The sequence below is a fragment of the Bradyrhizobium sp. Ses1 genome, from assembly GCF_059512365.1.
Window position 1 is genome coordinate 1 of sequence record NZ_JCAMOQ010000017.1, and the last position, 111738, is coordinate 111738.

At 61.8% G+C, this 111738-nt stretch carries 109 protein-coding genes, 1 tRNA gene, 2 pseudogenes and 1 riboswitch; of the genes and pseudogenes, 41 read left to right on the plus strand and 71 right to left on the minus strand.

Annotated elements, in window-relative coordinates; genetic code table 11:
• Positions 1–511: 511 nt before the first annotated feature.
• Positions 512–1255 carry a reverse transcriptase domain-containing protein gene (locus AC5ZG5_RS20285; protein WP_456643827.1) on the minus strand — a complete coding sequence of 248 codons (744 nt, stop codon included), beginning with the start codon at positions 1253–1255 and terminating at the stop codon, positions 512–514.
• Between the two features lie 507 nt (positions 1256–1762).
• Here AC5ZG5_RS20285 and AC5ZG5_RS20290 point away from each other — a divergent pair.
• Positions 1763–1927 carry a hypothetical protein gene (locus tag AC5ZG5_RS20290; protein WP_456643826.1) on the plus strand — a complete coding sequence of 55 codons (165 nt, stop codon included), beginning with the start codon at positions 1763–1765 and terminating at the stop codon, positions 1925–1927.
• Between the two features lie 135 nt (positions 1928–2062).
• Here AC5ZG5_RS20290 and AC5ZG5_RS20295 read toward each other — a convergent pair.
• Together AC5ZG5_RS20295 and AC5ZG5_RS20300 are read right to left on the minus strand one after the other, a co-directional pair.
• Positions 2063–2137 (minus strand) — tRNA-Glu (locus AC5ZG5_RS20295).
• A 53-nt stretch (positions 2138–2190) separates the two neighbouring features.
• On the minus strand, positions 2191–2526 hold the full coding sequence (locus tag AC5ZG5_RS20300) for a hypothetical protein (RefSeq protein WP_456643825.1): 336 nt from the start codon (positions 2524–2526) through the stop codon (positions 2191–2193).
• Positions 2527–2643: 117 nt separating this feature from the next.
• Here AC5ZG5_RS20300 and AC5ZG5_RS20305 point away from each other — a divergent pair, with 117 nt between their 5' ends.
• Entirely contained in the window at positions 2644–3648 is a 1005-nt protein-coding gene (locus tag AC5ZG5_RS20305) for an RluA family pseudouridine synthase (RefSeq protein WP_456643824.1), read from the plus strand.
• A gap of 192 nt (positions 3649–3840) precedes the next feature.
• On the plus strand, positions 3841–4737 hold the full coding sequence (gene rpoH / locus AC5ZG5_RS20310) for an RNA polymerase sigma factor RpoH (protein ID WP_028161616.1): 897 nt from the start codon (positions 3841–3843) through the stop codon (positions 4735–4737).
• Positions 4738–4793: 56 nt separating this feature from the next.
• Here the strand turns inward: rpoH and AC5ZG5_RS20315 are convergent, their stop codons facing one another.
• From AC5ZG5_RS20315 to AC5ZG5_RS20325, 3 genes and pseudogenes are all read right to left on the minus strand, one after another.
• Positions 4794–5417, minus strand: a complete 624-nt coding sequence (locus AC5ZG5_RS20315; protein WP_456643823.1) for a peptidoglycan recognition protein family protein — start codon at positions 5415–5417, stop codon at positions 4794–4796.
• A gap of 23 nt (positions 5418–5440) precedes the next feature.
• Positions 5441–6658: pseudogene (locus AC5ZG5_RS20320) on the minus strand (GGDEF domain-containing protein).
• 621 nt (positions 6659–7279) lie between these two features.
• Positions 7280–7669: a response regulator gene (locus tag AC5ZG5_RS20325; protein WP_456643822.1), complete on the minus strand. Its 390-nt coding sequence runs from the start codon at positions 7667–7669 to the stop codon at positions 7280–7282.
• Positions 7670–7789: 120 nt separating this feature from the next.
• On the opposite strand from AC5ZG5_RS20325, the gene AC5ZG5_RS20330 reads away from it, so the two are divergent.
• Entirely contained in the window at positions 7790–8644 is an 855-nt protein-coding gene (locus AC5ZG5_RS20330) for an SDR family NAD(P)-dependent oxidoreductase (RefSeq protein ID WP_456643821.1), read from the plus strand.
• 214 nt (positions 8645–8858) lie between these two features.
• On the opposite strand, the gene AC5ZG5_RS20335 is transcribed toward AC5ZG5_RS20330, so the two are convergent.
• From AC5ZG5_RS20335 to AC5ZG5_RS20350, 4 genes are all read right to left on the minus strand, one after another.
• Positions 8859–9365: a YkgB family protein gene (locus AC5ZG5_RS20335; protein ID WP_456643820.1), complete on the minus strand. Its 507-nt coding sequence runs from the start codon at positions 9363–9365 to the stop codon at positions 8859–8861.
• A gap of 192 nt (positions 9366–9557) precedes the next feature.
• Positions 9558–10532, minus strand: coding sequence for a zinc-binding alcohol dehydrogenase family protein (locus tag AC5ZG5_RS20340; protein WP_456643819.1), 975 nt, complete (start codon positions 10530–10532; stop codon positions 9558–9560).
• Positions 10533–10576: 44 nt separating this feature from the next.
• The gene (locus AC5ZG5_RS20345) at positions 10577–11431 is read right to left on the minus strand and encodes an alpha/beta fold hydrolase (protein ID WP_456643818.1); all 855 of its coding nucleotides are present in this window, start codon (positions 11429–11431) and stop codon (positions 10577–10579) included.
• Between the two features lie 121 nt (positions 11432–11552).
• Complete coding sequence (locus tag AC5ZG5_RS20350; RefSeq protein ID WP_456643817.1) at positions 11553–12557, minus strand: alpha/beta fold hydrolase; 1005 nt, start codon at positions 12555–12557, stop codon at positions 11553–11555.
• A 427-nt stretch (positions 12558–12984) separates the two neighbouring features.
• Here AC5ZG5_RS20350 and AC5ZG5_RS20355 point away from each other — a divergent pair, with 427 nt between their 5' ends.
• Together AC5ZG5_RS20355 and AC5ZG5_RS20360 are read left to right on the plus strand one after the other, a co-directional pair.
• Positions 12985–13542 (plus strand): sigma factor-like helix-turn-helix DNA-binding protein, encoded by a 558-nt coding sequence (locus AC5ZG5_RS20355; protein WP_456643816.1) that lies wholly within the window; start codon positions 12985–12987, stop codon positions 13540–13542.
• 92 nt (positions 13543–13634) lie between these two features.
• Positions 13635–14294 carry a CGNR zinc finger domain-containing protein gene (locus tag AC5ZG5_RS20360; RefSeq protein WP_456643815.1) on the plus strand — a complete coding sequence of 220 codons (660 nt, stop codon included), beginning with the start codon at positions 13635–13637 and terminating at the stop codon, positions 14292–14294.
• 65 nt (positions 14295–14359) lie between these two features.
• Here the strand turns inward: AC5ZG5_RS20360 and AC5ZG5_RS20365 are convergent, their stop codons facing one another.
• Both AC5ZG5_RS20365 and AC5ZG5_RS20370 read right to left on the minus strand, forming a co-directional pair.
• Positions 14360–15250 (minus strand): cyclase family protein, encoded by an 891-nt coding sequence (locus AC5ZG5_RS20365; protein ID WP_051396421.1) that lies wholly within the window; start codon positions 15248–15250, stop codon positions 14360–14362.
• Positions 15251–15282: 32 nt separating this feature from the next.
• On the minus strand, positions 15283–15897 hold the full coding sequence (locus tag AC5ZG5_RS20370) for an SRPBCC family protein (RefSeq protein WP_456643814.1): 615 nt from the start codon (positions 15895–15897) through the stop codon (positions 15283–15285).
• Between the two features lie 318 nt (positions 15898–16215).
• Here AC5ZG5_RS20370 and AC5ZG5_RS20375 point away from each other — a divergent pair, with 318 nt between their 5' ends.
• The 6 genes from AC5ZG5_RS20375 to AC5ZG5_RS20400 are packed head-to-tail and all read left to right on the plus strand — an operon-like array spanning position 16216 to position 22244.
• Positions 16216–17520, plus strand: a complete 1305-nt coding sequence (locus AC5ZG5_RS20375; protein WP_035688745.1) for an MFS transporter — start codon at positions 16216–16218, stop codon at positions 17518–17520.
• 44 nt (positions 17521–17564) lie between these two features.
• Positions 17565–18314 (plus strand): maleate cis-trans isomerase family protein, encoded by a 750-nt coding sequence (locus tag AC5ZG5_RS20380; RefSeq protein ID WP_456643813.1) that lies wholly within the window; start codon positions 17565–17567, stop codon positions 18312–18314.
• A 57-nt stretch (positions 18315–18371) separates the two neighbouring features.
• Entirely contained in the window at positions 18372–19166 is a 795-nt protein-coding gene (locus AC5ZG5_RS20385; protein WP_456643812.1) for a GntR family transcriptional regulator, read from the plus strand.
• Positions 19163–19936 (plus strand): aspartate/glutamate racemase family protein, encoded by a 774-nt coding sequence (locus AC5ZG5_RS20390; protein WP_456643811.1) that lies wholly within the window; start codon positions 19163–19165, stop codon positions 19934–19936. Before AC5ZG5_RS20385 ends, AC5ZG5_RS20390 begins: the two co-directional genes overlap by 4 nt.
• Positions 19936–21345, plus strand: coding sequence for a dihydropyrimidinase (gene hydA / locus AC5ZG5_RS20395; protein ID WP_456643810.1), 1410 nt, complete (start codon positions 19936–19938; stop codon positions 21343–21345). The genes AC5ZG5_RS20390 and hydA overlap by 1 nt, the downstream gene beginning before the upstream one ends.
• A 14-nt stretch (positions 21346–21359) precedes the next feature.
• Positions 21360–22244: an alpha/beta fold hydrolase gene (locus AC5ZG5_RS20400; RefSeq protein ID WP_456643809.1), complete on the plus strand. Its 885-nt coding sequence runs from the start codon at positions 21360–21362 to the stop codon at positions 22242–22244.
• Between the two features lie 83 nt (positions 22245–22327).
• On the opposite strand, the gene AC5ZG5_RS20405 is transcribed toward AC5ZG5_RS20400, so the two are convergent.
• Both AC5ZG5_RS20405 and AC5ZG5_RS20410 read right to left on the minus strand, forming a co-directional pair.
• A complete protein-coding gene (locus tag AC5ZG5_RS20405) occupies positions 22328–24277 on the minus strand; it encodes a PAS domain-containing sensor histidine kinase (RefSeq protein ID WP_456643808.1) in 1950 nt (649 codons plus the stop codon).
• Between the two features lie 445 nt (positions 24278–24722).
• Positions 24723–25037 (minus strand): annotated as a pseudogene (locus AC5ZG5_RS20410) (transposase); the annotation flags it as partial.
• A gap of 102 nt (positions 25038–25139) precedes the next feature.
• Between AC5ZG5_RS20410 and plsY the strand changes: the two are divergent.
• Complete coding sequence (gene plsY, locus AC5ZG5_RS20415; RefSeq protein ID WP_456643807.1) at positions 25140–25826, plus strand: glycerol-3-phosphate 1-O-acyltransferase PlsY; 687 nt, start codon at positions 25140–25142, stop codon at positions 25824–25826.
• 178 nt (positions 25827–26004) lie between these two features.
• On the opposite strand, the gene AC5ZG5_RS20420 is transcribed toward plsY, so the two are convergent.
• Positions 26005–26352 carry a winged helix-turn-helix transcriptional regulator gene (locus AC5ZG5_RS20420; RefSeq protein WP_456643806.1) on the minus strand — a complete coding sequence of 116 codons (348 nt, stop codon included), beginning with the start codon at positions 26350–26352 and terminating at the stop codon, positions 26005–26007.
• 104 nt (positions 26353–26456) lie between these two features.
• Here AC5ZG5_RS20420 and AC5ZG5_RS20425 point away from each other — a divergent pair, with 104 nt between their 5' ends.
• Positions 26457–27452, plus strand: a complete 996-nt coding sequence (locus tag AC5ZG5_RS20425; RefSeq protein ID WP_456643805.1) for a zinc-binding dehydrogenase — start codon at positions 26457–26459, stop codon at positions 27450–27452.
• Positions 27453–27717: 265 nt separating this feature from the next.
• On the opposite strand, the gene AC5ZG5_RS20430 is transcribed toward AC5ZG5_RS20425, so the two are convergent.
• Entirely contained in the window at positions 27718–28122 is a 405-nt protein-coding gene (locus AC5ZG5_RS20430) for a hypothetical protein (RefSeq protein ID WP_456643804.1), read from the minus strand.
• Here AC5ZG5_RS20430 and AC5ZG5_RS20435 point away from each other — a divergent pair.
• The 7 genes from AC5ZG5_RS20435 to AC5ZG5_RS20465 all read left to right on the plus strand — a co-directional run bounded on the left by AC5ZG5_RS20435 (position 28106) and on the right by AC5ZG5_RS20465 (position 36464).
• A complete protein-coding gene (locus AC5ZG5_RS20435; protein ID WP_456643803.1) occupies positions 28106–28489 on the plus strand; it encodes a helix-turn-helix domain-containing protein in 384 nt (127 codons plus the stop codon). The two genes, AC5ZG5_RS20430 and AC5ZG5_RS20435, sit on opposite strands and share 17 nt — an antisense overlap.
• Before the next feature lie 476 nt (positions 28490–28965).
• Positions 28966–30618 (plus strand): alpha-keto acid decarboxylase family protein, encoded by a 1653-nt coding sequence (locus AC5ZG5_RS20440; protein ID WP_456643802.1) that lies wholly within the window; start codon positions 28966–28968, stop codon positions 30616–30618.
• Between the two features lie 326 nt (positions 30619–30944).
• Positions 30945–31304: a hypothetical protein gene (locus AC5ZG5_RS20445; protein WP_028161597.1), complete on the plus strand. Its 360-nt coding sequence runs from the start codon at positions 30945–30947 to the stop codon at positions 31302–31304.
• A 216-nt stretch (positions 31305–31520) separates the two neighbouring features.
• Positions 31521–33581: a DUF1217 domain-containing protein gene (locus AC5ZG5_RS20450; protein WP_456643801.1), complete on the plus strand. Its 2061-nt coding sequence runs from the start codon at positions 31521–31523 to the stop codon at positions 33579–33581.
• 180 nt (positions 33582–33761) lie between these two features.
• A complete protein-coding gene (locus AC5ZG5_RS20455) occupies positions 33762–34655 on the plus strand; it encodes a hypothetical protein (RefSeq protein ID WP_130223125.1) in 894 nt (297 codons plus the stop codon).
• Positions 34656–35405: 750 nt separating this feature from the next.
• On the plus strand, positions 35406–35606 hold the full coding sequence (locus tag AC5ZG5_RS20460) for a hypothetical protein (protein WP_456643800.1): 201 nt from the start codon (positions 35406–35408) through the stop codon (positions 35604–35606).
• 144 nt (positions 35607–35750) lie between these two features.
• Complete coding sequence (locus tag AC5ZG5_RS20465) at positions 35751–36464, plus strand: response regulator transcription factor (protein WP_028161594.1); 714 nt, start codon at positions 35751–35753, stop codon at positions 36462–36464.
• Here the strand turns inward: AC5ZG5_RS20465 and AC5ZG5_RS20470 are convergent.
• From AC5ZG5_RS20470 to motA, 36 genes are all read right to left on the minus strand, one after another.
• Positions 36430–36888, minus strand: a complete 459-nt coding sequence (locus AC5ZG5_RS20470; RefSeq protein WP_456643799.1) for a hypothetical protein — start codon at positions 36886–36888, stop codon at positions 36430–36432. The genes AC5ZG5_RS20465 and AC5ZG5_RS20470 overlap by 35 nt on opposite strands.
• Complete coding sequence (locus AC5ZG5_RS20475) at positions 36879–37376, minus strand: hypothetical protein (protein WP_456643798.1); 498 nt, start codon at positions 37374–37376, stop codon at positions 36879–36881. Before AC5ZG5_RS20475 ends, AC5ZG5_RS20470 begins: the two co-directional genes overlap by 10 nt.
• Positions 37377–37399: 23 nt before the next feature.
• Complete coding sequence (locus tag AC5ZG5_RS20480; protein WP_456643797.1) at positions 37400–37882, minus strand: rod-binding protein; 483 nt, start codon at positions 37880–37882, stop codon at positions 37400–37402.
• A 140-nt stretch (positions 37883–38022) separates the two neighbouring features.
• Complete coding sequence (locus tag AC5ZG5_RS20485) at positions 38023–38445, minus strand: hypothetical protein (RefSeq protein ID WP_130223132.1); 423 nt, start codon at positions 38443–38445, stop codon at positions 38023–38025.
• Between the two features lie 7 nt (positions 38446–38452).
• Positions 38453–39202: a flagellar biosynthesis protein FliR gene (gene fliR / locus AC5ZG5_RS20490; RefSeq protein ID WP_130223134.1), complete on the minus strand. Its 750-nt coding sequence runs from the start codon at positions 39200–39202 to the stop codon at positions 38453–38455.
• Positions 39199–41286 (minus strand): flagellar biosynthesis protein FlhA, encoded by a 2088-nt coding sequence (flhA, locus tag AC5ZG5_RS20495; RefSeq protein ID WP_456643796.1) that lies wholly within the window; start codon positions 41284–41286, stop codon positions 39199–39201. Before flhA ends, fliR begins: the two co-directional genes overlap by 4 nt.
• A 78-nt stretch (positions 41287–41364) precedes the next feature.
• Complete coding sequence (gene fliQ / locus AC5ZG5_RS20500; protein ID WP_028161589.1) at positions 41365–41631, minus strand: flagellar biosynthesis protein FliQ; 267 nt, start codon at positions 41629–41631, stop codon at positions 41365–41367.
• Positions 41632–41634: 3 nt separating this feature from the next.
• The gene (gene flgD, locus AC5ZG5_RS20505; RefSeq protein WP_028161588.1) at positions 41635–42045 is read right to left on the minus strand and encodes a flagellar hook assembly protein FlgD; all 411 of its coding nucleotides are present in this window, start codon (positions 42043–42045) and stop codon (positions 41635–41637) included.
• A gap of 17 nt (positions 42046–42062) precedes the next feature.
• Positions 42063–42473 (minus strand): flagellar biosynthesis repressor FlbT, encoded by a 411-nt coding sequence (gene flbT, locus AC5ZG5_RS20510; protein ID WP_165435052.1) that lies wholly within the window; start codon positions 42471–42473, stop codon positions 42063–42065.
• An 8-nt stretch (positions 42474–42481) separates the two neighbouring features.
• On the minus strand, positions 42482–42829 hold the full coding sequence (flaF, locus tag AC5ZG5_RS20515) for a flagellar biosynthesis regulator FlaF (RefSeq protein WP_130223140.1): 348 nt from the start codon (positions 42827–42829) through the stop codon (positions 42482–42484).
• Between the two features lie 38 nt (positions 42830–42867).
• A complete protein-coding gene (locus AC5ZG5_RS20520; protein WP_456643795.1) occupies positions 42868–43911 on the minus strand; it encodes a flagellar hook-associated family protein in 1044 nt (347 codons plus the stop codon).
• 4 nt (positions 43912–43915) lie between these two features.
• A complete protein-coding gene (flgK, locus tag AC5ZG5_RS20525; protein ID WP_456643794.1) occupies positions 43916–45388 on the minus strand; it encodes a flagellar hook-associated protein FlgK in 1473 nt (490 codons plus the stop codon).
• A 34-nt stretch (positions 45389–45422) separates the two neighbouring features.
• On the minus strand, positions 45423–46661 hold the full coding sequence (locus tag AC5ZG5_RS20530) for a flagellar hook protein FlgE (protein WP_456643793.1): 1239 nt from the start codon (positions 46659–46661) through the stop codon (positions 45423–45425).
• A gap of 78 nt (positions 46662–46739) precedes the next feature.
• Complete coding sequence (locus tag AC5ZG5_RS20535) at positions 46740–47309, minus strand: transglycosylase SLT domain-containing protein (protein WP_496165462.1); 570 nt, start codon at positions 47307–47309, stop codon at positions 46740–46742.
• A complete protein-coding gene (gene fliK / locus AC5ZG5_RS20540; protein ID WP_456643792.1) occupies positions 47263–48489 on the minus strand; it encodes a flagellar hook-length control protein FliK in 1227 nt (408 codons plus the stop codon). Before fliK ends, AC5ZG5_RS20535 begins: the two co-directional genes overlap by 47 nt.
• Positions 48486–49673: a chemotaxis protein gene (locus tag AC5ZG5_RS20545; protein WP_456643791.1), complete on the minus strand. Its 1188-nt coding sequence runs from the start codon at positions 49671–49673 to the stop codon at positions 48486–48488. The genes fliK and AC5ZG5_RS20545 overlap by 4 nt, the downstream gene beginning before the upstream one ends.
• Positions 49670–51037: a MotB family protein gene (locus AC5ZG5_RS20550; RefSeq protein WP_456643790.1), complete on the minus strand. Its 1368-nt coding sequence runs from the start codon at positions 51035–51037 to the stop codon at positions 49670–49672. The genes AC5ZG5_RS20545 and AC5ZG5_RS20550 overlap by 4 nt, the downstream gene beginning before the upstream one ends.
• Position 51038: 1 nt before the next feature.
• The gene (locus tag AC5ZG5_RS20555; RefSeq protein ID WP_456643789.1) at positions 51039–51683 is read right to left on the minus strand and encodes a FliH/SctL family protein; all 645 of its coding nucleotides are present in this window, start codon (positions 51681–51683) and stop codon (positions 51039–51041) included.
• Positions 51680–53305 (minus strand): flagellar basal-body MS-ring/collar protein FliF, encoded by a 1626-nt coding sequence (gene fliF, locus AC5ZG5_RS20560; protein ID WP_456643788.1) that lies wholly within the window; start codon positions 53303–53305, stop codon positions 51680–51682. Before fliF ends, AC5ZG5_RS20555 begins: the two co-directional genes overlap by 4 nt.
• A gap of 129 nt (positions 53306–53434) precedes the next feature.
• Positions 53435–54685 carry a flagellin N-terminal helical domain-containing protein gene (locus AC5ZG5_RS20565; protein ID WP_028161576.1) on the minus strand — a complete coding sequence of 417 codons (1251 nt, stop codon included), beginning with the start codon at positions 54683–54685 and terminating at the stop codon, positions 53435–53437.
• Between the two features lie 422 nt (positions 54686–55107).
• Positions 55108–55842, minus strand: coding sequence for a flagellar type III secretion system pore protein FliP (gene fliP, locus AC5ZG5_RS20570; RefSeq protein WP_028161575.1), 735 nt, complete (start codon positions 55840–55842; stop codon positions 55108–55110).
• Positions 55839–56294 carry a flagellar basal body-associated FliL family protein gene (locus AC5ZG5_RS20575; RefSeq protein WP_456643787.1) on the minus strand — a complete coding sequence of 152 codons (456 nt, stop codon included), beginning with the start codon at positions 56292–56294 and terminating at the stop codon, positions 55839–55841. Before AC5ZG5_RS20575 ends, fliP begins: the two co-directional genes overlap by 4 nt.
• 50 nt (positions 56295–56344) lie before the next feature.
• Positions 56345–57046 (minus strand): flagellar basal body L-ring protein FlgH, encoded by a 702-nt coding sequence (flgH, locus tag AC5ZG5_RS20580; protein WP_028161573.1) that lies wholly within the window; start codon positions 57044–57046, stop codon positions 56345–56347.
• Positions 57043–57732, minus strand: coding sequence for a MotE family protein (locus AC5ZG5_RS20585; protein ID WP_456643786.1), 690 nt, complete (start codon positions 57730–57732; stop codon positions 57043–57045). Before AC5ZG5_RS20585 ends, flgH begins: the two co-directional genes overlap by 4 nt.
• A 60-nt stretch (positions 57733–57792) precedes the next feature.
• Positions 57793–58896, minus strand: coding sequence for a flagellar basal body P-ring protein FlgI (gene flgI / locus AC5ZG5_RS20590; RefSeq protein ID WP_456643785.1), 1104 nt, complete (start codon positions 58894–58896; stop codon positions 57793–57795).
• Positions 58893–59372 carry a flagellar basal body P-ring formation chaperone FlgA gene (gene flgA, locus AC5ZG5_RS20595; RefSeq protein ID WP_456643784.1) on the minus strand — a complete coding sequence of 160 codons (480 nt, stop codon included), beginning with the start codon at positions 59370–59372 and terminating at the stop codon, positions 58893–58895. The genes flgI and flgA overlap by 4 nt, the downstream gene beginning before the upstream one ends.
• 21 nt (positions 59373–59393) lie before the next feature.
• Positions 59394–60182: a flagellar basal-body rod protein FlgG gene (gene flgG, locus AC5ZG5_RS20600; RefSeq protein WP_208825120.1), complete on the minus strand. Its 789-nt coding sequence runs from the start codon at positions 60180–60182 to the stop codon at positions 59394–59396.
• A 9-nt stretch (positions 60183–60191) separates the two neighbouring features.
• Complete coding sequence (gene fliE, locus AC5ZG5_RS20605; RefSeq protein WP_208825479.1) at positions 60192–60509, minus strand: flagellar hook-basal body complex protein FliE; 318 nt, start codon at positions 60507–60509, stop codon at positions 60192–60194.
• 6 nt (positions 60510–60515) lie between these two features.
• Positions 60516–60935, minus strand: a complete 420-nt coding sequence (gene flgC / locus AC5ZG5_RS20610; protein ID WP_028161567.1) for a flagellar basal body rod protein FlgC — start codon at positions 60933–60935, stop codon at positions 60516–60518.
• Between the two features lie 11 nt (positions 60936–60946).
• Positions 60947–61324, minus strand: coding sequence for a flagellar basal body rod protein FlgB (gene flgB, locus AC5ZG5_RS20615; protein ID WP_130223165.1), 378 nt, complete (start codon positions 61322–61324; stop codon positions 60947–60949).
• Positions 61325–61417: 93 nt separating this feature from the next.
• Positions 61418–62494 (minus strand): flagellar biosynthesis protein FlhB, encoded by a 1077-nt coding sequence (gene flhB, locus AC5ZG5_RS20620; RefSeq protein ID WP_028161565.1) that lies wholly within the window; start codon positions 62492–62494, stop codon positions 61418–61420.
• 12 nt (positions 62495–62506) lie between these two features.
• On the minus strand, positions 62507–63541 hold the full coding sequence (locus AC5ZG5_RS20625) for a flagellar motor switch protein FliG (RefSeq protein ID WP_028161564.1): 1035 nt from the start codon (positions 63539–63541) through the stop codon (positions 62507–62509).
• Between the two features lie 13 nt (positions 63542–63554).
• Positions 63555–63953: a flagellar motor switch protein FliN gene (fliN, locus tag AC5ZG5_RS20630; RefSeq protein WP_130223171.1), complete on the minus strand. Its 399-nt coding sequence runs from the start codon at positions 63951–63953 to the stop codon at positions 63555–63557.
• A gap of 51 nt (positions 63954–64004) precedes the next feature.
• Positions 64005–64286: a hypothetical protein gene (locus tag AC5ZG5_RS20635; protein ID WP_130223173.1), complete on the minus strand. Its 282-nt coding sequence runs from the start codon at positions 64284–64286 to the stop codon at positions 64005–64007.
• Entirely contained in the window at positions 64267–65124 is an 858-nt protein-coding gene (locus AC5ZG5_RS20640) for a FliM/FliN family flagellar motor switch protein (protein WP_245287158.1), read from the minus strand. The genes AC5ZG5_RS20635 and AC5ZG5_RS20640 overlap by 20 nt, the downstream gene beginning before the upstream one ends.
• A 77-nt stretch (positions 65125–65201) precedes the next feature.
• Positions 65202–66107 (minus strand): flagellar motor stator protein MotA, encoded by a 906-nt coding sequence (motA, locus tag AC5ZG5_RS20645; RefSeq protein WP_456643783.1) that lies wholly within the window; start codon positions 66105–66107, stop codon positions 65202–65204.
• A 250-nt stretch (positions 66108–66357) separates the two neighbouring features.
• Between motA and flgF the strand changes: the two genes are divergently transcribed.
• Together flgF and fliI are read left to right on the plus strand one after the other, a co-directional pair.
• Positions 66358–67089 (plus strand): flagellar basal-body rod protein FlgF, encoded by a 732-nt coding sequence (gene flgF / locus AC5ZG5_RS20650; RefSeq protein WP_456643782.1) that lies wholly within the window; start codon positions 66358–66360, stop codon positions 67087–67089.
• 30 nt (positions 67090–67119) lie between these two features.
• A complete protein-coding gene (fliI, locus tag AC5ZG5_RS20655) occupies positions 67120–68451 on the plus strand; it encodes a flagellar protein export ATPase FliI (RefSeq protein WP_028161559.1) in 1332 nt (443 codons plus the stop codon).
• A 74-nt stretch (positions 68452–68525) separates the two neighbouring features.
• Here fliI and AC5ZG5_RS20660 read toward each other — a convergent pair whose 3' ends face one another.
• The 8 genes from AC5ZG5_RS20660 to AC5ZG5_RS20695 form a co-directional block, all read right to left on the minus strand.
• A complete protein-coding gene (locus tag AC5ZG5_RS20660; RefSeq protein ID WP_456643781.1) occupies positions 68526–69332 on the minus strand; it encodes an NAD-dependent protein deacetylase in 807 nt (268 codons plus the stop codon).
• A gap of 869 nt (positions 69333–70201) precedes the next feature.
• Positions 70202–70819 (minus strand): dihydroxyacetone kinase subunit L, encoded by a 618-nt coding sequence (locus AC5ZG5_RS20665; protein ID WP_456643780.1) that lies wholly within the window; start codon positions 70817–70819, stop codon positions 70202–70204.
• A complete protein-coding gene (locus AC5ZG5_RS20670; protein WP_456643779.1) occupies positions 70819–71817 on the minus strand; it encodes a dihydroxyacetone kinase subunit DhaK in 999 nt (332 codons plus the stop codon). The genes AC5ZG5_RS20665 and AC5ZG5_RS20670 overlap by 1 nt, the downstream gene beginning before the upstream one ends.
• Before the next feature lie 26 nt (positions 71818–71843).
• The gene (locus tag AC5ZG5_RS20675) at positions 71844–72893 is read right to left on the minus strand and encodes an ABC transporter ATP-binding protein (protein ID WP_456643778.1); all 1050 of its coding nucleotides are present in this window, start codon (positions 72891–72893) and stop codon (positions 71844–71846) included.
• A 35-nt stretch (positions 72894–72928) separates the two neighbouring features.
• Complete coding sequence (locus AC5ZG5_RS20680; protein WP_207230935.1) at positions 72929–73768, minus strand: carbohydrate ABC transporter permease; 840 nt, start codon at positions 73766–73768, stop codon at positions 72929–72931.
• Positions 73758–74717 (minus strand): carbohydrate ABC transporter permease, encoded by a 960-nt coding sequence (locus tag AC5ZG5_RS20685; RefSeq protein WP_080663507.1) that lies wholly within the window; start codon positions 74715–74717, stop codon positions 73758–73760. The genes AC5ZG5_RS20680 and AC5ZG5_RS20685 overlap by 11 nt, the downstream gene beginning before the upstream one ends.
• The gene (locus AC5ZG5_RS20690) at positions 74717–76117 is read right to left on the minus strand and encodes an ABC transporter substrate-binding protein (RefSeq protein WP_456643777.1); all 1401 of its coding nucleotides are present in this window, start codon (positions 76115–76117) and stop codon (positions 74717–74719) included. The genes AC5ZG5_RS20685 and AC5ZG5_RS20690 overlap by 1 nt, the downstream gene beginning before the upstream one ends.
• A gap of 55 nt (positions 76118–76172) precedes the next feature.
• Positions 76173–77072, minus strand: a complete 900-nt coding sequence (locus AC5ZG5_RS20695; protein WP_028161552.1) for a dihydrodipicolinate synthase family protein — start codon at positions 77070–77072, stop codon at positions 76173–76175.
• Between the two features lie 228 nt (positions 77073–77300).
• Here AC5ZG5_RS20695 and AC5ZG5_RS20700 point away from each other — a divergent pair, with 228 nt between their 5' ends.
• Positions 77301–78107 carry an IclR family transcriptional regulator gene (locus tag AC5ZG5_RS20700; RefSeq protein WP_456643776.1) on the plus strand — a complete coding sequence of 269 codons (807 nt, stop codon included), beginning with the start codon at positions 77301–77303 and terminating at the stop codon, positions 78105–78107.
• Between the two features lie 68 nt (positions 78108–78175).
• Here AC5ZG5_RS20700 and AC5ZG5_RS20705 read toward each other — a convergent pair whose 3' ends face one another.
• From AC5ZG5_RS20705 to AC5ZG5_RS20720, 4 genes are all read right to left on the minus strand, one after another.
• Complete coding sequence (locus AC5ZG5_RS20705) at positions 78176–79192, minus strand: hypothetical protein (protein WP_456643775.1); 1017 nt, start codon at positions 79190–79192, stop codon at positions 78176–78178.
• Positions 79193–79301: 109 nt separating this feature from the next.
• Positions 79302–80309, minus strand: a complete 1008-nt coding sequence (locus AC5ZG5_RS20710; protein ID WP_456643774.1) for a substrate-binding domain-containing protein — start codon at positions 80307–80309, stop codon at positions 79302–79304.
• A gap of 23 nt (positions 80310–80332) precedes the next feature.
• On the minus strand, positions 80333–81322 hold the full coding sequence (locus AC5ZG5_RS20715) for an ABC transporter permease (protein WP_130223198.1): 990 nt from the start codon (positions 81320–81322) through the stop codon (positions 80333–80335).
• Positions 81319–82833, minus strand: coding sequence for a sugar ABC transporter ATP-binding protein (locus tag AC5ZG5_RS20720; RefSeq protein ID WP_456643773.1), 1515 nt, complete (start codon positions 82831–82833; stop codon positions 81319–81321). Before AC5ZG5_RS20720 ends, AC5ZG5_RS20715 begins: the two co-directional genes overlap by 4 nt.
• Positions 82834–83000: 167 nt before the next feature.
• Here AC5ZG5_RS20720 and AC5ZG5_RS20725 point away from each other — a divergent pair, with 167 nt between their 5' ends.
• The gene (locus AC5ZG5_RS20725) at positions 83001–83891 is read left to right on the plus strand and encodes a CoA transferase subunit A (RefSeq protein ID WP_456643772.1); all 891 of its coding nucleotides are present in this window, start codon (positions 83001–83003) and stop codon (positions 83889–83891) included.
• Positions 83892–83894: 3 nt separating this feature from the next.
• Positions 83895–84707: a CoA-transferase subunit beta gene (locus tag AC5ZG5_RS20730; RefSeq protein ID WP_456643771.1), complete on the plus strand. Its 813-nt coding sequence runs from the start codon at positions 83895–83897 to the stop codon at positions 84705–84707.
• Positions 84708–84779: 72 nt separating this feature from the next.
• Here the strand turns inward: AC5ZG5_RS20730 and AC5ZG5_RS20735 are convergent, their stop codons facing one another.
• On the minus strand, positions 84780–85922 hold the full coding sequence (locus tag AC5ZG5_RS20735) for a CaiB/BaiF CoA transferase family protein (RefSeq protein ID WP_456643770.1): 1143 nt from the start codon (positions 85920–85922) through the stop codon (positions 84780–84782).
• Positions 85923–85941: 19 nt separating this feature from the next.
• The gene (locus tag AC5ZG5_RS20740; protein ID WP_456643769.1) at positions 85942–86997 is read right to left on the minus strand and encodes a LacI family DNA-binding transcriptional regulator; all 1056 of its coding nucleotides are present in this window, start codon (positions 86995–86997) and stop codon (positions 85942–85944) included.
• Positions 86998–87203: 206 nt separating this feature from the next.
• Here AC5ZG5_RS20740 and AC5ZG5_RS20745 point away from each other — a divergent pair, with 206 nt between their 5' ends.
• Genes AC5ZG5_RS20745 through AC5ZG5_RS20760 form a run of 4 tightly spaced genes read left to right on the plus strand, consistent with a single transcriptional unit; the run spans position 87204 to position 90473 of the window.
• Positions 87204–87980, plus strand: a complete 777-nt coding sequence (locus AC5ZG5_RS20745; RefSeq protein ID WP_456643768.1) for an ATP-binding cassette domain-containing protein — start codon at positions 87204–87206, stop codon at positions 87978–87980.
• 25 nt (positions 87981–88005) lie between these two features.
• Positions 88006–88938, plus strand: coding sequence for a CoA transferase subunit A (locus AC5ZG5_RS20750; protein WP_456643767.1), 933 nt, complete (start codon positions 88006–88008; stop codon positions 88936–88938).
• Complete coding sequence (locus AC5ZG5_RS20755; protein ID WP_130223212.1) at positions 88931–89704, plus strand: CoA-transferase subunit beta; 774 nt, start codon at positions 88931–88933, stop codon at positions 89702–89704. Before AC5ZG5_RS20750 ends, AC5ZG5_RS20755 begins: the two co-directional genes overlap by 8 nt.
• Before the next feature lie 22 nt (positions 89705–89726).
• Positions 89727–90473 carry a hypothetical protein gene (locus tag AC5ZG5_RS20760; RefSeq protein WP_456643766.1) on the plus strand — a complete coding sequence of 249 codons (747 nt, stop codon included), beginning with the start codon at positions 89727–89729 and terminating at the stop codon, positions 90471–90473.
• A 31-nt stretch (positions 90474–90504) separates the two neighbouring features.
• Here AC5ZG5_RS20760 and AC5ZG5_RS20765 read toward each other — a convergent pair whose 3' ends face one another.
• On the minus strand, positions 90505–92187 hold the full coding sequence (locus AC5ZG5_RS20765; protein WP_456643765.1) for a thiamine pyrophosphate-binding protein: 1683 nt from the start codon (positions 92185–92187) through the stop codon (positions 90505–90507).
• 186 nt (positions 92188–92373) lie between these two features.
• On the opposite strand from AC5ZG5_RS20765, the gene AC5ZG5_RS20770 reads away from it, so the two are divergent.
• The 6 genes from AC5ZG5_RS20770 to AC5ZG5_RS20795 all read left to right on the plus strand — a co-directional run bounded on the left by AC5ZG5_RS20770 (position 92374) and on the right by AC5ZG5_RS20795 (position 99045).
• Positions 92374–93852: a xylulokinase gene (locus tag AC5ZG5_RS20770; RefSeq protein WP_456643764.1), complete on the plus strand. Its 1479-nt coding sequence runs from the start codon at positions 92374–92376 to the stop codon at positions 93850–93852.
• Position 93853: 1 nt separating this feature from the next.
• On the plus strand, positions 93854–95047 hold the full coding sequence (locus tag AC5ZG5_RS20775) for a CaiB/BaiF CoA transferase family protein (RefSeq protein WP_456643763.1): 1194 nt from the start codon (positions 93854–93856) through the stop codon (positions 95045–95047).
• A gap of 243 nt (positions 95048–95290) precedes the next feature.
• Positions 95291–96259: a sugar ABC transporter substrate-binding protein gene (locus tag AC5ZG5_RS20780; RefSeq protein ID WP_456643762.1), complete on the plus strand. Its 969-nt coding sequence runs from the start codon at positions 95291–95293 to the stop codon at positions 96257–96259.
• 52 nt (positions 96260–96311) lie between these two features.
• A complete protein-coding gene (locus AC5ZG5_RS20785) occupies positions 96312–97325 on the plus strand; it encodes an ABC transporter permease (protein ID WP_496165463.1) in 1014 nt (337 codons plus the stop codon).
• Positions 97322–98230, plus strand: coding sequence for a CoA transferase subunit A (locus AC5ZG5_RS20790; RefSeq protein WP_456643761.1), 909 nt, complete (start codon positions 97322–97324; stop codon positions 98228–98230). Before AC5ZG5_RS20785 ends, AC5ZG5_RS20790 begins: the two co-directional genes overlap by 4 nt.
• Positions 98227–99045 carry a hypothetical protein gene (locus AC5ZG5_RS20795; protein WP_456643760.1) on the plus strand — a complete coding sequence of 273 codons (819 nt, stop codon included), beginning with the start codon at positions 98227–98229 and terminating at the stop codon, positions 99043–99045. Before AC5ZG5_RS20790 ends, AC5ZG5_RS20795 begins: the two co-directional genes overlap by 4 nt.
• Before the next feature lie 174 nt (positions 99046–99219).
• Here AC5ZG5_RS20795 and AC5ZG5_RS20800 read toward each other — a convergent pair whose 3' ends face one another.
• From AC5ZG5_RS20800 to AC5ZG5_RS20810, 3 genes are read right to left on the minus strand one after another with little or no spacing between them, the layout of a single operon-like run.
• A complete protein-coding gene (locus AC5ZG5_RS20800; RefSeq protein ID WP_456643759.1) occupies positions 99220–100770 on the minus strand; it encodes an AMP-binding protein in 1551 nt (516 codons plus the stop codon).
• Between the two features lie 32 nt (positions 100771–100802).
• A complete protein-coding gene (locus tag AC5ZG5_RS20805; protein WP_456643758.1) occupies positions 100803–102119 on the minus strand; it encodes a thiolase family protein in 1317 nt (438 codons plus the stop codon).
• A 4-nt stretch (positions 102120–102123) separates the two neighbouring features.
• Positions 102124–103290, minus strand: a complete 1167-nt coding sequence (locus tag AC5ZG5_RS20810; RefSeq protein ID WP_456643757.1) for an ABC transporter substrate-binding protein — start codon at positions 103288–103290, stop codon at positions 102124–102126.
• A gap of 286 nt (positions 103291–103576) precedes the next feature.
• Here AC5ZG5_RS20810 and AC5ZG5_RS20815 point away from each other — a divergent pair, with 286 nt between their 5' ends.
• The 4 genes from AC5ZG5_RS20815 (at position 103577) to AC5ZG5_RS20830 (ending at position 108867) form a co-directional block, all read left to right on the plus strand.
• Positions 103577–104119 (plus strand): MarR family transcriptional regulator, encoded by a 543-nt coding sequence (locus AC5ZG5_RS20815; protein WP_456643756.1) that lies wholly within the window; start codon positions 103577–103579, stop codon positions 104117–104119.
• A gap of 91 nt (positions 104120–104210) precedes the next feature.
• Positions 104211–104410, plus strand: a riboswitch (cobalamin riboswitch).
• A 250-nt stretch (positions 104411–104660) separates the two neighbouring features.
• Positions 104661–106811, plus strand: coding sequence for a TonB-dependent receptor (locus AC5ZG5_RS20820; protein ID WP_456643755.1), 2151 nt, complete (start codon positions 104661–104663; stop codon positions 106809–106811).
• Positions 106812–106813: 2 nt separating this feature from the next.
• Complete coding sequence (locus AC5ZG5_RS20825) at positions 106814–108262, plus strand: PepSY domain-containing protein (protein ID WP_456643754.1); 1449 nt, start codon at positions 106814–106816, stop codon at positions 108260–108262.
• A gap of 134 nt (positions 108263–108396) precedes the next feature.
• Positions 108397–108867, plus strand: a complete 471-nt coding sequence (locus tag AC5ZG5_RS20830; protein WP_130223240.1) for a MarR family winged helix-turn-helix transcriptional regulator — start codon at positions 108397–108399, stop codon at positions 108865–108867.
• Positions 108868–108984: 117 nt separating this feature from the next.
• Here AC5ZG5_RS20830 and AC5ZG5_RS20835 read toward each other — a convergent pair whose 3' ends face one another.
• Positions 108985–110589 (minus strand): porin, encoded by a 1605-nt coding sequence (locus tag AC5ZG5_RS20835; protein ID WP_130223242.1) that lies wholly within the window; start codon positions 110587–110589, stop codon positions 108985–108987.
• A 607-nt stretch (positions 110590–111196) separates the two neighbouring features.
• On the opposite strand from AC5ZG5_RS20835, the gene AC5ZG5_RS20840 reads away from it, so the two are divergent.
• Complete coding sequence (locus tag AC5ZG5_RS20840; RefSeq protein ID WP_165435048.1) at positions 111197–111343, plus strand: hypothetical protein; 147 nt, start codon at positions 111197–111199, stop codon at positions 111341–111343.
• The last annotated feature ends 395 nt before the right edge of the window (positions 111344–111738 follow it).

The window sequence follows — 111738 nt, forward strand, 5'->3', positions numbered from 1 at the left end:
CCCAAGGCTTCCTCCTAAAAGAAAGCCTTGAATCACGTTCCGTCTGATTTGAGAATCCCAAGAGTCCACACAGCCTAAAGCATCCTCATCTTTTCCCGTGCATATTGCGCGACGCTGAGTCGGCGGACGTCAACCGGAAAGAACCTTCTGCCTACATCTTGCGGCAACTGGAACGGACGTTATGTTGTGCACCGACACCGAGATAGCCGAAGCGTGTAGGGGACACCGGGTGGCTATTTAAACTCCCAAAAATCCCCGCCACTGCTGGCTCAACGCGCGATGTCGGCTAAGTTAGGACCCCGCGCAAGAGAAGGAGGACACCATGACGGTGTTACTCACTCTCGAAGCCAGCCAATCGAGTGGGAAGACCTTTCGTCTTGGTATTGGATGCAACTTGCATCTGGCCTCAATGATCGCTCTGCTCTCGCGGTTGTTCTGATCGATGGAAGGAGCCCTCTCGGAAACGATGGGGCTCCATCGTCGGCGCGTTCCGCCGCCGGCGGATTTGGATTCAACTAGGCCCGACCAATCGGTTGTTCCGCTGCACCCGAGCACAATATGCGATGAATGAGGCTTCCGGGTCGGGACCGCGGGCCTCATCCACGAACTTTTGCATCCGCTCATCGGTGACGCTGGTTTGCCCGTGGGTCAGGTGGCAATTGAACGCGATAATTGCTTCCGCTGGCTCGATCAGCTTCGTCGGATTTGCAGCCAGATTTGCTTGGGTGCAGGCTTCGAGAATACCGTGATAGGTGATGCGCAACTCATGCTCGTCCGGCGCGGAGCCGATCAGGTCGTCAAAGTAAACCGAGACCATGACACCCCGGTCCATCGCCTCCTCGATCGACGAGGCAATTGCCGACCGCCACAGCGCCAGACTAGCTAGGAGCGGCGACTGCTTGAACCCGATCGGCAGAACGTATTTCGGCCCGCCCTCGTACGGATTGCGTACGGTCGACCACGCCGCATATTCGCGCGCCGAGTGAAAACCCAATTGACGCAGCATGTGCGCCACCCTGTTTCGAGAGATCGAATAGAAGAAGTTCTTGAGGTCGACGCGGAAGAAATATCGATTTGTCCGATGCTCGTGGAGCGCCGCCACATGTCCGCCGCTGCGGTAGTGGAAGAAATAGTACGGCAGCTCGATTTCGGCGGCAAATTTGAGGAGTGTATCCGCCCGTCGATCGCATTCCGCGTTCGGGACGAAGATGTATTTACCGCGAGACGTATAGCGTTCTTTGAAGTTTTCGAGCATCGCAGTTGGCGACCTTATCCAGGATCTCAAGCACAGCCTTGGCCAACCGTAGAACGGCAGTCAAGACCTGCAAGGTCACCTGAATAAGGCGCGCCCGACGTGCGAATTTCTTCGTCATCGAACAACTCCGTATTCCGCCCGTCGACTACCCGCGATGCCAGTTTTGGAATCGCCAACCGAGAGAGACCCATTGCGTAACAATAGATACCCCTAAGGCGTGCAGGTAACGTTACGTAACGTTTCGAAACGTGCAGCCACGCGAAGCAGGTCATCGCCAACGTGCGTGTTGATAGGATCGTAGGTGGCCAGGTCGTTCGCAAGGGGGGTGCATCGTATAATCCACAGTAGCGGCATAAATGCCACCATTCCCCAAGCCCCGGCCGCGACTTGACTGTATCGCGCGTTGCGAACATCGCAACGGATGTTGCGATCTTGCCCGCAGACGCAACGGGACGGTGCCGCCACTCTCTCCATGGCCGAATGGTTCGGCTGAAGGAGATCACTGCAATGAGCCTAGTCCATCTCGAATTCGAAGCGTCCAAAGTCCTCACCGCGCTGGAGGACATGAGGAGCGCCAGGACAGCAACAGTTCTCGCTGCCGCCCGCGCGCTCGCTGATGCGCTGGCAGATGCTGCCGAGACGGGCGACAGCGCTGCTGAGATCGCGACGTGAACAACTCTCGTTAACAAGCGCCCGGCCGATCACCGGGCGTTTTTCATGCGTGACGATGACGCGTGAAATTCGCGAGTGTTTATTCGACGGATATTTGACGATTTGGGGCGAGCGTCAGTAAGACATTGAAATCGCTGGCGCTCCCTAGGGGAATCGAACCCCTGTTTCAGCCTTGAGAGGGCCGCGTCCTAACCGCTAGACGAAGGGAGCGTTGCGGTCTCAGGCAATAGCCTCGAAAACCGAAAACTGCAAGCGAGCTTGGCTCAGGGTTCGCTGACGAAGCGCAGTTTTCCTGCGGGTTTCAGCGTTTTTGCGTCGAAGGTGCGGATTTCGGTCGCTCCGCCTATATCGAGGGTCACCACCAGGCGGTCGCCGGCGATGCCGGTGGAGACGATGCGGGCGCCCTTCGGCAGCGCCGCCGTGATGTCGCTCGTGGCGGCAGGGCTTCCCTCCCCGCGGTAAAAGCGATACCCGACGGCGATGAGGACCACGGCCACTGCCAGCGCCGAGGTCAGGCCCGCGATCAGCATCATCCGCCGCACCCGCGCGATCAGGGCGGCCTGCTCTTGGGTCGGTTCAGGGATCGTTGCGTCGGTCATGGGCGGCTCTTTAAACATGATCTGCGGAAGTGGAAACCGGTTTTGCCGAAGAAAGTAAGCGTGAACGAAGAAGAACAGGGCGCCCCATGCCCTGACGTCCCCTCTGGCGGCCAACGGTTGGCGGTCGTCGTTCAGGGCGATGAGGGCTCGCCCCGGCTCGACCGTGTCCTCGCCGCGCGCCTGCCGGAATTGTCGCGGTCGCGGCTGAAGGCGCTGATCCTCGCCGGTTCCGTCACGGTGAAGGACGCGCCCGTCCGCGATCCTGCTTTTCACGTCGCCGCAGGCGATACGGTTATAGTCGAGGTTCCGGAGGCGGTGCCGCCGGAGCCGAAGGGCGAGGATATCGCGCTCGACATCATCTATGAGGACGACGACCTGATCGTCATCGACAAGCCGGCCGGCCTTGTGGTGCATCCCGCCGCCGGTCATGAGAGCGGCACGCTGGTCAATGCCCTGATCGCCCATTGCGGCGCCAGCCTTTCCGGCATCGGCGGCGTGCGGCGTCCGGGGATCGTCCACCGGCTGGACAAGGATACCACCGGCCTCATGGTGGTCGCCAAGAACGACCAGGCCCACCAGTCGCTGACCGCGCAATTTGCCGACCATGGCCGCACCGGGGAGATGGAGCGCGGCTATATGGCCTTCATCTGGGGTGTGCCGAACCGCCAGCGCGGCACCATCGACGCGCCGATCGACCGTCATCCGCACGCGCGCGAGAAGATGGCGGTGCGCGAAAGCGGTCGCGAGGCGATCACCCATTGGGAGCTGCAGGAGGCGTTTCAGGGCCGGGACGGGAAGCCGGTCGCCTCCCTGCTGGCCTGCCGGCTCGAGACCGGACGGACCCATCAGATCCGGGTGCACCTCGCCCATATCGGCCATCCTCTGCTGGGCGATTCGGTCTACGGCCCGCATTTCAAGACCAAGGCCAGCCAACTGGGGCCCGAGGCGCAGGCAGCGCTGGCCGCCCTCGGCCGCCAAGCGCTCCACGCGTACCTCCTTACCATCGAGCATCCCAGGACCGGGGAAATTTTGCATTGGGAGGCGCCTCTGCCGGAGGATTTGCTTCTCCTGAAAGGCAGCCTTGGAGGTGGCGCTATGACGCACCCCTTGAAAAAGCATTGATATGACAACAGGTTATACCAGCCACACGGGGACGTGACGTCAGCAATCCTTCCCTATCAGGGGCCATTGGGTGTATTGTTGCACCTGCGTTGAATATCCAACGCGGAACATCGCAAGCCGGTCGGCTTTAACACAGCGGCCGCCTGCCGGGCCCGCCGCTATCGGGGGCCTGAACCACTGGAGGGCGCAAGTATGGCCCGTACAGCTACCTTGCCGGTTCTCAATGGAGAATCCGGTCTTTCCAGATACCTCGCCGAGATCCGTCGGTTCCCGATGCTGGAGCCGCAGGAGGAATATATGCTCGCCAAACGTTGGCGCGAGCACGACGATCGCGACGCGGCACATAAACTCGTCACCAGCCACCTCAGGCTCGTGGCCAAGATCGCCATGGGCTATCGCGGCTACGGCTTGCCGATATCCGAAGTCGTATCGGAAGGCAATGTCGGCCTGATGCAGGCGGTGAAGCGGTTCGAGCCCGAGAAGGGCTTCCGTCTCGCCACCTACGCCATGTGGTGGATCAAGGCGTCGATTCAAGAGTACATCCTGCGTTCATGGTCGCTCGTGAAAATGGGCACGACCGCGAACCAGAAGAAGCTGTTCTTCAACCTGCGCAAGGCGAAGAGCAAGATCTCCGCACTGGACGAGGGTGACCTCCACCCCGACCAGGTGAAGCTGATTGCGAGCCGCCTCGGCGTGACGGATCAGGACGTGATCGACATGAACCGCCGTCTCGGCGGGGACGCGTCGCTCAACGCGCCGATCCGCGACGACGGCGAAGCAGGCGAATGGCAGGACTGGCTGGTCGACACCGCGCCGAACGCGGAAGCCCTGATGGCGGAGAGCGAAGAGTTCGATCATCGCCGCCAGGCTTTGACCGGCGCCATCAGCGTGCTCAACCCGCGCGAACGCCGCATCTTCGAGGCGCGGCGCCTCGCGGACGAGCCGATGACGCTGGAAGACCTCGCCGCCGAATTCGGCGTCTCGCGCGAACGCGTGCGGCAGATCGAGGTCCGCGCTTTCGAGAAGGTGCAATCGGCCGTCAAGGGCACGATCGCCAAGCAGGAAGCGGCGCTCGAAGCCGCGCACTGACAGCACGACCAGAACAAATCACTCGGTCAAAGCCGGCGGCAACGCCGGCTCTTTTTTTACTCGCCCCACTCCTGCGCCATCTTCGCCAGGGCGCAGCCCTCGCAATAGCGGGCGTCCTTGAAGTCGATCCAGTTGTGGGCGTAGACGCGCTCGAGCGGGATGTTGTAGCGGCTGCGCAGCACCTTCACCAGGATCCGCCACGCCGCGACTTGCGCCTCGGTAGGCGGACGCGTCACGTCGGGATAGTTGCCGGCGAATTCGACGCCGATCGAATTGCCGGCGACGACCTGGCGATAGGTCGGGCCGTTGTCGATATATTTGTTGTCGTTGCGGTTGGCGCCGTCGCCATGGGTCGTCACCAGCTTCTCGTCGACCGCCCAATAGACCGTGCCGTCGGTCTCGACCCACACCATCACGCCGCGCCGGCTCGGCTTCTTCGACTGCGCCTGTGCGCCGCCGCGGGCCGAGCCTGCCGGGCCCTCGGTCTGGTGCACGATGATGTTGCGCCAGCGATGGGATCTTGCGACGTCGCCCCAGGGCGCCAGCCACACCATCTTCAGACCGGGGATTTCGGGTGTGCCCGAGGATCGCGCGATCGCCGCAAGGTCAGGCGTCTGCGCGACGGCCGGCGTGACGAGCGCGGCGATGCAGAGCGCCGCCGCAAGCAGGCGAGGGTTCATGCATCGGCCCCCGTGAGGCGGCTTCACGCCGTTTTGCGCGGCACGATGTCAGGCATGTCGGCGATGTCAGGCACTATCGGCGGAGCCGGCTCGGAAATCGCGTAGCCGTCGCGGCCACGCTTCTTGGCTTCATAGAGTGCCCGGTCGGCGGCGGCGATCAGCCGGTCCGGATAGGCGCCGATCTCCCTGGTCCATTGCGCAACCCCGATCGACACCGCGATCGGGATCTCCTGGCCCGAGCATTCGGCCGCATCAGCCCGGCACACCTCAAGCACGCGGCGGGCGATCATCGCCCCCTCGGCCAGCGTGGAGGACGGCAGCACGATGCAGAACTCGTCGCCGCCGCTGCGCGCCAGCATGTCGCCCGGGCGCAACCGGGTCTGCGCCATCAGCGCGAAATGCTGCAGGCAGGCGTCGCCGGCGGCATGGCCATGGGTATCGTTGATACGCTTGAAGCCGTCGAGGTCGATCACGAGCAGCGCGAACGGCTCGCCGCTGCGCACCGAGCGGGCGCATTCCTCGGTCAGCCGCTGCACGAAATGCCTGCGATTGCCGACCCCGGTGAGGTCATCGAGCAGCGCGAGATCGGCGACCTCGTTGCGCAGCCGGTCGATCGCCATCAACAGGAGGCCGAAGTTCCAGGCCATCGACAGGAATATCACGATCAGGATCAGCGCAGCCTGAATCCCGTTGAAATCGACGATCGAGAGATCGCCGCCGACCCGCATCAGCGCCAGGACCGAGCGAACGCCATAGGCGATAATGAGAAGAGCGCAGCAGATGGCGGCAAGGCGGGCGCCGGGATTCTGGTCGTCGCGCCGCATGATCAGCAAATGCAACGTCACCGCCGCCGGGATGATCTGTCCGAGGGAATAGATCGCGATCCGCATCGGCATGTCGTCCTACACGAACTGGAAATAGGCGAGGCCGATGCAGGTCAGGCCGACACCGAGCACAGGCATGCGCCAGGAGATCGGCAGGTTGTAGAACCGCTGGACGCCCATGACCACGAACCAGCAGGCGAAGGTCAGAAGCGCATTGCAGCCGATCAGCAGCAGGCTGAAGTCGACCACGCCGCGCAGCATCGAAGCTGCGGCACCCGCGATTGCCGTAAACGCAGCCGCCGTCCAGAACCGCGCTGCTTCGAACTTGGGATAGCAGCGCGAGACGTAGACCCAGACCAGGCCAAGCGCGAAAAAGTTGGTGACGGATACCGTCCACAGCGTCGGAACGCTCAGCACCGCAAATCCAGGATGTGCATCCTGCCCCTTCCCACAGGTGAACGGGCCGCTCGTGACGGCTCTCTCGCGACCGGCAACATGCCGTCGTCTGGCTTAACGGAATCTCAATTTGATCGCCTATTCGGTGCTGTGGTTTTGAAACAATAAAGATCGAATTTCCGCAGTATTAACCTTACCAGCTTGACCACCGATGCCGCCGGGAGCGTGTGGCGCGCGCGGTGGAGCGTGGCAGTGCGGCGAAAAACCGTGTCAAACTGCGTAACAGTTGTGGATAACACGATGACAGTGAGGTGACAGCCCGCGGCAGCACGCCGCGAATCTGCTGAGCTTGCCAACCGAGGATGTTGCGAGGTTGGCCCTCCGCCAAGCATGCCTCAGCGTCGCGTTTCAATCCATTTAACCCTGAGAGGATACTATGGCTAAGAAAGCGAAGAAGGCGAAAAAGGCGAAGAAGGCCACCAAGAAGAAGAAGGCCAAGAAGTAACTGTTTCAGCCCGGGCGGCGGCGCGCGCTCGCCCTGCCCGGGCGCTCAACCGGGGTTGGTCAAACCGGCGGGCTTGCGGCCCGCCGTTTGATTTTGCGCCCACCGATCGGCGCTCCGCAAAGCGCGTGGGATCACATCTAGTGCCTGCCATCCCGCGCCAGCACCATCCGCTCCGCCTCGCGGATCACATCCAGCGGCGCCCAGGGCTTCGACCAGAATTTCGCGCCATCCGGCAACTTCCGCCTCAGCGGCTTGCCCGAGGTGACGATGACGCCAAGGGCGGGATTGCAGCGCTTGGCGATATGGGCGAGCTCGACGCCATCCTTGTAGCCAGCGAGCTCGACATCAGAGATCATCAGATCGAGCTCCTCGCCGTCGCGCTGCAAAACCACCTCCGCGGCCTCGGCGCTGGCGCATTCGATCACATCGAAATCACTCTCTTCCAGTAAGAGCCCGATCATCTGCCGCTGCATCGGGTCGTCTTCGACGATGAGCGCTCTTGCGCGAGGCGTTCTTGCCTGTTCCATCGGCGGCTCCGTTCTTGAAGTAATGCAAGTTAAAACCTGCCGCGCGAACTTGTTCAGTTCCGATCCAAAAAACTTGCGGAACCCTGTGCTATGGTTCCCCTCATCTCTGGAGCTGATCGCATGACTACAATCTCGGCAAGTGCGGTGGCCGTGACGGGGGCCGCCAGCGGCATCGGCCGGGCGCTTGCACTCGAGCTTGCCGCACGCGGCGCCGATCTCGCGCTGGCGGACCGCGACGAGGCCGGCCTTGCCGCGGTGGCCGCCGAGATTGCGAAAACAGGCGCGAGGAAAATCACGGTGCATCGCGTCGACGTCGGCGAAACCGATCAAATCGCGAGCTTCGCGGAAGCCGCGACCAGCGCGCATCCGTCCCTCAACATCCTCATCAACAATGCCGGGGTCACCCTGCTCGGCCAGTTCCACGAAATCGACCAGGCGCAGATGGAGTGGCTGTTCAACATCAATTTCTGGGGCACAGTGCATGCGACGCGCGCCTTCCTGCCGCAGCTTGCGCGGCAACGCGAGGCGCATATCGTCAACGTCTCCTCGATCTTCGGCATCGTCGCACCGCCCGGCCAGACCGCCTATTGCGCCTCGAAATTCGCGGTGCGCGGCTTCTCCGAAAGCCTGCGGCATGAGCTTGCCGCCGCACGCAGCCCGGTGCGGCTGTCGGTGGTGCATCCGGGCGGCGTCGCGACCAACATCGTCCGTAATTCCCGCACCGGCGCCGGCGTATCCGACAATGCGCGCCGCGCGCAGGCGATCGAATGGTTCGATGCGGCCGCCAGGACGACACCGACTGCCGCCGCGCGCAGCATCATCCAAGGCGTCGAGAACAACCGGCCGCGCATCCTGATCGGCAGCGACGCGCGCTTGATGGATCTGCTGCAACGCTTCCTGCCGGCGACGTATTGGTCAGTACTGCAGCGGCGGCTCGGGAGAGAGACGGCGCAAGCGGGGACGTCCTCGCGATAGCGCCGTAGGATGGGTAGAGCGCAGCGAAACCCCTCGCGATGGAGCAAGCCGCGCGAATGATGGGTTTCGCTGCGCTCTACCCATCCTACGACTCTCGTCATTGCGAGCGGAGCGAAGCAATCCATTTCGCCACTTGCGGAAGCATGGATTGCTTCGCTTTGCTCGCAATGACGGAGAGTGAGAACCCTGCAACAATGGCCAAGAAGGACCCCCCTCACATACGATGTGATCGGATGAAAGATCGCGGCAACGAGGCGAGGAACAACACGACACAGACGCAAAGCAGGACGATGTCCTTGAAGATGAACTCGCCGGTCAAGTTCCAGGCCATCGGGTCGGTCGACCAACTCCATTTAACGACACCGGGCGTCGTGAAGAAGAATGACCAGGTGATGGCGAACGTAATCATGCCTAACAGCGAACTGACCGCTGACAAGATCGGGCTGAACGCGCCTGCCGCAAGAAGCACGGCAATACCCAGCTCGGCGACGCCGAGGAAATACGCTTCTCCCCGGATACCCAGCACCGATAACCACGAAATGAACGGACTATTGCTGATGAATTGAACAATGCCCTGCGCCGATTGCGGCGTGAACTTTTGCATGCCGAACGACACGAAGATGACAACCATGACCCAGCGGAGGATAGCCAGCAGGCCGTAAGGCCCGTCGCCCTTTTCGGCGACGTGGAATGGCGTCTTCATGTTGAAGGGCATCTTCATGTAGATCACCTCTTTCCTTGACCGACTGCACTGACGCGTTGAAGTTCATGACATCCCGTACGCATGGGCAGCGCCCGTCGTTACGGGTACCTACAACTCCCTGGTTCACAACGATGTGTATGGGGTCGGCCGCGTTCATAGCGGTCGTAGGTGATGCTCACCGCCAACGCCAATGCAGCCTGGCGCGCGGGCTCACGCGTGCACGACGACCAATTTTCCTTTGGCCTCGTTGGCCTCCATGACGCGATGCGCCTCGCGGATCTCCTCGAAACGGAAGATCCGGGCGGGCTTCACGTCGAGCCGACCCGCGGCGGCGTCGGCGGCAATCTGCTGAAGTGGCACGTCCGAGAGCGCAAAGCCCGGGGTCCCGAACACGAAGCTGCCGAAGAAGGTCAGATAGACGCCGCTGGCCATCTGCAGCAGCGGATTGAAGTCGGGGATCGGATCAAGGCCGCCGAGCCAGCCGGCGAGACAAGAACGGCCGCCGCGCCGAAGCATGGCGAGAGAATCCAGCATGACGGTATTGCCCACGAGGTCGAGCACCGCATCGATCTTCTTTGCCTCGGGGATGACCTTCGACAAATCACGGCGCTCTATTTCGCAGCGCTCGGCGCCGAGCTTTTCGAGCATGGCGAAGCGATCGCGGTTACGGCTCGTTGCGATCACACCGGCTCCGGCATTGACGGCCATCTTGAGCGCGGCCTGACCAAACGACGAGGTCGCGCCGCGAATGATCAGCAATTGCCCCTTCTCGATCTCGAGATTGCGGAACAGGCAGGTCCATGCGGTCGCATAGGTTTCGGGAATCGTGGCGAGTTCGCCCCAGGGCAGATCCGATTCGATCAGCGCGACATTCGAGACCGGCGCGCGGGTATATTCGGCATAGCTGCCATTGATCGTGCGGCCGAGCCCGCCCATCAGCGCGGCGACTTTCGCGCCGATCGGAAACTCGCCGCCCGGACAGGATTTGACGAGGCCGACGCACTCGATGCCGCTGACCGGAGCAGCCTCTGCCCACTCGCCCCTGCGCATATGCAATTCGGCGTGATTGATGCCGAACGCCTTCACCTGGATCACGACATATCCCGCCTTCGGTTCAGGCTCCGGGATCTCCTTGATCACCAGGCTGTCGAGGCCGCCAAATTTCTCGAGAACGATTGCGCGCATCGGACCACCCTTCGAAACAGACTGTTCGGGCCGCACATTTCACTTCAAGCGCGAAAGAAAATCCGGATCACGGCGGCGATTTCTTCGCAGTGAGTCTCAAGTGCAAAGTGACCGGTATCGAAGAAACGGACTTGCGCGCCCGGAATGTCTCGCTTGAATGCCTCCGCGCCTGGCGGCAGAAAGAACGGATCGTTCTTGCCCCAGACCGCCAGGAACGGCGGCTTGTGCTTGCGGAAGTACTCCTGGAAGGCCGGATAGAGCGCGACGTTGCTCTTGTAGTCGCCAAACAGGTCGAGCTGAACCTCGTCGGCGCCGGCGCGGGCCAAATAGAAGTTGTCGAGTGAATAGCCGTCCGGGGACACAGAGGTCATATCGGACACGCCGTGCGTATATTGCCAGATCGTCGCCTCAGGGGCGAGGAAGGATCGCAGCGCGTTGCGATTGGCCTGCGAAGGATCCCGCCAATAGGCCTGGATCGGATTCCACCCCTCGCTCAGCCCCTCCTCATAGGCGTTGCCGTTCTGGGAGATGATTGCCGTGATGCGCTCCGGATGGCGAACAGCCAGTCGAAAGCCGGTCGGGGCGCCGTAATCGAACACATAGATCGCGAAACGGGTGAGCCCGATCACTTCGGTGAAGCGTTCGATCACGTCGGCCAATCGGTCGAATGTGTAGGAAAACCTGTCGCGAGACGGCATGTCGGATTGGCCGAAGCCGGGCAGGTCCGGCGCTATGATGCGAAAGCGATCCGACAAGGCCGGGATCAATTCGCGAAACATATGACCGGAACTTGGGAATCCGTGAAGCAGCAGCAGTGCTGTCGCATCGGCCGGCCCAGCCTCGCGGTAGAATACCTTGAAGCCGTCGACATCTGCCTCCCGGTAATGAACCTTGGTCATGAAGAGTTCCTGTTTTGTGTCGAGACCTAGTAACCGTCTAACGACGTTTTAGACGGTTACTACATCCGATGTAGCCGTTCCAGTCCGTTCGGCTCAATCCCGCGTGACTGCGTTTGACGCATCAAGCCGACAGGAAGGCATCAAGGAGTTGGGTTGTCTCCGTGGGGTTCTCTTCGGGAAAAAAGTGGCCGCCTTTCATCGCCTGCCCCTGTACATTGTCGGCCCACCTTCGCCAGATTCCCAATGGGCCGCCATCCTGTCCGTAGAAACTATCGAGTGGTCCGCCGGCAGCCCAGAGATGCAGCATCGGACAGGTGATACGCCGCGCGTCTTCCCTGTCCTTCTTGTCATGGTCGATATCGAGCGACGCAGCTGCGCGATACTCCTCGCAGATCGCGTGCACCCGGGCCGGATCGCGATAGGTTTCGATGTACGCCGCCCTGACATCGGGGCCGAAGGAGCCCTGGCCAAACGGATTGTCGAATACCGCATCGGGCGCACCCAGGAGATATTTTTCCGGAAGCGGCTCCTTCTGGCACAGAAGAATCCAGGGCCAGTACGTCGTGGCGAACTTTGCATTGGCGCGAGCCCATCCTTCCGAGATCGGGATGACGTCAAACACGGCGAGACGGCGCACCCGTTCCGGATGATCGAGCGTGAGGCGATAGGAAACGCGACCACCACGGTCGTGTCCGACGAGATCGAATTTCGAGAAGCCAAGCTTGTCCATCACCGTGACAAGTTCGTTCCCCATTGCCCGCTTTGAATAGGGGTAATGATCCTCGGCGGACGCGGGCACGCCGCTGCGGCCATAGCCGCGCAGGTCGACGCAGATCACCGTGTGCTTGCTCGCCAGTTGCGGCGCTACGTAGCGCCACATCAGGCTGGTTCGCGGAAACCCGTGCACCATCAGCAGCGGGGATCCCTTACCGTAACGCCTGATGAAAATGGTGTTCTCGCCGGTATCGATTTCCGCCGTCTCAAACGGATCGGAAGCGGTCGATGCGGCATCGTCGACGGGTTGGGCGGCGGCGCGCTGCGCCAGGGTGAACGATAGTGCAGTGCCGGAAGCTGCGGTAATTGCTCGAAGCACGGTGCGACGTGCGACGTCTGTATTGTCGATCATCTGCTGGAGTCTCCCTGACAACGGCCGCGGATGATGCCAACCGCGCCGATTTGACCACATGAAGTTCCCGCTCTCAGGCGTAGTAACTTGTCTGTGACGTTCTCGGAGGTTACGTCACTTCTTGATATGGCTGTTCCAACCCATTCAGACCGGTCTCACGTGACCATCTTTCGTTGGACAAACGGGTTTGGTTACAGCGGACGGAAAATTTGCCAGCGCCTTCTTGCTTGCGTCGAGAGGAGCCTCTCCAATGGACAGCATCCACGATAAAGGAACCGATTGCGCTGCATGTACCTGGACCCAGAGCGCCCGGAGGTCAGCCGAGAAGCTCCTGTCCTCCGACGTCGCAGGTCGTTCGCCGCGAACCGCGCAGAACGCATTGCAGTCCACGAATTGGGATAGCCGTTCCGAGCGATGGGGCCGCCTGATGGTCGCCGCGCAAGATGGTGACAGCCGGGCCTACGAGCAGTTGCTCCGCGAAATAGACGTCTGGCTCCGTCGTTATTATGCACGGCGGCTTCCCTATCCTATATCAGATGATGCAAGACAGGATGCGCTTCTCGCGATCCATGCCAAACGGCACACTTACGCTCCATCGAGAGCCTTCGGGGCGTGGGTCAGGGCGATTGCACGCTACAAGGGGATCGATCGCATACGTGACGCGTCTCGATTCGCCGCGCTCCCGCTCGACGAAGACATATCGACCGGGGACCACGAGGGGACCGCGGTAAGTGCCGCCACGCTGGACGATTTGCTTGGCCGGCTGAAGCCCGCGCAAGCCATCGTGATCCGCCTCGTGAAGCTCAACGGCCTCAGCATTGTCCGCGCGTCCGACGTCACAGGCCAGTCTGCGCCGCTCGTCAAGATCAACATCCATCGAGGCCTGAAGAGATTAGCTGCCCTGGTCTCCGGCGACGTCGTTGCCGCAACGACACCAGCTCATTCCCAGCAACACCGCGGCGCGCGAGATGCGAACAGCATCTAAATGGTTTTCTGCGGGTTATTGCAGACAAGCTACCAGCGGCTATATTTCGCCTCGCCGGCCTATCGATAGTTGCCGGTCTCTCTGGGACTCCTGTGACAACCAAGCGCCCGCCACCCATCTTCATCGCCGATAACCCGGGACTGGACTTCTTGAATTCCATTGCGGTCCCGGTGGATGTCACGGTCGAGTGGCTGGCGTCGGGAGAAGATCTTCTGGCGTGGCTGAAACAGGCCGGTTTGGTGCCGGACGAGGTGCTGAACGGTTTTCGCAAGACCGCCCTTCCCGGCGAGCTGGACGCCATTGCAGCGCAAGCGCGCGCGGTGCGGGACTGGTTCAAGCCCTTTGTCTACAAACATATGGGTAAGCCCATTGGGCAGAATGCCCTGCGCCAACTCGAACCGCTCAATCAAATGCTGGCGCGCGACGACGAGTTCGGCCAGGTCGTGGTGCGCGATCGACCTAACAAGCGGCACCATGACCATGGCGGGGTGTCCGGCCTCGTCTGGCGCCGAGAGCGGCGTTGGCAATCACCGGACTCGCTGCTGCTTCCACTGGCGCGATCGCTGGCCGACCTCGTCTGCACCGAAGACTTCACCTATGTGAAGGCGTGCGAGGGGCCGGACTGCACGCTGTTGTTCGTCGATCGAACCCGAAGCCGCGCGCGCAGGTGGTGCAGCATGGCGGCGTGCGGCAACCGGGCGAAACAGGCCGCGCATCGCAAGCGCGCCCAGCAGGCCAAACGTTCGAAGTAGATACATCCGCCGGACGCTGGGATCCGCCATAGCGCGTCCCGCGTCCTCACTTGTCGCGCAACTGGTCAGCGGCCGTCCGGGCCGCCCGACATCATGCCCGATGGAATCTGGCGTGGCCCAAAGATCGCCTTCGCCACGTCACCGACGGCCTCGACGTTCTCCTCCACGTCCTGGAAGCACACGATCCGGCAAGGGCAGGCTTCGAGCCCCTCATAGCGCCATGGAAACGCGCCGATGACGGCGCGCTTGTTCAGCATCAACTCGATGTCGCCGCCGACGTTCTCGGCGTGAATGAGTCCTTCCTGAAATGCCTGCGAGTGAAAGGGGAAATAGTCTTCCACGACTTTTCGCCCCGAACGCTTGTGCGTGTACGAGTTCTTGCCGAAGAACTCGTCGCAGCTCATTCCGACCTTGGCCTCGAACTGTTTTGCGAGGTCGGGCCGCATGCGCCTGATCGTGGTGTTCATCGCGTGGTCGCCGGAACCGCAATCGATCCCGAACCATTTGATCTTCTTCTTCAGCATCCAATCGAGAAGCTCCTGCTTCCCTCCGGGATGCATGCAGAAATACTTCACCAGGTCCTGCTGCGGCTTGCCTTCCCAATAGCGGTGCCAGCCGGTGTGAATGATAAGGATGTCGCCGTCCTTGACCTCAACCGGCGCGCTCTCGATCATTTCGGGCGTGATGACGGCCCAATCCTCCATGTGCTCGGACACATCGACGACGGCGCCCGGTCCGACGAGGAAATCCAGCGGATAGGATGCCATGTCGCCCATCCCATCCGTGCCGTGCATCGCACCGTCGATGTGGGTTCCGACATGGAGCGCGGAATCGATCCGCTGGGCGACGATGTGGATCGTCTGCAAATTCTGCGCGTAGTACATCTTGTTGCCGGCATATCCGACCCAGCCGGGCGTGTGCACATTCATCAGATGAGACAAGTCGACGATCTTCATCGCGCGAATTCCTTTGCTTTAAGTTGATTGGCTTACGCAGCCTTCTTGAAGAGCGAGTTCAGCCAGCCCTTCAGGGCCGCAAAGAACAGCGAGGTGGTGTTGAGCGGCTTGACCGCTCCAGAACCAGGCGCGAATGGCGGGGCCGACTTCGTCAATGAATCCGCCTGAGGACTGCCGGCTTCGGCCGCCGCGGCGGCGTTTCTGGCGCCGAGCTCGGTCTCGGCATGTCTCACAAATTCACGGACGAGCTGATTGGCGATCTCGGTGATGAGCCCGGTTCTTCCAAACTGAGCGATGGTTCCGGAGAGCTGGACGTCGGCGAGGACATCAACGCGAGTGGCGTCGCCTTCAGGACCAAGGGTGCACAACATCGACATTTTGCCTCGGCTGGCGCCTTTCCTGTCGACGCCCTTGCCCTCGAACGCGACCTTCTTTGCCTCCTCGTCGTATTTGACCTTTGCTTCGCCTTCGAAGCTCGCCTGGAATGGGCCCACCTTGGCGGAGACCTTTCCACTGATCGAGCCGTCGTCCTTCGTACCGAGATATTCTGCTCCAGGCAGGCACGCGGCGACGCTCGGAACGTCGTGAAAGAACGTCCACACTGTGGGGAGCGGTTGCGATACGACGAAGTTCTGCTTGATCTCCATGCCTTGCCTTGGAAGTTGTCAGAAGAGCCATGCATCTTTAACAGCATTCAAATCTATAGAGCAAAATTGAAATACACAATCCCGTTTAGTCGGGCCTGCCGGCCGCCCAATTCGTAATCAGCTCCGCGATGAAATTTCAGCATTGCGGATCTTTGTAATCTAAAAATATTATTCTTATCAATGTGATATGAGTTATTGCATGCAGCATACAAAATGTTGTTGCCGCTCATCTTCGACTGGACCAGACTTGGCGACGTCAGGGACGAATGAACGTCAATGGAGACGCTCGCTGAAAGTCCGCCGGCATGGGAGGGAGCAATGAGCGAGCAGGTGTCCGCCATCGGAGCGACAGGCGCCGTCAGACCGACCGGTGTGCGCTGGAACATCTTCCTGCTGATGCTGTTCCTGATCTCGATCAACTACATCGATCGCGCCTCGCTCTCGGTAGCGATGCCGCTGATCTCCAAGGAGTTCGACATCGATCCGGCGATGCAGGGCCTGATCCTGAGCTCGTTCTTCTGGACCTACGCCTTCATGCAGGTTCCCGGCGGCCTGCTCGCCGATCATTACAAGCCGCGGATCGTGATCGCGCTGGCGACGATCTTCTGGGGCGCCTTCCAGGCGATCGCGGCAGTTGCCACCAACTGGTGGGTGCTGCTGCTGACCCGGCTTGGGCTCGGCGCATCGGAAGCGCCGATCTATCCGGCGGGCGGCAAGCTCAACGCCATCTGGATGACGCAGAACGAGCGTGGGCGTGGCGCGACGCTGCTCGACGGCGGCGCGCCGCTCGGCGCCGCGCTCGGCTCGATCGTGATCGCGTGGCTGATCGCGATCTTCGATTCCTGGCGCACCGCCTTTGTCATCGCCGGCGTCGGCACGATGCTGTGCGGCGTGTGGGCGTGGTACTACATCCGCAACGAACCGCGTCAGCACCCGTCGGTCAATGAGGCCGAAGCGCGCTACATCGAGCAGGCGCATGCGCTGGAAGACGCCGCCACACCGCCCTCCTCCGGCGGAAGCTGGATGGCCTATTTCCGTTTCCGTTCGGTCTGGTGCATGTGCCTGGGCTGGATGTTCTTCAACACCACCTTCTACGGCCTGCTGACATGGATGCCGACCTATCTGTTCAAGGTGCACAATTTCGACATCAAGGCGCTCGGCGGCGCATCCTTCATCATCTTCTTCGCGGGCTTCGTCGGCGAGCTGGTCGGCGGCTGGATCGGCGACACCTGGCGCAGCCGCGGCGGCGCGCCGAACCTGGTGTTCCGCACCTTGTTCGGCATTGCCGCCATCATGGCGACGGTGTCGATTTTCCTGGTGGCCTATGTCCGCGACCCGGTGACGGTCGTGGTGCTGCTGTCCTCCACGCTGTTCTTCCTGCGCTGGTGCGGGATGTACTGGGCCATCCCCTCCGCGCTTGCCGGCCGCGACAAATCGGGCTTCCTCGGCGGCTGCATGAATCTCGGCGGCAACATTGCCGGCATCATGACGCCGCTGATCGTCGGCCTGATCGTCCAGACCACCGGCTCCTACTTCCTCGCCCTGATGTTCTTCGCCGCGGCCGGCGTTGCGCTGTTGATCTGCTCGACGCTGATCGACTACAGCCGCAAATTGCCGGTGTAGATGGGATGGATCAACGGATGACCGCGTAGCTTTGAGGCTGCAACATGACTAGACCGATCCGGCTCGGCATGCTGACCCCTTCGTCCAACACCGCGCTGGAGCCGATCACCTATGCGATGCTGGCCGGCGTCGCTGACGTCTCGGCGCATTTTTCGCGCTTCAAGGTGACCGAGATCGCGCTGTCCGAATCCGCGCTCCGCCAGTTCGACGACAGCGAGATCCTGCGCGCCGCCGAGCTGCTGGCGCACGCGAAGGTGGACGTCATTGCCTGGAACGGAACATCGGCGAGCTGGCTCGGCTTCGAGCGCGACGAGCAACTATGCGAGCGGATCACTGCCGCGACCGGCATCAAGGCCTGCACCACCGTGCTCGCCTTCCGCGACCTGCTCCGGCGCCGCAACGCGGGGCGCATCGGGCTGGTGACGCCTTATCGCCGCGACGTGCAGGACAAGATCATCGCCAACTGGGCGTCCGAAGGCTTGCATTGCGCCGCCGAGCGCCACCTTTCGCTGCAGGACAATTTTTCCTTCGCCGAAGTGCCGGAGACCGAGGTGGCGAGGTTGATCGAAGAGGTGGCGCGCGAGGGCTGCGACGCGGTCGCGGTGGTCTGCACCAATATGCGGGGCGCCGGCGCCGCCGCGCGGCTCGAGGCGAAGCTTGGTGTCGCGGTGTTCGATTCGATCGCGGTGACGCTGTGGGCGTGCCTCGCTGCAACCGGCGTCGATCCATCACGCATTCGCGGCTGGGGCAACCTGTTTCAAATCCCGATCGAGGGCCACGGCCAATTTGATTGACGCGCTTCACAGGACACTCGAAGGTGCGGAGATTCTTCACCGGAACGAAAACTGACCGTGACTGAGACCAAGACGACCAAGACCAGGAAACAGCCCAAATCGCGCGGCGGCGTGACGACGCTGCAACGGCGACGGCTGCGCGTGCCGCGAACCGGCCTGCATGAGCAGGCCGCGACGCGGCTTCGCACATTGATCGTGCGCGGCGATCTTCAGCCGGGCGAGCAATTGCTCGAAGCCGATCTGTCCGAGGCGCTCGGCATCTCGCGCACGCCGCTCCGCGAGGCGCTGAAGCAATTGGCGGCCGAAGGTCTGGTCGAACTGCGCCTCAATCGCAGCGCCATCGTCGCGCCGTTCCGCCGCGAAGAGTTGACCGAACTGTTCGAGGCGGTGAGCGGGATCGAGCGCTGCGCCGCCGAGCTCGCCGCGACGCGGATGGTAGAGCGCGACGTGGAGCGGCTGGAAGAGCTGCAGGAGCGCATCGAATGGCACCACGACCGCGGCGAGCTGCGCGAATATTTCGAGACTAACCAGCAGATTCACAGCGCCATCGTCGGCTTCGCCCGCAACGCGGTGTTGAAGGCCACGCACGATATCCTGCTGGCGCGGGTGGAACGCGCACGCTTCTTCGCCCTGTCGGTCCATGGGCGATGGGATGAATCGGTGCGCGACCATCAGGACATTCTGGCCGCGCTCAGGGACGGCGACGCCGACCGCGCCGGACGGCTGCTCGGCCATCATGTCCGCCGCACCGGCGAGATCATGGCCACGACACTGGGCTCCGACGCGGATGGTGCCAGCACCGCAAGCGCCCAGCCCAACATGCGCGGCATCACGAGAAAGACCGGGCCGTGAAGATCCTGCTGCTCAATCCCAACACCACGTCAGCGGTGACCGACCTGCTCCATGCGGCCGGCGCGCAAGTGGCCTCGCCCGGCACCGAGCTGGTGGCGATGACGGCCAGCCGCGGCGTGCCCTACATCGCGACCCGGGCCGAGGCCCAGATCGGCGGCGCCGTCGCGCTGGAAATGCTGGCGGAGGCCAACACCGGCATCGATGCAGCGATGATCGCCGCCTTCGGCGACCCCGGCCTGTTCGGCGCGCGCGAACTGTTCGATATCCCGGTCGTAGGCCTTGCCGAAGCCGCGATGCTGACTGCCTGCATGGTCGGTCAGCGATTTTCGATCGTGACGTTCGCCCGCGCGCTCGCGCCCTGGTACCAGGAATGCGTCGCCATGCATGGTCTCTCCGCACGCTGCGCCGGCATACGGACGCTCGACGATGGCTTCCGCTCCATTGCGGATGTCCAGGCCGAGAAGGAAGACATGCTGGTGACGCTCGCCAATCGCGCCGTCGAACAGGATGGCGCCGATGTCGTCATTCTTTCCGGGGCACCGCTGGCCGGCCTTGCCGCCAAGGTCAGCCATCGCATTCCTGTGCCGGTGATCGATCCGATCGCGGCAGCGGTACGGCAGGCCGAGACGCTCGCCGTGCTCAAGCTGCGCAAGCCCGTCGCCGGGACGTTCCGCCGCCCCGATGCCAAGGCAACCATCGGGCTCGCCGAGCCGCTGGCCGCGGTCATCGAGCATCGGCCGCGACATGATGCCGAAGGAGGGCCAAGCTGATGCCGTTCGACACCATTATCCGCGGCGGCACCGTTGCGACCGCCGCCGACACCTTTGCCTGCGACGTCGGAATCCAGGGCGGCAAGATCGTGGCCCTGGGGCGCGATCTCGGCGCGGCGGAGACGATCATTGACGCCGCTGATCGCCTGGTGCTGCCCGGCGGCATCGACAGCCACGTGCATTTCGCCCAGCCATCGGGCGACGGCATCGTCATGGCCGACGGCTTTGCCAGCGGCACGCGCTCGGCGGCGTTCGGCGGCAACACCACCGTGCTGCCGTTCTGCCTGCAGGAGAAAGGCCAGACGCTGCGCGAGGCGCTGCGGCGCTACCACGCGCTGGCGGAAGGTGAGTGTCACGTCGATGTCGCCTTTCACCTCATCGTCACCGACCCGACCGAGCAGGTGCTCGGCCAGGAGCTGCCGGCGCTGGTGGAGGACGGCTACACCTCGCTCAAGGTGTTCATGACCTATGAGGGGCTCGCGCTGTCGGACCGCGAACTGCTCGAGACCATGTCGGTCGCGCGCGAGACCGGCGCGATGCTGATGGTGCACGCGGAAAACTTCGACGCCATCCGCTTCCTCACCGATCGCCTCGAACGCGCCGGCAAGACCGCGCCGCGCTTTCATGCGACCTCGCGGCCGATTCCAGTCGAGCGCGAGGCCACGCACCGCGCCATCTCGCTGGCCGAACTCGTCGATGTGCCGATCATGATCGTGCACGTGTCGAACCGCGACGCGATGGAGGAAATCCGCCGCGCCCGGCAGCGCGGGCTGAACGTGTTGGGCGAGACCTGCCCGCAATATCTGGTCCTGACCGAGAACGATCTGGAACAGCTCAACATGGAAGGCGCCAAGTATGTGTGCTCACCGCCGCCACGCGACATCGCGAGCCAGCAGGCGTGCTGGGAAGGCCTGCAGCAAAAGGTGTTCTCGGTGTTCTCGTCTGACCATTGCCCATTCCGCTATGACGATCCGCAGGGAAAGCTCGTGCCCAAGGGCCGCACCAGCTTCCGCTGGGTGCCGAACGGCATTCCCGGCGTGGCGACGCGATTGCCGATCCTGTTCTCGGAAGGCGTGGTGAAGGGTCGCATCGACCTCAACGATTTCGTCGCGTTCAGCGCGACCAATCACGCGAAAATCTACGGCCTCTATCCCCGCAAGGGCACGATCGCGGTGGGATCGGACGCCGACATCGCGCTGTGGGATCCGAAGCGCAAGGTCACGATCCGCCACGAGCTTATCCATGATGGCGCCGATTACACGCCCTATGAAGGGCTCGAGGTCACGGGCTGGCCAGTGCTCACCATGGTGCGCGGGCGCGTGGTGGTCGATGATGGCGTCCTGGTCGGGGCGAAAGGCCACGGCACCTATCTGCCGCGGAGCAAGCCTGCGGCGACGGCCAATTTCTGACGGCGGAGATCAACATGCCTTACGCAACGACGGATGACGGGGTACGCCTTTATTTCGAGGAAACGGGAACCGGCCGTCCCGTCATCTTCGTTCATGAGTTTGCCGGAGATCTGCGCAGCTACGAGCTGCAGATGCGGCATTTCGGCAAGCGCTATCGCAGCATTGCCTTCAACGCGCGCGGCTTCCCCCCGTCCGATGTGCCCGAGCAGGTCTCATCCTATTCGCAGGCGCGCGCCGCCGACGACATCCTCGCGGTGCTCGATCATATCGGCGAGCGGCAGGCGCACATCGTCGGCCTGTCGATGGGCGGCTTCGCGACCCTGCATTTCGGCCTGCGTCATCCCGAACGGGCACTGTCGCTTTGCATCGGCGGCTGCGGCTACGGCGCCGAGCCCGACAAGCGCGAGACGTTCCGCGCCGAGGCCGACGTGATCGCCGACATGATCCGGCGCGATGGCATGGCGGCGTTCGCCGAGCGCTATGCCTATGGGCCGACGCGCGTGCAATATCAGAACAAGGATCCGCGCGGTCACGCCGAGTTCAAGGCCATGCTGGCCGAACATTCGGCGACCGGATCGGCCAACACGCAGCAAGGCGTGCAGAAGGAGCGTCCTTCGCTTTATGCGCTGGTCGAGGAGATGAAACGCATCACCGTGCCGACGCTGATCATCACCGGCGATGAGGATTGGCCGTGCCTGCTGCCGGGCATTCTCATGAAGCAGAGCATTCCCTCAGCCGCGCTCGCGGTAATGCCGAATTCGGGGCACGCGATCAATATCGAGGAGCCGGAGGAGTACAACCGGATCGTCGGCGATTTCCTGGCCCAGGTCGATTGCGGCCGCTGGCCGCTCCGCGATCCGCGGGCGGTCAGCAGCTCGATCACCGGAATGAAGGACTAGCGGTGGATTGAAAAAGCATGTCCTTGCCGATCGGCATGGCCATGCTCCAGCGAACAACGCGGTTCGCAAGTGGTGCTGCCCGTTCACTGTACCGGCATTGGACGATCGTTCGCGGCGGGAGTGGTCTCGTCCCGCTCGGGCGGCAGGCGGAATTCAAATACCGCCCCACAGGGCTCGTTGGCAGATGCCCCCAATCGTCCACCGTGCGCCTCGATGATCGAGCGGCAGATCGCCAGGCCCATGCCCATGCCCTCGGGCTTGGTCGTATAGAACGCCTCGAACAGGCGGTCGGCACTGTTCGGATCCAGCCCGACCCCGGTGTCCAGCACCGCTACGCTCACGGCCCCGGATTCATCGAGATGGGATCGGATCCGCAGCATGCGCGGCCGCTCCGTCACCTCCTTCATGGCGTCGATGCCGTTCATCATCAGGTTCAGCAGCACCTGCTGCACCTGTACCCTATCGCCCACCACCAGCGGAAGTTCGGGCGCTAACTCGGTCCGCAGCAGGATGCCATGCCGGAGCACTTCGCCATGGAGCACGGCGACCGTATCCCGGATCAGCTCGGTCACGTCGACGCATTCCCTGATGGTGGCTGTCTTCTTGAGGAGCGCGCGCACCCGCCCGATCACCTCGCCGGCCCGATGCCCGTCTCCGACGATGTGCTCGAACGTCCTGCGCGCCCCCTCCAGATCGGGCGGCTGCCGGTCGAGCCAGCGCAGGCCCGCATAGCCGTTACTGACAATCGCGCTAAGTGGTTGGCTGACCTCGTGGGCGATGGAGGAGGTCAGCGCGTTTATCGTCGTCACGCGCGTGATGTGCGCGAGCTCGGCCTGGGTCTCGTGCAGCGCCTCCTCGGCCCGCTTGCGCTCGGTAATGTCAGTGATCGTCACCATTACGCGATCGAGATTGGAAGGTCGGGGCGGGAAGGTAATCGCAAAGAGAACCGTCAGTTTTTCTCCCTTCAGTGTTTGGAGAATCGTCTCGGCTGAAAAATACGGGCGCTCTTCTGCGACGGCGATCAACTCCCCGGCAAACGCCTCCAATGTTTCGGAGGTGAATACGGCATCCAGCGAGTGGAGGAGCTCATCCTTGCTCTGCGCTTTGAAGAGCTCGACCGTTGCATCGTTTACGTCGACGACCTTCGCACGCGAGATGGACTCTCGTACGAACTCCGGATGTGCTGCAAAATATGCGCGGAAGTCTGCAACGCCTTGAGCTCTCAGTTCGTCGATGGCCGCTTTGATCTGAGAGAAGTCCTCTTCCCAGATCGACACGCCCGCCATCCGGAAAATGCTCTTGTATCGTCTCTCGCTCTCCCGCAGCGCGTCCTCCGCGCGCTTGCGATCGCTGATGTCATTGTTGGTCTCCAGGATCGCGGCCGGAAGGCCACGTTCGTCCTTTTGCAGGGACCACCGACTGGCTACGATTGCCTGCGTGCCGTCCTTCCTCGTGTGGACGAGCTCTCCTTCCCAGCGACCGGTTCGGAGCAACTCTTCCATGATCGCTTCGAGCGGCATGGGGAAGATCGTCTGCATCAGTTGGTGAGTGATCCTGCCGAGGGCTTCCGCCTTCTTCCACCCGTACAGCTCCTCGGCGCCGCGATTCCAGTAGGTAATGATATCCTTCATGTCGCGCACGAAGATCGTATCGTGGCTGAGGTCGAGGAGTCCTGCCTGCTCGCGCAATACCATCTCTTGTGATCGGCTTTGCACGGCGAGGAAAGTCACAACGCCGATCGTCGCAAGGCTGAGAACGCGGTTCGAAATGGAGATGGTTTCCCAGGAGTCGCCGTATGGCGTCAGAAAATGGGCGAGCACCGTCAGCGCCATGCAGCCGACGGATACGAGCACAATCCCACGCGTTTGAAGAAACCGCGCAGACAGCAGCACAACGCCGACGAACAGCGTCGAGATCACCGAGGCGGCAGGGGTGATTGCGTCAAAAATGAAGATCCCAATAGCGATGGCAACGCTAAGGATTAGAGAAGTGCGCGAAATGACTGCCGTCGGCGAAGTCGCACTGTCGTCCATTGGTTCTGCTCCGGCCACCTGTGAGGTCTCGAAACGGCCATCGAAGTGGCCCCCGCAATCGGGACGGGCATTGTTCGTTCAGGCCAGTCTGGCAAGCTGACGCTCGGGTTTCCGGAACTACGCAGCACAGGCGCTGCTCCCACCCTCGTCATTTCCACCTGCAGCGACGGCAGTTTGCGCCGACATTTTCCGTCGCCGCAAGACCCAAGAGCCTTGTCCGCTAGAGCTAGAACAGTAAAGGTCCTTCCGTAGGTTTCCGAGCGTGAACGAGGTTCCCTCGAGCGTATCAGGATGCGCGCACCAAGAAACAAGGCCATCTCAGTTGGCGGCCCCCTTTGTTTCGGATGTCGTCTGTTGTCCCATCACGCCATTTCGCTGCTACGCAACAATTGTGGCGCTCTCGGAAGAAAGCGGACCTGACCGGATTTACGAGTACGCGCCCTTGCGCCGTAGACTCATATGCGCGCAACCACAGCCGCAACGAGGCGAGCTGGACCATGGCGAGAAAATTGGCGGCGAGCTTGTCATAGCGTGTGGCGACGCGGCGGAAGTCCTCCTTCTTGGAGAAGAGCCGCCCGATCAGATTGCGCTCGCGGTAGAGCCTCTTGCTGAAGCAGGGCTTCCAGCGCCGGTTGCTCTTGGGCGGGATGTTAGGGGTGGCACCCTGCTCCTGAACCAGTTCACGGCTGCGGTCGGCATCGTAGGCCTTGTCCGCCAGCACGATGGTGCGCGGGCCAAGATGGTCAAGCGGCGTGTCGGCGATGATGCTAGGCAAGACTCTCGATCCGGTCGAAAATGGCCCATAGCGGTCAAACGAAGTTGGCGATACAACACTGGTTGCGTGAAACTGGAAATAAAACCCATGGCGTTCTGGACAGCGGGCGCGGTTGGATTGGTGATCGCCTATCTTTTCGGTTCTACGCCCACGGGCTATCTGGCTGGGAAACTTCTCAAGGGCATTGATATTCGAGAGCATGGCTCCAAAGCCACCGGCGCTACGAATGTATTGCGGACCCTCGGTAAATGGCCTGCGTTGGTGGTGCTCGTCGCCGATTTGCTGAAAGGCGTGGGTGCCATCATCGTTGCCCGCTTGTTCTGTCCTTGGCTCTATTCCGAGTTATCTCCGACGCCGCCGACAGCGTTTGATTTGCAAATCTGGGTGCCATGGGCTGTTTGCTTGGCCGGAATTGCCGTGCTGTTTGGGCATAGCCGCTCGATTTGGTTGAACTTTACCGGCGGCAAATCCGCTGCGACCGGGCTGGGTGTGTTGCTGGCGATGTCGTGGCCAGTGGGATTAGGTGCTGTAACGGTCTTTGGCATCGTGCTGGCTATTGCTCGGATTGTTTCCCTTAGCTCGATACTCGCGGCGTTTACAGCAATCGTTCTCGTCTGCGGTTTCGAGCAACCGTTGCCCTATCGGTTGCTGGTGATCGGAGGCGGCATCTACGTGATTGTTCGCCATCGTGCCAACATTCAACGGCTATTAGTGGGGACGGAGCCGCGCCTGGGTCGAAGTGGCCTCGATACGAAAGCAGAAGCGCAAGTCTAGGGTCCGGACTCAATCAGCTTAACGGTGAGGACGGCATTCGACCCTTCCAAGTCGTAGAAGGCGTAAATCGACGAGCACAGAAGCGGCCGTTCCCGCGGGAAGTTGGAGCTACCGGAGCAACGGCCTGCGTTGTTAAGGGTTACCCTGGGCACGCGTCCGGGAGACGAACCCAGTCAGATCATTCGTGTTCGTTCGCTGCCTCGGCTGAGCCAAGTTTCGCCTGCACATCTTTTCCCCAGCTCGCCATGGCCTCCATGAGCGGCCGAAGCGTCTGACCCAGCTCGGTCAAGCTATATTCCGTCCTGGGCGGGATCGTCCCATGATCATGGCGAACCACGAGCCCCCGGCTTTGAAGCTCCTTGAGCTCCAGGGACAGGATTCGGTCGCTTATCGGTACGCATCCTCTCCGCAGCTCAGAGTAGCGCAGCTTCTCGTTGCGCAGCAGCAGGTGGACGATCTTGGCGGTCCAACGGCCGCCGAGGATCCGCGAGGCGAAGATGACGGGGCATTGACGCACGACATGCATGAGCGTCTCACTAACAAAAAGTTCCGTACTGTCAATATAGATGTCAGTCCCTTATTCGAAGCCCATTCGGGGCGGTCAGGCCCAGGCTCACGAGGGAATTTGCTATGAAAGCCATCTGTGTAACGGAAAGTCGGACACTGGAAGTTCGCGAGGTGCCGACGCCCGATAAGCCGGCCCCCGGCCATGTGCTGGTCTTGATGGATTCGGCGACCATCACACATGGCGACAAGTTCTTTCTGAGCAACCCGCTGCCAAACGGCTTGATGTCGGGCGGTCGACACGATGTTTATGGCTCGAACGGTGGTGGTACAGTGATTGCGATAGGCGCCGATGTGCCTGCGGCCTATCTCAACAGGAAGGTAGGCGTATATAAGACCCTGAAGCCGAGCGCTGAGGCGGTAGGCATGTGGTGTGAAACGGCCCACGTTCCATATCAGAGCTGCCTCATTTTGCCCGATCAGGTGCGAGTTCGAGACTACAACGGCTCTTTCGCCAACGTTCTGACGGTTCATGCCTTCCTGGCTCAGATACGTTCGGAGGGTCACAAGGGGGTGATCGTCACGGCCGGCAACTCCGCGACGGGCCTGATCGCCGCCTCGTTGACGCGAAGACGCGGCATTCCCGCAGTCTTCCTCGTGCGTTCGACACAGGCAAGAGATGCCCTGACCAAGTACGGCATCGAGCATGTCCTGCTGACGACGCAGGACGGCTTCACGGCTCGTCTCGGCGAACTGGCAGCCGAGATCGGCGCAACTGCCGTGTTCGATGGCATCGGCGGCGAGCTTCTGGGCCGTATCATGCCTGTTCTACCCACAAATGCGACGGTGTACGTCTATGGCTTCATGGATGCGGCAACACCGACCGCCTTCTCCTCCGTGCTGATCATGGCCAAGAACCTGACGCTGCGGCGCTTCTCCAATCTGGAAAGTGCAACGGTGTCGGAGCCCGAGCGACTCGCCGCCGTCTCCCGTGAGATCCAAGAACTCATCGACGATCCGCTTCTAAAAACGAAAGTAGGCCGCGAGTTTCGTTTCGACGAGATCGGTGAAGCAATTGCTTTTCAGAATTTCTCAGGTGCGAGAGCCGTACTCGTGCCGTGACGCTTGGCCCCTCACACCTTTCGTATTCTCACCTGACATACAACTATCGGTGTTCGCGTTTGCAATTCCGCCTGTCCGTTGACCTTGGCATCGAAGCTGTACGCGGGAGCGGGTCGCCCTAAGAGGTAGAAGCGTCCTCGCAATTGTTTTGCCAGGATCATGCTCGAAAGCGCGATGAGATGAGGATGAATCATCATCGCGCTTTAGATTATTGTTTGAGCATGATCTTTTCGGAAAACCGCTTCACACTTTTCCGGATCATGCTCTAGTAGAGATTGTTTTTGTATTCGTTCTCCAGTCCCTTCTTCAGAAGGCCCGTCATGCCCGAAACGGACAATGCAGCGCTTGTAAGCCGGGCTCCAAGTCCGTTGGCCTTGTTGAGCTTGATATGCTCGGTGAAGACCTTCGCGGGATCGATGGCGGGGCGGCCGGACATTGGCCAGAGATGCGTTCGAACGAGGGCAATTCTGACATCATATTCTGAATTCCTGCCAATGCACTTCCGCGGAAATTGGAATCGATTGGAATGCCAATCCTTACTGATCTGAGCGATCGGGTTAATTTCGTCGATCCGGATGAGGTGGCGCCCGCTGTGGTCACCTACGGCATCACGATGGTCACGACCGGCGTCGAGCTTGATTTTCGCAGTCGCGGTGGCGCCGGTGGGCAAGTTGCATCTGCCGATGCCAACGGATCGCCGGCTGCGCAAGATCGTCGACATGATGATGGCCGATCCTTCGGCCCAGGCGACGATGGAGATCTGGGCCAAGCGCGCCGGGCTTAGCGAGCGAACACTGGCGCGCATGATTGCCCGGCAGGCCGGCATGACCTTCGGCCGCTGGCGGCAGCAGCTCAATATCGTGCTCGCACTGCAATGGCTGGCGGGCGGCGCAACGATCCAGCAAGTGGCCATGGATCTCGGCTATGAGAGCGCGGGCAGTTTCGTCACGATGTTCAGGAAGACGCTCGGCACGACGCCGGGCCGCTATATGGCTGAACGGCAGGTGCCGCTCGCGTCTCGCAGTTCAAAGCACTAGAGCAACGCTACAGGAGCATTCTGTCGCCCTTCATGATCGAATGCTCGTCGTTGCAGCGATCACGCAGCCGTCACAGGCGTGCGCAGAGATCTCTCTTTTAGTTTATCGGCGACCTTCGATTACCGGCGACAGTTTCCCGGCAAGCTCCGCGCCTAAGTGAGGTGTGCCGGCCGCACCGTCAATCATTTCAGATGTAACCAGATTTTCGCGCTGGGTTATCGTGTCGTAACGAAGGAAAACCACATTTAGTCCAGCCAACAGTCGTGGAGTTTGTTGTGGACAGGTCTTCTTTCGATACTTCCCCCTCAAGTGCGCCCTCAATGTGGACACAGTGGGAAAACGAGCGCGAAGTCAGACGAGCAGTCCGAGCGCTCGCTGCGCTTGATGATCAAACCTTGCGCGAGATGGGTATTCGAGACCGCTCCCACGTCGAGTTCACCGTTCGATTTTGTCGCGAGTGTTGACGAGACCGCGTGATGCCAAGAACCGTTGTTCAGCATGTGCTCTGGCGGCTGCGTGATGTCGGCATCAGCGATGTCTTCGGCGTTCCGGGCGACTTCTCCTTTCCGCTCAACGATGCGACGTATAGCGAGCCGGGCCTGCGCTGGATTGGATGCTGCAACGAGCTCAACGCCGCCTATGCCGCTGATGGCTATGCGCGGATCAAGGGCGCCGGCGCTGTCTGCACAACCTATGGCGTGGGCGAGCTCAGCGCGCTGAACGGCATCGCCGGCGCTTACGCCGAGCATCTCCCCGTTTTCCACCTGGTCGGAATGCCGCCCACGGCCGCGCAAGCCGCGCGCTCGGTGCTGCACCATACGCTGGGCAACGGCGAATTCGATCTGTTCCGCCGCATGACCGAGCCGGTGGTCTGCGCGCACTCGGTCATCACGCCGCAGAATGCTGCATATGAGACCGAACGCCTCCTGTTTGAGGCATTCTATCATCGGAGGCCCGTCTACATGGCCTTTCCCGCCGATCTTGCCGATCGGCCCGTGCTTGGAAGCGCTCAGCCTCTCGCCGCTCCTGGAAGCGATCCCGTCCTTCTCGAGAAGGTTGTGAATGCAATCCTGTCAAACATCCATCGGGCCAAGACCGCGTGCATCCTGCCCGGCCTCCTGGTGGCGCGCACCGGCCTGCAGCGGACGATGCAGGCGATCGTTGACGCGTCCGGCCTGCCATTCGCCACCATGTTTCTCGACAAATCCGTGCTCGACGAAAGCCAGTCGGCGTATGTCGGAATGTATGCCGGACGATTGATGAACGAGGATGTGCGCCAGTTCGTCGAGAGCTGCGATCTCGTGCTCGCCGTCGGCACGCTATTCAGCGACCTGAACACCGGCGCCTTCACGGCCAAACTGGATCCGGCACGGCTCATTTCGATAGCTCATCACCACACCACATTGCAGGGGCGCACGCATTCCGGCCTCGAGATGGCCGATGTGCTCGCCGCCCTGGCGAAGCGCCTCGGCAAGCACAGCAACGTCGTCACGCCGTCTTATGCCGACCCGATTGGCGCGGAAAGCGGCAGCGGCGACGACCCTATCACCGCTGCCGCGCTCTATTCGCGCTGGAACAAGTTCATACGACCTGAGGATATCGTTGTCGCGGAGACCGGCACGGTCTCCATGGGGCTAGGTTTCGCGCGGCTGCCGCGGGGCGCGAGCTTCCACAACCAGGGGCTATGGGGATCGATCGGCTGGGCAACGCCGGCCGCGCTCGGCGCCGCCGCTGCCGCCCCACACCGACGCACGGTGCTCGTGACCGGAGAAGGCTCTCATCAATTTACGGTACAGGAAATCAGCCAGTTTGCCCGGCTCGGTTTGAAACCGGTGATTTTCGTGCTGAACAATGGCGGCTATCTCATCGAGCGGCTCCTCGCCAAGGAGCCTGCCGTTGCCTACAACGACGTCCCATCCTGGCGATATGCCGAGCTGCCGCGGGTGCTGGGTTGCGACGGCTGGATGACGGCGCGCACGACGACGTGCGGCGAACTCGACCAAGCGTTGCGAAGCGCCGCCGGCGCGCAGAGCGGAGTCTACATCGAAGTCGTTACTTCGCCATCTGAAGCACCGCCGTTCCCGCTCCACCTGCGCGACAATGCGAAATCCCTGTATCGCATGTCCTGAGGCGCTCCGTCGGCCCATTCCGAGGGGCAATCATCGTGGGTTTGAGACGCGGGGATTCTCGTCAGTAAGCTGACTGAGCTACATCCTCCGGCTGTCCTTGGCAGGGTCGCATTCTCTCTGCTGCGGCGCCACAGAATGCGGGCCGCAAGGCCGCTGCCATCCGTTGTAACGCCATAGTGAGGTGGCTCAACGGAATTTTTGAGGACCGGCTGTGGAAGCCAACCTACATCTATCTTCACCAGCATATCGGTACGGATGCGACCGCCAATGGTCCGCAATTTAGGATGTTCACGTTGTTTATCCGAGTAGCCTTAGGAGGCAATGTCATGAAACGGCTTCTGCTCGCAATCGCAATTGCCGGTATGGGCTCGCTCTTCGTTACCAACGCCGATGCGCGGTCTGCCTATGACGGCCCTTGGAGTCTCCTGTTCGTCACGCAATACGGTCCCTGTGATCCGACGTACAATTTCTCCGTCAACATCATCAACGGCATCGTCACTCACCCCAATCTGGTGAATTTCAGGGGACGCGTGGCTCCATCCGGCGCAGTCCGCGCTTCTGTGACCGTGCACGAGAAATATGCTTCCGGATCCGGCAGGCTCGTCGGTCCGTACGGTCGTGGAACCTGGAGCGGTCATTCCGGCAATGCGCGCTGCGCAGGCTATTGGACGGCCCAGCGCAACTGACCGGCCTGCGCAACACCGATACGGCCCTGCTCTGTCGGTGACGTCTGCGTCGGAACATGGCTTCGCGGAACATCAACGGCTCCGCCGGATGCCGCCTCAATCTCCCGGTGCGGAGGCTCGCCGATACTGGGCGAGCGCCTTGTTCCGGCAACTCTGCCAGCTTCACGCAAGGAAGATGGTCATTATATCAGGGAGCTTTCCAAAAAGGATGGATCGATGGTGTCGACGTACGCCAGCTACAATTCCGTCGTGCGCAACCTCCAGCAGTCCCTGACGCGGGTCGCGCAGCAGGCTGACGTGACACGAAGCGCCGCCTACTACAAGGAAAACATAGGCAAGATCAAAACCGTCGATGAGTTTCTGAAGAACGACCGGCTCTACCAGTATGCGATGGAGGCATATGGGCTGGAGGATATGATCTATGCAAAAGCCTTCATGAAAAAGGTGCTGGAGAGCAATCTCCTCGACGCGAACAGCTTCGCCAACAAACTGACCGACAAGCGTTTTCGTGATTTTGCGTCAGCATTTTCCTTCACAGGCTCCGATACGCCCGCTGCGCAATCGTCAAACCAGACTGACGAGATGATCGGCTTGTACACGGCATCGGTCCAAAAGCGGGTCGACGCAATCGACGAAGACACGAACTACTACAACATCGTGATCGGCCGCGTCAAAAACGTCGATGAGCTGCTGAATGACGACCGCCTTCGCACATATGTGTTCGAGGCGTTCGGCATCGACGACAGCAATTGGTCGCGCGACACGATACGAAAGGTCTTGAGCAGCGATCCATCCGATCCGAACAGTTATGTTACCACCGTTTGGGGTCCCCAGAAGGATGCGATCAATGCCAAGCTCGGTCAGGCGCAGGCGGTTGCCGCCGATGCCAATGCGAAAATTGCGCAGTATATGTCGCAGCTATCGCAACCTGGCGCCGATGTACCAGGCTTGAGAGCGAAGATTACGACCGAAACAAACCGGTTGGCGCAAAGCAGGGCAGACATATCGAGCTACCAGGACTCTCTCACCACAATCGGCCACTATTTCGATCTCGCTGGCGCGTTCGAGTTTTCGGCAGATGGAACGCTTGCTTCCGGCGAGTCCGCTCAGACCGACGCGAACCGGAAGAGCACCAACGATAAATTTGTCCTCACCAAGGGGGCCGAATACCTCGACGCGGAGGAAGAAAATGAAACCCTCGCGATTAAGCAGTTCAAGGCCAATATTTCCAATATAAAGTCAGTTCAACAGTTCATGTCCGCGCCGAACATCTATAACTTCGCGCTCAAGGCGGTCGGCCTCGACCCGGAAAAAGTCTCGCCGGTCACGATCAAGGCCGTGCTCACCAGCGATCTGAGCGACCCGACGAGCTATGCCTATACCCTCCGAGACGACCGATACATACAGCTCGCGCACGCTTTCAATTTTGACAGCAAGGGCAACCTGACAACGCCCCTGGTGGCGCAGAACTCGGTTGAAGTCACGCAGATCGTCAAGGACTACATCATCGCAAAAACGCGATTTGCGAGCGATACGGAAAAAGACAGCCTTCGCCAGAAGGCCGAGAAGGACGCCAAGTATTACCAGACCACGATCGCAGGCATCGAGAGCGTTTCCGAGTTGCTTTCGGACAGGAAGTTGGTCGATATCGTTCTTGTTGCAAACGGCCTGGATCCCGCGAAGGTCACCAACGACTATCTCAAGAAGATCTTCAATTCCGATCTGAGCGATCCCAAGAGCTTCGCAAACACCGCCAGCGACTCCCGCTTTGCCGAGATCGCGGCGTCGTTCAATTTCGACAAGGAAGGCAACATTGCCCGGATTCCGGCAATAGGGCCCCATAGGCGAGACCAGCTCCTGGAGACGCAGAACAACTATCTCCAGCAAACGTTGGAGGCGCAGCAGGGAGAGGCGAATGCCGGTGTTCGCCTGGCGCTGTATTTCGAACGAAAGTCCGCACAGATCACGTCCGCATACGATATCCTCGCCGACCGGGCTCTCGCGCAGGTGTTTCGAACCACCTACAATCTGCCGGATGCGATGGGGAGCATGGACATCGATCAGCAAGCAAAGATCGTCGAAAAGCACCTCAACCTGAAGGATCTCGCCGATCCGGAGAAACTTGCAGCGCTGCTGAAGCGGTTTACCGCGATGTACGATGTGATGAACAACAGCAGCCAGGTTACGTCACCTGCGCTCGCCATCCTGCAAGGGTCTGGCACTGGCATCAATCAGGACACGCTGCTGTCTATCGCGCTGCTCGGCAAGCAGCGTTGAACAGCCGCAGCCCCCGGCAACATGGGAGCTGCATTCCGGATGCGGACCTGACGGACCGCTGCGATCGCGGTAGATCCGCTGCTAACGCCAACATCACCTCCCGCTGGCCCGAGGGATCGTAGGTTTCACGCAAGGTTCGCTTGATATCCAGCATATCAGGATTTGTCCGCCGACAAAATCATGGCCGAACCAGCAACCAACGAGACCGCAGCCGAAGCGACGCCGACTGCCCCGCAGCCAACCGCCACTGATGCCGGCAAGAGCGGCGCATCGCCGCCGCGACCCGGCAATAAGGCGAAGGCCACCGCCTCTCGTCCGGCCGCAGCTACGGTTGACGAGCTGCTCGCCCAGGAGGCGCTCGCCACCATGAAGCGCACCCGCACAATGCCGCGGCCTGAGCCTGTCAGGCCCAAGGCGCGTACGCCGATCCCGGCCGCCACGCTCGTCGTCAAGAAGCCGCAGCCACGGACATGGATGGCGCCGTTCGTCACTCTTGCAGTGATCGTCGCGATCTCCTCTCTCATCTCGATAGGCGGCGTCGCCTACCTGGTCCTGCGGCCCATTGCGATTACCGCAGCATCGGATGCCGAGCTTCGCAACCTCCGTGAGGCGATGTCGCAACTGCGCCGCAACGTTGCGAGCCTATCAAGCGATGTCGCGGCGAACCGCACCGCATTCGACGCCGCAAACCGAGCCGCGAGCGACCGGTATGGCCGACTGGTCCAAAGCGTCGAGCGCGTCGAAAGAGATCAATCGATATCGGCCACCAAGGTCGAACGCATGGTCGAAGCAAAGCCGCAGGTTGCACGAACCGTAGCGGCAGCTTCATCCTCCGACGTCACTGGCACCATTCAGGCGCAGCCGCGGCAAACCACGGCCCGACGAGAGATCATCCCGGGTTGGCGCGTGCGGCGCGCTTATGAGGGCGTTGCCATACTTGAAGGACCAGCAGGTGTGATCGAGGTTACTCGGGGCCAGGAGGTGCCGAGCCTGGGTCGCATCGAGGAAATCAAAAACGAGAACGGTGGCTGGCAAGTATTGACCAGCAAGGGCATTGTTGCTTCCGCGCGTTGATGTTGCCACTGCACGACTGATCGTGTGATGCGGTCAATTCGCCAGATATGCACGCAAGCGTGCATTGTTCCATATGGCCCGATAGCATGCACCGCGGCGCCCCTATGACCGCTGGCGCGCATTGAGTTCCATGTGACCGCTAGCGCGCATTGTGGGCATGCCACGCACAGCAACGCGAGCACCACATGTTTCACTTTCCGCGGACTGCACTCGCGCCTCGATCTGCATGTCGGTCGTCAGATACGCGCCTGTTGATGCGACGCACGACGAATAGCAGCGCCTCTATCGAACCTATGCGACGTTTTGACGCTCACCAAAATCAGGGGTTCATCACATCGAGCGATGATCTCGCGTCGCGCCACACGATGATCTCGTGTTGGCGACACCACTTCAACTCCACGGCTACGAGTGATCGATGCTTATCGAAGCGTTTTCGCAGCGTTTTGACGCCGCGGAGATGCCAATTGATGAAAAGTCCGCCTAGCGCGCGCGGAACAAATAACCTCATCGAAACACAAATATGTTGCACGACGGTTTCATGACGACGATCGTCGCTCTTGGCAGAAAAATTCTCCTCCTTTGTTTCAACTTAGAGGAGCACATTGCCAAGTATTCCGAGCAAATGGGTTGAGTAAGCGTTTCAATAAAGCAACATCTACTCGCTGACGAGTTGTCTCGCAGTAGATGCCTAGTTCAATTGCTTGACGATCATACTCCACTTCGACGTAATGGACGTGATCCGATTCGACAGTGCGCGAGCTGATGTTCCTTCTTGATGTGACCTTCAACAACAAGACGCTGTTCGCTTCTCGCCGCAATTTCGATCGGTTGTATCGAGACCAGACTGCAATTGCACGAACAGTGCTGAGGAACCCAAAAAGATTGCCGGGCAGCATCACCACCACGGCAACGTTCCTCGTCGCCTCAAACGGCGGCATCACCCGCGCCTGATCAAGCTTTCGAGCAAACCAGACGCGCGTGCTTCGGTCTCAGTAACTTGTATCGGGTCAGTACCTGTTGTGTTGCGTAACCAAGCGGAGCGAGCACGCCTGCTCGACTCCACAACAACTATCTAGGGCAAACAGGGGCATCCACATGTTCATCGTCATCGATGATCGGGAGACCGTTACACGGGGCTATGCGGCTGGATTCGATCGCGAAGGCGTCGTTTCGATCGGCTTCTCATCGAAAGATTTTCGCGAATGGCTACAATCCGCCGTAGGCAATGACGTAATGGCAATCGGGGCGTTTATCCTGGGGGACTGCTCGGATCGAACGAGCATTCCCAAGAGCATCCGCAACAAGTCTCACGCGCCGATCATCGCCCTGAACAACCTGAAGCAGCTCCGGGACACGATCGAGCTGTTCGAAGCCGGCGTCGACGACGTCGTCCATATTCCGATCCATGTTCGCGAGATCCTGGTTCGCACGGCCGTCATCCGCCGACGAACCGTCGGTCAATCAGCCGAAACGCCAACCAGCCTGATCCGCGTTTTTCTTGACGGCCGGGATCCGGAAATCGGCGGCAGAACGCTGGCCCTGCCGCGTCGCGAGCTGCGCATTCTCGAGCATCTGGTCGCGCACCAGGGAAAGTGGCTGACAAAGACCCAGCTCTTCAATGCGACCTACGGTCTTTTCGACTCGAGCTTCGACGAAAACGTGATCGAGGGGCACGTGAGCAAGCTTCGCAAGAAGCTCCGCAACCATCTCGGCTACGATCCGATCGAGTCAAAGCGCTATATGGGATATCGGCTCGACGACTTGCGAAAGCGGTCTAACGACGAATTTGATCCTTCGAAACATAATTGAAGTCCTGAACGAGCACGTCCTGCAAGACGTCAGCCTGAAGGCGCTTGTTGACGTGCTCTCTGACCGTACGTGAAAAGTGGGCGAGATCGAATCGAGAAAGGTTCTTGAAGTCGAGATTCTCGTCGGAATAGATTTTCCGAAATGCCTCGTCCACGACGAAAGCTTCCGGCGGCACCGGAAGCTGACGAAGCACTGTTGAATCCGCCGTGAAGACGAACTGTGCAACGATGTAGCCCTGGACGCTGCCATCAGCGATCATCGGCACGTTGATCACCCTCGTCTTCTCGTAGGCGAGGCCGCCCGCGTAGTCCTGGTTGGCCGCAGGCGCGGCATGTCCTTCCTTCCAGTAAGACAGAGCCAGGCTTGCGCCGACGGTGACGATGCAGGCCCAGACGCCCGCCACGAGCAGCCTGACTATTTGCATCCGCCCGGCCCCATCAATGAGTATGTGCCATCCGATTCAACTTCCTGGATCGACTTCGCGATGATCGCTGAGACTTCGCGAACGGCATCGAGATGCATTTGTAGTGCGGCCTGATTTCTGACGAGGCTCGCCCGCAGGCGCGTCAGGTGCGCGACCACACGAGGGTCGAACTCGATCCCCTGTGTCACGCGCATGGCCCTCGTCAGTTCAAGCAGGCCACGATTCTTGCGCTGACTAAAGGAATCAAAATCGACTTGCGTCCGGTTCTCGAGTTTGTCCGTTTCCTCTTCAATGGTCGCCGTGAGCCGCTCGATCGCATTCAACGCGTTCGAGTTGGTTCCCAGCCATTGAGCCGCGATATCCTGCGCATCCGTCAGCTCGGGCAAGGCTTGTTGTGACAGCGCCGGCAGACCGCCTCCCTCGGAAACAATCGTCGCCTGTGCCTCGAGGATTTCAAGCGTTTGTTGCTGCTCGTCATTCTGATTCATCGTTGCGCTCATCTTGCTGCAAATTAGCCGTTACCAGTCGCGGAATTGGCAACGGAGCGCGATTTCGCGAGCTGCTTGGCAATTCCGATTCCTTCACCCTTGGCCATCTCATTGCTGATCTGTTCAGCCAGCATCGACCGCCAGATCGCGCCGGCGGTTCCCTTGCCGAAAATCTCGCTCGCGTTCTGCGGCAGCATCGACTCGACGAACGTTTGCAGGACGAACGCTTCGAACTTCCGAAAGACGCCGCGATCGGTATCTGCCTTCCTGATGATCGTGGCGTGCCCGCTGCCGTCGATCGCGGCGCCGCGCAAAGCGCTCGTGCCTTGCTCAGACACCGTGGGTCGTTCCAGCGCACCTGTCTCGATCTTCCGGTCCATCGCCGCGGCGAAGTCTTCGCCTGCGGACGAGGCGCGCTCAAGCTTGCCAGTGGCCATGCGCTGGGAGACCGGATCTGCGGCCTCCATCACATCCAGGATAAGATCCGGTACGGGGCTGACCGTCATGCTGTGCCTCTCCTTGATCATGATCCGATTAAAGGGAATCGGATCATGACCTCATCTCTTCGTTTGAGCATGATCCTCCCACGCAAACGCTTCGCGTTTGTCGCGAGGGACAACCGGTTTCCACTTTTCCGGATCATGCTCTAGCGATCCAAACTGGTTTCATTGGCCTGCATTTTCTCGGCCGGCCGTTTCGCCGCTGTTTCAGTTACTTCCTCAAGGACGCGCTGTTCCCGCTGTCGAAATGCCTGCCGCGCGACCGTTTCAGCCATTCGGAGCACCTGCTTCAGTTTGCGGGCTTCGGTCATCGCGTGCGAGGTGATACGCTCCTTCGCCTTGGCCACCACTCCTTGTTCAACGCTCGCGGTCCTCAGATTCTGACCCGCGTTTTGCGCCGCCAACGGCGTCACTCCGATCGCCTCGTTGAACCCCTCGATGATCCGACGCTGCCGCTCCTGCAGTTCCTGCTCCTTCGCCTGGCACTCTATGAGTTCCCATTGCGCGAGACGGTGCATCTTCGCCTGGACAGCGGCGATGCGACGGATTTTGCGATCTCTTGATTTCATGCGTCGATCAACCGGCCAGCCACGATGAAAATGCGATTGTGAACTGCAGCACGAGTTCGCGACTGGTCAGATAGACCAGCATGAGGCCGCCGAAGACCACGAAAGGCAGCGAAATAAAATAGACGGGAATGCTTGGCGTCAGCTTGTTGGCGAGCCCGAGCGCGAGGTTGACAATGACGCCGTAAACGATGAACGGGCTGGCCACCCTGAGTGCCAGGACGAACGCTTGTGAAAGATGATCGGTGAGCTCGGAGAGCCCGGTCTCGCCGCTGATGCCGACCGCCGGCGTCCAGATTCGATAGGAGTTAATGAGACCGCGGAGCAGCTCCCAATGTTGACCGGTCATGAAGAACAGGACGATCGCCGGCAATGTGATGAATGGCACGAGGGCCGGCATCTGTTGACCGTCTTCCAACGTTCCGGGTATTCCGCTGAGCCCAATCGCGGATGCGGCCATCGTCACCATTGTTTCCAGGGCGAAAAAGAACACCGCGGCGGTCAGGCCGATCAGGAGGCCGATCACCAACTCCGACATGATCGCACGGACGATGGCCGCCATCGCGGCTGTCTCCACGACAGGGCGTACGCTCGCCTCCAGCAAGGGCGCCAACATCAGCGTGACGTTGATGGCCATGAACAGCCGGACCTGCACCGGAATGTTGGAACGCGAAAATCCCGGCGCGATCATCAAGCATGTGCCGACCCGGCAGAAGATCAGAAATGTGGCCAGCACGGAGCCTGATGCGCTCGCGATCAAGAAATTGCTCCGAGCGACTTCACCTCGACACCGCGCGCGATCTCGACGTGCGACAACACCGGCAGGGTCGGGAACACCCGCTCCGTGATCATGCGAACATATGGACGAACTTCCGGGGGCGCGACGAGCACGACGCTTTCGCCCTGCCCCATTGCCTTTCGAACCGCCGTCGTAACGTCCGCCGCGAACTGCTCGACCAGGCGAGGATCGGCGTCGAATTCCACGATCTCGCCCTTGGCATCGCGTTTGAGGCTTTGATGGAATGCGAGATCCCAGCGATTTCCGAGCCGCAGCACTTTGAGCACCCCGTTGTGGGCGAAGTCACCGCAGATCTGCTGCGCGATGCGCATGCGAACGTGCTCCGCGATAGGTTCGGCGCGGCGGATGAAAGGCGCGATTTCCGCAACGGCTTCGAGAATCAGATGCAGGTTCCTGATCGAGATGCGCTCGGCAAGCAGCAGCTTGAGGACCGCCTGCAGGCCCGAATAGGAGATTTGCGACGGGCAGATATCCTCAATGAGCCGCTTGTACTCGGGGTCGAGCCGATCCAGCAGGGCCCGCATGTCCTTGTAGGAAAGAAGCTGCGCGAGATTGCCGCGGATGATTTCGCTCAAATGGGTGAGAAGGACGGAAATGTTGTCCGCAACCTTGAAGCCATCCCGTCTGACCTCTTCGAGGAACGTCTCGGGTATCCACATCGCCTTCATGCCGAAGGCCGGCTCCACCGTCTCGTCGCCCGGCACGTCCGGTTTACGAACACCATCGAAGAGCACCAGAACCTCGCCGATGCGAAGCTCATGCTGCGCCACGATAGTGCCATGTATCTTGATGCGGTAGCTCTTCGGTCCGACGGACATGTCGTCCGTCAATTTGATTTCGGGAATCACAAACCCGTATTGGGTCGCAAAGCGGCGCCGTATCTTGCTGACGCGATGCGAAAGTTCCCCGTGCGCATGCAGCATTTGAACCGCAAGCTGGCTGCCCACGCAGAGCTCGACGTCCGCTGTCTTCAGATATTCCTTGATCGATTCTTTCGAGTCGGCCTGCGATCGTTCGCGCTCCTGCGCTGCAAGCACCTCCTCCTGCTGCCGTCTCGCCGCCTGCCGGCGGGGAAGCGCGTAACTCATGAATGCCATCACGCCGCCCAGGAAAGCAAAGGGCAGCAGCGGCAGGCCCGGCAGCATTCCAAGAACGAACATCATGAGCGCGGCCACCGACTGCGCGCGCGGATATCCGCCGAGCTGCCTGAGCACCGTCTCTTCGGCCGATCCCCTTGTGCCGCCTTTCGAAACGAGCAGGCCGGCAGAAAGGGAGACGATCAGCGCCGGGATCTGCGAGACCAGACCGTCACCGACGGAAAGCTTGGTGAAGATATCTGCTGCCCGCGCCAGCGGGAGGCCGTGATGGACCACGCCGATGACGATGCCGCCGAATATGTTGATCGCGGTGATGATCAGCCCGGCGATGGCATCCCCGCGCACGAATTTCGAGGCGCCGTCCATTGCGCCGAAAAAGGCGCTTTCCTCCTCCAGCTCCCTGCGCCGACGCTGCGCTTCCTTGTCGTCGATCAGCCCCGCGGACAGATCCGCATCGATCGCCATTTGCTTGCCCGGGATCGCATCGAGCGTGAAGCGCGCGCCGACCTCCGCGATACGCGTGGCGCCCTTGGTGATAACGACGAAATTGACCGTGACAAGAATAGCGAAGATGATCAGCCCGATGACAAAGTCGCCGCCCATCACGAACTTCGAGAAACCGGCCACCACATAGCCGGCCGCGTGCTCTCCCTCGGCCCCGCGCGACAGGATCACCCGGGTCGTCGCCACGTTCAGCGCGAGGCGAAGAATGGTTGCAATCAGGAGCACCGTCGGGAAGGCCGAAAAATCCAGCGGGCGCTGAATCCACAGCGCCACCATCAGGATCAGCGCCGAAAGCGCGATCGAGAAGGCGAGACCGACATCGATCAGGACCGATGGAACCGGCAGGACCAGCATCGTCAGGATGGCGACGATGCCGACCGCAAAAGCAACGTCGGCACCTATCCGACGCTCGCTCGGCAGAGCTGGGCTTAGTGCTTGGGCCATGGAGATTCCTGGGACACCATCATATCGGCACCTTGCAGCGCCTAGCTTGCGCGAAGGTGTTGGCCGCAGCGTCCCGCTTCAGAATCCGTGCTCGATCCGCGAGTAGAGCAGTTCGGTAAAGGCATAAATGTGCGCGCCGATGAACGAGCCGGAGACGGCGACCACGATCAGCATGACCACCATCTTGGGGATAAAGGTCAACGTCATCTCTTGCACCTGGGTCAGTGCCTGCAGCAGCGCAATCAGGATACCGACGATCATCGCGGCCCCGACCGCGGGGCCAGAGACCACGATGATGGTCCAGATCGCCTGCTGGACGATGTCGAGAGCGTCGCGTTCGTTCATCGCTTAGCTGATCGTCAGGCCCGGCCCAAGCTGCACGTCGACACCGTTCTCGAGTGTCGCGACGGCTCCGCCCTGGATGATTCGCACAGACATGATCTTGCCTTTGATAGCCTCGCCTTCGGAGCTGGTGAATGACACCGTGCGTCCGACCAGGCTTTCGGCCTGGGCCAATGCGCTGGAGGAAAGCAGCGTGTCGAGCTTGGCATTCGTCTGTATCGCCTGTTCGGTGGCGGATAGCTGCGCCAACTGACCCACGTACTGCGACGTGTCCGTCGGACTGGTCGGGTCCTGGTTCTTCAACTGCGCGACCAGTAGCTGCAAGAACTGATTGTAATCCACCGTCGCCGGCGCGGACGAAGATTCCGATTTCTTGTTCGCCGCCGAGTTTGCAGAACCCACGCCGTCAACGTTCATATCGTCCTCCTGATGTCTTACGCGACTTCGACGGGCCGTGGCAGGTCGCCGCCAGCCAGGATCAGCTGTTCGATCTCGAACAGAGCGCGAATCCTGCGCAAAGCCTCATAGTATCGTTTCGATTCGACCAGCTTCTCGATCTGCTCCAGGCCGTCCAGGATCTCTGTGTTTTCGGTGGCTGCGAGCAGCCCGGACCGCTGCAGCCGATAGACCGCTTTCGCCTCTTCGACGTCGTGCGGGCTCATGAGCATGAGCTGGACGACGAAATAGAGCTGGCGCAACGGTGTCGTCGCGTCCGTGACCTGCATGACCTGGCTCTCGAGCAGAAAAGTCACGTCATTGATCAGCTCAAGGGTCACCTTGCGATCGACCCTCAACACCGCGCCATTGATATAGATCCGCTCGCCGCCGCGCAGCGAAATACAGATCGGCTTCTTCATGCGAGCGCGTCTCGAATAATGACGTTGATTTCGACAAGCTCCGCGACGTCGCAGGATTCTTCCTGCCGAATTCTATCTGCTTCCCTGATGATCCACAGGCCGATCGAGATAAGCTCGGCGCGCAACTTTTCCGGAAGCCCATTGCGGGCGCTCGAAAGGTCCTCCACGAAGAACGCCCAGAGCCTTCGAATGAACAACAGCGCCTCGGCATCCTCCGGGGGTGCAAGATCGCCGCCTTGCAGACGCCTCAGCAGATCGATCCCGTGGCTCAGGGCCCGTTGTTCGCGGGAGCGCGCCTCACGCCCAGAGTCCTCGATTACCGCGTCGTAACTGGATAATGTCATCTAACTCGCAGCCGGCTGGTTACTGACGGGATCGCAGATCAGAGATAGTTGAGGATGCTGAGCTGCTGAATGCGAGACGTGAGCGCCAGCGACATGTCCAACTGGTTTTTCAGGTTCGTGACGCGAACAGATGCCTCAGCCGTATCGACCTCCTCCATCGCCGTGACCTGCTTGGTGATCAGATCGGTCTGGATCTTCAGGCGGCTCGTGGCGTTGGTCGTCTGCTCCTGGGCAGTTCCCAGTTTGGCGCCGACACCGGCCAGGTCGTTGATCGCAGCACCGATAATTTCGGTCGCCTTGTCGATCACCACCTGGAACGCGTTCTGGTTGAGGTTCTGCGTGCCGAGGTCGCTCAGCATCGTATAGGCCATCGCCAGCTTGCGAAATGCGGGCTCGTTGGCGCTGGCTGACGAGTCGATGGTTTCGGTCGTCGAGATGCGGCTCCGCATCACCTGATCGGAAGCGGACGACCAGTTTGCCCCCCAGGCCGGATCGTCGAACTGCGCCTTGAACGTGGTATCCAGGAAGTTCTGCATCGCTGCGGCGCTGATGCTCGAGACCGCCGGATCACTTTGCGTGAAACCGAAATTTGCCAGGAACGCGGCATCGACGGCATTCTTGTTGGTCGAGCCGGCCGCGTAGCCGGTGATCGGTTGCACGCCGGTATTGATGCCGCCGAACAGATATTGGCCATCCGTTGTGACATTCAACGCCCCTATCAGGGCGTCGAGGTTGGCGCGCGACGGCGTCAGGATGACGTTGCCGCCATTGGCAGAATTGCGCGCTGCAAACAGGTCCTTCTGGAAGGATTGCGCGGTGCTGATCAACTCGCCCACTCGCTGCTGCGATATGTCGAGCCGTCCGGCGACAAGAGCGTTGGTGTCCACCAGCTTGTCGAGATCGAGCAACTCTGCCCTGAGCGTCACATCACGACCGGTGAGAGCGCCGAGCTCGCGGCCGACATCGGCGAATCGACCGGTCGTCGCCTCTTTTGTCGCTTGTGCGATTGCGGTCTGGCTCTTCATGGCCGCGATGCGCAACGTGGTCGAGATCGAGTTGGAGGAAATGAACGTCGTAGCCATACCGTTACCTCACCGCCGCGAGAAGGTCTTTCAACATCTCGTCGATCGTCGCGATCAGCTTCGACGACGCAGAAAATGTGCGCTCGACCTGCAACATGAACGACATTTCGTCGTCCATATTGACGCCGCTGACGTTGGACAGCGCTTCCGCGCTGCGCTCAAGCAGCGTTTGACTGTAGGTCGCTTCATCGTTCGTGCTCTTGCGCTGGGCTTCCAGCCAACTCACCGACGAGCCGGCGAAGTCGATCAAGCTCGCATTCGGCTTCCCGAGAGCCGCCGGATTAAACGGACGGTTTGCCGCGATCCCGTCCACAAGCTGCTGCACCCGAGTCGAGAAACCGGCGGCGCCGCTCGTGTTGTAGCGATAAGCCACGTTGCCGGAGATCGCACCGTCTCTCAGCAGCAGCGGATTGCCGCCGGCGCCCTGATCGACCGACGGGTTGACGAAGATGGTGCCGGCAAGCCCCGAGGATATCACACCCGCCGGCGGCATGGCCGGCGCGCCCGGATAGGTGAAAAGGCCGGGCACGTCGGGCAGCGCCGCACCCGTCTGGTCCTGCTCCGCGAAGGCCTCGATCAGGCCGCGCGCAACCTCATCGAGCTGGTTTTGATAGGTGACCGTGGAATCGTCGCGCAGCGCGGCAAGGCCCGCGAGCTTTCCGCCATGGATCGGCATCACGGCAGACGCGCCGGTGACGGGCACGCCGTCAATATAGACCGCATTTCCGGTGGTGCCGGCGGTGTAAGCATTGGTCGGGGCAAGCGTGACCGATCGCGCCTTGGTCTCGAACAGCGTAACGCCCGAATCCGTGTAGATGACCATATCGTTGTTGGCACGGGTCGCGACCGTTATGCCGACCTCTTGCGAGAGCTTGGACAGGATGTTGTCCCGCATATCGAGGTAGTCTGTGACATCGCTTCCGGTGATGGTCCCCTTGACGATCGATGTATTGACCGTCTCGAACTGGGCCAGCAGCTGGTTGATGGTCGAGACCGATGTCACCATGTCGGCATCGGCATCGGCGCGCACCGACTGAACCGTCTTCGTCGCGTCATTGAGTGCCGAGGCGACGCCCTTGGCCGCCGTTACCGCCGCTTGCGCGAGCGTGATATTGTCCGGCGCCGTCGCATATTGCTGCAGGGCGCTCTTCAGCTTGGCAAGTTGCGCGGCCGGCGACTGGTCCTGCTGCGGGTCGTCAACGGTTGTCGCCGCGATCTTCTGCAGGCCGTTATAGATCGAATCCTGCTTGGCGGTGGAAGAGGCCGCCTTCAGCACATTGTAGAACAGCCCCTGACTGGTGGCGCGCTGGATGCCGGCAACATAGACCCCGTTTCCCGGCAGCGACGCGACGAGCACATTCTTTCGCGAATAGCCGTCCTGCATGGAACCGGCGATATTGCGCGATATCACGGAAGCCTGCGCGCTGGTCGTCATGAGCGACGTGCGCGCCGAGCTGAGTGCGACCGTGAGTGACATGAGACCCCCCGTCCCGATGATACGCTGACGCCGCTTAGCGCTTCAGATTGACCAGCACGTCGAGCAGATCGGCACCGGTCTGGAAGACCTTTGAATTGGCGGTATAGCCGCGCTGCGACTCGATCATCGAAGTCAGCTCGGCCGCAAGATCGACGTTGGACTGCTCGAGCGCCTCCGACTTAACGGTGCCCAGGCCGCTCCGCCCGGCGAAGTCAAGTTGCACGTTGCCGGAGTCGATCCCGACCGAGTAGACGTTGCCGGCCTCCGGCATGAGATTGTCCGGGCTCGGCACCGTCGCAAGCGGAATCTTATAGGTGGCGAGCCGCGTCCCGTCGGTATAGATCGAATACAGTGTGCCGTCGGTATCGACTTCCACCTTGTCGATCGAGCTCGGAGCGTTGCCGTTGACGCTCGGCTTGAAGGCGAACTCCTTGGCCACCTGCGTCATCGCCGAAAGATCGAGCGTGAACGGCGAGCCGCCCGGGATTGTAAACGTGAGAGTGGTGGGGCTGGCCGCATCCAGCTTGCCTTTTCCGGTCGCGCTGACGTCGAAGGTAAACGTATCGGAATCCAGCGGCCCGCTTGAATAGGGGAAACCGCCGGCCGTCGATGCAGCATTGTCGTACACCTGCACGTCCCAGGTGTTGGCCGCCGTCTTGAACATGTAGACGTCGAGGGTCACCTTGTTCCCGATATTGTCGTAGGTGACGATCGAGGTCTTGGACGTATAGGCGGGCGGACCCGCGGTAATGGCTGCGTTGGCGTCGAGATTGGCACTCTCCAGTGTCGCCCTCGTCGAAGGATTACCCTGAAGCGACCTTTGCGCGATGTTGACGACGTCCAGGCCGGTCAGACCATTGGCGACAACGTTGGGCGGACCGTTCTTGACGTTATAGCCCATCAAATAGAAGCCCGCCGCGTTGACCAGATTGCCTTCGCCATCCGGCACGAAGGAGCCGGCGCGGGTCAGGAACGGCGTGCCCCCGGCGTCGGTCACGACAAAGAATCCGTTGCCCTGGATCATCATATCCGTGGCTGATGTCGTGTACTGCGGAGCTCCGGGATCGGAGATGGCATAGCGGACATTCGTTTCGACGCTGCCGGAATTGTAGTTGCCGGACCCGCTCCTCAGAATGAGCGAAGAGAATTCGGTGGCGGCACGCTTGTAGCCTGTGGTGTTGACGTTCGCGATGTTGTCGGCAACCGTCGACAGCTTGTTGGACTGCGCATTCATGCCGGAGCCACCGGTGCGCATAACACCATACAGACTCATCAATCATCTCCATTCTGAGTGAATGCCATTAAAGGCGGTCTTGCTTGTGTGAGGCTGTCTGCAGCGCATTCCTCTAGCTCAGGTCGTGCGCTCGCCGCAGTATGCGCGCGCGCCGGTCGTCCACGCTCCAAAGCCGCTCGCCACCAGGCTTCCGATCACGCTGCAAATGTAGCGCCGTTGCGCGACCGTATTGTTTGGACCTGCGTTGTAGCGGGCGACCGCCATGGTCCAGCTCCCCTCCCGCGCGCGCAATTCCTTGAGAAAGCGCGCCGCATAGTCGACGTTCTTCACCGGATCGAACATCGCCTCGACGCTGGCGAACTCGCGCCCGTGATAGTGATGGTTGATCTGCATGCAACCGAGATCGACCAGCTTGGCGCCCTTGCTCTTGGCCTCGCGGAACTGGGCAACGGCATCCCGGAGATCGCTGGCCATGGCTGTCCTGCCGTCGATATTGAGCGCGTAAGGGTGCAGGACGCCTTTGCGTCCCGTCTCGCTCAGGCCCACTGCATACAATACCCCGAGCGGCACGCCGTGAGCACGTGCCGCACGCGCCATCTCACGCTCGCAGAGCCCGTCGGCACGTGCGACGGTGGACAGGCTACAGATAGACAGCACCGCCATTGCGATCGACCGCAACCTCTTCATCCTGACGACGCTCGGTTGGCGTGATGAACTGGTCATGGCCCTGCTGCCTGTTGTGACGTGTCCCGGCTTGCGCATCGCTCGACTGACGCTCCGAGGCGCCGTTGTTGAACTGCGATCCGCCCTGGGGCTGCTGCTGCGACGATTGCTGGTCCGATTGTGCGTGCGATTGGCCGCCGCTCGACGTCGGATGGCGCGCACTGCTATGGTCAATCGAGGCGATTTCGAACGTATAGCCGGCGGACCGCATCGCATCCGTCAGAACGCCGCGATCCTTGCGCAGCAGCTCCGTTGTCTCTGGCTGATCCGCCAGCAGCCTTACCTCGACGGCATCGCCGGCCAGGCGCATCCTCACCGTCACCGTACCCATGCTGGGCGGATCGAGCTGCAGCGTCAGCATCCTGATCGGCGCATCCGGCCCCCGACGCATGTCCGGAGGTGTGAAATCGGGCGCAGTCGTGGGGGCTGGGGCCTGCGCCGTTGCCAGATCAGGAGCGATGCGATCGACGATCTTCTGCAGTAGCGTCGGCTGGCCGACGGGCTGGAAATGCGTCTCCTGTTCGCGCACCGCGACCTTCACTGTCGGCAGGGTCCGCGTCTCGATTGCACTGACCGATGATGCAAAGCGCTGCTCGGGGACATCGACCTTCGGAGATTTTGGCTCACCCGGCCTGAGCAGGTCCGCTTGGTGCTCGACCCGGGCTTGCGAGCGGGCTGGGAGCGCAGCATCGCCATCATCCCGCGGAGAGAGTGGCTGATCGAGCCTGGAAATCATGGAGCTGAGTGCAGCCTCGGGCGTACGCCATTCCGGAGCAAGCGCGGTGATTTCTCCGCCCGGTTGGTGCGAGGACGTCTCACGCGGCTGCTGGCGGGTCCGATCCTTGGGCCGACCGGCAACATGGTCCAGCACTTCAGCGAGGGGATTGGACGGCTCAGGATACTGCGCCGGCTCCATATCGACACTCTTGGCGTCGAGCTGCGGCTTGATATCGAGCGGCTTTTGCTTCGCTCCCTGCGCGATCACTCGGAGCTGCTCACGGAAATGCCCGGCGTCACCCTTGCTGTCCTCGGCCTTCCCCTTGTGGTCCTTGGCGAGCATCGCGTTCTGGGGAGCGAGGCGCGAAGCCGCCTTGCCACCGGCGAGCTGGCGGATCATTGCCATCAAAGGGTCGGTCTTGTTCATCGAGCTCGCTCCTTCAATTGCTCTTTCGATTCGTCGAGAAGGACTTGCGCCCGATTGACGGCCGCAAGCGAGCGGCCGAAGTCGATCCGCGGGCGCATCGACGTCTGCGCCTCGCCTGGCTGGTCCTGCTGTGCCGGCGCTGCGGGGAGCGCCTTTTTGACGTTGCGTCCAACCGCGAGCACTGCCTTCAGCAACTCGGCATCTCGTTCGGGAAGCCGGCTAACCTCGATCTTCTGCAGATCCAAAAGCGCTTGGTCATGCGCGTTTGTCACCACGCGCGCCGCCGCGCGATAAAAGCGCGCACGCTCGCGCTCAGAACTGCCCTCGTCCGTAAGCCCCAGCACGCGCTCTGCCGCCAAATCCGCCATTTCGATTTTGCCGCGCACCAGCGCGGTGCGCGCGATCAGCAGATACAAGGCGCGCTGACCTGCGTCGTCGAGTTGATCGAGCAAGGCGACGAGCCGGGGAAACCGATCCGATTGCTGCACGAAGCTGAAGCGCGCGACGGCGACTGCGAGGCGTTGTCGAAAATTCCCCGCATAGATCGAATGCCGGAAACGTCGGAAATATCTCTGAGCCAGCGCTTCGAACTTGTCGAAATCGTCAACTTGGCCGGCGACGAAGATCTCGCGGCGCAGCGCGGCCTCCTCGACCAGCGTTCCAGGCATCAGCAGTCTGGCGTCATCGAGCCGTTCGATCGCGGCTTTCGGGTCGGCCTGCGCGACGAGCGCGGACTGCACCAGCGCAATTTCGGCCGCGATGGTCGGCGGCAAGTCGCGCGCATGTATGTTCCCAAGCCGCGCCTTGGCGTCCTCCGCCCGGCCTTCCACATAGGCGATCGCGCCATCCAGGATCGCCTCATCGAGGACGAGCAGTTTCCGGGAGCGCAGCCCATCGACCACCTGGGGCGATCCTCCGCTCAGCAGGAAGGTCACCACGGCGCGCGAGTTTCTCGGCTCCTTCCAGACGGAAGGATCAACTTTCTGAAACTCCTCGCCCAGTCGCTTGAGCAGGGCCGGCTGCGCATTATGCGCCTCCAGGCTTCCGCGCGCGATGTCATCCTGCAAAGCGTGGAGCGTCCGGATCATCTGATAGGGTTCGCGCGGCGGCGCTTCAGCCTCCTCCGCTCGGGCTGCGCCAACCAGAACGACCAGCGCGACGGCGATGGTTCCCACGCGGTTCATGGCAAAGGAGCGCGGATCAAGAGCTCGATGCGCCGGTTCTCGGCGGCCGACGGATCGTTCAGATTTTTCGGCCGGCGATCGGCAAAACCTTCGATATGGTCGACGCGCCGAGCATCGAGTCCGCCGCGTATCAGCATGTGATAAGCCATGTGAGCGCGCGCTGTCGACAATCTCCAATTATCGTATTCCGACGATCGATAGGGGCGGTTATCGGTATGGCCGCGCACAATCACCGGACCCTGGCTTTGCGATATCAACGGCGTGATCTTGTCGAGGGCCCGCACGAGGCCAGCGGTTGGTTCGGCCGAGCCGGTGGCGAACATGCCGTAATTGACATCGTCGGTGAGGCTGATGAGGAGGCCCTCATTGCTCTCGCGGACCTCGGCAACTGGACGCGCCGATCCGAGCGGCGCAAGAGCGGCGGAGATGGCAGCCTGCAATTTGGCCGCCTCGCTCTGCACAGACTTGCTTTCGGCTTGCGGAGTGGCTGAGCCTTTATCTCCTGGAGGAGCGGTCGCGCCCTTGTCTCCTGCGGGCGAAGTCGAGCCCTTCTCTCCTTGCGCCCGCGATGAGCGATTGGCGGCCGGATCGTTCATGGAGTCATCGTCGGCGAACAGGCCAATCGCCTTTGCCATGTCCTGCTTTTCGGTCGGCGCCGGAGATCCCTTGGCCGAATCCGATCCCTGAATGGGAGCCGCTGTGGCGTCCGGTTTTCCTTCCGACGGGCGCGGACCTTTTCCTTCACTGAGCGCCGTGGCGTCACTGTCGAACGGCAGATTGCCAAGCTCCTTGCTGCCTGACGCCTTCTTTTCCAGCGGCGCCGACGACCCCATGGGCCAGTAGACAGGATCAAACGGGTCTTTGAACGCCTCGCCGCCCTTCCACCCCTCTTTGCGGGTCGAATCCAGCGCAGTGCCCAGTTCCGCGATCCGCGGCGGACCGCCGGCAATTTCCGACAGCACCGCGTAAGGATCGCGGAACAGCGCCGCTTCACCAGAACGCGGCGACGACGCCTGCTGCGCCTGCTCCTGGCGCTGCGAATATTGCGTCGACTTGCCCGGCTCGGGTTTCGGCCGCAGGCTGTCTTCCTCCTCGGCCTTGCCGGGATCGACGCGCCGGGCATCGTTGATACCCTTGCGGTCAGGGGTCGAGTCCGTCAGCTTGATCGGATTGAAGTAGTTGGCGACGCTTTCGCGCGTTTCCTGGTTGGTGGCGCTGATGAGCCACATCACCAGGAAGAACGCCATCATCGCCGTCATGAAATCGGCATAGGCGATTTTCCAGACACTGCTGTGTGATTCTTCGCCGTCGAGACTGCCCCGGCGTCGAACGATGATCAGCTCTGCCCTCTCTTGATCGGCCATGTCAGTTCAGGATCGCGAACTTCAATCGCTCCGCCCAGAGCTTGATCTGGGTTTCAAGGAAGATCTGATCGACGGTGACGGAAGCCTCCGCCACCGGAGCGGCCCGAAGCTCCACCGCAATCGCGCGGGCCGCAAGCTTGCCGCGCAGCACCTCGACCAGTTCAGGCGGGCATGTGACCCGCAAAGCCGGCCGGCGAACGTCGGAGGCAACCGACGCGAGCTGCTCGACGAAGGTGTTAACCGCCTGCTTCTGCACCGCGTTCGAAATGAACGGCTCAAGTATGCGCGCCGTCACCCCGGCGATCTTGGCTTCAAGCTGCGCGCCGGCTTCGGCGATATCGCCGGCAATCTTGGCGGCCATTTCATCCAGCAGATTGTGCTTTTCCTCGGCGAGCTGCATGCTCAGCCTCTGCCTCTCGTCGGCAAGCTTCTGCTCGAACTCGGCCAAGGCCGCCGCATAGCCGCCGGACCTTCCACGCTCATACGCCTCGTCCTCGGCGGACGGAGGCGGCGGAGCCGCCGGCCTAGGCTGCGCCTTGGGACTGGAATGCTGGGTGTAATCAAACGGAATGACGCGGCTACGAGCCTTCTGCGGCTCCGGCTGATCGAAGCTTGCCAGCAAACGCGCTACCTTCTCCGAACTCATGCTGCCGACTCCTCCTGCCTAATCCATTGCTTGAGAATCGCCGCCGCCTGCTTCTCATCGAGCTGAATGATTTGCTCCAACCGCCTCTGTGGAGCGTGCAGAACTCTTTTCGATATGTCCTGGACAAGATTTGGCGGCTCTTCCGCGAACTGCTCCATCGAGCCGCCCTCGCCGCCGAGCAGCGCCGCGGTCTCGCCCGTCTCGAGCTGGGCGGTCTCGGTCGAGCGAGAGTCGAGGATCGCGTTGATCGCGGGCCGCAGGCCGAACCAGATCAGCATTGCCGCGACGGCGACGATTGCGACGGCGCTGACGAAGGCACCCGACTGGCGCATCAGCACTTCGGTAAAGGTGACCGCAGGAACCGGCGGGAAATCGCGCGCGCCTTCCATGAACTCGACCGCCGATACCTGGATCTGGTCTCCACGCTGACGGTCAATACCTGCTGCGGTTGCGACGAGCTGGCTGATCTCGGCGACCTTTGCTTCCACGGCCGCATCGCTGGCCTTATCGCCAAGACTGGCCAGGAGGCGCGGACGATTGACCAGCACCGCCAGGAACAGCTTGTTGACGACGTAGCCATCGCTCACGGTCGTCGTCGTTTTCGACGACACCTCAAAGTTGGTAACGTCCTCGCGCCGCTGCTTCTCGTCGTTGGTATTCTTGTTACCGGACGCATTGATCTGCTGATCCGGCAGGTTCTGCTGCACCGTCGTCGGCGTCTGCCGATCCAGGCTCTGCGACGATTCCTTCTCACGGACGGCGCGAACCGATCTTTGGACGCGAGACTCCGGATCGTAGACGGTCTCGTTGGTCTGCCGCTTGTCCGTGCTGAGCTGGGTGGCGACGCTGACTTCAAAATTGTCGAGTCCCAGATAGGGCGCCAGCGCCTTGCTGACATTCTCCTGGATCAGTCGACTGACGACGCGTTGCAGGTTCGCCATGCTCGTCGGCGCCGCGCTCTCGTCGTCGGATGCAAGCAGCGATCCATCGCTGTCGAGGACAGTCACCTTGTCGGCCGCCATACCGGGGACAGCCGCGGCGACGAGGTGACGAACTGATCGAGCCGTTTTGGCATCGGCAGCCCCGTCGGTCCGGATCACAACAGATGCCGAAGGCGGCTGCTGCTCGCGCCGGAACGATCCACGCGCCGGCATGACAATGTGGACGCGCGCGGCCTTCACGCCCTTGAGGACCTGGATCGTACGGGCGATCTCGCCTTCGAGTGCGCGGACGCGGGTGACTTCCTGCATGAAGGACGTGAGACCAAGGGAGCCGATCTTGTCGAACAGCTCGTAGCCCCCGCTGCTGCTGTTCGGCAGACCCTTCTCCGCCAGCAACGTTCTTGCCTGGGCGGTCTGCCCCGGTCGCACGAAGATGGTGTCGCCCGTGGCATTCACGTCGAAAGCAATGTTCGAGTCGCGCAGCACCGCGCCGACGCGCGAGACGTCCTCCCGGGAAAGACCGGTGTAAAGCACATCGAATTCCGGCCGGCTCAGGTAATAGGCGCCGCCGCCGACACCCAAAAAAACAGCAAGGCCGACGAGCGCGAGCACCGTGAGGCGCCTGGGGCCAAGCTCGAGCAGATTGTTCCACAGCCGTTGCGCATGTTCGCGGTTAACCATCAAACCCTCTGCCATACTTCCGAATCGATTCTCGATCGTGAAGCTTGTCCGAGGGTTGCGCGGCGCGAACCATGCAAAACGGCCGCGACCAGGTCGGTCGCGGCCGTCGTAGTCACGAGGTCGAGGCTACTAGCCGCGGAACAGCGACAGGATGCTCTGGCTGCCCGAGTTCGCGATCGACAGAGCCTGAATGCCGAGCTGCTGCTGGGTCTGGAGAGCCTGCAGACGGGTCGATTCAGCGTTCATGTCGGCGTCGACGAGCTGGCCGATACCGCGATCGAGCGAGTCAGTCAGGGTCTTCACGAAGTCCTGCTGCAGGCCGATGCGGTTCTTGATGGCACCGAGGTTGGTCGCCGCGTCGGTGATCTTGGCGAAGGCATCCTGGGTACCCTGGATGTAGGTCTCGAGCTTCTTGAGGTCAGCAGCGCTGTCGGTGAGCTTCGAGATGTCCAGCGTCGCGACGCTGAAGGTTTCCCAGGCCGTGCCGGTGTAGGCGTCGTAGGTCTGGTCGAGGATGCCCTTCTTGGTGTCGACGGGCGCGGCGAGCGCGGTCAGCGTGACCGCGGCACCAAGACCGGCGACGCTGGCGTCGATCGAGATGTCCGCGTCGTTCCGGCTCTTGAACGCCAGCTTGTCGCCAGTCGCCTCGACGCCGACCGACAGGCCGTCGATGCCGAGCTTGTTGATCGCCGCTGCGATGTCCGACAGGGAGGTGTTCTTCGCCACAGCGATGTTGGTCGCCGTGCCGCCGACGGTCACCACGATGTTGCCACCGGCGTCGGTTGCAGAGTCATAGGCAGCCGTTGCGCCCGTCGGGAAGGTCTGGGCCGCGTAGGTGGTGTCCAGGTTCGCGTCATAGAGCTTGATCGCGTCCAGATTGACCGACAGCGTGTCGATCTTGACCGTGCCGCCGGCACGCGAGAACGACGACACGACGGATTTCGAGGCGTTGTAGCTCGCGGAGGTCGAGTCGACCGAGATCCAGTTTTCACCGTTGAAAACCGCGCTGTCGGCGGTGTTCTTCAACTGCTTCTGCAGTTCGGTGATTTCGCTCTGGATCTTGGCGCGATCGACGCCGGGCGTACGGGCGGCGACCAGCTTCGAGTTGATCTGCGAGACGACGCTGACGGTGCCGTTCAGGCCCGTATACATCGTGTCGATGGTCGCGGCGCCGAGGCCGAGGGCGTCCTGCACGGCGCTCAGAGCCAGATTGTCCGAACGCATGGTGGTGGCGATCGACCAATAAGCGGCGTTGTCGGAGGCCGTCGACACCCGGTAGCCGGTGGAGATGCGGTTCTGGGTGGTCGCAAGACCCGCGCTGACCGTCCGCAGGGTCTGCAGGGCGGTCATGGCGGAGGAGTTGGTCATCAAGCTTGACATTGATTATGTCCCTTAGTGTGAGGTGTTTATCTGGGGACATACCGGGTTTTCACCGGTACGGCAGGGCGGCATCATGCCTTTGGGGTTGAAGGAACACCCAACCTGCCGTTCATTCGTCCTACCATCCGAACCTTACCTAGAGCTGAACAGCAGCTCGAAGATTTGCGGTCCGGATGCCGTGCTGGCTCCCATGCCAGAGAATTTTCGGTTCTGATTCCATCAGAACCGAAGCTCTATTCTAATTTTGACGCGTTTTCTGCGCAGATAAGTCTACGCAATCTGCGTAAACTTGATGCTTCGCTCGAAAACGCTCCAGATCATGATCCGATTGGACGAAATCGGATCACGATCTCATCCCTTTGTTAAGCATGATCTTCCCACGCAGACGCTGCGTTTGTGGCCAGGGAACGCCGGTTCATGCTCTACTGAAACGATCGTACCAGGCCAACGGCGAGAAGATTCCATCCATCGATCAGCACGAAAAACAGCACCTTGAAGGGAAGCGCGAACACAGTCGGCGGCATCATCATCATGCCCATGGACATGGTTAGCGTGGCGACAACCATGTCGATCACGAGAAACGGCATGATGACCAGGAAGCCGATCTCGAAGGCCCTTCGCAGCTCGGAGATCATGAACGCGGGTATGATCACGCGCAGATCGATCCGTTGGCCGTCGGGCCGCGTCTTGAAGCCTTCGGCCGCCAGGCTTTCAAAGCTTTGCAAATCCTTCTCACGGACATGCGCCAGCATGAAATCGCGGAACGGATCGGTCACACGGGTATACGCTTCCTGCTCGGAAATTTCGTTCTGCATCAAGGGCTGAACGCCGTCCTTCCAGGCGCGGTCAAAGGTCGGTGCCATGACATAGAAAGTCATGAAGAGCGCGAGGCTGATCATGACGATATTTGCCGGCGTCGTCTGCAATCCGAGTCCCTGCCGCAGAAACGAAAGCGCGACGACGAACCTGGTGAAACTCGTCACCATGATCAGAAGCCCGGGAGCCAGCGACAGGACTGTGAGCAGCGCCACGAGCTGGATGATCCGGCCGCTGGCGCTTCCACCGCCTTGCGGGATCAGCGAGGACAGATCGGGAATCTGCGCCGCTGCCGCGGTGGGGAGAAGAGCCAGGAGCAGGACGAGGCAGAAGCGCTTCATTGGATGACCAGTGTTTCGATGATCAGTTCGCGCACCTTTCCGCCCGAACGGACCGCCGCCCGCTCGTTGAGATCCTCGCGAAGATCCTGCAGCCCGCGCGCGCCCTCGATTTGCGCCGCCGACACCGTTCGCAGGTAGGACACGATGTCTTCGCCCAGCCGGGCCGCGAGAAGGCTCGCCTCCTCCTCGTTCATCTGATCGGTGATGACTGATCCCTCCATGCGGACCCACGTGCCGGTCGGTGCCGCCAGGTTGGTCACTACCGGCGAGATCTTCCGCAGGCGCGCCGTCGGACTGAATGCGGTGGCGACCGGCCGCTCCGCGGGCTCCTTCTGGCTATCCGCCATCCGCTGCCCGGCGGACAGGAGATACAGACTGGCAAGACCGCCCGCCCCAGCCGACAGCACCGTAATCAGCAACAACGCGGCCAACCATTGCATCACGTTTCCCATGCCCCGCTCCGCCGCCTGACGAGCTTCGCCACTTCTGGCCGCACCATCGGCTAGAACGGCCCGACCTGGTCGTAGATCTGCTGGCCCCACGCCGGCTGCTGCACCTCCATCAGACGGCCACGGCCGCCGTAGGACATTCGTGCTTCTCCGATCTTGTCGTAGGCAATGGTGTTGTTGCGGCCGATGTCCCGCGGCCGGACGATGCCGGCAACGTTCAGAATGCGCAGTTCGTAATTGACGCGCATTTCCTGCGATCCGCTGATCAGCAGGTTGCCGTTCGGCAACACGTCGACCACGACAGCTCCGACCGAGAACTTGACCTCATCGGTGCGGTCGATCTTGCCCGCTCCCTTGGTCGACGTTTGCGAGTCGACGTTGCCATTGGCCTGTCCCTTGGGCGACCAGCCGAAAATGTCGACGAGGTAGTCGGCACTGAACTTCGTCTTCGAATCCCGCGACCGGTCGGTCTTGTTGTCGAAAGTCGCCTTGTCGTTCATGGAGATGGTGACGGTGAGGAGATCACCGATGCGTGCCGCGCGCGGATCGCGGTAAAGATCCCTGCGCTCGTCCCAGAGCGAATGATAGCCGGCGGTGTATCGGCTGCGCGGCTCGACGGGAACCGCACGCGCTTCGGCGTGCAGGCCCTGGCCGATCGGCGACAAATAGGGCGCCTGGCTGATTTCGGCGAGACTGTTCATGCACCCGCCCAGAGCGAGAACCGGAAACAGAGAAAGCAAGCGAAGAACCTTCATTTGTTCGTCTTCCCGTCGTCGGGGCGTCGCATGCCCGCCAGGGTGTCGGCGAGGTGGGCCGCGCGCCCGGTCTCCATCTCGTTCAGGATCGCGCTTGCGGTCCGCACCCGAAGCTTGGCGAGCACGGCCGCCGCGGTTTCATCCGCCATGCTGGCGATCTGCCGCGCGGCGGCATCCGGGTCCATGCCGGAGTAGATCTCGACGACGCTGTCTTCCGCCTTTTTCAGGAAGTCCTCGCGCAGCTTCAGCCATTTCTCGTACTCGGCGCGCTTCGCCTCCAGCTCGGCGATCCGCTCCCGAAGCTTGGCCTCGGAGGCTTCCAGCTGCTTTTGCTGCCACGCCACGCGCGCATCCAGCGCCGAATCCGTGATGTTCTTGCAAAATTCGGTGGCGTCAGATCCGCGCTGATCGGTTGTCGCCGGCTCTCCAGGTGCCGCTGGAGGCGCTGCATTTTTCGCAACGGTTGCGGTCGTCAGCGGCAGTTCGGGCTGGGAATTGCCGGACGGCGTCTCCGGCTTGGCAACAGGGCGGGACGGCACCGCGCGCGATGTCTTGGCGAAGTTGGCCAGGTTCAGCGGCTTCGACAATTTCTGCTCAGGCTGCGCCCATGCCGACGCCTGCGCGGAGAGCGCAAGACACCCCGCAAGCAGCATGCTTCTTCCCAGCAACGTCGCGAGCCTCACCATCCGCTCTCCGTACAGCATCTGTTCGAAGCGTTGCACGTTCAAGCTTGTGCGACGCTGACTCTACTGGATGACAAGATCGGCTTGCAGTGCGCCCGCCGCCTTGATCGCCTGCAGGATCGCGATGATGCCCTGCGGCTTCAATCCGATCTGGTTCAAGCCGCGCACGAGACGCTCCAAATCCGTTCCACGCAAGATCGCCACTTGCGCGCCATTCTCGCCGGCTTCGATGAACGTTTGCGGTACTACGACCGTTTCGCCGCGGCGCGCGAATGGCCCAGGCTGGGAAACGACCGGCATCTCGGTGATCCGAACCGAGAGATTGCCGTGGGTGACGGCGACGGTCGAGACCTGGACGTTGCGGCCGATCACAACGGTGCCGGTCCGTTCGTCGATGACGACCCGCGCCGGCGTGTCAGGCTCGACCAGCAATTCGCCGATCTCGGCGATGAAACGAACCGGCGCGACCGAGCGTGGCCGCGACAATATGATCGACCGGTAGTCACGCTCGAAGGCCATGCTGGCGTGATATCGCCCCTGACCATAGTGGTTGATGGCGTCGATGATCCGCGTCGCGGTGACAAAATCCGGATTTTTCAGCTCGAGAATGAGCGATTCCATCTGGTAGAATTTGCCCTGCACCTCGCGTTCGATCAGCCCGCCGTTTGGAATGCGGCCCGACGTCGGAACGCCCTGGCTGACGGTCTGCGCGGCACCTTCGACCGAATATCCGCCAACCGCAATAGCTCCCTGGGCAACGGCATAGACCTCACCGTCGGCGCCGCGGAGTTGGGTCATGAGGAGAGTGCCGCCCAATAGCGAAGAGGCATCGCCGAGCGAGGAGAGCGCGACATCCATGCGCGAACCACCAGTAGCGTATGGTGGCAGATCGGCCGTCACCACGACAGCGGCGACGTTTCGCGTCCGCAGCAACGTTCCGCGGATGTTGATCCCCATATTGTCGAGCATCGACTGGAGCGACTGCTCGGTGAAAGGGGCATTGCGCAACGTATCACCGGTCCCTTTAAGACCGATCACGAGACCATAGCCGATAAGCTGGTTTTCCCGCACACCCTTCAGATTGGCGATATCCTTGATCCGCACCGCCGCATCGGCGCCGGTGCAGGAAAGGAGCAGGACAATGAATGATAAAAGTCGCAATATCATCCGTTTTGAATCCGCACCGATCCGTCCGACTGGATGATACCCCTGATGATCACGCCCGTATCGAGGTTCCGAAGCTGGATCATGGTGCCCGGACTGCCGGATTGCAGCGATGAGGCGTAGGTGACGATGGAAAGAGATCCATCTTCGACGATCACCTTGACGACATTGCCTCGCGCCACGAGTTTCTGCTCTTCGAGGGCATTGATCGGGATCGGCTGGCCCGCCACCAGCGTCCTTCGCGCCACGCGGCCAACAAGCGATGCCCGGTCAGCGGCAAAGGCCGCTGCACCGGGCATATTCGGCCCGAAGGCGCGATCGATGATCAACTCGTCCTTGATCACATCGCCCGGATAGATCACCGTTGCCGGCACGAGCAAGCGCACGGATTCCTCCGCGATCGCGCCGCCACCTGCGCCGCTCGCAACGAGCATGAGCGCCGCGATCATGGAAATCAGCGCGAACTTGACGAGCTTCAAGACGCTTCTCCGCTTGCAATCCTATCGAAGGCCCTTGGAGACGGTCGACGCCATCTCGTCCGCCGCCTGGATCACCTTCGAGTTCATTTCGTAAGACCGCTGCGCCGAGATCAGTTCAGTGATCTCTTTCACCGGATCGACGTTCGAACTTTCAAGGTAGTGTTGATGGATCTTGCCGAAGCCGATATCGCCGGGAACGCCAACGACCGGAACGCCGGACGCCAACGTCTCCTTGTAGAGATTGCCGCCAAGCGGATCGAGGCCCGCCTCGTTGGCGAAATTCGCGAGATTTAGCTGGCCGAGCAGGCGCGGATTAACCTCGTTGTCGAGCTTGGCGTACACCTGGCCGGATTCATTGACCGTGACATCGACCGTCCCTTGCGGGACGATGATCGCGGGATCGACGGTGTAGCCATCCGCCGTCACCAACTGTCTGTCGGCGTTGGTATTGAAGGCCCCGGCGCGGGTGTAGAGCGTTTCGCCATTCGGCCCCACGACCTGGAACCATCCTCTGCCGTTGACGGCGAGATCGTAGGTATTGCCGGTTTGCGCCAACGCACCCTGCAAGTGCAGCTTTCGCACGGCCACCGACCGAACGCCCAGCCCCAGCTTGGCCCCCTCGGGGACCGCAGCTTCGCCGCTGCGGTTCGGAACGCCCTGCATGCGATCGACCTGGTAGAACAGATCGGTGAATTCGGCTCGCGAACGCTTGTACGATGTCGTGTTGATGTTCGCGATGTTGTTGGCGATGACCTCGACATTGAGCTGCTGCGCGCTCATTCCGGTCGCTGCGATGGCAAGCGCTCTCATTTGCTATCCTCAGATCGCCATTCGGCTGACTTCTTGGTACGCCTGCACGACCTTGTCGCGCACGGCGACCGCCATCTGCAGCGTCTGCTCGGCGGACATCACGGCCTCCACCACGCTCTGGGCCGACACCTTGCCCTGGATATACGACACCGACGCAGCCTCCCCGTTCTTAAGGGTGCCGATGGCGTCGGCGGCGACCTGCTCAAGGACCCCGCCGAAACCGACCGAGGATTGAGCCGCCTGCGGCGCCGCCGGTGCGGACGTCGCAACACTGCTTGAGCGAACGACGCCGGCGATGTCTTTTAGAACCGAAACCGCTTCCAACATCATGGACTATGCCCCCTTCAACAGATCGATCGTCATGGCAACCATCGACCTCGCCTGCTTGATCACCTGCAGATTGGCCTCATACGAGCGGTTGGTTTCCCGCATGTCCGCCATTTCGATCAGCATGTTCACGTTCGGCAGCTTGACATAGCCGTCCTGGCCGGCCGCCGGATGAGTTGGCTCGTAATCGACCCGAAACGGAGCACGGTCGACGCCGATGTCCTTGATCTTCACGACCCGCACGCCCGCCGCGCGATCGACCTCCGCCGAGAACGTCGTGGTCTTGCGTCGGTAGGGCTCGGCACCGGGCGTACGGCCAGTGGAGTTGGCGTTTGCCATGTTCTCGGATACGACGCGCATCCTGGTCGACTGCGCCTCAAGTCCCGAACTGGCGATTTGAACTGATGCCTGCAGCGGATCGATCATCAAGCCTCGCGTTAGCTCTTCGCACCGGTCATGAACATGCGGTGAAACGATTTGACGATTGCGACGTTCAACGAATAGTCCTTGTTGATATCGCCTGCCTTGAGCATTTCCTGCTCGAGACTCACCGAGTTTCCGGAGTGAACGACTTCCCAGCTATTCTCCTTGCGCGTGCCCTGCGGACGTACAAGCGAGCCGGTGGTCATATGTTTCGGAGATGTGACTGCGAGCGGCACGACTTTGGTATCGAGTATCTTGTCGAACGGCTCGATATCCTGCGCTCGGTAGCCCGGCGTATTTGCATTGGCTACGTTCGACGAAATCGTGGACTGTCGAAGCGACAGCCAGCGCGCGTGAGATGAGGCAAGATCGAAGAGATAAACGGGTCCCACAACGTCCTCGTCACAGTGGTCCTATGACGATCGTATACGAACCCAAACTTGTCCGAGGCTGGTGAAATCTCCGCCATTGATGCGAAGCGTTTCTCACACACCCGCCTTCTGCTTGCGTGAATGCAGGAAATAGATGATCTCGGCGACCGGACGAAAGAACTCTTGCGGAATCACCCGGTCGACCTGAGCGGCACCGTACATGGATCTCGCAAGCATCTTGTCCTCCACGACCGGCACGTTGTTCTGCTCGGCGATTTCCCTGATCTTGAGCGCGATGAGATCCTGCCCCTTCGCAAGCACGGTGGGAGCTGCATCTTCGCCATGTCGATATTTCAGGGCGATCGCATAGTGAGTGGGATTGGCCACGACCAACGTCGCGCGGGGAACCGCAGCCAGCATCGACTTTCGCGCCCGATCGCGGGCCAATGACCGCAGCCGCGACTTGACCAGCGGATCGCCTTCCGCCTGCTTGAATTCGTCCTTGAGTTCCTGCCGCGTCATGCGCAGGTCGCGCCGCCAGTGGAATCGTGCCCAGACGAGATCGAGCGCCACCAGCACGATCGTGGCAATGCTGATTGCCGATACGAGCCGCATCGCAGTCGTCAAGATAAGTTCCGGAACGCCGGTCGGGTCGCTAAACAAAGAATTCACGGCCACAGCCTCCTCGGCCCGCAATACGATGGCCACCACGAGGCCTATCGCAAAAAACTTAAAAGCGGCCTTCAGGAACTCGATGCGCCCCTGACTGCCGAATAATCGTCCCCATCCCTGAGAAATCGAAATACGTGAGGCCTCGGGCTTTATCCTCTCAAACACCAGACGCGGAGCGTTCTGCAGGAACGAAGCCGCCAGTCCGGCTATTGCAAGGACAACCACGATTGGAAGCAGCAGGGCGGCCGAACTGCTTCCAATGACGACCATGAATTCCAACGCATCCGCACCGTTACGGATGCGAATCCCGGAGGGATCATCGATCAACCGGCTCAGCGTCGATGCCAGTTTCCGGACACTGTCGACCGTAAGGAAGCTCAGGATGATGAGGAACGCGATCATGGACGAGAAGATCGACGCCTCACGCGAGACCGGAATTTTGCCCTTCTCGACGGAGTCTCTTATCTTCTTTTCCGTCGGCTCTTCGGTCTTGCTCTCCTTGTCGGGTCCCTCGGCCATAACCGTCAGTCTTTACGTGAATACCGGCCCATCTTCCTGATCCGGATTGAGCTCGATCTCTCCTCGCCCGGCCATGTCGAGCGCAAGGTCCGTGATCGCGCGGCGCGCCTCCAGGATTTCGCGCTGGTTCGAAGGGACACTGCTGGCAAGCTCGCCCTCGACCATCCGGCGCGTCCGCGACGCCAGCGACGACAGAATGAGCTCGCGAAAGCTCGTATCGGTTCCCTTCAGCGCTATCACCGTGCGATCGGTCGGGACCTGGTCGAAGATCAGCATGCGCGCCTTGGCGGTGAGATTGACGATATCGTCAAACGTGAACAGCATCCCCTTCAGTATCTCCGCCGACTTCGGTCGCGATTCGGAGAGATTCTTCAGCGATTCCTCCATCTGCGTCCGCTCCATCTTGTTGATGATGTCGGCCATGCGAGGATAGGTGTCGGATGCGAGGTTGCGCCCGAAGTTGATCATGAAGTCTTCGTGCATGGTCTTCTCGATGACCCCCATCGCCTCCTCGACAACGGGTTTCAGGCTCAGCATGCGGCGCATCAGATTGTGCCGCAAATCCGCCGGTAGCAGGCTCATCACGCGTGCGGCGCATGCGGGCTTCACCCTGGAAAGGATCAAGGCGGCCGTCTGCGGATGCTCCTTGAGCAGATAGTTGGCCAGCAGGCTTTCGGACACGGAAGAGACCCGTTCCCACACCGACTTGGTCTTGTTGCCGAGCACCTCCGATATGATGTCCGTGACCTGCTCGGGAGGAAGAACGCCGGTCAGCAGTTTCTCCAGCTCGCCAACCGTTCCGAAGATGTTTGGCCCGGTCGTGAAGTGCTGGGCGAACTCCTCGATGATCGCCTCGAGCTCGGGACCTGAAATAGGCTTCAATTCCGCCGCTGCGCGCGTGACGATCCTGATCTCGTCCGGATCGAATTCCTTTAGGACGCCGCCGGAGAGCTCCCGGCCCATGGCCAGAAGGAGCGCGGCAACCTTCTCCGTACCGCTCAGCGGCCGGGCTTCGGAGCTACGCTTTGCAGGTGCATTGAACGCCATTCGGGCAGATCCCTTACGCCTCTACATCGCCTGGGGATCCTCCGACGATTTCGGTGAGCGACACGCCGAATCGCGAGTTCTCGTCCTCCACGACGACAACCGCGCCGCGGGCCACGATTCGGCCGTTGACAACCACCTCCACCGGCTCGCCGACGCGATGATCCAGCGGAATGACGGCGCCTCGCCCCAGCTTCATCAGATCGGCGACCGGCATCGTCGCCGAGCCAAGCAGAACCTGGACAGTGACCGGAATGCGCAGGATCGGCTCGAGGTTTGTAAGCCGGCTGGTTTCCTCCGCCGCGCGCGCAGCAAGATCCGCGAGTTTTCCGAACGCGGCTCCTCCCAGCTTGGCCGCCTCCGACGGATTCGCTGTCGGGGAGGCGGCTGATTCGGTTTCGAATGGCTGCTTCATTTCACTTGCTTTCTCGGCAATTTCATATTCCGGCGATCATGCCAATTATATCTACCTGCGGGACACATCGGCGCGAGTTTCGATATCGGTGATTGCCTTGCGCGCCTCTTCGATCTTGCTTCCGAGGATATTGACGAGCTGCTTTCCGTCGGCACTGAACTCCCGCACCATGAGCACCATGTCATCCATGGTTTCGGTGGTCTTGCCGAGAATGAAAGCGAAATCGCCCTGGCTGGCGCGCAGGTGAACGAGCTCCCGGTGCATCCTCGTCACACGGATGGTGGTGACAAGCAGCGCCGCCAGGAGAATAAGGTCAACGAGATAGGATGCCATCGATGAACTCCCGCTTTTGATCCGCCGATTCCTTGACTTGCAGCGAATAGACCCCGTTGAGCTGCCCCATTTGGCACCAGAACAGCCGCTGATTGTTGCACTCGAGCCTCACGAGAGTGCTCGGCGTGGCATTCAGCTCGATCACCTGACCTACCTGAAATCCTGCAACTTCGCCGAGAGTGAGCGAGCGCTCCTCGAGTACCGCTTTCAGCACCACCTCGGTGCGCTGGATCTCGTTGTGGAGCTGCTTGCTCCAGTTCGGGTCCGTGGATACGGACTCTCCGGACACGATCTGCGAAAGCGCCTGGCGGATAGGATTGAGAACCGCGTGCGGAATGACGATGAACATCTCGCCACCGCGGTCCAATCCCTGGACCAGAATTTTGGCATATACGGCCATGTTGTTGAGCCGGCCGATTGCCAGATAATCCATCCGCGTCTCGACGCGTTCCAGATTGAACTGGACCTCCGAAGCGCGCGAGAACGACGATTGCAATGCCTTGCCGAAGCGTTCGAACAGCGCTTCTGCAACATGCAGCTCCACGTTCGAGAAGACGCGCGGCATGTCCAGCGGTGGTTCCGCCCCGTCGGAGCCGAACAACAGCTCTACCATCGTGTATACGAAGTCGCGATCGAAGCCGATGAGGATTCGGCCGTCCCACGCCTGCGCGTAGAACACCGCCACGATCGCCTCTGATTCGCGGCCGTCGAGAATCTCGGAAAGACGGTCGCTACCGACACCGGTCAGCGAAAAATACGACTGCGACGGCGACATCGACCGGAGACTCTCGGCGCAGAGGTTGGTCATCTGATCGAAGATCACATGCAGCATCGGCATGCGATCGACCGAGATTCCGGCGGCCCCGAGCAGTTGATCCGGCGCCGGCTCGTGCCGCAGCGGCTTGCTTTCCGACATCAGGCCTTCGCTCCCGCCACTTTCGCCACCTGTTCACCGCCGCCGCCCTTTGTCGCGCCGGCGATGGTCTCGTTTTCCACCACGTCGATCGAGGGACGATCGCCAGGTCCGATCATCTTGCGGCCATGCTCGATTGCGATCTGCGGCAGCGCGCCGTTCATGAAGGCAAGCAGCGTCTGCTTGACGATGATGTACATCCGGCATTGCTGCTCACGCACCATTTTGACCTTGTGGGCCAAAGGCGCAACAAGGCCGTACGAGAGAAAAATTCCGGCAAATGTTCCAACCAGCGCCGAACCGATCAGGCCACCGAGAAGCTTGGGCGACTGATCAAGCGCCCCCATCGCCTTGATGACACCCAGGACCGCGGCCACGATCCCAAGCGCCGGCAGGCCTTCCGCAACCATCATCAGAGAATGGTACGGCTTGAGCTTGCTACGAACTATCGTTTCGATCTCTTCGTCCATCAGCGCCTCGATCTCATGCGGTCGCGCGCTTCCCATGACGATCAGGCGAAAATAGTCGCAGATGAAATGCACGAGAGAATCGTTGGCAAGTACGGTCGGGAAGTTCTGGAAGATCTCCGACGATGACGGGTCGTCAATATGCGCCTCGACTTCATTGCGCCCCTTGTTGCGCACCTCGCGCATGAGCGCGTGCAGAAGTCCGAGCAGGTCGAGATAGTGGCGCTGCTTCGGCACCGCCACGGTAAGCGCCTGCACGATCCCGACCCCCGTGTCGATGACGACTTTCCAGGGGTTCGCGACAATATAGGTGCCGATCGCCATACCGGCGATGATGACGAACTCCCACGGCTGCCAGATCACGCTGACATGCCCACCCATCGCCACGAAGCCGCCCAGCAGGCTCGCGATCGTGACGATGACGCCAAAAAGAATGCTCAAGCCCACCGCTCCGAATTGGGACACATTCGTTTAGGCAGCGATCCTTGCACGAAGCTGTCACTGGACCGGCGCGAACAGCCTCACACAAGCTTGCCGGTCGATTTTTCAGCCAGTCTTAATCCCTGTGTGCGCGCAGGAGCTGCTTTCGCGATGGTGTCCCACGATCGCAAGTTATCGGAGATCTCCGGCAATCCGGCTCGATCTCCGAGCGGACGGCGCGCAGCAACCTGAAGATCGGACGATAGCCGGTATGCAATCAGCGCTCTATGTCAGCCTTTCCGCTCAGGTCGCCGTCGAAAAGAGGCTTGAGACCATCGCCAACAATCTGGCGAACATGAAGACGACCGCTTTCCGCGCCGACGCGGTGAAGTTCGAAACGGCAATGTCGCGCGCCGCATCCCAGCCCGTCGCCTTCTCGACCCCCGGAGAAAACTTCATCTCCCGAAGGCCCGGAAGCGTGACGCGGACCGAGAATACCCTCGACGTCGCCATCATCGGCAACACATGGATGGGCTTTACCGGTCCCACCGGCACGGCTTACACGCGGGACGGCCGGATGCAGATCAACCGCACTGGCGAATTGCAGACCGTCTCAGGGTTCCCCGTGCTCGATGCAGGCGGCACGCCGATCATCGTGGATCCCGAGGGCGGACCGCTGACGATCTCGCGAGACGGGACCATTACGCAAGGCATAAACCAGGTCGGAGTGCTCGGCCTGTTCGACATTCCTGCCGGCGCAAAGCTGGAGCGCTACGGCAATTCGGGGGTCATTCCGGACCGTGCCGCGACGCCCGTCGTCGATTTCATGTACACCGGCTTCCAGCAGGGCTATGTCGAGGAGTCCAACGTCGATCCGCTATCGGAGCTGACACAGTTGATCACCGCCTCGCGCGCGTTCCAGAGCGTCACCTCGCTTGTCGAGGGCTCCGAGGGCACGATGCAGAATGCGATTCGCTCGCTTGGCGAACCGCCCAAGGCATAGCAGCCAGCAACACAGGAGCCTGGTAACCGAATGAATGCGCTGGAGCGGCTGGAATCGACGCTTTCGTCGCTCCGCAAGGACGTGCCGACGGTCCGGGTGGGCGGCACCGTTTCAGAGGTCGCGCCAACGCATTACCGCGTCTCGGGCCTCTCGCGATTCGTAAGACTGGGCGAGTTGATCGGGCTCGAAATCGATGGCCAGGTACAACTCGGCGAGGTCGTTCGTATCGACGGGAACGGCGTCACTGCCAAGCCATTCGATTCCCACATCGGGGCGGGCCTGGGCCTCGTTGCCTATCGTCATCCACCAAAGACGATCTCGCCGCATCCAAGTTGGAAGGGCCGGGTGCTGAACGCCCTTGCTGAGCCGCTCGACGACGCTGGCACGCTGCACGTCGGGGACCGGGTGATGTCAACGGATGCAAGCCCGCCGCCCGCCATCAGCCGCGCCCGGGTGCGCGCACCGTTGCGGACGGGAGTGCGGGTGCTGGACCTGTTTACGCCGCTCTGCGTCGGGCAACGTATTGGTATTTTCGCCGGGTCAGGCGTCGGCAAGACGACGTTGCTGTCCATGATCGCGCAAAGCCAGGGTTTCGACACCGTCGTCACGGCCTTGGTCGGCGAACGCGGCCGCGAGGTACGCGAATTCCTCGAGGAGGCACTGGTTCACCATCAATCGCGCGCGATCACGGTGGTGTCCACGAGCGACGAGAGTCCGATGATGCGCCGCCTGGCAGCAAAGACCGCCACCACGATCGCCGAATATTTTCGGGATCGCGGCGAATCGGTGCTGCTGATCGTCGATTCGGTCACACGCTTCGCTCACGCGGCCCGCGAAATAGCACTGGCCACCGGCGAGCCGGCGGTTGCGCGCGGCTATGCCCCAAGCGTCTTCAGCGAGCTGCCGCGCCTGCTCGAACGGTCCGGACCCGGCATCGACGGACAGGGCTCAATCACCGGCATTTACTCCGTGCTCGTCGATGGCGATGATCACAATGAGCCGATAGCAGATACGGTGCGCGGCACTCTCGATGGGCACATCGTGCTTGACCGGGAGGTCGCAGATCAGGGGCGCTATCCCGCCGTCAATGTACTGTCATCGGTATCGCGCCTGGCCCAACAGGTCTGGACCGCGGACGAGCGCAATCTGCTGCGAAAGTTGCGCGCCATGATCGCGCGCTTCGAGGACACGCGCGATCTGCGCTTGATGGGCGGCTATCAGCCGGGTCGCGACGGCGAACTCGATCAAGCCGTCCAACTCGTTCCGAAGATCTACGATCTGATGCGGCAAGCGCCGTCGGACCCGCCGAGCCGTGAGCCGTATCAGGAACTGCTGAACCTCATCAAGGCCGCAATCGAGTAGCGGTTTGCCTTTCCGGGAGGCCAACCTCGGAAGGTCACTGCAGCTTTGTTGTTCCTGACACTCGCCGAGTTTTCTCATAGCAAGAAGGCAAGCGCCGCCTCGCAGCGATCTTCTATCTTCAGCGTGAGCAGGTGATCGGCACGGGTCCGACCGAGATTGACGGCCGCGATCGGCAGACCATTTTGAGCGGCCATCTGCGCGAACCGAAAGCCGGAATAGACCATGAGCGAGGAACCGACGATCAACATGCCGTCGGCTTCGTTCAAATGGCTCTTAGCGGTGGCAACGATCTCGCGCGAAACATTTTCGCCGAAGAAGACGACATCTGGCTTGAGAACGCCCCCGCACACGCGGCAAGCCGGTACGACAAAGCTTGAGAAATCCTCGTTTTCGACGTCAGCGTCCCCGTCCGGAGCGTCCGCGGCGTCCAAACCGAGCCACGCGCCGTTCAAGCGAGCCAGCTCATCCTGAAAAGTCGACCTCGGCATCGTCGACGCGCATCCCAGGCACCGAACCATATCAAGTCGTCCGTGCAGGTCGATGACCTGCCTGCTGCCCGCAGCCTGGTGAAGCCCATCCACATTTTGCGTCAGGAGGATTCTGCTTCGTCCCTTCGCTTCCAGCTTGGCCAGCGCATGGTGGGCATCGTTGGGCAATGCACGGCCAAACCTCCGCCACCCGACCAGACTCCGCGCCCAATAGCGCTGCTGGGTCGCGTGCTCACGAATGAAGGCCTGGTAAGTGACCGGCGGCGTCCGCTTCCACTTGCCGTCGCTATCGCGATAATCCGGAATGCCGGAATTTGTGCTGCAGCCTGCTCCCGTCAGGACGAACAGACGTGAGTGGCGGCTGATGAAGTCCTCGAGCGCATCGTCTTGCATAGCCGGAAGTATTTAGTGCGTCGGTGTCGCTGACGCCAGTAGGAGCCCGCGAGCTTGTGCGCCGGGCCCCGGACGGGACCGCTCTCCACACCAACTTCGGCCGAGCCTTGCTTGCCGCGGAGGCCCGCCGATGGCCTCTGCTTCGCAGGCTTCTCAGAGGGATAGAGTGGAGCGCGTTGCTCTATCCGCGGCAATATTGTTAAACAGCGCTGTCATCGTCCGGCTTGGCCGGACGATCCAGTATTCCAGAGACGGCTGAGCTTAAGTTGAGAGGCCGCCAGATACTGGATGCCCCGCCTTCGCGGGGCATGACGGGGGAGTGGGTGTGTGAGTTCGCATTCTCGCGGCGCATTGCGTCCGAGCTTCGCTTCACTTTCCACCCTCTTCGCGGTCAGAGCGCGCAGGGAAAGCCGGGTGCTGGTTGCCCCATGGGTTCGCTGATGAGGATGGACAGACTTTTGCTGATTTGCCCGTCAGGTTGATTTGTCGCACATAGGGCGGAGCGGGAACGCGATGCCTGAACCGATCACCGCGTTCCCGTTTGAAAAGCCTCAATCCGCCGCCTGATCTCGGCCGTGCGGCTCTATTCACCGGGCGGCAGCCTCGCCGAGGCGGTCAAACTCGCCAATTTGATCCGCAGGGCGAAGCTGCCGACGATTGTCGCGGCCGGGTCGCGCTGCGCCTCGGCCTGTTTCAGTCGTCTATGTCAGATGCCTTCACTCCCACCTGCGGCGCTTTCTACAAATGCCTGTGTTTGAAGCGCTGTCGCGATGTATAGTCCCGTTCTCAACGGGTCTCAGCGTCCTGCTGTAGTTATTCCTGTTCGCCAAGAGCGCGCGGATCGCTTTGTTTGCTCCGCGCGCAAGGCCTTATGAGGCATGATTGCCTTCCGTAACGGCGGTCACCAGCCTGACAAATGCCAGCATTCCGGGATCGTCGAGGCCGCGGCTCTTGTCGCCGAACATCCGCGCACGGCCGATCCTGCAGGGTTTGTCGTTGAAATCGGCCAACACAGCGGCGGCACCCTGCCGCGCCGCGCTGACCACCTCTGTCCAGTCCGACTTGCCCGTAACCGCCTTGGCAACGGCATCGATCGCGTCGATGACCGTCTTGTCACCGAGCGCCGATTGGCCGCGCTTCAGCATCGCGTCACGCACATCAGCAAGGATCGGACCCAGCTCCGAGGCGGCAAGCTCGGTGCGGCCTTTCGTGGCGCGAGCGAACGCGAGAAGTCCGGTCGCAAATAGCGTGCCAAGGCTGGAGCCGGTGGCAGCCGCGGCCGCCTGTGCAAGAGCGCCGCAGACACGGCCGAGATCGTCGCCGTCCTTCGCATCCACCGACGCCAGCCGCTCAATCACCCTGGCAAGCATACCGCCCGTGTCGCCATCGCCCAACTTCGCGTCGGCAGCATTGAGTTCTTGTTCGAGCTGCGGCATGGCGGCATGAGCGCGCGACGCTGCCGAAATGAGGGACTTTGCCGACAGCATCAGCCGACCGTCCAGAATGGGCAGTATGCGGGAGCAGCGAGAAGGCGTTCCAGTTCCTGGTCGAGGAAGCAAAGGCTGATCGAGGCGCCGGCCATCTCCATCGACGTCACATAGGGACCAACAAGCGGCATCACGATGTGTAGCCCGCGTGCCGCCAGGAGTTGGGCCGCTTTCCTGTAGAGGATGAACAGCTCTTCCAGCGGCGTCGCACCCAGGCTGTTGACGAGGATGGAGACCCGATTGCCGCTGCCCCGCGGCTGCTCCGCCAGAAGGCGCTCGATCATTTCGGTCGCGATCTCGTCAGCGGATCTCAGCTTGTCGCGCCAGATGCCGGGCTCGCCGTGAATGCCGATGCCCATCTCCATCTCATCCTCACCGACGGTGAAGGTCGATCTGTCCGCGCCGGGCACCCGGCAGGGCGCGGTCGCCATGCCGATGGTACGGGTCGCATCGACAGCTTTCTGCGCGATCTCGGCGACATCAGACAGGCTGGCCCCCTCCTCTGCGCGTGCGCCGGCGATCTTGTAGGCGTAGACGATGCCGGCGACACCACGCCGCTTGCGCGCCTCCTGAGGCGAGGCGCTGGCGATGTCGTCGCAGCCAAGCACGGTGCGCGTTTCGACGCCATCAAGCTCAAGCATCTCGGCGGCCATGTCGAAATTCATGCGGTCGCCGCCGTAATTGCCATAGAGCAGCAGCACGCCGGCGCTACCATCAGCAAGCTTGATGGCCTCGGTGCAGGAGGCCACATTCGGTCCCTCGAAGACGTTGCCGATGGAGCAGGTGTCGAGCAGCCCCTTGCCGACATAACCGGTGAAGAGCGGCAGATGCCCCGAGCCTCCGCCCGAGGCGATGCCGACCTTCCCCTGACGCGCGCCTTCCGCCCTGCGCACCACGCGCTTTGCCTCTCCGCCCAGAGCAAGCGAGGGATTGGCCGCCACGAGGCCGGCAAGCATCTCGTCAACATAGTCCGAGGGTGAGTTGATGATTTTCTTCATGAGAAGCCCTCCTGAATGGCACAAGGTCAGTTGCCGATACGCGCTTCGGTCCCGGGATCGAACAGATGAATGACGGGGTCGAACGCCAGCTTGATGACGTCCCCTACAGCAGCCGTGATGCGCTCCCGGACAACGGCCGTGACTGGCGTCGTGCCGACACGAAGCTGCAGTACGGTCTCGGCACCGGTCGGCTCTATCAGCAATATGGTCCCGTCCACGCCCGCTTTGCCGACGTGGATGTGCTCCGGCCGGATGCCGAAGATCACGTTCCGTCCGTCCTGCATGCCCGGCGCCGAACCGAGGTCTACGCCACCATCGGCGATGATGCGCCCGCCGCTCGCGATCGCCGGAATGAAGTTCATCGCCGGCGAGCCGATGAACCCGGCCACGAACTTGTTGACCGGCTTGTCGTAAAGATCCAGCGGTCGTCCGACCTGCTCGACCGTGCCGCCGCGCAGCACGACGATCTTGTCGGCCATCGTCATCGCCTCGATCTGATCGTGCGTGACATAGACCGTCGTGGTCTTGAGCCGCTGGTGCATGTTCTTGATTTCGGAGCGCATCTGCACGCGCAGCTTCGCATCGAGGTTCGACAGCGGCTCATCGAACAGGAATACTTGCGGGTTGCGCACGATGGCGCGGCCCATGGCCACGCGCTGCCGCTGGCCTCCGGAGAGCTGGCGCGGATAGCGTTCCAGATAATTGTCGAGGTCGAGAATGGACGCCGCCCGACGCACCAGCTTTTCGATCTCTGCCTTCGGACGCTTCTGCAGCCGCAGCGCGAAACCCATGTTTTGAGCGACCGTCATCTGCGGGTAGAGGGCGTAGTTCTGAAACACCATCGCAATGTCACGGTCTTTCGGCGCGACGTCGTTGACAACGCGGCTGCCGATGCTGATCGCGCCGGAACTGATGACCTCCAGCCCGGCGATCATGCGCAGCAGCGTGGACTTGCCACAGCCCGACGGCCCGACGAGCGTGACGAACTCGCCGTCTTCGATGTCGACCGAAATCCCGTGGATCACCTCAAGAGAGCCGTAGCGCTTGCGCACGTCCTTGATCGTTACAGTACTCATTGCATGTTTCTTCCTTCGCGAAGGGCGAGCCCGCGTCAGCCCTTGACCGCGCCCGCGGTCATGCCCGCGACGAGGTACTTGCGCATCAGCACCGAGAAGAGCAGCACAGGCATCATGATCAGCGTGCCGCCGGCGGCGATCTTGCCCCACTCCCAACCTTCGTAGTTCATGAAGTTCACGACCTCGACGGGAGCGGTCATGGCGCTGTTGCGGGTCAACGTCAGGGCGAAGAAGAAGTCGTTCCAGGAATAGAGGAAGCACAACATTGCCGTGGTGGCGATCGCCGGAGTGGACATCGGAAGAACGATCAGCACGAATGTCTTCCAGAGGCTGGCACCATCTATCCAGGCGGCCTCTTCCAGCGCGCGCGGCGTCCCATCAAAGAAATTGCGCATCAGCCACACGACCAGCGCGAGATTGAAAGTCAGGTAGACGATGATGAGGCCGGTCTTCGTGTCCAGTAGTCCAAGATTGCGGTAAACGAGGAAGTAGGGAATGGCGAAGGCGACCGGCGGCGCCATTCGCGAGGCCAGGATAAGCAGCGAGAACGTGCGCTCGCGACGCATGGTGGCCCGCGACAGCGCGTAGGCGCCGGGCGTTCCGATCATCAGCGCCAACGCGGTCGAAACCGTGCTGGTGACGATGCTGTTCCAGATCGACACCGAGAACCGGCCAGTCCACAACCCTTCGTAGTTCTTCAGCGTCGGCTTGAAGAACAAGCCATCTATTCCGGTGAAGAACTCGTCCGACGGCTTGAAGCTCATCACCACAAACCACAGGAAGGGCAACAGCGTCAGGATCGCGAGCACGATGACGAGCGTGTTGGCAAGAATGCGTTCGCGACGTGGCAGATAGGAGGGAGCGTTAGTCGACACGGGACTCTCCTGCAACGACGCGGATGATGATCCAGCTCAGCAACAGCGTGATCGCAAGCAGCACCATGGTGACTGCCGACGAGTAGCCGATATAGCTGTAGTTGAAGGACTGCGAGAAGACGTAATAGTTGGAGACTTCGGTCACGGTGCCCGGCCCGCCATCGGTAAGGATATAGATCAGCGGGAAGGTCTTGATGCTGTCGATCAATCGGAACAGGCCGGCAACCAGGAGCGTGTTCCGCAGATAAGGCAGCGTCACGAACCAGGTGAGCTGCCAGCTTGTCGCGCCGTCAATGCGGGCGGCCTCGCGCAGCTCCTCGGGCATCATCGAGAGCGCCGCCAGGATGATCAGCATCGTGAAGGGAAACCATTCCCAGGTATCGGCGATGATGATCGCGGTCAGCGCCCAATTGGCATCGGTGATCGGCGTCGCGACGGACCAGCCAAGCGCTTTGAATATCCACCACGCCGGGCTGATGTCGGGCGAGTAAAGCACCTTCCAGATGATCGCCACGACGATGGGTGGCAACACCATCGGCACGAGAAACGTCGAGCGCAAGGCCTCCATCAGCGCGGTGCGCATGTTCAGCAGCAAGGCCACGACGAGGCCGAGCAGGAGCTGCAGCACCACGGTGAAGAACGACAGCTTGAGCTGCACCCACAGGCTGTTGTGCAGCCTGCTGTCGCCGAACAGAACCTTGTAGTTGGCCAGCGGGTCCGAGAAATTCCAGGCCGTTCCCGGCGTCGCCAGGCTGAGCGGCGTAAAGCTGGTGACCAGAAGATAGATCGTCGGCAGCAGCGTGACGATGGCGAGGATCACGAGCACCGGCGTCAGCAGCATCCAGAAAAAGCGGATCCGCTGTCGTTCGAAATGGGGAAGCGCGCCGATAGCTGCGCCACGGCCATCGCTGGCCGCGGCGTAATCCGACACCTTGGTGGAGATCGACATTAAAGCGCAACACCGGCCTTGCGCAGATCGGCAACGGCTTCGGCCTGTGCCGTCGCCATGGAAGCCTCCGCGCTCTGCTGACGCGAGGCGATGCGCTCGATCGCCTTGTTGATCTTGTCGCCCACTTGCGGAAAGACCGGGACGGTACGGTAGCTCATGTAGTTGCCCTCGCCGGCCCGCTCCAAAATTTGAAGATAGAGCGCGGCGACATCCTGACCGTTGATGTTGAGCACCTTGCGGTATTCCGGATCGTCGATGATGGACCGGCGCGGAACGGCGAGGCCACCGCGCTCGAACGCGATACGCCGGAACGTCTCCTTCGAGGTTGCCCACTGAATGAAGGCCCACGCGGCTTCCTTCTGCCGCGCGCCGACCGGAATGCCGTAGCCGTTGGCATTGGAGCCCGGGAAGCTGCCGCCGGCGCCCTTCGGGATCATGCCGAAGCGTGTCGTCTCCTTGACCTTGGAATCGGCGCGCTTGGCGAGCGGCAGCACCCAGGCCATCGCGTTGGTGCGAATGTTGGCGCGCCCCTCCGTCTGGCTTCGGAGCGCCTGATCGTCCGTGAACGACAACACGCCCTGTGGACCGTATTTGCTGAGGAGATCGCCATAGTACTGCGCCGCCCGTGCCGCTTCCGGCGTATCGAGCGTCGGCATCAAATCGTCCGGCGCCTTGCGAAACACCTTGCCACCCATGTTCATGAGGTAGGGCGGGAAATTCCAGTGATGCAGCTTGTCGTTCACGTAGGCCGCAACGCCATCCTTGCCATGGACGGCCGCGCAGACTGCCGCGAGTTCTTCGAGTGTCTCGGGGATCTTGAGACCGGCCTTCTCGATCAGGTCGTAACGCGCGATCCCCATCATCATCGCGCCGGCCTCCCAGGCGAAGCCGTAGGTCTTGCCGTCCTTGCCGCGGAACGGGGTCTGGGTGCCGCTGACGAAGTCGTCGGGATTCCACTCCGCGGGGGTCTGGTTGCGATCACTGACGAACGAGTCCAGCGGCGCGAGCCAGCCCGCACCAACCCAGCGGCCCGAATAGGGGAAAGTGATGTTGATGAAGTCGTAGCTGGATCCCTGCGTGGAAAGCTCGAGATCCATGCGCTGGTTGTAGACAGGGAAGGCCTGGAGATCGATCTCGACCTTCATCCCGGTCGCCTTCTCGAACTCCGGCAGATAGGCCTTCACATTCTCATGGAAGACGTGCTGGAAGCAGGCGCCGCGAAGCGTGACGCCATCGAACCGCTTCGCCTGGGCCAGCACTGCGGGAGAGCGCAGGCCGACGGCGGCGCCGGCCGTCAGCGCAGCCATCGTCCTCAAGACGTCCCGGCGATTGATGGCGCCGGCAGCCGGGAGAGCAGCATCAGCCGCTTCGGGATTCGCCGCTTCGGGACTCCTGGACATGTTCTTCCTCCTCGCTAGGCACTTTGCGCGCCGATTTTGTAGATATGAGAGACGATCAGCGTCCCGGATCGAACGCGAGCAGGGCTTCGAGCGCCGGACGGATGACCTTCTTCTGCTCTTCACTTGCCGGCGGCATGGGATGCCGCGGCGCCAGGCCGACGTGATCGCCCTGAAGTTCGAGGCAATACTTGACGAGAGCCGGAAGATTCTCGTGGCCCATCAGGTTCCAGAATGGGACGAGCTTGTTATGGATCTTCAGTGCGAGCTCATGATCGCCGCGCTCGACCGCATCCCACAGCGCGACGCAGGGACCCGGCGCGGCCGTCGGCGAAGCAGCCAGAGTGCCTTGCGCACCCATCATGAAGCACGGATACAGAAGGTCATCGATGGCGGCGAGGATCGCCTTGCCCTTCGGCGCGCGGATTACCAGCTCGGCGGCGCGCTTGATGTTGCCCTGGCTCTGCTTGATGCCGATGACGCCCGGGATCTCCTCCAGAATGCGCAGGACGAGCTCGGTGCTGAGCAGATTCCAGGGAATGACGTTGTAGATGACAAGAGGAATGCCGACCGTTTCCCAGATGCGCTTGAAATAGTCGAACATCGCCTGTTCGCCGTAGTCGAACACGTAGAATGTCGGGGTGACCTGCAGCGCGGTGATGTTGAGACCGTTAAGCGCCTTGGCCTTGGCAACCACATCGCGCGTGCTGTTGGAAATGATGCCGGCTACGACCGGCACCTTGCCGTTGACCTCTTCGACAGCAGCCGCAGCGAGCTGACGCAGTTCGGCGGTCTCGAGCGTGAACCCCTCGCCGGTCGAACCGCCGAAGCACACGCCATGCACCTTCTTGCTGAGAATATAGCGGACATGAGACCTGAACTTGGCCTCCTCGATGTTGCCGTCCTGATCGAACGGGGTGACGAGCGCCGGGATGATTCCCTTCAAGGTGGTGCTCATGATTTACGATGACTCCGCAGCTCTAATTGATCCTGATAAGTGGCACCGATAACGGCGCACCATTTCCTTGTCAAAGATCGTCAACGAATTGAAATTACGTAGCTAATTGCGTTTTCGTCGAAACAATATCCCGATAGTCGGGATAAAATACGAATTTCATCCATTTGCTCGTACAACGAGTATCCCATATATTCGGACGTCCAGAGGTCATGTTCAGGACGGGAAAACATGGACGCCGTGAACAGCGAGGCGGACAAAGACAGCGGCGCCGAAACCTCCGCGCAGAAGATGCAGAAGGTGCTTCAGTGCTTCTCCGTCCTGGAGCGCAGCCTCAGCGTTTCCGAGATCGCCGAACGAACCGGCATGCCGCGCAGCACCGCGCACAGATGGTGCGTCTCGCTACGCGAGATCGGCTTCCTCGATCAGGATCATACCAGGGACGAGTACCGGTTGGGCCTGAGCCTGCTTCAGCTCGGCAACACCGTGCTGTCGAGCATGGATCTGCAGAAGCAGCAGCGGCCGATCGTCGAATCGCTGACCCAGGCTTCGCAGGAAGGTGTGCATCTGGGTGTATTCGACGGCATCAGCATGGTGTTCGTGTCGCATACTCCGGGTGGACCACTGGTCCGCAACAACTCCACCACGCTCGTCGAGTCATCACCTTGTTATTGCACGAGCGTCGGCAAGGCCGCGCTGGCCTTCCAACCTGCCCCGGTCGTCCAGCGTATCATCGACATGGGCCTGGTGGCCTACACGCGCAACACGATCACCGATCCCGACAAGCTTCGCGAGGAGCTGCGGATCATCCGCGAGCGCGGCTATGCTCTCAACGATGGCGAGTTTGAACCGCATACACGTTGCATTGGCGCCCCGATCCGCAATGCCAGCGGAAAAGTGATCGCCGCCATCAGCGTCACAGGCACGTCCAAACGCCTGCCCGATAGCCGCGTCAAGAACATTGCCCCGCTTGTGGTCCAGCACGCCGACGCGCTCTCCATTCAGCTCGGCTACCGCATCCGCGGCGTGGCCAGCTAGCGCCTTTCGAGCGAAGCATGCGCTCGGACTTGATCCGAGGGTAGACAGCGGTTCGCGTGAAGAAACCGTCAGGCTGGCAACCTGCACGACGCCCAGCCGACCGCGGTGAGCTTGGCATCCGATGCGCGGCGCGCCCAGACCTCGAGCTCGACGACACGCACGCCATCGGCCAGCGTGCCCACAGCCGTCACCACGCCCGAGAACGACACCGGATCGAACACCTGCAGCGTGTTGATGAATTTCATCTTCAGCCAGCCTTTGGTAAACCAGGCTGCGCCGAACACCCGCGCCATCAGCTCCGCTGCGGCGCCGTATTCCTGCTGGCCCTGCACGATCAGGGTCGGCAGCTTGCCTTTCTTGGCAATCTGCAGATCGTTGTGCGTATTGCGCACGTATTCGCCGATGCGCGAGAAGACAGCGGTCTGCTCGGCTGTGAAGACCTTGGTGAGCGGCGTCAACACGTCGCCCACAGCCACATCGCTACCGGCCTTCTCGATCCGCCGCGCACAGTCCGCAACCTCTCCCGTCACGCTGCGTTCGGTCTTGCTGCTGCCGCGGCCGGCGATGAGACCCGGCACCGTGCGCAGGATCTCGACGCCGCGGTGTCTGACGATGCTGCGCCCGTCCTCGGCGGTCGCCTGGGCTTCCATGACCACATAGCCTTGGCCGCGCCGCTCATAGGCCTCGACATACTGGCCGGAGAGCGTCACGCGTTCGCCCAGCTTCACCGGACTATCGAACCAGATCTGCTCCTCGGTGTGGAAACCCACCGTCTTGCTGGCACGATAACGCGTAGTGAAGAGCTGGACGAGATCATTGCCCAGCAGCGCCGGATGACCGATGCGCGCACCGTCGAACGGGCTCTCGCCCCGCAGGTACCAGGCACCATAGTCGTCCTGGGTGAAAGCGAAGCGCTTGATCTTGTGATCGTCGATGGTGATCGTCACCGGCCCCAGTTCCTCCGGGATCCGCAGGTTCTCGAACACCGGCTCCTTCAGGCCGGCTTCGAGGTCATCTACGGTCACGGCCCGGCGAGGGTCGGTCAGATCGCGCCAGGGGTTCGGTGCGGCGGTCGATTGGGTCATGGTCACGTCCTGGAAGCGCTCTTCGATTGCTGCGCGAACGGCGGCCGGCTGCGGCTTCGGCCGAATGCAAGGAAACAACGGACCCCGGCCGGAGTCCGGGATCGGAGCATCAGAAGGTCAGGCGTGAAGGCAGGACCTTCCGCTTGCGGCTCTCCGGGTCATACCACTCGGTCACATTCGACTTGGTGATCAGCGGGGAATCGAAGGCGATCGTCTTCTTGATCGGCTTGCCGCGCAGGATCTGCACCGCGGCCTCGATCCCCTCCGAGCCGAACGGAAGATACTCCCACACGCCGTCGAGATCGCCCTTGTAGATACCTTCCAGTGCCTCGACCGTGAGACCGTCATAGCCGGTGAACCACATCTGGTCCTTGCGCCCCGCCTCTTTGGCGGCGCGCACAGCGCCGAGAGCCATGTCGTCATTATGGCAGTAGACCGCGTCGATCTGCTTGTTGGCCTGGAGCAGATCCTCCATGCCCTTGATGGCCTGGGTGCGGTCGTAGTTGGCGACGATGTGGCCAATGATCTTGATGTCCGGATGCTTCTCGATGACTTCACGCCAGCCTTTCCCGCGCTGCTGGTTGATTACCGATCCAGGCTTGCCCTCGATCTGCGCAATCAGACCTTTGCCGCCGAGCTTCTTGACGTAGTACTCGCCGGCCGAACGCGAGGTCGCCATGGTGTCGGTCGCGAGGTGACACGCGAAATCAACGCCGCGGGCCAGCGGCGAGCTGAGTACCACGATCGGAATCTTGGCTTCGTTGATCTGCTTGACCGCGGGCGCGATCGCCTCGGCGTAGTAAGTCGAGATGATGATGATGTCGACGTTGCGGACGAGCAGATCCTCGATGTCGCGGACCTGCTTGGCCGGCTGGTCGTTGGCATCATAGACGACGGTCTTGAGACCGTACTTCTTGGCGGTCTCCTCGATGCCTGCCTGTTGCTGCTTGATCCACTCGGTGTTGGAGAAGGACATCGTGAAGCCGACGGTCTTTCCCTGCACGGCCTGCGCAAACGAGTCTTGTCCCCAGATGGCGCCGGACGCGAGCGCCGCAGCGCCGGCGCCGAGCTTGAGGATGTCGCGGCGGTTCGCCCGCCGCGCTCCGTCGTGGGTCATGATTTCTCCTCCAATTGCGGGCTTCAGCGCCGCTTTCTCCATTCGCTCATGACGACCGCCAGAACGATGATCACGCCCTTGAGCAGCATCTGAGAATAAGGTGACACGTTGAGCAGGTTGAGGACGTTCGATAGGAACGCCATGATCAGCACGCCGAGCACCGTGCCGCCGACACCGCCGACGCCGCCATCGAAGGTGGTGCCGCCGATCAGCGTGGCTGCGATGGCGTCGAGCTCATAGAGCGTGCCGGCATTGGGCTCGCCGACAGTGAGGCGGCTCGCCAGGACGACGCCCGCAAGACCCGCCAGCAGCCCGCTCACCGTGTAGACGAGCACCTTGTTGCGCTCGACTGCGATGCCCGAGAGGCGAGCCGCCTCCTCATTGGCACCGACGGCGTAGACGGCGCGGCCGAACACGGTGTAGCGGAGCGTCACAGCCGCGATCAGCCATACGAACGCGAACAGCACCACCGGCGCCGGAACAGGCCCGATGAAGCCGGACCCGAGAAAAGTGAAGGCCGCCGACGCATCGCGCACGATGACGTTGCTGCCTTCCGTATAGATGTAGACGAGGCCACGCACGAAGATCATCGTGCTCAACGTCGCGATGAAAGGCTGCAGGCGCAGACGCGTGATCAGCAGCCCGTTGACGATGCCGACCGCGACCCCCGCCGCGACCCCGACCAGCACCGCGGCGCCCACGCCGTAGTGCGCGAAGCCGGCCGTCAAGGCGGCCGAAATGCCGACGATGGAGCCGGCCGAGAGGTCGATTCCCCGGTTCAAGATGACGTAGGTCATCCCGATGCTGACGAGGCCGATCATGGTCGCCCCGCGCAACACATTCAGGATATTGCGCGAGGACAGGAAGTACGGCGACAGCAGGCTCGCCACGACGAGCAGCAGCACGAGTGCGAGCACGTTGCTGTAACGCACCAGCAAGCCCAGGGCCCGGTTGTAACCGGAGTTGGCGGATTTGGGAGAGGCCGCGCCTTCCGTGATGGCGGTGTCGGTCATGCGTGAAGCTCTTGCTTGATGGATTGAGCGGGGAGGGCGAGAGCGAGCAGGCTTTCTTCCGTCGCACGGTCGCCCTCGACTTCGCCGGTGATCCGCCCGTCGCTCATGACGAGCACGCGATCGGCCATGCCCAGGATCTCGGGCAGTTCGGAGGAGATGAGCAGGACCGCAATTCCCTCGCGGGCGAGTTGATCGACGAGCGCGTAGATCTCGCGCTTGGCGCCCACATCGATACCGCGGGTGGGCTCGTCAAGGATGAGCACGCGCACGCCCTTGAGGAGCCATCGCGCAAGGATGCATTTCTGCTGGTTGCCGCCGCTCAGCACGGCGATCGGCTGCTCGGCATGAGGGGTCCGCACGTTGAGGCGGCCGATAAACGCCCGCGCCTGCTCGGCCTGCTTGCGGCTGTTGAGCACGCCGAAGCGGCTGTGCTTCTCCGGAGCCGCGAACGCGATGTTCTCGCGAACCGAAAGCGGCATGAAGAGGCCGTCGCGGCGATCCTCGGCGATGTAGGACACGCCCTTTCTGATCGCGTCCGCCGGGCTGCGCAGGACGACCGGTTCTCCGTCGATCAGGATGCGCCCCGCCGAGATCGGGGCTGCACCGAACAGGGCGCGCGCCAGCTCCGTTCGGCCTGCGCCGACCAGGCCGGAGAGGCCGAGAATCTCGCCGGCGCACAACGTCAGGCTTGCGTCCCTGAAGCCGTGACCTGAAATCTCCCGCGCCTCCAGCACCGGCTTGCCGGGCACCCTCCCCTTGGCGGGGAAGCGCTCGCCAAGATCACGCCCGACCATGAGGCCGATCAGCACATCCTTGCTGGTCGACGCCACGTCCAGGGTCGTCACCCTGCGGCCATCCTTCAGGACGGTGACGCGCGAGGCGATCCGGAAAATCTCGTCCAGATGATGCGAGATATAAAGAAAGCTGACGCCATCGGCCTGCAGCCCCCGCACGATGGTGAAGAGGCGATCGACCTCCACCGGCGTGAGACTCGCGGTCGGCTCATCGAGAATGATCAGGCGCGCCTTGAATGCGAGCGCCTTGGCGAGCTGGATGAGCTGCCGCTGCGCGATCGACAATGCCTCGACCGGGGTACGCGGATTGAGATCGAGGCCGACACGCTCCAGTAATTCGGCGGTCCTGCGATCGGCTTCGGCCCAATCCACCCGTCCCCAGGCCGCCAGCGGCAGGCGTCCCATAAAAACGTTTTCCGAAATGGACAAAGGACTGCAAAGCTTTGGCTCCTGATGCACCATGCTGACCCCGAGCTTGAGCGCCGCGAAGGGATCCGGAATCCGCACCGGACGGCCATCCAGCAAGATTTCGCCGCCATCCGGCGTGTAGATTCCGTCCAGGACCTTCATCAGGGTCGATTTTCCGGCGCCGTTTTCTCCAATAAGCGCATGTATTTCACCGCGCTCGACCAGCAATGACACCTGATCAAGCGCCACCACGCCGGGAAACGACTTCGAAATACCGCGAACATCAAGAAAAGCCGGGACCGGCGCCAAGTATTTCCTCCATCTCACCCGCGTCTCCACAGTTTTGAGACTTGTCGCGCGGTGTATGATCGATATAAAAACGTTTTTGTATCGGACGCGCAAGCTGAAAATGCAATCTGGCGGCCGATCACGTTGTGAAATTTTGTGGGGTCCGCCTCACGGTGCCGGGAGCCGCCATGAAGAACAAGCTCGTTTCACTCGAGGCCGCGCTGGCCCCGATCCCGTCCGGCGCGACGCTGGCGATCGGCGGGAGTCTGCTGCGGCGCCAGCCCAATGCGGCCGTCCGCGAATTGATCCGCCGCGAGATCAAGGACCTCACCTTGGTCACGTGGGCGACCACCACCGCGACCGACATGCTGGCCGCAGCGGGCGCGATCCGGCGCTGGGAGGGCATCTATGCAGGGATGTTCAGCCACGGCCTCGCGCCCAATTTCAGGCGCGGCGTCCAGAGCGGGACCATCACGGCGCGCGACTTCTCCGAATGCGCGATCGTGGCGCGTTTCCGCGCGGCCGCAGCGGGGCTCGCCTTCATGCCCGTTCGCTCGCTGCTCGGCTCCGACATGGCGGCGCGCAATCCGGAGCAAATCCGGCCCATCACCTGCCCCTTCAGCGGCGACAAGCTCCATGCAGTCGCCGCAGCCGACGCCGATTTCACCATCATTCACGGTTACGCCGGCGACTGCTACGGCAACGTGCAGTGGCCCGTCGTGCGCGACAGCGACGACATCGACCAGCTCATGGCGAGCGGTGCGAGGCGGCTCATCGTCACCGTCGAGAAGATCGTTCCGCACCAGCAGGTCAAGGCGCAGCCGACCCTCACCTATATTCCGGGACAGTGGGTCGAGGCCATCGTCGAGGTCCCGCAAGGCGCGCATCCGGCGGCCTGCGACTCCATCTACGACGAAGACGAAGAGCATCTGCGGCTTTACCTCGAGCACGCCAAGACCCCCGAAGGCATGGCGAGCTATCTCGACCGCTTCGTCCGCACGCCACGGACTCACGACGAGTACCTTCACGCCAGCGGCGCTTCCGCCCGCCTCCCGTCCCTTTCCGTTCAGCAGGGCTGACGCATGAACACGCTTACCGCCACCGGCTTCACCGTCAACGAACTCGCAGCCTGTATCATTGCGCGCGAAATCAGGGATGACGACCTGATCTTTGTCGGCGTCGGCACCAACGGACGCGCCTTCACGCTCGCCGTCGGCATCCCGCTCACCGCGTGTCGCCTCGCGCAACTGCGCCATGCGCCCGGCGCGACGGTCTACTGGGGCAACCTGTTGGATCCGGACCTTTCCAGCATGCCCGACAACCTCCGCCAGGACAGCCTGACGCGCTGGCATGCCGCGGCCTGCCCGGCCGACACGGGCTTCAAATGCGACATGCTTGGCCGCGGCCGCTTCGACGTCTCGTTCGAGTCCGCGGCGCAGGTCGATCGCCACGGCAATCTCAACATCACCGCGATCGGCGATTATGCAAAGCCGGATGTACGGCTGGTCGGCTGCCTCGCCCAGCCCGAGCATCTGGCCTTTGTACGCCGTCCCATCATCGTGGTGGACCTCGACAAGCGTACGTTCGTGGAGCAGGTCGATTTCGTGACCAGCGTCGGCCACCGGGTGCGGGGCACTCCGCGTCGGGAATTTGGCCTGCCAGGGCCGGGCCCGGCGCTCGTCGTCACCGACAAGGCCATCTTCGACTTCGGGACCGACGGCGCCATGCGCCTGCGTTCGCTGCATCCGGGCGTAACGCTCGATGACGTGCGCTCACGCATGGGCTTCGCGCCGACCATTCCCGAAAAGATCCCCGTCACGGAGCAACCGTTGCCCGAGGAGTTACGCCTGCTGCGCGAGGTGATTGATCCACGCGGCGTATTGATGCGGGTTTGAGCGCCCCCGAATAATGTGGCACGAACGTGCCACGGGGCAGCGCCGCCGCCCCGTGCGCGTTCGGCGCTCACTTCAGCCGAGCCAGTCCGCGACCACCTCGCTGGTGTGCTCTCCGATCGACGGCGCCCGCCGGCGGATGCTGTTCGCGGTCTCCGAGAGCTTCACGGTGACCCCGTGCATCGGCACATTGCCGTCGGGATAAGCGATATCGACGATCTGCTCGCGATGCTTGAGCTGCGGATTTGTGACCACTTCGGCAATGGTGGCGACCTTCCCGCACGGCACCTCGGCACGCGCCAGCGTCTCGACCACGTCGTCGGAGTGGTGCTGGGCGATCCAGCCGGCGATGATGGTTTCGATCGCGTCAGCGTTGGCCATACGTGCAGCGTGCGTGGCGAACCGATCATCCGAGAGCAGGTGCTCGAGACCGGCCGCCTTACACAAGCGGGGAAATAGCGCATCATTGCCGGCATTGAAGTGAATCCAGCGCTCGTCCTTGCAACGATAGTTGTTGGCGGGCGCCGAATAGCGGTCGCGCGCGCCCTTGCGCGTGGCCTCCGTTCCGAACAGCGCGTATTCGGGAATGGCGGTCAACAGCAGGGTCACCGCGCTGTCCAATAGCGCAGCGTCAACCACCTGCCCTCGTCCTGTCCGCTCGCGCGCCTGCAAGGCTCCGAGCGCACCGACAGTCGCGTAGAGGCCGGTCACCTGATCGACGACGAAGGCTCCCGAAGGGACCGGCTTGCCGCCGGCCTCGCCCGTGATCTCCATCAGGCCACTCATGGCCTGCGCGATGACATCGAAGCAGGGGCGCTGCGCATGCGGTCCGGTCTGTCCGAAGCCGGAGATGCGCACCATGATCAGACGCGGATTGATGGCGGAAAGCTCCTCGTAGCTGCATCCCATCTTCTCGAGGGTGCCCGGCCGGAAATTCTCGATCAGGATGTCCGCTTTGGCGGCGAGGTCGCGCAGGAGCTGCTGGCCCTCGGCGCTGCGATAGTCGAGCGCAAGGCTGCGCTTGTTGCGATTGAACATCATGACATAGAGGCTCTCGCCTCCGACCTTTGGCGCAATCGCCCGGGCATCCTCACCCTTGCCGGCCCGCTCCACCTTGACGACGTCGGCGCCCATGTCGCCCAGCAGCATTCCGCAAACAGGTCCCGCAATGAAGCGCGACAAATCGAGGACCTTGATCCCCTCAAGCGAACCGGCCATTTCCTCTCCTTGACTGGAATTATACGGCTTCTTTCTTGCGCTTCCTGCCCGCCGCCTGGGGGGCGCGCGCGGTGGACCCGCGGACCACGAGGCCCGTCGGGAAAATCTGCTCGCGTGCCGGCGACGGACGCTGATTGCGGATCCGCTTCATAAGCATCTCCGCCGCGGCCGCGCCCATGGTGCGCTTCTGCAGATGGATGGTGGTGAGATCGATACGACGGAAGGAAGCGAGCTGGATGTCGTCGAGACCGACAACCGAGAGATCGCTCGGCACCTTGATGCCGAGCTCCATGGCCGCCTCGATCACGCCCATGGCGTTCAGGTCGTTGCTGGCCATGATCGCGGTGGGGCGATTGGGCAGAGACAACAAGCGCAGGCCGGCGTCATAGCCGGTCGGCAAATTGTAGTCGCCGTTGAAGATGAGTTCGGCATCCCGGTCCAGCTTCAGGCGGCGGACCGCGGCCTTGTAGGCCTCGAGCCGTTCGGCGGCGGTCGAGGAGTCCATGGGACCACGCACGAAGCCGATGCGGGTATGGCCGAGACTGGCGAGATGATCGACCGCCTGGGTGATTCCGCCGACATTGTCGGAACCGACATAGTCATCCTCGTGGCGCGGACTGCGCCGCTGGACCAGCACAAACGGCGTCCCCGAATCGAGCAGCTCGCGAACGCGCGGCGTATCCGTGTATTGGGAGATCAGCACCATGCCATCGACCTGGCTGTCGAGCAGCGCGCGCATATGCCAGATCTGCTTCTCCTCATCGCCATCCGTGTTGCAGAGAAGCAGGCTGCACTTTTCGCGGATCGCCACGTCCTCCACGCCACGGACGAAATCCGGAAAGGCCGGGTTGGCGACGTCCGCGATCAGGACGCCGATGGTGAAGCTGCGCTGCATCCGGAGCGCCCTGGCCACGGCAGACGCACGATAGCCGAGACGCTCGGCCGTCTCCTTCACCAGCCGCCGGGTCTCCTCGCTCACATGCTGTTTGCCAACCAGCGCGTTGGAGACGGTCGAGAGGGCGATGCCGCACTCGTTGGCGACATCCTTGATCGTTACGCGCTTCTTGTCCTTCATGTCTCAGGCTCTCCGACACCCATGCACCGTTCCGCACCAATAACGGCCGGCCGGGCTTCGTCCAGATTCAGACCCTGAGAGAACGCACATCGCAAGCAGATTAAGTCCGCAGTTGACCCCGGCGTCATAGCACGTGTAGCTTGCAAAACCAAGAAACGTTTTCGGAAATCGTTTCGCGGCTTGTCAGGCCGACACGGAGGATGCGAATGACCCCAGGCATGAGCGGCGCGGCCCTTCTTGAAGGGCGTGGCGTCAGGAAATCCTACGGCCCGGTGCATGCCTTGCGGGGCGTCGACTTCCGCATCCGCAAAGGCGAGACCATCGCGCTCGTCGGCGACAATGGCGCGGGCAAGAGCACCTTCGTCAAGATCCTGTCCGGCGCCATTCAGCCGACCGGAGGAGAAATCCTGTTCGACGGCCGCCCTATCGCGATCTCCTCCACGGAGGTGGCGAGGAATCTGGGAATCCAAACCGTGTACCAGGACCTCGGCCTCTGCGACAATTTGAGCGTCGCCGACAACATATTTCTGGGCCGGGAAAGGACCTGGGGGATCGCTCCGCTGCGTTTCCTGGACAAGCGCAGCATGCGCGCGGCGGCTGACCATGCGCTGAAGGGCCTTTCTGTCAACGTGCCGCGCGCCGACGCCAACGTTTCCGGTCTCAGCGGCGGCCAGCGCCAGGCCGTTGCGCTGGCCCGCACCAAACTATGGAAATCCTCGCTCGTGCTGCTCGACGAGCCGACTGCCGCGCTCGGCGTGCAGGAGACCAAGCGAGCGATGGACGCCGTGCGGAAGCTGCAGGAACAAGGCATCTCCATCGTGCTCATCAGCCACAACATGCCGCTGGTGATGGAGATGAGCCACCGTGTGGTGGTTCTGCGGCATGGGACCAAGGTGGGCGACGTGCCGACCGCCTCCGTCAATGGCGACGATATCGTGTCGCTGATCACCGGCGCCCGCCAGACCTGGATCGAGGCGGCCTGAGCGCCTTACGGACAAGACCCCCAGCATGGTGCAAACGCCGTCGAAACTCGTCTCGCTGGCCGAGGCCGCGCAATCCGTCGTGAGCGGCGCATCGCTGACCGCCGGCGGCTTCGCGCATTCCCACCAGCCGCTCGCCTTCACGCGCGAGCTCATCCGGCAAGGGCACTCGCGGCTCACGCTGATGAGCGTGGCAGAATGCTGGGTCGCAGAATTCTTGGCCGCCGCGGGCATGCTCGAGAAGGTGTATTTCTCGAACTTCATGTTCGAGGGCTACGGCCGCTGCCAGCGTTTCTCCAAGGCGGTGGAGGCCGGCACCATCGCGGTCGAAGATCACAGCCATTTCGGCATGGTGTCGCGCCTGATGGCGGCGGGGCTCGGCTTGCCGTTCATGCCCATGAAAGCGATGGCGGGGACGGATATCCTCGCGGTCTCCGGTTTCGAGCCGGCGGCGCACAAGGCCAAGCGCCTGGAGTCACCCTTCGGCAACGGCATCGTCACCGCGGTCTCTCCGCTCAAGCCCGACGTAGCCATCATCCATGCCGCCCGCGCCGACCGGCTCGGCAATGCGCAGCTATTCGGGACAACGTCGGTGATCGAGGAGCAGGCGCGCGCTGCGCGACAGGTGATCGTCACCGTCGAAGAGATCGTGGACACCGACGTCATCCGTCGCCAACCGGAACTCACGCTGCTGCCGGCGCTGATGGTCGACATGATCGTCCATGTGCCGTACGGCGCGCATCCGACGGGAGTCTACGGCTACTACGACCATGACGCCCCTCATCTTGCCGACTACTACGCGGCGTCGCGCTCGGAAACTGATACGGTGGCCTGGCTTGACCGCTGGGTGCATGGCCTGCCCGATCATTATGCCTATCTGGACGCCCTGACGATGTCCCGGCTGCTCCGCCTGCGCGTCGACCCCGCGTTGGGTTACCTGCGTGAGATCAGCCATGACTGACGTCAGCCGCGACGAATACATGGCTGTCGCCGCCTCGCGCGAGATTCGCGACGGCGACACCGCCTTCATCGGGACAGGCCTGCCCATGGTGGCCGCCTATCTCGCCAAGGCGACGCACGCGCCGCGCGTCAACCTCGTGTTCGAGTCCGGCATCATTGATCCCCAGCCTGTCGATCTCGCCACCGGCGTGGGCGACTATCGGCTTGTGCACGGCTCTACCAAGGTCGCGGGCACGTTCTATGCCCTCAGCCTGCTGCAGCAGGCGAAGGTCGACATCGGCTTTCTCGGCACGGCCGAGATCGATCCCTACGGCAACCTCAACTCCACGGTGATCGGGCCCTACGACCGGCCGCGAGTCCGGCTGCCGGGCAGCGGCGGCGCCAACGACATCGCCAGCATGGCGAAGCGCTTCGTGGTGATCGCGCGCCTCGATCGCAAGCGCTTCGTCGAGAAGGTGCAGTACCTGACGACACCGGGCTTCCTCACCGGTCCTGGCGCACGCGAAGCTGCGGGCTTGCCGGGGGCCGGCCCGGTCAGGGTGATCAGCGATCGCGCGGTCCTTGGTTTTGATCCGGCCTCAAAGCGCATGCGCGTGGAACGGCTCTATCCCGGGGTAACTCTGGGCGAGGTACAGGAGCACATCGCTTTTGCGATCGATGCGGCTCCAACGCTCGAAACCGAACCGAAGCCCGACACTCATTTGCTCCGCCTGTTGCGCGAGGTCATCGATCCCGACGGGGTCTATGTCGGTCGCGACGAGCGCTGAGCCCATCCGAGGATTCCCGCCAATGTCCGCAGGACACAAAGTCGTTTCGCTCGCCGATGCAATCGGCCTCATTCGCGACGCCGACTGTGTTGCCCTTGGCGGCCACGCCGGGCGCAGGCCGCCGATGGCGCTGGCGTGCGAGATCATCCGGCAGGGCCACAAGGACCTTCGTCTCCTGTCCTGGGACAAAAGCCTGGCGCTCGAACTCCTCGTTGCCGGGGGTTGCGGCGCGAGCATCCCGGCCAATGACATCGAGACCCGGGATCGCATCCGCGCCATCGCGCTCGGGTTGCCCTTCACATCGGGCACGTGGGACTCCCATTTCCGCATATTGCGGCCGGATGTCGTGCTCCTGCATGCGCAGTGGGCCGATGCGGACGGCAACGTTCGCTTCGCGCTGGATCAATGGGAGCCCGAACTCCCGGACCTGCTGCTCGCGAAGACCGCGACAAAGGTGATCGTGTCCGTCGAGCAGGTCGTCAGTAGCCAAGCTATCGCCCAGCGCCCGACCGATCCCTTTCTGTCCGGCGAAGCCGTCGCCTGCATCGTCGAAGCACCTTACGGCGCGTATCCCGCCGCCTGCGACACCCGCTACGAAGCGGACCACGCAGCGCTTGGCGAGATCGCCGACGCGACGCGGTCGCACCAGGCCCTACGAGCCTGGCTGGATACGCATGTGTTCAAGCCGGGCGATCATTGGGCGGCCCTCGATGCCGTCGGTTCGAGACGGCTGCTCGGCATCACGACCGACCGGGTGTTGCGGGTCTGATCTCCGACAACACCGCGGTCGGCTGCGGGCCTCAGATCGGATCCTTCCAGACGTTCTCGCTTCCGTCGATGCGGACGTCGATCAGGTAGAAGCGGCCCGAGGCCTTGCCTCGGGCAATCGCGGCAGCCAGGTCTCCGGGATTGGCAACCTTCTCACCGTCGCCGCCCATGCACTTGGCGATGCCCGCATAGTCCACGTCGCCGAAATCCACGCCGATGTAGCGCTGGCCGTGGAAGTGCAGCTCTTCCTGCTTGATGTTGCCGTACGCCATGTCGTTCATCACGATCAGCGTGAACGGCGCCTTTTCGCGCACGGCAGTCTCCATGTCGCCCATGCTCATGCCGAGCGAGCCATCGCCAACGACGGCGATGACGTCCTTGCCCGGCCCGGCAAGCTTGGCGGCGATCGCAGCCGGCAGGCCGAAGGCCATGTTTCCGTAGCCGACCGGCTTCATGTAGGCGCCGGGCGTCTTGATCGGCAGCATATGCGTCCAGACGCCTGGGTTGCCTGCATCGGCAACAATCACCGTGTTCGCATCAATCGCTGCGCCGAGCGTCTGCATGACCCATTGCGGCTTGATCGGCCGCGACGTCGCGTAGGCCGGGGCGAAGACGTCCTTGCGCCACTCCTCCCGCAGCCGCCTGGCCTGAGCGAGCCAGTCTGCGCGCGCGGCGGCATTGGCCGATACCTTGCCCTGCAGCGCCCCTGCGAGCCGCCGCAGCGCATCCGTTGCGTCGCCGATCACGCCCACGGCGACCGGGTAGTTGCGGCCGACGATCGCCGGATCGAGATCCACCTGCACGATGTTCCGCGTCAGCGGCAGCGTCCAGCGCGAGGTCGACGCTGCATTCATGCTGTTGCCGACGACAAGGACGCAATCCGAGTCCTGCAGCAGGTGTTTAGAAACCTTGGTGCCGAAGCGGCTGCGCGGGCCGAAGCACAGATCGTGGTCGCCGGGCACGGCAGAGATGCCGTTGAAGCTCGTCACGATCGGCGCACCGAGCAGTTCGGCCAGCTTCAGCGCGGCTTCGCCGGCCCGCGCGATGATCGCGCCGCGACCAAGCCACAGCACCGGTTTCCTGGCGACGGCCAGCGCCTGGGCAGCCGCCGCGATGGAGGCATCAGGCGCGACCGGGCGCTCGTTGAACCGGTAATTCTGCGGGTCGATCGGCTCGAACGCGATCTCGCCGCCCTCGACCGCATCGCGGGCGAAATCGAGCAGAACGGGGCCGGGATTGCCGGTCGTCGCCACACGGAAGGCCTCGCGCACCGCCTGCGGAATCCCCTCGCTGTCCGGCACGAAACGGCTCAGCTTGGTGAACTGCCGAAACAGTGTGATGTGATCGGCATCCTGGTTATCGTCCTGGCCGATGTGCCGGCGCCGATTGTTGCAGGTGATCACCACAACCGGACTTGAATCGCGGTGCGCACCGCCTACGGCGGTGATCAGGTTGGTAGCCCCGGGGCCGGTGGTCGCGAGGCAGACGCCGGGCTTGCCGGTGAGACGGCCGTAGGCGTCGGCCATATGTGCGGCAGCGCGCTCATCGCGCGTCGTGATGAAACGGATGCCGGGCTCGTCATAGAGCGCGTCCATGATCGAGAGCGTTTGGCCGCCAGGTACGCCGAAGATGAACTCCACACCTTCGAGCTTGAGGCATTGGACGACCGCACGTGCGGCTCCGATCTTGGCTCGCGCGGGCTGTGAAGTCGTCATCTGCTGCACTCCTGACTGTCTTTGAGATCCGCGGCCGTCTTGGCCATGGCAGCGACGCGTAGCAGAAAAAAACGTTTTCGGAAATCGTTTTTTGTGTCTTTATGCCAGCACGCCAAAACCGACGTACGGGACCCATGAATCTGCCCGCCTCTCCCGCCGCCATCTCCTTCACAGGATCGAGTCATAATGCGAGGTAACCTGATCCTCGCCATCGACGCCGGCACCAGCAGCACGCGGGCCACGCTGTTCGACGCGACTGGCGTGCGGCTCGCACATGCCAGCCGCCCCTTCAGCGTTGCGCTTCAGGCCTCGTTCGCCGAGGCCGATCCTGCATCGCTGTGGGCAGCGGTCGTCGAAACGGTCCGTGATCTCGGCGTCGATCGGGAGCGCATCGCCGCGATCGGCGTCACCGCCGCGATTGGCATGGTGCTCACGGACGCGCACGGGCTGCCGCTTGCTCCCATCTGCACCTGGCAGGACCGGCGCGCGACGCGTGAAGCTGCCCTCATCGAACGTCGACTTGGCGCCGCAACGGTCTATGGCATCTCCGGTCGCCGGATCGCCCCCGAGCTGACCGGGCCGCTGCTGCTCTGGTTCCGCGATCATCAGGCCGACGTCTTCGCCAAAGCGCGCCTCATGCTGACCATGAAGGACTGGCTGCTCATGCGGCTTTGCGGCGAACCCGTCTGCGATCCCGCGGGCGCTTCCTATTCGCTGCTGTTCGATGTGGGGCGGGGCGCCTGGAGCGAGGACTTGATCGCAGCGCTGGAACTGCCGCGCCACCTTTTCCCCGAGATACGCGACGGCACCGCGATCGCCGGCCGGCTGACCCGGGGCGCGGCGAATGCGCTGGGGCTGCTGGATGGAACACCGGTGGTGGTCGGCGGCCCTGACGGCACCGTCGGCGGAATGGGAGGCGGCATGGTCGAGCCCGGCATTGCCGTCAACGTCATGGGCACCACGGACGTCATCTTTGCCTGCGCCGACCAGCCATGCTTCGATCCGGATCGCCGCCTGGTCCTCAATCGCTTTCCTGTCGGAGAGGCTTGGTGCATCGGCGGTCCTATGGCCGCTACCGGCGGCGCGGTCGCGTGGCTTGCCGGCGTGCTCGGCGCCGACTTGCCGACGCTGACGGCCGAAGCCGCTGCGATCGCCGCCGGCAGCGACGGCCTGATCTTTTCACCGATGCTGGCGGGCTCGCGGACGCCGCGATGGGACGTCACCGAACGCGGCGGCTTGACGCGACTAGGTTTCGAGCACGGACGCGGGCATCTGTTCCGCGCCGCGCTCGAAGGCGTAGCGATTGAGGTCGCAGAGGTCTTCGATGCGCTCGCGACCGCGGGCATGCCGGTGCGCGAGATCCGTGCTGTGGGCGGTGGGGCCGAGTCGTCGCTGTGGCTCGAAATTCGCGCCGCCCTGCTCGGCAAGCCGCTCATCGTACCTGAAATCGCCGAGGCTTCGGCGCTCGGCGCCGCCATGCTGGCAGCCGTCGGCGTCGGACTTCATGCCGACCTTCGGGCGGCTAGCGCCGCGATGGTCCGAATCCGCGAGAAGATCGAACCGGCGCCCGATGCGATCGCCGCCTACGCTCATCTCAAGAAGCAGTATCTCGCCTACCGCCAACACCTCGACAGACTTCCGGTTCAGGAAGCAGGAGATCTTTGACATGTTCAGTGCGCTACAGGGATTGAAGGTCCTCGACGTGTCGCGCTTCATCGCCGGCCCGTTCTGCGCGATGCAGCTTGCCGATCACGGTGCTGATGTCGTCAAGGTGGAGCGCATCGACTCGGGCGAGGACACCCGCGAGAACGAGCCGAAGCTTGGCGGCGAGAGCGTCTATTTCATGACCTATAACCGCAACAAGCGCAGCTTCGCGCTCGATTTCCGCAAGCCTGAGGCCCAGCAGGTGCTGCGCGAACTCGCCGGCAAGGCCGACATCCTGATCGAAAACTTCCGTCCGGGAACGATGGAGCAGATGGGCTGTGGCTGGGAGGCGCTGCATGCGCTGAACCCGCGGCTCATCATGGTGCGCATCTCGGGCTTCGGCCAGACCGGGCCTCTCTCGCAGCGCCCCTGCTTCGACGTGATCGCGCAGGCGACGAGCGGATTGATGGAGCTCACCGGCGACCCGAACGGCCCGCCGACCATGGCCGGCACTTTCGTGGTGGATTACACGACCGCGCTCTACGCCACCATCGGGGCGCTCACCGCGCTTGCCGCCCGCGAGCAGACCGGCAAGGGCCAGCTCGTCGAAGCCACGTTACTCGAAAGCGCAGCCAGCCTGTTGATGACGGCGATCCCCGAGCAGGCCGTCTTCGGCCGCAGCATGAGCCGCCAGGGCAACCGGGACCGCTACACGTCGCCGGTCAACACCTTCAAGGGATCGGACGGCGCCTGGGTGCATATCGCCTCGGGCACCGATCCGCTGTTCCAGCGTCTGGTCAACGCAATGGGACGCGAGGACCTGCTGCAGGATCCGCGCTTCGCCACCGTCAAGGCGCGCGTGGCGAACGCATCCGCGATCGAGACCGAAGTCCAGGCCTGGGTTTTCAGACACACTGCCGACGCCGTGGTCGAGGCCATGGACCGCGCCGGGGTGCCCTGCGCCAAGGTCTCCACGATGACTGACGTGGTCGAGAACCCTCAGCTCAAGGCCCGCAACCAGATCCTGACGGTCGATCATCCGCGCGCCGGCGCATATCCGACCCACGGCATCACGGTCACGCTGCGCGAGACACCGGGCGCCGTGCGCCGACCTTCTCCGCTGGTCGGCGAACACACAAGCGAGGTGGCCGCCGAGTGGCTCGGCTGGTCCCGCGAACGCTGCGATGAATTGATCGGAAGGCGCGTGATCGGATGAGGGACTCGCGACGCCGACCTTGGACCTCGGATGCCGATCAGACGTTCGCCCCGCGACGCCCCGCCGCGCTGGCCGACCCTGCAGCCGGAACAGCGGTCTTAGCGGTTGACGTTTGCGGGAGGGCCTGATCAAGTAGGATACAGAAACGTTTTTCGGAAATCGTTTTCGGAGTAGCAGCCCTACGGCGGAAACGTTCAGGGCCGATGCCCCCGCCAAGGGCCGGCCCTTATCGGGAGGGAATCCATGTTCACCATGCGTTGGCTCAAGGCCGCGATGCTCGCGCTTGTTGCGGCCGTCGGGCTTGCGGGAGCGATCCCTGCACAGGCTCAGGACAAGATTACGATCGGCGCCATCATCTACGCGCGTGACTCGCAATACTGGCAGCAGATCGAGCGCGGCATGCGCGACGCGGCTGCGAAATACGGCGCGACGATCACGTTCGGCCTCAACCAGCGCAAGCTGCCGACCGAGGGCCAGGTGATCGAGGACTTCGTCACCCGCGGGGTCGACGTGCTGATCATGCCGCCGCTCGACAAGCAGGGTTCGGTCGCATCCGCCCGCCGGGCCAAGGACCGCAACATCATGGTCGTCGAATACGACACCAGGCTCGAAGATGCTTCGATCGCCAGCCACTCGATCGGCGTCGACAGCCACGAACTGGCCGCCGCGGTCGGCAAGGAGCTGCGCAAATATCTGGAGAGCAAGGGCGGCCAGCCCTCGATCGGCATCATCACACTGCCGCCGATCAACGCCAACATGCAGCCCCGGCGCCAGGGCTTCTTGTCCGCTCTCGAAGGCTTGAAGTACGAGACTGTCGCCGAGGTCAGCGGCGCCACCCCCGAGGAGGGCGCCAACGGCCTGGAGAACATCCTGCGTCGCAAGCCCGACACCACGGCCATCTGGGCCTCCAACGCCGGCACGCTCGCCGGAGCGGCAGCCGCAGCGCGCCGGGCCAACACGCAGACCAAGCTGTACGGTATCGACATGAGCCAGGATCTCGCCCAGATGCTGCTCGACCCGTCGAGCGCGGTGGAGGCGATCGCCGACCAGCAGCCTTACCGCATCGGCTATCTGACCGTCGAAACCGCGGTGAAGGCCAAGCGCGGCGAAAATCAACCGCGCTACGTCAACGTGCCGGTGAAGCTCTACACCAAGAGCGATCAGCAACCCGTGAAAGAATATCTGGACCTCGTGCGCTCCTTGTCCAACTGAGGCGAGGCACGGAGCTCCTTAGAAGCCCCCCACAATCTTCCTGCGAGAACCCATGTCCATGAACAGCACGCTCGCCCAACCTCGCGAAGGCATCAGTCCGGCGCGACTAAAGGCGGCCCTGGCCTCCTGGCGCGCCGAGATCGGCGTCGGCATCGCGTTGGCGGCACTCATCATCTACTTCTCGGCGACGGCTTCGAATTTCCTGACTGTCGCCAACTTCGCAACGCTCCTCACGCAGACTTCGGTCGTCGCGATGATCGCGGTCGGGATGACGATGGTGATCATCGCAGGTGAGATCGACCTATCAGTGGGAGCAACCGTTGGCCTTGCCGGAACCGTGATGTCGCTCCTGGTCGTGAAGCTCGGCTGGTCGCTCGTCACCGCAAGCGCGCTCGCAGTCGGCATCGCGGTCCTCATCGGCGCCTTCATCGGCGCGCTGCGCGTGATCTGGGCGATCCCGTCCTTCATCACGACGCTGGGGCTGCTGTCGGCGCTGCGCGGCGTCGCGTTCTACATTAGCGACGGCCTCACCATCGGGCCGATGCCGAAGGCGCTCGACGGTCTATGGTATGGCTCCGTTCTCGGCCTGCCTGCACCGGTCGTTCTCATGGCCGGCACGATCGGACTTGGCTGGCTACTGCTCTCGCAACTGCGCTTCGGGCGGCACCTCTATGCCGTCGGCGGCAACCCGATCACGGCCTCGCGCTACGGCGTGCCCGTGCGCGCCATCCGCATTGCCGTGTTCATCATTGTCCAGGTGCTCGCGGCGATCGGCGGCATCATGCTCGTGTCGCGGCTGAACTCGGGCAGCGCCACCGTCGGCGAGCATATCGAACTCGACGTGATCGCCGCGGTCATCGTCGGCGGAACCAGCCTGAACGGCGGATATGGTCGCCTCGTCGGCACCGTGCTCGGCGTCATGTTCGTCGCCGTGCTGCGCAATGGCATGGTCCTCGCCGGTATCGACCCCATCGTGTTCCTGATCGCCCAGGGCCTCGTCATCATCCTCGCCGTCTGGTGGAGCATGCTCCGCCGGCAGCGCACACGTGCGGACGGATTTGCATGAGCAAAGCTCCCCTTGCTTCGAAGTTGATCACCCTGCCGGAAGCCGCCGGACGCGTTGGCGACGGTTGCCGGCTCGCTCTCGGCGGCTTCGCCGTCTATCAGAAACCAATGGCCTTCGTGCGCGAGCTGGTCCGCCAGGGCCGGCGCGACCTGACGATCATCGGATCCGCCCACTCCTTCGATGTCGACATGCTGGCAGGCGCCGGCTGCCTGAAGAAGGTCGAAACATCTTATGTGGGGCTGGAGAAGCACGGCCTGGCACGCAATTATCGGCGCGCCGTGGAAGGCGGGCGCCTCAAGGTCGTCGACTATCCCGAGATGGCCTGCTGGGACCGCTTCCGCGCCAACCAGGATGGCTTCGACTTCTGGCCGGCCAAGTTTCTGGGCGGCAACGATGTCGTCACCTACAACGACGAGATCAAGGAATTCCCCTGCCCCATCACCGGCCGCAGGCTGCACGCTTTCCCAGCGGCAAATCCCGATGTGGTGGTGATCCACGCTATCGCGGCCGACGAGCAGGGCAACATCGTAACGCCGGCGCGGCGGCTGCTGCCGCAGAGCGGCGACGTGCTGATGGCCCGCTCGTGCGAGCATGTCATCGTCACCGCGGAAAAGATCGTCGCAAAATCCTTCATCAAGCGGCACGCCCGTTTCGTCGAGCTGCCCTCCTATCGGATCAGCGCCGTGGTCGAGGTGCCGTGGGGATCGCATCCGACGCCGACGCTGGGGCGATATCTGGCCGATGATACCCATCTCGATGCCTATGTGGCGGCCTCTGCAAACGACGGCACCTTCGCCGCCTACCTTGATGATTGGGTCCGCCGGCCGGTGGACCATTTCGCTTATCTGGACAAGCTCGGCGCCGCCCAGCTTTCTCGCCTCGCCGACCTCGGGAGCCTTGCATGACCGCGCCCGCCACCCTCAACGAAACGCTCGCCGTCGCACTGGCCCGCAGCTTTGCCGATGCCGAGGTCGGCTTCACCGGTCTCCTCACGGGGGCCGCGGCGGCCCTGTTCGGGACCGGCATCCCGCTTGCGGCCATGGAGCTCGCCAAGCGCATGCACGCACCGAACCTGACCATCCTGCTCGCTGGCTGCTATCATAATCCGGACTTCAGCGAGATCGACCGGCTGCCCGACTCCGAGCACAACGCGATGCTGCGCGACCTGCCCTGCGAGTCCCAGATGGTCGACTATCCCGGCCAGTTCGTGCTCAAACGCGGCGACGTGAGCTTCGGATTCAGCAGTGCGGTACAGGTGGACCGCGTCGGCAACATCAACAGTGTTTGCGTCGGTCCGCACGACCGGCCCAAGGTTCGCCTCGTCGGCCCGATCCTGCAGCCCGAGCATATGACGCTGTTCCGGCGCGAATATGTGATGATGCCGCACCATGACCGGCGCAACTTCGTCGAGAAGGTCGATTACGTCTCCGGCGTCGGCTATCCGGGAGGGATCGAAGGACGCAGGAAGCTCGGCCTCGACTGGGGCGGCCCCTGCATGGTCGTCACCCCCAAATGTCTGTTCGACTTCGACCGCGAGGCCGGGCGCATGAAGGTCCGCTCGATCCACCGCGGCGTCAGCCGACAGGAGCTGCAGGCCGCCACCGGATTCGACCTCGGCGACCTTTCATCGATTCCCGAAACCGAGCCGCCGACGGCCGAAGAGCTGCACATCCTCCGCCACGACGTGGATGCGCGCGGCGTCCTGATGCCCACGCTCTGAGGGATACAGCCGAACGCGATCGGACGCCGCATCGACGGGATCGATCGGGAAGGATGTAGTCGATTCAGAGCGTTTTCGAGCGAAGTGGACACCGGTTCGCGTGAAGAAAACGCGTCAAAACAAGAATCTAGAGCTTCGGTTCTGATCCAATCAGAACCGAAATGCTCTAGGTCGTCAGGGCGCCGGCGTTGGCTGTAGACTTTCCCGCAGCGCCTTCTTGTCCGGCTTGCCTAGTGACGTCAGCGGAATGTCCTGACGAAAGTGAATCGCCTTCGGCGCACAGACCGGTCCTTTGGCCTGCCGGACCCAGGCGATCAGGTCGGCCTCCGATGCGGTCATGTTTTCGCGCAAGACCACGACGGCGGTAACGGCTTCACCCCACACGGGGTCGGGTAGCCCAATGATGGCTGCGGCGGAAACGGCCTCGTGTGCGGTAAGGACGTCCTCGACCTCCGAAGGATAAACGTTGAAGCCACCGGTGATGATCATGTCCTTCGATCGACCGACGATGTAGAAGAAGCCGTCATCGTCGCAGCGCGCCAAATCGCCGGTATGCAGCCAGCCGTCGCGAAAGGCATGGGCAGTCTCCTCCGGCCGATTCCAATAGCCCTCCATCACTAACGGTCCGCGGACACAGATCTCACCCAACTCTCCTACACCGACCTGCCCTCCCTCCTCGTTTAAAAGCGCGACCTGGCTATTGCCGATTGGGACCCCGCATGAGGCCAGCCGTCGATTGTCGATGGAAAGATGATCATCTCTTCGCAAGACCGTCACGGAATTGGGGGCCTCGGATTGCCCATAGAGTTGCATGAAGATCGGGCCAAAACGCTCGATCGCTTCGCGCAGGCGGACGGGTGTCATCGGCGCGGCCCCGTAGATCACAAGTTCGAGGCCGATGCCCCGGACGTCATGAGACGCCGCGTGGTCCAGCAGTTTGTAAATCATGGTCGGCACGAGGAAGGTGGCGGAAACGCCATACGACCGTACGGCCTCGAAGAATCCTTCCGGCGTGAAACCGTTGGCCATCACGACGGTGCCGCTCAAGACCAGGACGGGCAACAGGCAGCCACCCGCGCCATGACTGATGGGCGTCGTCGCGAGGAAGACCGGCGCTCGCGGCCACTCCCACTCCGCCAATTCCGCCATCGTCATGGCGACGTGCGTGCGATGACTGTGCATCACTCCTTTCGGCCGCCCCGTCGTACCGCCGGTATAGATCAGCCAGCAGAGATCGCTCGGCCTCGCATTCGAGACCAAGTCGCGCGCGGGAAACGATCCGGCTTCGGCAAGCACGTCGACCGCGGTTTCGCTGGGCCCCAGTGCCATCGCCTCGACGCAGCGAACCCGCGAGACGATCGCACGTGCACGGTCGGCGAATGTCGCGGGGTCGAAGAAGAAGGCCTTTGCGCCGCTGTCCTCGAGCATGAAAATCTGATCTTCCGCGGAAGCAAGCGGATGGAGGTTAGTCAGACGCGCTCCCGAGAGATAACACGCCGCACCGATCAGAAATGCTTCCATGCTATTGCGAGACAGACAGGCGACACCGTCGCCGCGGCGGACTCCGTGCCGTTCGAAGACCTGCAACATGCGCGAGAGCAGCGCTCCGAAGTCACGATAGGTCGTTCGCTTGCCATCGGAGATGAACGCCGTTCGATCGCCGCCGCGCCTGATCGCCCTGATGAGAATGTCACCCATCGTGGACGGTGCGTGAAGTTGATCCATCGATTACCTTTCCGCCATCTGCCGGGCCACGACTAGGATGCTCGCTCGTAGACGATGACAGCGGCGAGCGCCTCTTCGAGTCCGATCACGCCGCCACCGTTCTCCTGGAGGGCAATACGTGCATTCGGGACTTGTCGGGCCCCCGCCTCGCCACGCAACTGGGTCACCAATTCGAAGCACATGGACAGGCCGGTGGCGCCTATTGGATGACCTTTGGAGACCAACCCGCCGGATGTGTTAATGGGTAGCGCGCCGCCGATCTTCGTTGCGCCGCTGGCTACGAATTGTCCTCCCTCGCCGACGTCGCAAAAGCGCAACATCTCGCTCTGATAGATCTCGCAGAAGGAGGTGGCATCATGTACCTCGGCAACATCGACGTCGCTGGGTTTGATGCCCGCCATCGCGTAGGCGCGATCAGCCGCCGCTCGCGAAAGGCTTGGTTCGTCCGGGAGGCGATACTTGCCGCCAGTCACGGCCAGCCCTCGGATCAGAACGGCACGGCGCTGCACCTCCGCGGGCTGGGCGCGAAGGAACGTTTCCGAGCAAAGCAAAGCCGCAGCGGCACCGTCTCCGATCGGCGCACACATCGATCGTGTCAGCGGGTCCGAGACCATCCTGTCGCCAAGGACCTGTTGTGGAGTCATTTCGAAGCGATATTGCGCATTTGGATTGAGCGCGCCGTTGCAGTGGTTCTTTGCTGCACCGATTGCGATCTGCTCGGCGGTGGTTCCGTAGAGCTGCATATGCAGCCTGGCCTGCATCGCGTAGGTGTCCATCGCTACCGTGCGGTCAGGAGATCGCTGGAATGGCTTTCCCACTTCGCGACCGATCTGCGCGTAATGTTCCTCCCACTCCTGCGGATCGAAACTGTCCAATCCGCGCTCGAACTCCGCGAGCATGGCGGCCTGATTATCTGGATCGTAGAGTTTCTCAACCCCAAGGGCGAGGGTGAGATCGGCATCGCCGGCGCGAATCTCCTTAAAAGCTGCGGCTAACGCCAGGCTGGCGGTGGCACAGCCGCCTTCCACGTTCACGATCGGCGCCCGTTCCGGAAACCAGCCCTCGCGGACGAGCGGAATGAAGCACACGTTGCCGCGCGCAGAGGCTTGTCCCCAGTAATGCATGAGACAATTGCCGAACCAGGCGGCTTCGATGGGCGGGTATTCCTCAAGCTTCGCGTCCGACAGCGCCCCGAAATAGGCGTCTCGCGTGAGCTGTTTGAAGGACTTGTCCGGCCATCGCCCAAACGGGGTCGCATAAGCCCCGAGAACATACACATTGTTGGTCAAACGATCGCTCCTCATGATGAAGGTTGTTCGCGTGCCACTGCGTGCTGGCGCGCTGCGCATTCGACTAGCCGCGTTTCGCGACCAGGGGGCAGGTGCTTTGGTCCAGGGGACGGAATGCCTTGTCGCCGGGAGTAGCCGAGAGTATCTTGAAGAGATCCCACTCTCCCTTCGATTCTTGCGGCTTCTTGACCTGGAGCAGCAGAATGTCATGCAACATGATGCCATCGGCACGAACGCGCCCATCGGGCACCATCGGATCCCTGACCGGAAGTTCGCGAATCTTGTTTGCGATCGCCTCGCGATCGTCACTGCCTGCCGCTGCGACGCTCTTGAGATAATGCAGCGCGGCCGAATAGACACCCATTTGGACCGAGGTCGGCATTCGGCCTTGACGCTTTTGGAAACGTTCCGCCCAGGCGCGGGTTTCCGGCGTGCGATCCCAGTAGTAGCCGTCGGAAACGATCAGCCCTTGCGCCTCTTTCAGACCCACGGCGTGAGCGTCGGTGAGGTAGAACAGTCCGGTCGCCAATCTCTGGCTTTGTGTGATTCCGAACTCGTTTGCCTGTTTGACAGAGTTGATGGTGTCGGAACCGGCGTTCAACAGGGCGACCACATCGGCCTTCGAAGCTTGCGCCTGCAATAGAAAGGACGAGAAGTCCGCCGTATTCAGCGGCGTCTTGACGGATCCCACCACGGTGCCGCCGCTGGCTTTGATCGCCGCCGTCAGGTCTGCTGAAAGCGCCTCGCCCCAGGCATAATCCACCGGAAGGAAGAACCAGGACTTCCCCCCGCTCTCGGTAACTGCGCGGCCCATGGCGTTGGCGAGTGCGTAGCTGTCGTAGACCCACATAAATCCGTACGGCGAGCACGCCTCGGCGGTGAACTTTGAAGTGCCGCCCCCGGCGGCGATCAGAATTCCGGACTTGTTTCTGACGATGTCCTGAATAGCGAGCAGGATTCCGGAGTTCGGAACGTCGAGGATAAGGTCGACTTGCTCGACGTCGAGCCATTTGCGGGCAATGGATGTCGCTACGTCGACCTTTTGCAGGTGATCGGCCGAGATCAATTTCACCGGTTTGCCGAGCACGCTTCCGCCGAAATCTTCGATCGCCATCTGCGCTGCTACGACCGAACCTTTTCCCGAGCCGTCGGCGTAGGGTCCGCTCTGATCGTTGAGCACCCCTATGGTGATGCCGTTTGGCCCTGCATTTGCGGGCGGCGCCGCCAGCACTGCAACAAGAACCGCAATCGAAGCCGTCCAAAATTTCCAGTTCACAATTTCCTCCCATCCTAACAGCTCTGTTGTTTTTGCTCGAAGCTGTCGTGCGTTCCTCCCCCAAGTGGCGACAGAACGACTGTCTCCTGCCTAGGGCCGGTCGCGGCACTGAAACCTGCGACCGGATGGCGACAGATACCCCAATAATTTATATAGTACAAGTTTATTGTGATATTTGGTCGTTGCGGGACGTCTGGCTGGGACCTAGATTGTCGGTTAAGGAGGTGGCGGATTCACAGGGATGGTCGGTTTGGTGAAGCAGCAGAATTCCTCTCACGCCTCTAAGGCGCAGTCAGAAGTCCCAGCCGATCTTCGCAAAAAGACTCTGAAGGCGTTTTTGCTGCATTTCTTCGCCAACGTGATTCTTGCCGCGGACGCCGAAGCCGCACTGGAGCCCTACGGTCTCACCCGCCTGCACAATCGTGTGTTGGTTCTGACCGCGATGAATCCGGGAGCGACGGTCAGTGATCTCTTGCGTGCGATGCGTGTATCGCACCAGAATTTGAATCCGACCATGCGGCAACTCATCAAGGACGGCCTGCTGATCGCGAAGATTGGCGAAGAGGACCGAAGGCAGAAACGACTCTACCCTACGGCCAAAGGCCGCAAACTTGTTCAGACAGTGCTCCGCCGACAGTTCGCGCGCCTGGAGGCCGCTTTGGCCGATTGCGGCCCTGATGCGACGAATGCGTTCCTCGCCGTGCACGAGAAGCTTGTAGACAAGGACGATCTGAGATGGGCAGAGCGGCTTGCGGAAGATCCCTCTGGACTCGCAGATGTTTGATACCAAGGACGGCTTGGCCGGCCGGCCCGACGTGGCTTCTCCGCTCCGTCCAGAGCCTGCAATGAGAGGATTGACTTCGGCTCAGACAACCTCCTAGATCACGACTGACGGTTCCCCTTACGGGGATCAAAAGGGAACGCGGTGCGGGGACTTCTCCTCTATGCCGCGGCTGCCCCCGCAACTGTGAGCGGCGAATCTTTCGTCATGCGCCACTGGGAGCCTCGGTCCTGGGAAGGCGACGAAGGGTTGGGACCCGCAAGCCAGGAGACCTGCCGTCAGCCGTGGTCACACGCAAAAATGTCGGTCGGGGAGTACAGACATTGTTTTCGACCGGCGTGCCATAGGCACGTTCGAGCGAGACCTCGTTTGCGGTGACGTGCCACTGACGTCATACCGAGGTCTGCTCGTGCTCTCTATCGTTACTATCGTAAGGCAGCGTGATGCTGCCCGGCTCGCTTTCAGATACTTCCTGCCGGTTCTCCTGCTCGAATCTTCTTCGGCAAACGCCCAGCAGCCTGCGACGTCCCATGTCTTGCCTCCCGTGAGCGTTATCCAGCCGCAAAAGCCTGCGGCAAAGCGTATCAATGATCAGCGTTCAACTTCCGCAGCGCGACCTGCGCAATCTCAGTCGAGCCGGAGCCCGGCGGCGCGAAGCACCACGCCCTCGACCGCAACGTCCGACACGCCATCTCCGACGCTAAACCTGAACAAGCAGAACGCGAGTGGCAGCCGCCTCAACCTCACTCCGCTGCAGACGCCCGCCAGCGTCGAAACGATTACGTCGCAGACCATCGCAGAACGCGGCCAGCATAGTGTCACGGACGCGGTCACCCAGAACGCAGTGGGCTTTACCGCGAGCCCGGCGCCCGGCAATGGCGGCCTCTCGTTCAGCACGCGCGGCTTCACCGGAAGCAATTCGGTGATGACGCTGTATGATGGCACTCGCCTCTATGTTGGCGCAGGAACCGTGACCTTTCCGTTCGATACGTGGTCGGCGGATCGCATCGAGGTCATGCGCGGGCCAGCCTCCGTTCTGTACGGGGAAGGCGCAATTGGTGGGATCATCAATGTGATCCCCAAGAAACCGGTCACGACGCCCTACAACGATGCCGAGATATCGCTCGACACCAATACGACGCGACGCATTGCGGTGGATAGCGGCGGCCCGATCAATCCGAACGTATCCTATCGCGTCAATGCCATCGGCAACATGTCGAACGGCTGGGTTGATCGCGACCAGACGTCGAATGTTGCGGTCTCCGCCGCGGTGCGTGTCCAGGCCGCCGAAAACCTCGCTTTCACACTCTCGAACGACTACAGCAATCGAAGCCCCTCGCGCTATTTCGGCACACCGCTGATCAACGGCGGGATCGACGACACGTTGCGGTTCAAGAACTACAACGTGCTCGACAGCGCGATCCGCTATCAGGATAACTGGAGCCAGTTCAAGACCGAGTGGGACGTGACGGAAGGAGTCAAGGTCCAGAACACACTCTACTACCTGACCAGCCGTCGGCATTGGCGTGATGTCGAGAACTATAGTTGGAATCCTGCGACACGGTTGATCGACCGAACCAGCTACATCGAGATCTTCCACGACCAGGCTCAGGTCGGTAACCGGATGGACGCAACGTTTCGTGGTCATCTGCTGGGCTTCGCCAACGAGTTCGTTGCGGGCTTCGACGTCAACCGGATCGATTTTACCCACACCAACAATTCGCCCTATGGCGGCGCATCTTCGGTTAGTCCCTATGCCGGCGACATGGGGTCTTTTGCGACCTCCACGACGCGAACCACGCCCGGCTACAATGCGATCGTCAATCAATATGCGTTGTTTGCCGAGGACCGGCTGTCGCTAACCGATCAGTTGTCCGTTGTAAGCGGCATCAGGTTCGACCGGCCGGATGTCGACCGCACCGATTACAGGACACCAACGAATAATTTCGATATCTCGCTGTCGGGTACGAGCTGGCGAACCGGCGTGGTCTACACGCCCGTCTCGAACCTCGCCTTTTACGGACAATATGCGACAGCCGTTGATCCCGTCACCAATCTCATCTCGCTGTCGGCCACGCAGAAAACCTTCCAGCTTGCCACGGGCAAGCAAACCGAGGTTGGGGTCAAGCAATCATTCTGGGGCGGCCGTGGTGAATGGACGCTGGCAGGTTACGAAATCGTCAAGAACAACCTGCTGGTCCCGGATCCCAACAATCCCGCCGGCCTGGCGCTGCAAGTCGGCCAGCAATCGTCGCGCGGGATCGAAGCATCGATCGGCCTGGCACTGAATGATGGTTGGCGCGTCGATGCCAATCTCGCGGTGCTGCGGGCCCGGTACGACAACTTCAGCCAGGTGGTGGGCGGCAAACTCGTCAGCTACGCCGGCAACGTTCCGACGAATGTGCCGCAGCAGGTATCGAACGTGTGGCTGACCTGGGACTTCGCGCCGAACTGGTCCGTCTACGGCGGCGTGCAGATCGTAGGGCAAACATTCTCCGATAACGCCAATACCCAGCTTCGCCCCGCCTACACCGTGGTCAACGGCGGACTGCGCTGGAAGCCTGACGGGCAAACCACGGTGGCGCTTCGCCTCTACAATCTCTTCGACACTGTCTACGCCACGTCCGCCCCTTCCGGGCAATGGCTGCTCGGCATGCCGCGAACGGCAGAAGTGTCTGTCAACGTGAAGTTCTGATCATGCGCCGCGCGTTGATCCGGAAAGGACGGCGGTGGCTTTACATCACCCATCGCTGGATCGGCATCGCGACCTGCCTGTTGTTCGCGATGTGGTTCGTCTCGGGCATCGTCATGATGTACGTGGCGTTCCCGCAGTTGACCGATCGCGAGCGCTGGGCGGCGCTGCCACCGATCGCTTGGGACCGCGTGCTCGTGGCGCCCGATCGAGCCATGGCCATTGCCGGTGTTGCGAACTATCCGCGCGATCTTCGCCTCGTCATGCTGAACGATATCCCCGTCTATCGGCTGCTGGACTGGAACGGCGCACGCAAGACCATATCGGCAACGGACGGTCATCCGATCGAGGACATCACGACCGAGCAGGCGCTGGCGATCGCCCGCCATCATCCGAATGCCGTGCATCCAAGACTGATTGGCACAATCGAACGCGATCAATGGAGTGTCACGGCGCGCTATGATCCCTTGCGGCCGCTCCTCCTGGTGTCGCTAGGAGATGAAGCCGGAACCGAGCTCTATGTCTCGGCGAAGACCGGTGAACTGGCGCTCGACACCACGCGACGTGAGCGGATCTGGAATTGGCTAGGCTCGATCCCACACTGGATCTATCCCACGGTCCTCCGCCAGGATGGCGCAACTTGGCGGCAAGTCGTGCTCTGGATATCAGGAATCTGCCTCGTGGTGGCGGTTACCGGTTTCTGGATCGGCATTCTACGGCTGCGATTGCGCCAGCGTTATGCCCGGGGCAACGTCACGCCTTATCGGGGATGGATGGCCTGGCATCACATCGCCGGATTGATCGGCGGCATCTTCGTCCTGACGTGGACATTCAGCGGTTGGCTGTCGCTTAATCCGGGCGAGTATTTTGCAGGCCGAGGCCCGAGCCGGGAGATGGCGGTCCGATATGCTGGGCATGATGCGCCGCGGATTGTCGCAGCCTTCCAATCGATGCCTCCGCTCGGGGCGGTCGAAGCTCGCTTTGTCTGGCTCGGCGGCCATCCGCTGATGGTGCTCACCGACCGCGACGGCGATCAGACTGTTGCCGATCCGGCAAGCGGCGCCACGAAGGTGCTTTCCGACGACGAGATTTTCTCAGCGGCGAATAGCTTGTTGCCAAACGCCGCGGTGACCGCGCGCCTGCGCCTCCAGCAGTTCGATGATTATTGGTATTCGCATCACAATGAGCGGCTTCTGCCGGTGTTGCGCGTGGGCTTCGACGACGCGGCTGAGAGCTGGTTCTACATTGATCCGCGCAATGGCGATATTCTCGGCCGCGTCGACAACAGCCGCCGGGCGTATCGCTGGCTGTTCAATGCGCTGCACAGTCTCGATTTTCCGCCGCTGCTGCGCCATCGCCCAGCATGGGACATCGCGGTGTTGCTGCTGTCGCTCATTGGAATGATCATATCGACGAGTGGCATCGTCATAGGCTGGCGGCGACTGCGATCCTAGGGACAATGTCCGGCGCGCGGTGACAGCCAAGAGATCAGGACAAAGGCCGCAGCAGCCAAGCCGAATCTCCTTTACAAAACCTGAGCGCGAGATCAGTATCTCTACACGCGGAGATTTCACGTCGGCAGGTTTCCATGAGAAACTACGAAGCGAGCCGCAGGTTCATTTCGGAAGTCACCGCAATGGTCAGTCGTCTGGAGGCCATTCGCCACTACTGGGCGCGGCATCTCGGCATAACCGATGCTCAGTGGATCATTATTGTTGCCTTGGCCGAGTTAGACGGACGCGAGGGTGTATCCGTCGAGGCCATTGCGAAGACGCTGCAGGTGAATACATCTTTTGTCGTGAGGCAATTGAAACTGTTGGAGAGAGCGGGTCTGCTTCAACGTGAGTCCCCCTCCTCGAACACTCAGCTAGCAACTCTCTCTTTGACAGAAGCTGCCTACGCGCATCTGGCGATGCTGTCGTCTGAACAAGATGCGCTGCATGAGTTCATTCTGGCTGAGTTTGGACGCCCTGAACTCGACAGGGTGATCGACAGGCTCGCCAGTTTGAACCATCAGCTTGAAAAGGCCGCGGACGAAAAGGCCCCGCTATCTTCGTAGCGCAGTCTATCCGAGGCCGCGTCCTCACTGCACCGCATAGCAAACCTTGTCGCGCAAACAGAAACCCCCGGCAATCGCTTGCCGGGGGCCTTGATTAAGATTCCTTTGACGAGTGGATCAGAAGTTGCGCTGAACGCGGACGTTCAAGCTGTACGTATCCTGGTCCCTGAAGTCGTACCGAGCGGTCGGCATCGGCGCCGATGGGGTAAGGATAGCGGAGCCAGTGAACTTCTGGTCGAGATGGAACCACATGAATTCGGCCGAGAACGTCAGGTTCTTGACCGGGGTCCAGCGGGTGATCGTACCGAGCTGCGAGACATTGAAGTCAGGGTTACAGCTGAAGTCGGCACTGACCGCCGAGAGGCGGGCAGCAGTGAAGGTGGAGCAGACGAAGAATTTTGCCGTGTTATCGTAGCTGACCGCCGAATAGCTGCCGAACAAGCTGCTCGACCAGTAAGGATCCCAGTTGTGGTTATACGCACCACGGACGCCCCATGCTGTCGTCAGATGGATTTTCCCATCAGCACCAAACAACGGGCCTGCAAGGCCGGCCGGTGCCCACACCCCGTCAGTCACCGCCCCGAAGCCGATGCTTCCGAAGGAGCCGAAATTATTGGCGCCACCGAAGATCGTGAAGGGGTTAGGCGATGTCGCCGACGTCGAGATCACCTGTTTGGTGTTACCTTTGGCAAAGGTGGCATCGATCTTGAAGTCGTCGCCGGGGCCGGTCGGGATGTTCTTGATCTGCAACGCAGCCATCACCGCACCACCCCACTTGGTGTCGGGGTGACCGGAGAGTTCAGACAGGTTGGTCGGCGCCGCACCCGGCAGACCGGTTGCACCGGCGGGAGCACCGACCGTATTCAGGACGTTGTAGGAGCCGTTGACTTCATGTGCCGAAGCCGAAATCTGGAACAGACCCCAAGCCTGATCGATGCGGATGTTACCGACGACGTCCGGCGCATGCACACCGGCATAGGCGTTGGCGACAGCGCCCTGTGACGTGAGCGGCACGGTCAGGTTGGCCACGACGGTGCGGTCGAAGACGGTCGGATCATCAAGGCCGATGGTGCCCGAGATGCCGTTGCCGAACTGCGCAGTGTACTGGATGTTGTTCACGCCGGTGACGGTGTCATGACCGCCGAGCAGGAACGACGAGTTGTTGCCCGGATAACCATGCCATGGCGTCGCGAAGGCCGAAGCCGACTTACCGAAGGTGAAGCCCGCGAACTGAATGAACACGAATTCGACCGCGACATAGCCGCCGCCGGGGGTGTCAAGCAGGTTGGCGCTTGCGACCGGCAGGCTCTGGTTGATCGAGTTCGGGTTGTAGGTGTTGTTGCCGAGCGTCGAGAACTGGAAGTCGGCCTGACCGAAGGTGCGGACGACGCCATATTCCGTTGCTGTGCGGGTATCGACCGTCAGCGCCATACGGGAGCGGGCGGAGAAGTAGTCTTGATAGCGGTTGGTTTGACCCGCATCACCGCTCCAGGCTGGCGCGTTGTAGATGCCGCCGTTGAACGTGGTGTCGACACGCAGGTAGCCACCGATCTTCATGCAGGTGTCGGTGCCAGGGATGTACCAGAAACCGGCGCCGTAAAGCGAACAGATCCTCACGTACTCGACCGCTTTGGCCTTGACGGGAAGATCGGCCGCCTGTGCCCCGCCCATGGCGAGCAGACCCGCCGCTGAGCCGAGGATAAGGCTCTTAACCATCTTCATGTTAAACCTCCAAGTTGCTCTATAAGGAAGAGCTGCGGATCCGCCGGGTAAACACCCTGAAGCTGATTCCCTAGTCCCCCCAAAACCCGTCAAGCCGCTTCGCGCTTTCGGACTCCCGCGAAAACGCGAGGGACTTAAGCGAACCACCAAGAACGGGACGACTTCGGGATGCCCCCCTCCGTCGCTGTTCCATAAGAAACGAAGGTCTCCTAAGGCGCAACAAGAGAGAGAGGACTCCGCAGGCGCCTTCGCTTCTTTTCGGACGCATGTTGCACAAATATCACGGCACCGTGAGTGCGCGTGATCGAATAACACACTGAAATGATTAGCTTATTTTTCCTCAGCGTCAGACCGAAATTTAGGCACTCATCAGAAGGGAACTCGATAGCGCGTGCGCGGAGAGGTTTACGACGGCACGAGATGATCCCCACGAGAGAATCATCGGGAGAATCATTCTTCCTTGATGTCGCCGATCGATTGATGGACCGATGTGCCTCGCAAACCCGCCAAGACCTTGCGGCGAAGGAGCCGACGAAGGCGCAGGCGGTCGACCAGGCGATCAATGAGAGGTTGTCGCTGGCTCAAGATCAGGTGCTCACGCTGCAAGATGCCGCATGGCATCGATCTCGCCATCCTGCCGCACATGGCGACCATGGCAGTCCATGAGCTTGCCATCCGGCTGCACCGCCAGGAATGCGCCGAGCAGGTGCTCCAGCTAGCGTTGCAGGGCACATCGCCCGGTCCGCCCCATTGATCTACGTCAATATGTAGTTGTTACCGTTCTTCCCTTTATTGCGGGCGGCCTTGGCACCGTGGGCGAGCCGAGCACCTTTCGGATTGTCGTAACGCCCGCCCCGATCGGATCGAGACCCGCGCTACGCTGCTATCCAACGTCTTCAAGGAGGAAAAATATGCTGAACATGCGAACACTGTTGGCAGTCGCCATACTTCCATTCCTTGCAATCTCATCATCGGCACAAACAGGACAACAGATGGATAGGACTAGGGCCATACGCGCCGAATGCTTCAGGCAGGCCAATGAGGCGGCAAGAGCCCAAGTGGGCATGGCTTCTGCTAATCCCGCTGCCACTGCCGAAGGGAACGCTGTTGGCGCAGACGCCTATTACTCGTGCATCCGTAGAAGCGGAC

What these genes read in the sequence shown, in the direction of transcription:
- AC5ZG5_RS20285 (WP_456643827.1), bottom strand. Translation starts at nt 1,255, where the DNA reads ATGCTCGAAAACTTCAAAGAACGCTATACGTCTCGCGGTAAATACATC.
- AC5ZG5_RS20290 (WP_456643826.1), top strand. Translation starts at nt 1,763, where the DNA reads ATGAGCCTAGTCCATCTCGAATTCGAAGCGTCCAAAGTCCTCACCGCG.
- AC5ZG5_RS20300 (WP_456643825.1), bottom strand. Translation starts at nt 2,526, where the DNA reads ATGACCGACGCAACGATCCCTGAACCGACCCAAGAGCAGGCCGCCCTG.
- rpoH (WP_028161616.1), top strand. Translation starts at nt 3,841, where the DNA reads ATGGCCCGTACAGCTACCTTGCCGGTTCTCAATGGAGAATCCGGTCTT.
- AC5ZG5_RS20315 (WP_456643823.1), bottom strand. Translation starts at nt 5,417, where the DNA reads ATGAACCCTCGCCTGCTTGCGGCGGCGCTCTGCATCGCCGCGCTCGTC.
- AC5ZG5_RS20325 (WP_456643822.1), bottom strand. Translation starts at nt 7,669, where the DNA reads ATGGAACAGGCAAGAACGCCTCGCGCAAGAGCGCTCATCGTCGAAGAC.
- AC5ZG5_RS20330 (WP_456643821.1), top strand. Translation starts at nt 7,790, where the DNA reads ATGACTACAATCTCGGCAAGTGCGGTGGCCGTGACGGGGGCCGCCAGC.
- AC5ZG5_RS20335 (WP_456643820.1), bottom strand. Translation starts at nt 9,365, where the DNA reads ATGAAGATGCCCTTCAACATGAAGACGCCATTCCACGTCGCCGAAAAG.
- AC5ZG5_RS20340 (WP_456643819.1), bottom strand. Translation starts at nt 10,532, where the DNA reads ATGCGCGCAATCGTTCTCGAGAAATTTGGCGGCCTCGACAGCCTGGTG.
- AC5ZG5_RS20345 (WP_456643818.1), bottom strand. Translation starts at nt 11,431, where the DNA reads ATGACCAAGGTTCATTACCGGGAGGCAGATGTCGACGGCTTCAAGGTA.
- AC5ZG5_RS20350 (WP_456643817.1), bottom strand. Translation starts at nt 12,557, where the DNA reads ATGATCGACAATACAGACGTCGCACGTCGCACCGTGCTTCGAGCAATT.
- AC5ZG5_RS20355 (WP_456643816.1), top strand. Translation starts at nt 12,985, where the DNA reads ATGGTCGCCGCGCAAGATGGTGACAGCCGGGCCTACGAGCAGTTGCTC.
- AC5ZG5_RS20365 (WP_051396421.1), bottom strand. Translation starts at nt 15,250, where the DNA reads ATGAAGATCGTCGACTTGTCTCATCTGATGAATGTGCACACGCCCGGC.
- AC5ZG5_RS20370 (WP_456643814.1), bottom strand. Translation starts at nt 15,897, where the DNA reads ATGGAGATCAAGCAGAACTTCGTCGTATCGCAACCGCTCCCCACAGTG.
- AC5ZG5_RS20375 (WP_035688745.1), top strand. Translation starts at nt 16,216, where the DNA reads ATGAGCGAGCAGGTGTCCGCCATCGGAGCGACAGGCGCCGTCAGACCG.
- AC5ZG5_RS20380 (WP_456643813.1), top strand. Translation starts at nt 17,565, where the DNA reads ATGACTAGACCGATCCGGCTCGGCATGCTGACCCCTTCGTCCAACACC.
- hydA (WP_456643810.1), top strand. Translation starts at nt 19,936, where the DNA reads ATGCCGTTCGACACCATTATCCGCGGCGGCACCGTTGCGACCGCCGCC.
- AC5ZG5_RS20400 (WP_456643809.1), top strand. Translation starts at nt 21,360, where the DNA reads ATGCCTTACGCAACGACGGATGACGGGGTACGCCTTTATTTCGAGGAA.
- AC5ZG5_RS20405 (WP_456643808.1), bottom strand. Translation starts at nt 24,277, where the DNA reads ATGGACGACAGTGCGACTTCGCCGACGGCAGTCATTTCGCGCACTTCT.
- plsY (WP_456643807.1), top strand. Translation starts at nt 25,140, where the DNA reads ATGGCGTTCTGGACAGCGGGCGCGGTTGGATTGGTGATCGCCTATCTT.
- AC5ZG5_RS20420 (WP_456643806.1), bottom strand. Translation starts at nt 26,352, where the DNA reads ATGCATGTCGTGCGTCAATGCCCCGTCATCTTCGCCTCGCGGATCCTC.
- AC5ZG5_RS20425 (WP_456643805.1), top strand. Translation starts at nt 26,457, where the DNA reads ATGAAAGCCATCTGTGTAACGGAAAGTCGGACACTGGAAGTTCGCGAG.
- AC5ZG5_RS20440 (WP_456643802.1), top strand. Translation starts at nt 28,966, where the DNA reads ATGCCAAGAACCGTTGTTCAGCATGTGCTCTGGCGGCTGCGTGATGTC.
- AC5ZG5_RS20445 (WP_028161597.1), top strand. Translation starts at nt 30,945, where the DNA reads ATGAAACGGCTTCTGCTCGCAATCGCAATTGCCGGTATGGGCTCGCTC.
- AC5ZG5_RS20450 (WP_456643801.1), top strand. Translation starts at nt 31,521, where the DNA reads ATGGTGTCGACGTACGCCAGCTACAATTCCGTCGTGCGCAACCTCCAG.
- AC5ZG5_RS20455 (WP_130223125.1), top strand. Translation starts at nt 33,762, where the DNA reads ATGGCCGAACCAGCAACCAACGAGACCGCAGCCGAAGCGACGCCGACT.
- AC5ZG5_RS20465 (WP_028161594.1), top strand. Translation starts at nt 35,751, where the DNA reads ATGTTCATCGTCATCGATGATCGGGAGACCGTTACACGGGGCTATGCG.
- AC5ZG5_RS20470 (WP_456643799.1), bottom strand. Translation starts at nt 36,888, where the DNA reads ATGCAAATAGTCAGGCTGCTCGTGGCGGGCGTCTGGGCCTGCATCGTC.
- AC5ZG5_RS20475 (WP_456643798.1), bottom strand. Translation starts at nt 37,376, where the DNA reads ATGAATCAGAATGACGAGCAGCAACAAACGCTTGAAATCCTCGAGGCA.
- AC5ZG5_RS20480 (WP_456643797.1), bottom strand. Translation starts at nt 37,882, where the DNA reads ATGACGGTCAGCCCCGTACCGGATCTTATCCTGGATGTGATGGAGGCC.
- AC5ZG5_RS20485 (WP_130223132.1), bottom strand. Translation starts at nt 38,445, where the DNA reads ATGAAATCAAGAGATCGCAAAATCCGTCGCATCGCCGCTGTCCAGGCG.
- flhA (WP_456643796.1), bottom strand. Translation starts at nt 41,286, where the DNA reads ATGGCCCAAGCACTAAGCCCAGCTCTGCCGAGCGAGCGTCGGATAGGT.
- fliQ (WP_028161589.1), bottom strand. Translation starts at nt 41,631, where the DNA reads ATGAACGAACGCGACGCTCTCGACATCGTCCAGCAGGCGATCTGGACC.
- flgD (WP_028161588.1), bottom strand. Translation starts at nt 42,045, where the DNA reads ATGAACGTTGACGGCGTGGGTTCTGCAAACTCGGCGGCGAACAAGAAA.
- flaF (WP_130223140.1), bottom strand. Translation starts at nt 42,829, where the DNA reads ATGACATTATCCAGTTACGACGCGGTAATCGAGGACTCTGGGCGTGAG.
- AC5ZG5_RS20520 (WP_456643795.1), bottom strand. Translation starts at nt 43,911, where the DNA reads ATGGCTACGACGTTCATTTCCTCCAACTCGATCTCGACCACGTTGCGC.
- flgK (WP_456643794.1), bottom strand. Translation starts at nt 45,388, where the DNA reads ATGTCACTCACGGTCGCACTCAGCTCGGCGCGCACGTCGCTCATGACG.
- AC5ZG5_RS20530 (WP_456643793.1), bottom strand. Translation starts at nt 46,661, where the DNA reads ATGAGTCTGTATGGTGTTATGCGCACCGGTGGCTCCGGCATGAATGCG.
- AC5ZG5_RS20535 (WP_496165462.1), bottom strand. Translation starts at nt 47,309, where the DNA reads ATGAAGAGGTTGCGGTCGATCGCAATGGCGGTGCTGTCTATCTGTAGC.
- fliK (WP_456643792.1), bottom strand. Translation starts at nt 48,489, where the DNA reads ATGAACAAGACCGACCCTTTGATGGCAATGATCCGCCAGCTCGCCGGT.
- AC5ZG5_RS20545 (WP_456643791.1), bottom strand. Translation starts at nt 49,673, where the DNA reads ATGAACCGCGTGGGAACCATCGCCGTCGCGCTGGTCGTTCTGGTTGGC.
- AC5ZG5_RS20550 (WP_456643790.1), bottom strand. Translation starts at nt 51,037, where the DNA reads ATGGCCGATCAAGAGAGGGCAGAGCTGATCATCGTTCGACGCCGGGGC.
- AC5ZG5_RS20555 (WP_456643789.1), bottom strand. Translation starts at nt 51,683, where the DNA reads ATGAGTTCGGAGAAGGTAGCGCGTTTGCTGGCAAGCTTCGATCAGCCG.
- fliF (WP_456643788.1), bottom strand. Translation starts at nt 53,305, where the DNA reads ATGGTTAACCGCGAACATGCGCAACGGCTGTGGAACAATCTGCTCGAG.
- AC5ZG5_RS20565 (WP_028161576.1), bottom strand. Translation starts at nt 54,685, where the DNA reads ATGTCAAGCTTGATGACCAACTCCTCCGCCATGACCGCCCTGCAGACC.
- fliP (WP_028161575.1), bottom strand. Translation starts at nt 55,842, where the DNA reads ATGAAGCGCTTCTGCCTCGTCCTGCTCCTGGCTCTTCTCCCCACCGCG.
- AC5ZG5_RS20575 (WP_456643787.1), bottom strand. Translation starts at nt 56,294, where the DNA reads ATGGGAAACGTGATGCAATGGTTGGCCGCGTTGTTGCTGATTACGGTG.
- flgH (WP_028161573.1), bottom strand. Translation starts at nt 57,046, where the DNA reads ATGAAGGTTCTTCGCTTGCTTTCTCTGTTTCCGGTTCTCGCTCTGGGC.
- AC5ZG5_RS20585 (WP_456643786.1), bottom strand. Translation starts at nt 57,732, where the DNA reads ATGGTGAGGCTCGCGACGTTGCTGGGAAGAAGCATGCTGCTTGCGGGG.
- flgI (WP_456643785.1), bottom strand. Translation starts at nt 58,896, where the DNA reads ATGATATTGCGACTTTTATCATTCATTGTCCTGCTCCTTTCCTGCACC.
- flgG (WP_208825120.1), bottom strand. Translation starts at nt 60,182, where the DNA reads ATGAGAGCGCTTGCCATCGCAGCGACCGGAATGAGCGCGCAGCAGCTC.
- fliE (WP_208825479.1), bottom strand. Translation starts at nt 60,509, where the DNA reads ATGTTGGAAGCGGTTTCGGTTCTAAAAGACATCGCCGGCGTCGTTCGC.
- flgC (WP_028161567.1), bottom strand. Translation starts at nt 60,935, where the DNA reads ATGATCGATCCGCTGCAGGCATCAGTTCAAATCGCCAGTTCGGGACTT.
- flhB (WP_028161565.1), bottom strand. Translation starts at nt 62,494, where the DNA reads ATGGCCGAGGGACCCGACAAGGAGAGCAAGACCGAAGAGCCGACGGAA.
- AC5ZG5_RS20625 (WP_028161564.1), bottom strand. Translation starts at nt 63,541, where the DNA reads ATGGCGTTCAATGCACCTGCAAAGCGTAGCTCCGAAGCCCGGCCGCTG.
- fliN (WP_130223171.1), bottom strand. Translation starts at nt 63,953, where the DNA reads ATGAAGCAGCCATTCGAAACCGAATCAGCCGCCTCCCCGACAGCGAAT.
- AC5ZG5_RS20635 (WP_130223173.1), bottom strand. Translation starts at nt 64,286, where the DNA reads ATGGCATCCTATCTCGTTGACCTTATTCTCCTGGCGGCGCTGCTTGTC.
- AC5ZG5_RS20640 (WP_245287158.1), bottom strand. Translation starts at nt 65,124, where the DNA reads ATGCCGATGCTGCATGTGATCTTCGATCAGATGACCAACCTCTGCGCC.
- flgF (WP_456643782.1), top strand. Translation starts at nt 66,358, where the DNA reads ATGCAATCAGCGCTCTATGTCAGCCTTTCCGCTCAGGTCGCCGTCGAA.
- fliI (WP_028161559.1), top strand. Translation starts at nt 67,120, where the DNA reads ATGAATGCGCTGGAGCGGCTGGAATCGACGCTTTCGTCGCTCCGCAAG.
- AC5ZG5_RS20660 (WP_456643781.1), bottom strand. Translation starts at nt 69,332, where the DNA reads ATGCAAGACGATGCGCTCGAGGACTTCATCAGCCGCCACTCACGTCTG.
- AC5ZG5_RS20665 (WP_456643780.1), bottom strand. Translation starts at nt 70,819, where the DNA reads ATGCTGTCGGCAAAGTCCCTCATTTCGGCAGCGTCGCGCGCTCATGCC.
- AC5ZG5_RS20670 (WP_456643779.1), bottom strand. Translation starts at nt 71,817, where the DNA reads ATGAAGAAAATCATCAACTCACCCTCGGACTATGTTGACGAGATGCTT.
- AC5ZG5_RS20675 (WP_456643778.1), bottom strand. Translation starts at nt 72,893, where the DNA reads ATGAGTACTGTAACGATCAAGGACGTGCGCAAGCGCTACGGCTCTCTT.
- AC5ZG5_RS20685 (WP_080663507.1), bottom strand. Translation starts at nt 74,717, where the DNA reads ATGTCGATCTCCACCAAGGTGTCGGATTACGCCGCGGCCAGCGATGGC.
- AC5ZG5_RS20690 (WP_456643777.1), bottom strand. Translation starts at nt 76,117, where the DNA reads ATGTCCAGGAGTCCCGAAGCGGCGAATCCCGAAGCGGCTGATGCTGCT.
- AC5ZG5_RS20695 (WP_028161552.1), bottom strand. Translation starts at nt 77,072, where the DNA reads ATGAGCACCACCTTGAAGGGAATCATCCCGGCGCTCGTCACCCCGTTC.
- AC5ZG5_RS20700 (WP_456643776.1), top strand. Translation starts at nt 77,301, where the DNA reads ATGGACGCCGTGAACAGCGAGGCGGACAAAGACAGCGGCGCCGAAACC.
- AC5ZG5_RS20705 (WP_456643775.1), bottom strand. Translation starts at nt 79,192, where the DNA reads ATGACCCAATCGACCGCCGCACCGAACCCCTGGCGCGATCTGACCGAC.
- AC5ZG5_RS20710 (WP_456643774.1), bottom strand. Translation starts at nt 80,309, where the DNA reads ATGACCCACGACGGAGCGCGGCGGGCGAACCGCCGCGACATCCTCAAG.
- AC5ZG5_RS20715 (WP_130223198.1), bottom strand. Translation starts at nt 81,322, where the DNA reads ATGACCGACACCGCCATCACGGAAGGCGCGGCCTCTCCCAAATCCGCC.
- AC5ZG5_RS20725 (WP_456643772.1), top strand. Translation starts at nt 83,001, where the DNA reads ATGAAGAACAAGCTCGTTTCACTCGAGGCCGCGCTGGCCCCGATCCCG.
- AC5ZG5_RS20730 (WP_456643771.1), top strand. Translation starts at nt 83,895, where the DNA reads ATGAACACGCTTACCGCCACCGGCTTCACCGTCAACGAACTCGCAGCC.
- AC5ZG5_RS20735 (WP_456643770.1), bottom strand. Translation starts at nt 85,922, where the DNA reads ATGGCCGGTTCGCTTGAGGGGATCAAGGTCCTCGATTTGTCGCGCTTC.
- AC5ZG5_RS20740 (WP_456643769.1), bottom strand. Translation starts at nt 86,997, where the DNA reads ATGAAGGACAAGAAGCGCGTAACGATCAAGGATGTCGCCAACGAGTGC.
- AC5ZG5_RS20745 (WP_456643768.1), top strand. Translation starts at nt 87,204, where the DNA reads ATGACCCCAGGCATGAGCGGCGCGGCCCTTCTTGAAGGGCGTGGCGTC.
- AC5ZG5_RS20750 (WP_456643767.1), top strand. Translation starts at nt 88,006, where the DNA reads ATGGTGCAAACGCCGTCGAAACTCGTCTCGCTGGCCGAGGCCGCGCAA.
- AC5ZG5_RS20755 (WP_130223212.1), top strand. Translation starts at nt 88,931, where the DNA reads ATGACTGACGTCAGCCGCGACGAATACATGGCTGTCGCCGCCTCGCGC.
- AC5ZG5_RS20760 (WP_456643766.1), top strand. Translation starts at nt 89,727, where the DNA reads ATGTCCGCAGGACACAAAGTCGTTTCGCTCGCCGATGCAATCGGCCTC.
- AC5ZG5_RS20765 (WP_456643765.1), bottom strand. Translation starts at nt 92,187, where the DNA reads ATGACGACTTCACAGCCCGCGCGAGCCAAGATCGGAGCCGCACGTGCG.
- AC5ZG5_RS20770 (WP_456643764.1), top strand. Translation starts at nt 92,374, where the DNA reads ATGCGAGGTAACCTGATCCTCGCCATCGACGCCGGCACCAGCAGCACG.
- AC5ZG5_RS20775 (WP_456643763.1), top strand. Translation starts at nt 93,854, where the DNA reads ATGTTCAGTGCGCTACAGGGATTGAAGGTCCTCGACGTGTCGCGCTTC.
- AC5ZG5_RS20780 (WP_456643762.1), top strand. Translation starts at nt 95,291, where the DNA reads ATGTTCACCATGCGTTGGCTCAAGGCCGCGATGCTCGCGCTTGTTGCG.
- AC5ZG5_RS20785 (WP_496165463.1), top strand. Translation starts at nt 96,312, where the DNA reads ATGTCCATGAACAGCACGCTCGCCCAACCTCGCGAAGGCATCAGTCCG.
- AC5ZG5_RS20790 (WP_456643761.1), top strand. Translation starts at nt 97,322, where the DNA reads ATGAGCAAAGCTCCCCTTGCTTCGAAGTTGATCACCCTGCCGGAAGCC.
- AC5ZG5_RS20795 (WP_456643760.1), top strand. Translation starts at nt 98,227, where the DNA reads ATGACCGCGCCCGCCACCCTCAACGAAACGCTCGCCGTCGCACTGGCC.
- AC5ZG5_RS20800 (WP_456643759.1), bottom strand. Translation starts at nt 100,770, where the DNA reads ATGGATCAACTTCACGCACCGTCCACGATGGGTGACATTCTCATCAGG.
- AC5ZG5_RS20805 (WP_456643758.1), bottom strand. Translation starts at nt 102,119, where the DNA reads ATGCGCAGCGCGCCAGCACGCAGTGGCACGCGAACAACCTTCATCATG.
- AC5ZG5_RS20815 (WP_456643756.1), top strand. Translation starts at nt 103,577, where the DNA reads ATGGTCGGTTTGGTGAAGCAGCAGAATTCCTCTCACGCCTCTAAGGCG.
- AC5ZG5_RS20825 (WP_456643754.1), top strand. Translation starts at nt 106,814, where the DNA reads ATGCGCCGCGCGTTGATCCGGAAAGGACGGCGGTGGCTTTACATCACC.
- AC5ZG5_RS20830 (WP_130223240.1), top strand. Translation starts at nt 108,397, where the DNA reads ATGAGAAACTACGAAGCGAGCCGCAGGTTCATTTCGGAAGTCACCGCA.
- AC5ZG5_RS20835 (WP_130223242.1), bottom strand. Translation starts at nt 110,589, where the DNA reads ATGAAGATGGTTAAGAGCCTTATCCTCGGCTCAGCGGCGGGTCTGCTC.
- AC5ZG5_RS20840 (WP_165435048.1), top strand. Translation starts at nt 111,197, where the DNA reads ATGCCGCATGGCATCGATCTCGCCATCCTGCCGCACATGGCGACCATG.